At 67.3% G+C, this 113,209-nt stretch carries 110 protein-coding genes, 1 tRNA gene and 1 rRNA gene (1 of these 112 cut by a window edge); 60 read left to right on the forward strand and 52 right to left on the reverse strand.

Annotation, left to right across the window (positions count from 1 at the left end):
- Positions 1 to 4 precede the first annotated feature (4 nt).
- From rrf to recN, 8 genes are all read left to right on the forward strand, one after another.
- Positions 5 to 121: ribosomal RNA gene (gene rrf / locus HII28_RS00005) — 5S ribosomal RNA — on the forward strand.
- Between the two features lie 107 nt (positions 122 to 228).
- On the forward strand, positions 229 to 1,392 hold the full coding sequence (locus tag HII28_RS00010; protein ID WP_170023364.1) for a hypothetical protein: 1,164 nt from the start codon (positions 229 to 231) through the stop codon (positions 1,390 to 1,392).
- Positions 1,383 to 2,288, forward strand: a complete 906-nt coding sequence (locus HII28_RS00015; protein WP_205864520.1) for a hypothetical protein — start codon at positions 1,383 to 1,385, stop codon at positions 2,286 to 2,288. Before HII28_RS00010 ends, HII28_RS00015 begins: the two co-directional genes overlap by 10 nt.
- A complete protein-coding gene (locus tag HII28_RS00020) occupies positions 2,278 to 3,309 on the forward strand; it encodes an HAD-IIA family hydrolase (RefSeq protein ID WP_240977180.1) in 1,032 nt (343 codons plus the stop codon). Before HII28_RS00015 ends, HII28_RS00020 begins: the two co-directional genes overlap by 11 nt.
- 105 nt (positions 3,310 to 3,414) lie before the next feature.
- Positions 3,415 to 3,693: a hypothetical protein gene (locus HII28_RS00025; RefSeq protein ID WP_170023358.1), complete on the forward strand. Its 279-nt coding sequence runs from the start codon at positions 3,415 to 3,417 to the stop codon at positions 3,691 to 3,693.
- 20 nt (positions 3,694 to 3,713) lie between these two features.
- Positions 3,714 to 4,511 (forward strand): TlyA family RNA methyltransferase, encoded by a 798-nt coding sequence (locus tag HII28_RS00030; protein WP_170023366.1) that lies wholly within the window; start codon positions 3,714 to 3,716, stop codon positions 4,509 to 4,511.
- 5 nt (positions 4,512 to 4,516) lie between these two features.
- Positions 4,517 to 5,434, forward strand: a complete 918-nt coding sequence (locus HII28_RS00035; protein ID WP_346769118.1) for an NAD kinase — start codon at positions 4,517 to 4,519, stop codon at positions 5,432 to 5,434.
- Complete coding sequence (gene recN / locus HII28_RS00040) at positions 5,427 to 7,157, forward strand: DNA repair protein RecN (RefSeq protein ID WP_170023368.1); 1,731 nt, start codon at positions 5,427 to 5,429, stop codon at positions 7,155 to 7,157. The genes HII28_RS00035 and recN overlap by 8 nt, the downstream gene beginning before the upstream one ends.
- Positions 7,158 to 7,376: 219 nt before the next feature.
- On the opposite strand, the gene HII28_RS00045 is transcribed toward recN, so the two are convergent.
- Positions 7,377 to 7,868, reverse strand: coding sequence for an SRPBCC family protein (locus tag HII28_RS00045; protein WP_170023369.1), 492 nt, complete (start codon positions 7,866 to 7,868; stop codon positions 7,377 to 7,379).
- 44 nt (positions 7,869 to 7,912) lie between these two features.
- Entirely contained in the window at positions 7,913 to 8,248 is a 336-nt protein-coding gene (locus HII28_RS00050; protein WP_170023370.1) for a metalloregulator ArsR/SmtB family transcription factor, read from the reverse strand.
- Between the two features lie 159 nt (positions 8,249 to 8,407).
- Here HII28_RS00050 and HII28_RS00055 point away from each other — a divergent pair, with 159 nt between their 5' ends.
- The 3 genes from HII28_RS00055 to xerD are packed head-to-tail and all read left to right on the forward strand — an operon-like array spanning position 8,408 to position 11,674.
- Positions 8,408 to 10,084, forward strand: a complete 1,677-nt coding sequence (locus tag HII28_RS00055; protein ID WP_170025860.1) for a CTP synthase — start codon at positions 8,408 to 8,410, stop codon at positions 10,082 to 10,084.
- Entirely contained in the window at positions 10,077 to 10,760 is a 684-nt protein-coding gene (locus HII28_RS00060; RefSeq protein ID WP_170023371.1) for an NUDIX hydrolase, read from the forward strand. Before HII28_RS00055 ends, HII28_RS00060 begins: the two co-directional genes overlap by 8 nt.
- Complete coding sequence (gene xerD / locus HII28_RS00065) at positions 10,757 to 11,674, forward strand: site-specific tyrosine recombinase XerD (protein ID WP_170025861.1); 918 nt, start codon at positions 10,757 to 10,759, stop codon at positions 11,672 to 11,674. The genes HII28_RS00060 and xerD overlap by 4 nt, the downstream gene beginning before the upstream one ends.
- Before the next feature lie 112 nt (positions 11,675 to 11,786).
- On the opposite strand, the gene HII28_RS00070 is transcribed toward xerD, so the two are convergent.
- On the reverse strand, positions 11,787 to 12,764 hold the full coding sequence (locus tag HII28_RS00070) for a hypothetical protein (protein ID WP_170023372.1): 978 nt from the start codon (positions 12,762 to 12,764) through the stop codon (positions 11,787 to 11,789).
- Between the two features lie 217 nt (positions 12,765 to 12,981).
- Here HII28_RS00070 and HII28_RS00075 point away from each other — a divergent pair, with 217 nt between their 5' ends.
- The 7 genes from HII28_RS00075 to der all read left to right on the forward strand — a co-directional run bounded on the left by HII28_RS00075 (position 12,982) and on the right by der (position 19,589).
- Entirely contained in the window at positions 12,982 to 13,869 is an 888-nt protein-coding gene (locus HII28_RS00075; protein ID WP_170025862.1) for a ParA family protein, read from the forward strand.
- A gap of 106 nt (positions 13,870 to 13,975) precedes the next feature.
- Entirely contained in the window at positions 13,976 to 14,770 is a 795-nt protein-coding gene (locus tag HII28_RS00080) for a ScpA family protein (protein ID WP_346769309.1), read from the forward strand.
- Positions 14,763 to 15,488, forward strand: a complete 726-nt coding sequence (gene scpB, locus HII28_RS00085) for an SMC-Scp complex subunit ScpB (RefSeq protein WP_205864521.1) — start codon at positions 14,763 to 14,765, stop codon at positions 15,486 to 15,488. Before HII28_RS00080 ends, scpB begins: the two co-directional genes overlap by 8 nt.
- Entirely contained in the window at positions 15,478 to 16,257 is a 780-nt protein-coding gene (locus tag HII28_RS00090; RefSeq protein ID WP_170023373.1) for a pseudouridine synthase, read from the forward strand. Before scpB ends, HII28_RS00090 begins: the two co-directional genes overlap by 11 nt.
- Positions 16,254 to 17,345, forward strand: a complete 1,092-nt coding sequence (locus tag HII28_RS00095; protein WP_170023374.1) for a prephenate dehydrogenase — start codon at positions 16,254 to 16,256, stop codon at positions 17,343 to 17,345. Before HII28_RS00090 ends, HII28_RS00095 begins: the two co-directional genes overlap by 4 nt.
- Complete coding sequence (gene cmk / locus HII28_RS00100; RefSeq protein ID WP_170023375.1) at positions 17,342 to 18,073, forward strand: (d)CMP kinase; 732 nt, start codon at positions 17,342 to 17,344, stop codon at positions 18,071 to 18,073. The genes HII28_RS00095 and cmk overlap by 4 nt, the downstream gene beginning before the upstream one ends.
- Complete coding sequence (der, locus tag HII28_RS00105) at positions 18,066 to 19,589, forward strand: ribosome biogenesis GTPase Der (RefSeq protein ID WP_170023376.1); 1,524 nt, start codon at positions 18,066 to 18,068, stop codon at positions 19,587 to 19,589. Before cmk ends, der begins: the two co-directional genes overlap by 8 nt.
- A 511-nt stretch (positions 19,590 to 20,100) precedes the next feature.
- Here the strand turns inward: der and HII28_RS00110 are convergent.
- From HII28_RS00110 to HII28_RS00120, 3 genes are read right to left on the reverse strand one after another with little or no spacing between them, the layout of a single operon-like run.
- Entirely contained in the window at positions 20,101 to 21,480 is a 1,380-nt protein-coding gene (locus HII28_RS00110; RefSeq protein WP_170023377.1) for a DUF2252 domain-containing protein, read from the reverse strand.
- Entirely contained in the window at positions 21,477 to 21,992 is a 516-nt protein-coding gene (locus tag HII28_RS00115) for a pyrimidine dimer DNA glycosylase/endonuclease V (RefSeq protein WP_240977181.1), read from the reverse strand. The genes HII28_RS00110 and HII28_RS00115 overlap by 4 nt, the downstream gene beginning before the upstream one ends.
- A 41-nt stretch (positions 21,993 to 22,033) precedes the next feature.
- The gene (locus HII28_RS00120) at positions 22,034 to 22,639 is read right to left on the reverse strand and encodes a GNAT family N-acetyltransferase (RefSeq protein ID WP_170023378.1); all 606 of its coding nucleotides are present in this window, start codon (positions 22,637 to 22,639) and stop codon (positions 22,034 to 22,036) included.
- Between the two features lie 141 nt (positions 22,640 to 22,780).
- On the opposite strand from HII28_RS00120, the gene HII28_RS00125 reads away from it, so the two are divergent.
- Positions 22,781 to 22,854, forward strand: a tRNA-Pro gene (locus tag HII28_RS00125).
- Positions 22,855 to 22,977: 123 nt separating this feature from the next.
- Here the strand turns inward: HII28_RS00125 and HII28_RS00130 are convergent.
- Positions 22,978 to 24,060, reverse strand: a complete 1,083-nt coding sequence (locus HII28_RS00130) for a hypothetical protein (RefSeq protein WP_170023379.1) — start codon at positions 24,058 to 24,060, stop codon at positions 22,978 to 22,980.
- Between the two features lie 207 nt (positions 24,061 to 24,267).
- Here HII28_RS00130 and HII28_RS00135 point away from each other — a divergent pair, with 207 nt between their 5' ends.
- From HII28_RS00135 to HII28_RS00150, 4 genes are read left to right on the forward strand one after another with little or no spacing between them, the layout of a single operon-like run.
- On the forward strand, positions 24,268 to 25,743 hold the full coding sequence (locus HII28_RS00135; protein WP_170023380.1) for a DUF3375 domain-containing protein: 1,476 nt from the start codon (positions 24,268 to 24,270) through the stop codon (positions 25,741 to 25,743).
- A complete protein-coding gene (locus tag HII28_RS20570) occupies positions 25,733 to 26,677 on the forward strand; it encodes a DUF4194 domain-containing protein (RefSeq protein WP_346769119.1) in 945 nt (314 codons plus the stop codon). Before HII28_RS00135 ends, HII28_RS20570 begins: the two co-directional genes overlap by 11 nt.
- Complete coding sequence (locus HII28_RS00145) at positions 26,674 to 30,033, forward strand: SbcC/MukB-like Walker B domain-containing protein (protein ID WP_170023381.1); 3,360 nt, start codon at positions 26,674 to 26,676, stop codon at positions 30,031 to 30,033. The genes HII28_RS20570 and HII28_RS00145 overlap by 4 nt, the downstream gene beginning before the upstream one ends.
- Before the next feature lie 58 nt (positions 30,034 to 30,091).
- Positions 30,092 to 31,678, forward strand: coding sequence for a carboxylesterase family protein (locus tag HII28_RS00150; protein ID WP_170023382.1), 1,587 nt, complete (start codon positions 30,092 to 30,094; stop codon positions 31,676 to 31,678).
- 158 nt (positions 31,679 to 31,836) lie between these two features.
- Here HII28_RS00150 and HII28_RS00155 read toward each other — a convergent pair whose 3' ends face one another.
- The 4 genes from HII28_RS00155 to HII28_RS00170 all read right to left on the reverse strand — a co-directional run bounded on the left by HII28_RS00155 (position 31,837) and on the right by HII28_RS00170 (position 37,777).
- Positions 31,837 to 33,519: a carboxylesterase family protein gene (locus HII28_RS00155; RefSeq protein WP_170023383.1), complete on the reverse strand. Its 1,683-nt coding sequence runs from the start codon at positions 33,517 to 33,519 to the stop codon at positions 31,837 to 31,839.
- A 128-nt stretch (positions 33,520 to 33,647) separates the two neighbouring features.
- Positions 33,648 to 36,554 carry a LuxR family transcriptional regulator gene (locus tag HII28_RS00160; RefSeq protein ID WP_205864522.1) on the reverse strand — a complete coding sequence of 969 codons (2,907 nt, stop codon included), beginning with the start codon at positions 36,552 to 36,554 and terminating at the stop codon, positions 33,648 to 33,650.
- 31 nt (positions 36,555 to 36,585) lie between these two features.
- Positions 36,586 to 37,056 carry a nuclear transport factor 2 family protein gene (locus HII28_RS00165; RefSeq protein ID WP_170023385.1) on the reverse strand — a complete coding sequence of 157 codons (471 nt, stop codon included), beginning with the start codon at positions 37,054 to 37,056 and terminating at the stop codon, positions 36,586 to 36,588.
- A gap of 124 nt (positions 37,057 to 37,180) precedes the next feature.
- Positions 37,181 to 37,777 (reverse strand): TetR/AcrR family transcriptional regulator, encoded by a 597-nt coding sequence (locus tag HII28_RS00170; RefSeq protein ID WP_170023386.1) that lies wholly within the window; start codon positions 37,775 to 37,777, stop codon positions 37,181 to 37,183.
- Positions 37,778 to 37,940: 163 nt separating this feature from the next.
- On the opposite strand from HII28_RS00170, the gene HII28_RS00175 reads away from it, so the two are divergent.
- Positions 37,941 to 38,705 carry an SDR family oxidoreductase gene (locus tag HII28_RS00175; RefSeq protein WP_170023387.1) on the forward strand — a complete coding sequence of 255 codons (765 nt, stop codon included), beginning with the start codon at positions 37,941 to 37,943 and terminating at the stop codon, positions 38,703 to 38,705.
- A 202-nt stretch (positions 38,706 to 38,907) separates the two neighbouring features.
- Here HII28_RS00175 and HII28_RS00180 read toward each other — a convergent pair whose 3' ends face one another.
- Positions 38,908 to 39,606: a VOC family protein gene (locus HII28_RS00180; protein WP_205864523.1), complete on the reverse strand. Its 699-nt coding sequence runs from the start codon at positions 39,604 to 39,606 to the stop codon at positions 38,908 to 38,910.
- A gap of 251 nt (positions 39,607 to 39,857) precedes the next feature.
- Here HII28_RS00180 and HII28_RS00185 point away from each other — a divergent pair, with 251 nt between their 5' ends.
- Entirely contained in the window at positions 39,858 to 40,286 is a 429-nt protein-coding gene (locus HII28_RS00185; protein ID WP_170023388.1) for an SRPBCC family protein, read from the forward strand.
- A 115-nt stretch (positions 40,287 to 40,401) separates the two neighbouring features.
- Positions 40,402 to 41,196: an SDR family oxidoreductase gene (locus HII28_RS00190; protein ID WP_170023389.1), complete on the forward strand. Its 795-nt coding sequence runs from the start codon at positions 40,402 to 40,404 to the stop codon at positions 41,194 to 41,196.
- Positions 41,197 to 41,317: 121 nt separating this feature from the next.
- On the opposite strand, the gene HII28_RS00195 is transcribed toward HII28_RS00190, so the two are convergent.
- Both HII28_RS00195 and HII28_RS00200 read right to left on the reverse strand, forming a co-directional pair.
- Complete coding sequence (locus tag HII28_RS00195) at positions 41,318 to 42,619, reverse strand: S53 family peptidase (RefSeq protein WP_170023390.1); 1,302 nt, start codon at positions 42,617 to 42,619, stop codon at positions 41,318 to 41,320.
- Positions 42,620 to 42,727: 108 nt separating this feature from the next.
- Positions 42,728 to 43,321, reverse strand: coding sequence for a TMEM175 family protein (locus tag HII28_RS00200; protein ID WP_170023391.1), 594 nt, complete (start codon positions 43,319 to 43,321; stop codon positions 42,728 to 42,730).
- A gap of 124 nt (positions 43,322 to 43,445) precedes the next feature.
- Here HII28_RS00200 and HII28_RS00205 point away from each other — a divergent pair, with 124 nt between their 5' ends.
- The 9 genes from HII28_RS00205 (at position 43,446) to HII28_RS00245 (ending at position 52,560) form a co-directional block, all read left to right on the forward strand.
- Complete coding sequence (locus HII28_RS00205; RefSeq protein WP_170023392.1) at positions 43,446 to 43,724, forward strand: DUF2277 domain-containing protein; 279 nt, start codon at positions 43,446 to 43,448, stop codon at positions 43,722 to 43,724.
- A gap of 208 nt (positions 43,725 to 43,932) precedes the next feature.
- Positions 43,933 to 44,523 carry a YbhB/YbcL family Raf kinase inhibitor-like protein gene (locus HII28_RS00210; RefSeq protein WP_170023393.1) on the forward strand — a complete coding sequence of 197 codons (591 nt, stop codon included), beginning with the start codon at positions 43,933 to 43,935 and terminating at the stop codon, positions 44,521 to 44,523.
- A 92-nt stretch (positions 44,524 to 44,615) separates the two neighbouring features.
- Positions 44,616 to 46,073, forward strand: a complete 1,458-nt coding sequence (locus HII28_RS00215; RefSeq protein ID WP_240977184.1) for an ATP-binding protein — start codon at positions 44,616 to 44,618, stop codon at positions 46,071 to 46,073.
- Positions 46,066 to 48,162, forward strand: coding sequence for a VWA domain-containing protein (locus HII28_RS00220; RefSeq protein WP_240977186.1), 2,097 nt, complete (start codon positions 46,066 to 46,068; stop codon positions 48,160 to 48,162). Before HII28_RS00215 ends, HII28_RS00220 begins: the two co-directional genes overlap by 8 nt.
- Before the next feature lie 91 nt (positions 48,163 to 48,253).
- Positions 48,254 to 49,972, forward strand: coding sequence for an AMP-binding protein (locus HII28_RS00225; RefSeq protein ID WP_170023394.1), 1,719 nt, complete (start codon positions 48,254 to 48,256; stop codon positions 49,970 to 49,972).
- A 94-nt stretch (positions 49,973 to 50,066) separates the two neighbouring features.
- Positions 50,067 to 50,237, forward strand: a complete 171-nt coding sequence (locus tag HII28_RS00230) for a hypothetical protein (RefSeq protein WP_170023395.1) — start codon at positions 50,067 to 50,069, stop codon at positions 50,235 to 50,237.
- 4 nt (positions 50,238 to 50,241) lie between these two features.
- The gene (locus HII28_RS00235) at positions 50,242 to 50,637 is read left to right on the forward strand and encodes a VOC family protein (protein WP_346769120.1); all 396 of its coding nucleotides are present in this window, start codon (positions 50,242 to 50,244) and stop codon (positions 50,635 to 50,637) included.
- 237 nt (positions 50,638 to 50,874) lie between these two features.
- Positions 50,875 to 51,615 (forward strand): siderophore-interacting protein, encoded by a 741-nt coding sequence (locus HII28_RS00240; RefSeq protein ID WP_170023396.1) that lies wholly within the window; start codon positions 50,875 to 50,877, stop codon positions 51,613 to 51,615.
- Positions 51,616 to 51,696: 81 nt separating this feature from the next.
- A complete protein-coding gene (locus tag HII28_RS00245; protein ID WP_170023397.1) occupies positions 51,697 to 52,560 on the forward strand; it encodes an alpha/beta hydrolase in 864 nt (287 codons plus the stop codon).
- On the opposite strand, the gene HII28_RS00250 is transcribed toward HII28_RS00245, so the two are convergent.
- Together HII28_RS00250 and HII28_RS00255 are read right to left on the reverse strand one after the other, a co-directional pair.
- Complete coding sequence (locus HII28_RS00250; protein ID WP_170023398.1) at positions 52,543 to 53,262, reverse strand: methyltransferase domain-containing protein; 720 nt, start codon at positions 53,260 to 53,262, stop codon at positions 52,543 to 52,545. The two genes, HII28_RS00245 and HII28_RS00250, sit on opposite strands and share 18 nt — an antisense overlap.
- Positions 53,262 to 53,723, reverse strand: a complete 462-nt coding sequence (locus HII28_RS00255) for an SRPBCC family protein (RefSeq protein WP_170023399.1) — start codon at positions 53,721 to 53,723, stop codon at positions 53,262 to 53,264. The genes HII28_RS00250 and HII28_RS00255 overlap by 1 nt, the downstream gene beginning before the upstream one ends.
- Positions 53,724 to 53,915: 192 nt before the next feature.
- Here HII28_RS00255 and HII28_RS00260 point away from each other — a divergent pair, with 192 nt between their 5' ends.
- The 8 genes from HII28_RS00260 (at position 53,916) to HII28_RS00295 (ending at position 62,476) form a co-directional block, all read left to right on the forward strand.
- On the forward strand, positions 53,916 to 54,089 hold the full coding sequence (locus HII28_RS00260) for a hypothetical protein (RefSeq protein ID WP_170023400.1): 174 nt from the start codon (positions 53,916 to 53,918) through the stop codon (positions 54,087 to 54,089).
- Positions 54,086 to 54,175, forward strand: coding sequence for a K(+)-transporting ATPase subunit F (kdpF, locus tag HII28_RS19980; RefSeq protein WP_170023401.1), 90 nt, complete (start codon positions 54,086 to 54,088; stop codon positions 54,173 to 54,175). The genes HII28_RS00260 and kdpF overlap by 4 nt, the downstream gene beginning before the upstream one ends.
- 4 nt (positions 54,176 to 54,179) lie before the next feature.
- Positions 54,180 to 55,856 carry a potassium-transporting ATPase subunit KdpA gene (gene kdpA / locus HII28_RS00270; protein WP_170023402.1) on the forward strand — a complete coding sequence of 559 codons (1,677 nt, stop codon included), beginning with the start codon at positions 54,180 to 54,182 and terminating at the stop codon, positions 55,854 to 55,856.
- 2 nt (positions 55,857 to 55,858) lie between these two features.
- Positions 55,859 to 58,027 carry a potassium-transporting ATPase subunit KdpB gene (kdpB, locus tag HII28_RS00275; protein ID WP_170023403.1) on the forward strand — a complete coding sequence of 723 codons (2,169 nt, stop codon included), beginning with the start codon at positions 55,859 to 55,861 and terminating at the stop codon, positions 58,025 to 58,027.
- A gap of 94 nt (positions 58,028 to 58,121) precedes the next feature.
- Positions 58,122 to 58,748 carry a potassium-transporting ATPase subunit KdpC gene (gene kdpC / locus HII28_RS00280; RefSeq protein WP_170023404.1) on the forward strand — a complete coding sequence of 209 codons (627 nt, stop codon included), beginning with the start codon at positions 58,122 to 58,124 and terminating at the stop codon, positions 58,746 to 58,748.
- Between the two features lie 8 nt (positions 58,749 to 58,756).
- Positions 58,757 to 61,333: an ATP-binding protein gene (locus HII28_RS00285; RefSeq protein WP_170023405.1), complete on the forward strand. Its 2,577-nt coding sequence runs from the start codon at positions 58,757 to 58,759 to the stop codon at positions 61,331 to 61,333.
- A complete protein-coding gene (locus HII28_RS00290; RefSeq protein ID WP_170023406.1) occupies positions 61,330 to 62,016 on the forward strand; it encodes a response regulator transcription factor in 687 nt (228 codons plus the stop codon). Before HII28_RS00285 ends, HII28_RS00290 begins: the two co-directional genes overlap by 4 nt.
- 100 nt (positions 62,017 to 62,116) lie before the next feature.
- A complete protein-coding gene (locus HII28_RS00295) occupies positions 62,117 to 62,476 on the forward strand; it encodes a hypothetical protein (protein WP_170023407.1) in 360 nt (119 codons plus the stop codon).
- 175 nt (positions 62,477 to 62,651) lie between these two features.
- Here HII28_RS00295 and HII28_RS00300 read toward each other — a convergent pair whose 3' ends face one another.
- Complete coding sequence (locus tag HII28_RS00300; protein WP_170023408.1) at positions 62,652 to 63,146, reverse strand: MarR family transcriptional regulator; 495 nt, start codon at positions 63,144 to 63,146, stop codon at positions 62,652 to 62,654.
- 65 nt (positions 63,147 to 63,211) lie between these two features.
- Between HII28_RS00300 and HII28_RS00305 the strand changes: the two genes are divergently transcribed.
- Entirely contained in the window at positions 63,212 to 63,994 is a 783-nt protein-coding gene (locus HII28_RS00305; RefSeq protein WP_170023409.1) for an SDR family oxidoreductase, read from the forward strand.
- 298 nt (positions 63,995 to 64,292) lie between these two features.
- A complete protein-coding gene (locus tag HII28_RS19840; protein ID WP_205864524.1) occupies positions 64,293 to 64,568 on the forward strand; it encodes a hypothetical protein in 276 nt (91 codons plus the stop codon).
- 64 nt (positions 64,569 to 64,632) lie between these two features.
- On the opposite strand, the gene HII28_RS00315 is transcribed toward HII28_RS19840, so the two are convergent.
- The 3 genes from HII28_RS00315 to HII28_RS00325 are packed head-to-tail and all read right to left on the reverse strand — an operon-like array spanning position 64,633 to position 66,697.
- Positions 64,633 to 65,826 (reverse strand): acyltransferase family protein, encoded by a 1,194-nt coding sequence (locus tag HII28_RS00315; RefSeq protein ID WP_170023410.1) that lies wholly within the window; start codon positions 65,824 to 65,826, stop codon positions 64,633 to 64,635.
- A gap of 5 nt (positions 65,827 to 65,831) precedes the next feature.
- Positions 65,832 to 66,338, reverse strand: a complete 507-nt coding sequence (locus HII28_RS00320) for a permease prefix domain 1-containing protein (protein WP_170023411.1) — start codon at positions 66,336 to 66,338, stop codon at positions 65,832 to 65,834.
- Positions 66,335 to 66,697, reverse strand: coding sequence for a helix-turn-helix transcriptional regulator (locus HII28_RS00325; protein ID WP_346769121.1), 363 nt, complete (start codon positions 66,695 to 66,697; stop codon positions 66,335 to 66,337). Before HII28_RS00325 ends, HII28_RS00320 begins: the two co-directional genes overlap by 4 nt.
- Positions 66,698 to 66,817: 120 nt before the next feature.
- Between HII28_RS00325 and HII28_RS00330 the strand changes: the two genes are divergently transcribed.
- From HII28_RS00330 to HII28_RS00340, 3 genes are read left to right on the forward strand one after another with little or no spacing between them, the layout of a single operon-like run.
- Complete coding sequence (locus HII28_RS00330; RefSeq protein WP_346769122.1) at positions 66,818 to 67,261, forward strand: transcriptional regulator; 444 nt, start codon at positions 66,818 to 66,820, stop codon at positions 67,259 to 67,261.
- Entirely contained in the window at positions 67,258 to 67,758 is a 501-nt protein-coding gene (locus HII28_RS00335; protein ID WP_170023413.1) for an SRPBCC domain-containing protein, read from the forward strand. Before HII28_RS00330 ends, HII28_RS00335 begins: the two co-directional genes overlap by 4 nt.
- 46 nt (positions 67,759 to 67,804) lie before the next feature.
- Positions 67,805 to 68,284 carry a VOC family protein gene (locus HII28_RS00340; protein WP_170023414.1) on the forward strand — a complete coding sequence of 160 codons (480 nt, stop codon included), beginning with the start codon at positions 67,805 to 67,807 and terminating at the stop codon, positions 68,282 to 68,284.
- On the opposite strand, the gene HII28_RS00345 is transcribed toward HII28_RS00340, so the two are convergent.
- Entirely contained in the window at positions 68,281 to 68,454 is a 174-nt protein-coding gene (locus HII28_RS00345; RefSeq protein ID WP_170023415.1) for a hypothetical protein, read from the reverse strand. The two genes, HII28_RS00340 and HII28_RS00345, sit on opposite strands and share 4 nt — an antisense overlap.
- An 85-nt stretch (positions 68,455 to 68,539) precedes the next feature.
- On the opposite strand from HII28_RS00345, the gene HII28_RS00350 reads away from it, so the two are divergent.
- Positions 68,540 to 68,989 (forward strand): hypothetical protein, encoded by a 450-nt coding sequence (locus tag HII28_RS00350; protein WP_170023416.1) that lies wholly within the window; start codon positions 68,540 to 68,542, stop codon positions 68,987 to 68,989.
- Between the two features lie 54 nt (positions 68,990 to 69,043).
- Here the strand turns inward: HII28_RS00350 and HII28_RS00355 are convergent, their stop codons facing one another.
- From HII28_RS00355 to HII28_RS00415, 13 genes are all read right to left on the reverse strand, one after another.
- Positions 69,044 to 69,823 carry a fibronectin type III domain-containing protein gene (locus HII28_RS00355; RefSeq protein ID WP_170023417.1) on the reverse strand — a complete coding sequence of 260 codons (780 nt, stop codon included), beginning with the start codon at positions 69,821 to 69,823 and terminating at the stop codon, positions 69,044 to 69,046.
- Positions 69,824 to 69,828: 5 nt separating this feature from the next.
- Positions 69,829 to 70,026 carry a hypothetical protein gene (locus HII28_RS00360; RefSeq protein WP_170023418.1) on the reverse strand — a complete coding sequence of 66 codons (198 nt, stop codon included), beginning with the start codon at positions 70,024 to 70,026 and terminating at the stop codon, positions 69,829 to 69,831.
- Between the two features lie 12 nt (positions 70,027 to 70,038).
- Positions 70,039 to 71,877, reverse strand: coding sequence for a hypothetical protein (locus HII28_RS00365; RefSeq protein ID WP_170023419.1), 1,839 nt, complete (start codon positions 71,875 to 71,877; stop codon positions 70,039 to 70,041).
- Positions 71,874 to 72,230, reverse strand: coding sequence for a hypothetical protein (locus HII28_RS00370; protein ID WP_170023420.1), 357 nt, complete (start codon positions 72,228 to 72,230; stop codon positions 71,874 to 71,876). The genes HII28_RS00365 and HII28_RS00370 overlap by 4 nt, the downstream gene beginning before the upstream one ends.
- Positions 72,227 to 73,801, reverse strand: a complete 1,575-nt coding sequence (locus HII28_RS00375; RefSeq protein ID WP_170023421.1) for a hypothetical protein — start codon at positions 73,799 to 73,801, stop codon at positions 72,227 to 72,229. Before HII28_RS00375 ends, HII28_RS00370 begins: the two co-directional genes overlap by 4 nt.
- Positions 73,801 to 74,328: a hypothetical protein gene (locus tag HII28_RS00380; protein WP_170023422.1), complete on the reverse strand. Its 528-nt coding sequence runs from the start codon at positions 74,326 to 74,328 to the stop codon at positions 73,801 to 73,803. The genes HII28_RS00375 and HII28_RS00380 overlap by 1 nt, the downstream gene beginning before the upstream one ends.
- A 7-nt stretch (positions 74,329 to 74,335) precedes the next feature.
- Positions 74,336 to 74,746: a hypothetical protein gene (locus HII28_RS00385; RefSeq protein ID WP_170023423.1), complete on the reverse strand. Its 411-nt coding sequence runs from the start codon at positions 74,744 to 74,746 to the stop codon at positions 74,336 to 74,338.
- Between the two features lie 6 nt (positions 74,747 to 74,752).
- Positions 74,753 to 75,139: a hypothetical protein gene (locus HII28_RS00390; protein ID WP_170023424.1), complete on the reverse strand. Its 387-nt coding sequence runs from the start codon at positions 75,137 to 75,139 to the stop codon at positions 74,753 to 74,755.
- Positions 75,136 to 75,633, reverse strand: coding sequence for a hypothetical protein (locus HII28_RS00395; RefSeq protein ID WP_170023425.1), 498 nt, complete (start codon positions 75,631 to 75,633; stop codon positions 75,136 to 75,138). Before HII28_RS00395 ends, HII28_RS00390 begins: the two co-directional genes overlap by 4 nt.
- A gap of 21 nt (positions 75,634 to 75,654) precedes the next feature.
- A complete protein-coding gene (locus tag HII28_RS00400; protein WP_170023426.1) occupies positions 75,655 to 77,403 on the reverse strand; it encodes a hypothetical protein in 1,749 nt (582 codons plus the stop codon).
- 74 nt (positions 77,404 to 77,477) lie between these two features.
- Positions 77,478 to 78,566: a hypothetical protein gene (locus HII28_RS00405; protein WP_170023427.1), complete on the reverse strand. Its 1,089-nt coding sequence runs from the start codon at positions 78,564 to 78,566 to the stop codon at positions 77,478 to 77,480.
- Positions 78,567 to 78,604: 38 nt separating this feature from the next.
- A complete protein-coding gene (locus tag HII28_RS00410; RefSeq protein ID WP_170023428.1) occupies positions 78,605 to 80,113 on the reverse strand; it encodes a hypothetical protein in 1,509 nt (502 codons plus the stop codon).
- 91 nt (positions 80,114 to 80,204) lie between these two features.
- Entirely contained in the window at positions 80,205 to 80,426 is a 222-nt protein-coding gene (locus HII28_RS00415; protein ID WP_170023429.1) for a hypothetical protein, read from the reverse strand.
- A gap of 673 nt (positions 80,427 to 81,099) precedes the next feature.
- Here HII28_RS00415 and HII28_RS00420 point away from each other — a divergent pair.
- Positions 81,100 to 81,339: a hypothetical protein gene (locus tag HII28_RS00420; RefSeq protein ID WP_170023430.1), complete on the forward strand. Its 240-nt coding sequence runs from the start codon at positions 81,100 to 81,102 to the stop codon at positions 81,337 to 81,339.
- A gap of 99 nt (positions 81,340 to 81,438) precedes the next feature.
- Here the strand turns inward: HII28_RS00420 and HII28_RS00425 are convergent, their stop codons facing one another.
- The 7 genes from HII28_RS00425 to HII28_RS00455 form a co-directional block, all read right to left on the reverse strand.
- Positions 81,439 to 82,542 (reverse strand): AAA family ATPase, encoded by a 1,104-nt coding sequence (locus tag HII28_RS00425; RefSeq protein ID WP_170023431.1) that lies wholly within the window; start codon positions 82,540 to 82,542, stop codon positions 81,439 to 81,441.
- The gene (locus tag HII28_RS00430; RefSeq protein ID WP_170023432.1) at positions 82,539 to 82,991 is read right to left on the reverse strand and encodes a hypothetical protein; all 453 of its coding nucleotides are present in this window, start codon (positions 82,989 to 82,991) and stop codon (positions 82,539 to 82,541) included. The genes HII28_RS00425 and HII28_RS00430 overlap by 4 nt, the downstream gene beginning before the upstream one ends.
- 255 nt (positions 82,992 to 83,246) lie before the next feature.
- On the reverse strand, positions 83,247 to 83,492 hold the full coding sequence (locus HII28_RS00435) for a hypothetical protein (protein ID WP_170023433.1): 246 nt from the start codon (positions 83,490 to 83,492) through the stop codon (positions 83,247 to 83,249).
- On the reverse strand, positions 83,489 to 84,940 hold the full coding sequence (locus tag HII28_RS00440; RefSeq protein ID WP_170023434.1) for a recombinase family protein: 1,452 nt from the start codon (positions 84,938 to 84,940) through the stop codon (positions 83,489 to 83,491). Before HII28_RS00440 ends, HII28_RS00435 begins: the two co-directional genes overlap by 4 nt.
- A 324-nt stretch (positions 84,941 to 85,264) precedes the next feature.
- Positions 85,265 to 87,820, reverse strand: coding sequence for an ATP-dependent Clp protease ATP-binding subunit (locus HII28_RS00445; RefSeq protein WP_170023435.1), 2,556 nt, complete (start codon positions 87,818 to 87,820; stop codon positions 85,265 to 85,267).
- 238 nt (positions 87,821 to 88,058) lie between these two features.
- A complete protein-coding gene (locus HII28_RS00450; protein ID WP_170023436.1) occupies positions 88,059 to 90,446 on the reverse strand; it encodes a xyloglucanase in 2,388 nt (795 codons plus the stop codon).
- Positions 90,447 to 90,688: 242 nt separating this feature from the next.
- Positions 90,689 to 94,144: an esterase-like activity of phytase family protein gene (locus HII28_RS00455; RefSeq protein ID WP_170023437.1), complete on the reverse strand. Its 3,456-nt coding sequence runs from the start codon at positions 94,142 to 94,144 to the stop codon at positions 90,689 to 90,691.
- A 150-nt stretch (positions 94,145 to 94,294) separates the two neighbouring features.
- Here HII28_RS00455 and HII28_RS00460 point away from each other — a divergent pair, with 150 nt between their 5' ends.
- The 3 genes from HII28_RS00460 (at position 94,295) to HII28_RS00470 (ending at position 95,615) form a co-directional block, all read left to right on the forward strand.
- On the forward strand, positions 94,295 to 94,702 hold the full coding sequence (locus tag HII28_RS00460; protein ID WP_170023438.1) for a hypothetical protein: 408 nt from the start codon (positions 94,295 to 94,297) through the stop codon (positions 94,700 to 94,702).
- Between the two features lie 128 nt (positions 94,703 to 94,830).
- Complete coding sequence (locus HII28_RS00465; RefSeq protein ID WP_170023439.1) at positions 94,831 to 95,298, forward strand: MerR family DNA-binding transcriptional regulator; 468 nt, start codon at positions 94,831 to 94,833, stop codon at positions 95,296 to 95,298.
- Positions 95,299 to 95,300: 2 nt separating this feature from the next.
- The gene (locus HII28_RS00470) at positions 95,301 to 95,615 is read left to right on the forward strand and encodes a thioredoxin family protein (RefSeq protein ID WP_205864525.1); all 315 of its coding nucleotides are present in this window, start codon (positions 95,301 to 95,303) and stop codon (positions 95,613 to 95,615) included.
- Between the two features lie 147 nt (positions 95,616 to 95,762).
- Here the strand turns inward: HII28_RS00470 and HII28_RS00475 are convergent, their stop codons facing one another.
- From HII28_RS00475 to HII28_RS00495, 5 genes are all read right to left on the reverse strand, one after another.
- The gene (locus HII28_RS00475; protein ID WP_170023441.1) at positions 95,763 to 96,938 is read right to left on the reverse strand and encodes an ABC transporter ATP-binding protein; all 1,176 of its coding nucleotides are present in this window, start codon (positions 96,936 to 96,938) and stop codon (positions 95,763 to 95,765) included.
- Positions 96,935 to 97,753, reverse strand: a complete 819-nt coding sequence (locus HII28_RS00480; protein WP_170023442.1) for an ABC transporter permease subunit — start codon at positions 97,751 to 97,753, stop codon at positions 96,935 to 96,937. The genes HII28_RS00475 and HII28_RS00480 overlap by 4 nt, the downstream gene beginning before the upstream one ends.
- A complete protein-coding gene (locus HII28_RS00485; RefSeq protein ID WP_170023443.1) occupies positions 97,750 to 98,661 on the reverse strand; it encodes an ABC transporter permease subunit in 912 nt (303 codons plus the stop codon). Before HII28_RS00485 ends, HII28_RS00480 begins: the two co-directional genes overlap by 4 nt.
- Positions 98,662 to 98,692: 31 nt before the next feature.
- A complete protein-coding gene (locus HII28_RS00490) occupies positions 98,693 to 99,886 on the reverse strand; it encodes an ABC transporter substrate-binding protein (protein WP_240977188.1) in 1,194 nt (397 codons plus the stop codon).
- Positions 99,887 to 99,990: 104 nt separating this feature from the next.
- Complete coding sequence (locus HII28_RS00495) at positions 99,991 to 101,193, reverse strand: TIGR03364 family FAD-dependent oxidoreductase (RefSeq protein WP_346769123.1); 1,203 nt, start codon at positions 101,191 to 101,193, stop codon at positions 99,991 to 99,993.
- Between the two features lie 168 nt (positions 101,194 to 101,361).
- On the opposite strand from HII28_RS00495, the gene HII28_RS00500 reads away from it, so the two are divergent.
- The 4 genes from HII28_RS00500 (at position 101,362) to ligD (ending at position 104,494) form a co-directional block, all read left to right on the forward strand.
- Positions 101,362 to 102,147 (forward strand): GntR family transcriptional regulator, encoded by a 786-nt coding sequence (locus HII28_RS00500; protein ID WP_170023444.1) that lies wholly within the window; start codon positions 101,362 to 101,364, stop codon positions 102,145 to 102,147.
- Positions 102,144 to 102,839, forward strand: a complete 696-nt coding sequence (locus HII28_RS00505; protein WP_170023445.1) for a phosphonatase-like hydrolase — start codon at positions 102,144 to 102,146, stop codon at positions 102,837 to 102,839. Before HII28_RS00500 ends, HII28_RS00505 begins: the two co-directional genes overlap by 4 nt.
- Positions 102,840 to 103,016: 177 nt before the next feature.
- Positions 103,017 to 103,430, forward strand: coding sequence for a VOC family protein (locus tag HII28_RS00510; protein ID WP_170023446.1), 414 nt, complete (start codon positions 103,017 to 103,019; stop codon positions 103,428 to 103,430).
- Between the two features lie 11 nt (positions 103,431 to 103,441).
- Positions 103,442 to 104,494: a non-homologous end-joining DNA ligase gene (gene ligD, locus HII28_RS00515; protein ID WP_170023447.1), complete on the forward strand. Its 1,053-nt coding sequence runs from the start codon at positions 103,442 to 103,444 to the stop codon at positions 104,492 to 104,494.
- A gap of 29 nt (positions 104,495 to 104,523) precedes the next feature.
- Here ligD and HII28_RS00520 read toward each other — a convergent pair whose 3' ends face one another.
- Genes HII28_RS00520 through HII28_RS00540 form a run of 5 tightly spaced genes read right to left on the reverse strand, consistent with a single transcriptional unit; the run spans position 104,524 to position 108,639 of the window.
- Entirely contained in the window at positions 104,524 to 105,582 is a 1,059-nt protein-coding gene (locus HII28_RS00520; protein ID WP_170023448.1) for an ATP-dependent DNA ligase, read from the reverse strand.
- Positions 105,583 to 105,620: 38 nt separating this feature from the next.
- On the reverse strand, positions 105,621 to 106,508 hold the full coding sequence (locus HII28_RS00525) for an AlkA N-terminal domain-containing protein (RefSeq protein ID WP_346769124.1): 888 nt from the start codon (positions 106,506 to 106,508) through the stop codon (positions 105,621 to 105,623).
- A complete protein-coding gene (locus HII28_RS00530; RefSeq protein ID WP_170023449.1) occupies positions 106,505 to 107,083 on the reverse strand; it encodes a methylated-DNA--[protein]-cysteine S-methyltransferase in 579 nt (192 codons plus the stop codon). The genes HII28_RS00525 and HII28_RS00530 overlap by 4 nt, the downstream gene beginning before the upstream one ends.
- Positions 107,080 to 107,571: a sigma-70 family RNA polymerase sigma factor gene (locus HII28_RS00535; RefSeq protein WP_205864666.1), complete on the reverse strand. Its 492-nt coding sequence runs from the start codon at positions 107,569 to 107,571 to the stop codon at positions 107,080 to 107,082. The genes HII28_RS00530 and HII28_RS00535 overlap by 4 nt, the downstream gene beginning before the upstream one ends.
- Positions 107,572 to 107,610: 39 nt before the next feature.
- On the reverse strand, positions 107,611 to 108,639 hold the full coding sequence (locus tag HII28_RS00540; RefSeq protein ID WP_170023450.1) for an LLM class flavin-dependent oxidoreductase: 1,029 nt from the start codon (positions 108,637 to 108,639) through the stop codon (positions 107,611 to 107,613).
- Between the two features lie 201 nt (positions 108,640 to 108,840).
- Here HII28_RS00540 and HII28_RS00545 point away from each other — a divergent pair, with 201 nt between their 5' ends.
- Positions 108,841 to 109,995 carry a YihY/virulence factor BrkB family protein gene (locus tag HII28_RS00545; protein ID WP_170023451.1) on the forward strand — a complete coding sequence of 385 codons (1,155 nt, stop codon included), beginning with the start codon at positions 108,841 to 108,843 and terminating at the stop codon, positions 109,993 to 109,995.
- A 142-nt stretch (positions 109,996 to 110,137) separates the two neighbouring features.
- Complete coding sequence (locus HII28_RS00550; protein WP_170023452.1) at positions 110,138 to 110,452, forward strand: hypothetical protein; 315 nt, start codon at positions 110,138 to 110,140, stop codon at positions 110,450 to 110,452.
- A 90-nt stretch (positions 110,453 to 110,542) separates the two neighbouring features.
- Here HII28_RS00550 and HII28_RS00555 read toward each other — a convergent pair whose 3' ends face one another.
- Positions 110,543 to 112,972, reverse strand: a complete 2,430-nt coding sequence (locus HII28_RS00555; RefSeq protein WP_170023453.1) for an ATP-dependent DNA ligase — start codon at positions 112,970 to 112,972, stop codon at positions 110,543 to 110,545.
- Between the two features lie 67 nt (positions 112,973 to 113,039).
- Between HII28_RS00555 and HII28_RS00560 the strand changes: the two genes are divergently transcribed.
- On the forward strand, positions 113,040 to 113,209 hold the 5' end (the start) of the coding sequence (locus HII28_RS00560; protein WP_170023454.1) for a Ku protein. 706 nt of this gene lie beyond the right edge of the window; the window shows 170 of its 876 coding nt (coding positions 1–170); its start codon is at positions 113,040 to 113,042; the stop codon falls past the right edge of the window.

Consider the following 113,209-nt stretch of genomic DNA (forward strand, 5'->3'; position numbering starts at 1 on the left):
GTGTTTCGGCGGCCATAGCGAGAGGGAAACGCCCGGTCACATTCCGAACCCGGAAGCTAAGACTCTCAGCGCCGATGGTACTGCAAGGGGGACCTTGTGGGAGAGTAGGACACCGCCGGACTTAACATCACCAAGTGGCCACCCAGCAATGGGTGGCCACTTGGCGTTTAACAGCACAGTGCATTGGCAAAGCGCGTTCAGGACGCATGGGGTTCTCGGCTAGACCGGGTGCCGAAGAGAGGTTTCGCGACATGGCAGCAGAGGATCGCGGCGAAGGCCAGGAGAACGGCGGGGAGTCCCGTCGTCGGGACGCGGGCGCTGGGAAGGATCGACCAGGCAGGTCGTCCGGGAGCGGTCGCGGTCAGCACGGCGGCGACCGGCGATCGGGCTCGTCCGGCGGCGGTACTCGTGGTGCCGGTTCCTCTCGGAGTGACCGATCAGCAAGCGGCGGCCGACGTGACGCAGCGGGCTCGAGTGGCGGCGCTGGTTCGGGTGGCGATCGAGCTGACGGCCACCGCGGCGGGTACGGTTCGGGCAAGGGCGCTTCCGGGCGTTCGAACACCGGTCGCGACGGCGGCCCGCGAGGCTGGCGTGCCGACGGCGGAGGGCGTGATGAGCGTGATGGACGCGGGGGCCGCAGTTCCTCGACACGCGCTGGTGCGGGATCTGGCGCTGGAGGACGCGACTCGTCTGCAAGGCGCGAAGGCAGAGACTGGCGCGAAGGCGGTAGCGGACGCCGACCCGATGCTGGGTCGACGCGGGGTGCCGGGGCCGGCATCCGTTCCTCCGGCGACAGGAATCGGGGCGACGGCGGGAGGCCGGGCGCATCCCGTTCCGGCGGTCGGGAGCGGTGGACCTCGGATGGGCGTTCAGCCGGACGTCGTGACGGCGATCGACGCTCGGCGCATGACGGCGATCAGCGCGGTGGTCGTGACGTGCGACCGACGCGCGACGGCGGTCCGAAGGGCGAATATCGTTCGCGAGATGCACGAGAGCGCGGATCGGCACAGGGCTCTCGTGACGGAGCGGGCCGAGGTGACCGGCCTTGGAACTCGTCCCGTCAGGGTCGAGATGGCTTCGATAGGCCCAATGGTGCGCGGGACAGCCGTGGCCGCGGCGACCGTTCGGACGAACGCGGTCGGACCAGCGGAGGTCAGCGCGACAACGGGCGGAACGATCGCGACTGGTCGGGAGCGCGCGGTGGCCGGCCGACGGGAGCTTCCGCATCGGGCCGTCGGGATGACAGCCGTGCTCGCGGGTTCGACCATCGTGGTGAGGACGAGGAACGTCGAGGGATGGCTCCTCGGAGCGTCCGACCCCGGCACGACGACCCGGAGATCCCCGAATCGGTGGAACCGCGGAATCTCGATCGTGCGGCGCGCATGGAGCTGAAGACGCTCACGAAAGAGAACGCGGATGAGGTTGCGCGCCATCTCGCGATGGCTTCGCAGCTGATCGACGAGGATCCCGCGTTGGCGCATCGCCACGCGTTGGCGGCAGCGCGCCGGGCGGGCCGCATCGCGATCGTCCGCGAGACGCTCGCTATCACGGCCTATCAGACCGGCGACTACGCGCTGGCATTGCGTGAACTGCGCACCTATCGGCGCATCTCGGGCAAGAATGACCAGCTCGCGCTCATGGTGGACAGTGAGCGCGGGGTCGGGCGTCCCGACCGTGCGCTCGAGCTGGGGAGGTCGGTCGATCGCTCCGAGCTGTCGGCGGACGCCCAGGTCGCCTTGGCGATCGCGATGTCCGGTGCACGATTGGATCTCGGGCAGACGGATGCCGCGCTGAGTGAACTGCAGATCCCGCAGCTCGATCGAACCCGCGCGTTCTCCTACAGCCCCGATCTGTTCGACGCCTACGCGACGGTCCTCGAGGACCTTGGCCGCGCCCCTGAAGCAGCGGAGTGGTTCGGACTCGCGGAGCGCGCGCGAGACGCCCTCGGTCAGAACGAGGAAGACGTGATCGAGGTTGACGAGGAACTCATCGAGTTCGATGAGGCGGACGACGTCGAGCTCGAGGAGGTGGAGGTCGTCGAGCTCGCGGAGCCCGTCGACGTTCAGGGCGACGAAGCATCCGGGATCGTGTTGTCCGATGAATCCGCAGGCACGGACGGCGTCAGCCTCGGCGAGGCCGACGTTTCGGACGACCTCGACGGAGTGGACACGGACGCGACGGATGTCGAGGGCGCCGTGCCCGAGACGGGCTCCGCCGAGGCCGACGCCACCGGCAGGAACGACGGCGCCGGGAACGCCGCATCGGACGCATCCGCCGATGACGAGTGAGCATCGCCGCGGCCTGTTCCGTCGGGAGCGGGCGGTGACGCCGCTCGACGGCATCGACGTCATCCTCGCGGATCTCGACGGCGTGCTGTATGCCGGCGCCGACGCGATCCCTCATGCCGTCGAGTCGCTGAACACTGCACAGGCCGACGGCATCCGCGTCGCGTGCCTGACGAACAACGCAGCCAGGACAGATCGCGCCGTGGCTGACCACCTGACCAAGCTCGGGTTCGACGTCGAGGCCCACGATGTGATCACCTCGCCGCAGGCGGCCACGCGAATGCTGGCCGATCTCATCCCTGCGGGGTCGACTGTCCTGGTGGTGGGTGGCGACGGGCTGGTTGCGGAGCTGGACAAGGCCGGCTTCGAGGTGACGCGATCCGCGGAGGACGGGCCTGCGGCCGTCGTGCAGGGATTCGCGCCCGAGGTGGGATGGCTGCAGCTGGCGGAGGCATCCTTCGCGCTCGCTGACGACAGCGTTCATTGGGTGGCGACGAACACGGACTGGACCATCCCGCAGGCGCGCGGTGTCGCGCCCGGCAACGGAACGCTGGTGTCGGCGGTGCACACCGCTGTCGGCAGGCTTCCCTTGGTGGCTGGCAAACCGGAGCGTGCGATCTACGACCTGGCCATCGAACGCTTCGAGGCGAAGTCGCCGCTCATGATCGGCGACCGGCTCGACACGGACATCGCCGGCGCGAACCGGGCCGGCATCCCGTCCGTGCTGGTGCTGACCGGGATCGACAAGGCCAAGCAGGTCCTCGCGGCAGGCAAGGACGAACGGCCGACGTTCGTGCTCTCGGATCTGCGTGAACTGCACGAGCCGTATCCGGTCGCGAAAGTGTCGAAGTCGGGGGATGCGGTCGAGGTGCGGCGGGCATCCGTTCGGTTGGAAGGCAGCACGGTGCGGATCGTCGCACGCGGCGACAGTGAGATCGACCTCCTGCGCGCCGCCAGCACGCTGATCTGGGGATGCGGACGTCCGATCTACGCGCTCGAGGTTCCGGAAGAGCTCTACGCGTGAGACCGGAGTACCGGAGTGCCGCGGACGATCGTCGGGGGTCGGCGGTACCGTGTACGGATGCTTGACGAGAGCGGTTCCGTCCCGGACGCAGACAGTGGCATCCCTATGAGTGGTGTCGGGGACGGTGTCGACGACGATGGCGAGCTTGCCCGGAAGGCGAACGACCTGTCGCGGGAGGCGGGCGCCTCGACGAGTGAGGACGGAGCCGCGGGAGCCATCAGCGATCCGACAACGGATTCAGACGTGGCAGACGGCGGTCTCGTATCGCGGCTGCAGCTGATCGAGGAGCGGCCGTTGCAGGATCGCGCCGACGCGTACGGGCGCATCCACGGCGAGCTCGTCGATGCGCTGGAAGGCGCTGACCATCCCGAGCTGGACGACTGAGCGGTTGGACGACTGACCTGGTGGCGGAACAGCGTCTGGATGCTGCGGTGGCGGCCCGCGGACTCGCGCGCTCACGCACGCACGCGGCGCGTCTCATCGCCGACGGCCGCGTGAGCGTGGACGGTCGACCGGTCGTGAAGGCATCCGCCCACGTGCAGGAGACGAGCGATATCACCGTCGCAGACGTGGATCACTACGTCAGTCGTGCGGCCCACAAGCTCATCGCGGCGCTCGACGGATTCGGCGTCGACCCGCGGGGGCTGGCGGCGCTCGACGTCGGCGCCTCGACCGGTGGGTTCACGCAGGTGCTGCTCGAACGAGGCGCGGAGCACGTTATCGCCCTCGATGTCGGTCACGGTCAGCTCGCACCGCTCATCGCGACGGACGACCGTGTGACCGTCGCCGAAGGCGTCAATGTGCGTTATCTGGACGCCGGGGCACTTGGCGGGCTCGCCGAAGGCCGCGAGATCGGCCTCGTGGTCGGCGATCTCTCGTTCATCTCCCTCACGCTGGTGCTGCCGCCGCTGGTCGAGACTGTCGGGCGCGACGCCGAGTACGTGCTGTTGATCAAGCCGCAGTTCGAGGTCGGGCGGGCCGGGATCCGCGAGGGCATCGTGCGGAACAGGGCGCTGCGCGAGGATGCGGTGACGTCGGTGGCGTGGGCCGCGTGGGACCTCGGGCTGCCGACAGCCGGCATCCTTCCGTCCCCCATCGCCGGAAGCCACGGGAATCACGAGTACCTGATCCGACTGAGCACACGGGCGCGGCGGCATCCGACAGAATGGTTGAACGACATCGGCGAGATGGTGGGAGAGTGAGGCGCGTGGGCGCACCCGGTCGGTACTTCCTCGTTGTTTCACACACCGGGCGCGGTGATTCGGTGCTCGCCGGCATCCAGGTGTGCCGACAACTGATCGCGGCGGATGTCGTGCCTGTGCTGGGCGCCGAGGAGCGCGCCGATCTCGTGGATGCCGCACCCGACCTGGCGTCGCTCGCGGTGCTCGGCGACGATGTCGCCCCCGAGCAGCTCGAGCTGGTCATCGTGCTGGGCGGCGACGGCACCATCCTTCGTGCAGCCGAGACCGTTCGCGGATGCGACGTGCCTCTGCTGGGCGTGAACCTCGGACACGTCGGCTTCCTCGCTGAGAGCGAGCGCGATGACCTCGAACTGGCCGTCACTCGTGCGCTGGAACGCGACTACACGGTCGAGCAGCGGATGACGCTCGGCGTGAAGGTGAAGTCCGGAACCGAGGTCGTCTACGAGAGCTGGGCGCTGAACGAGGCGAGCATCGAGAAGGCGAGCAGGGAGCGCATGATCGAGGTCGTCATCGAGGTCGACGGCCGTCCGCTGTCGAGCTTCGGATGCGACGGCGTCGTCATGTCCACGCCGACCGGATCCACCGCCTACTCGTTCTCCGCAGGCGGGCCCGTCGTGTGGCCGACGCTCGACGCGCTTCTCCTCGTGCCGCTGAGCGCGCATGCGCTGTTCGCCCGGCCGCTCGTGGTCGCGGCGGACTCCGTGCTCGCCGTCGAGCTGCTGCGGCGCACAGACACCCCCGCCGTGCTCTGGTGCGACGGGCGGCGCGCGTTCGACCTGCCGACGGGGTCCCGCGTGATGGTGTGGCGATCGCCGACACCGGTCACTCTGGCCCGCTTGCACACGGCGCCGTTCACCGATCGGCTCGTGCGCAAGTTCGACCTGCCGGTCACGGGATGGCGGGGGCCGAACGCCCGTGATTGAGGAGATCTCGATCCGCGACCTCGGGGTCATCGAGCGGGCGACCCTGCCGCTCGGTCCGGGGTTCACCGCGCTCACGGGTGAGACCGGTGCAGGCAAGACCATGGTCGTCACCGCTCTCGGCCTGCTGCTCGGGCAACGCGCCGACAGCGCCGTGGTCCGCGCCGGCAGTCCGCAGCTCTGGGTCGAGGGGCGTTGGCGCGTGCCGGCCGGCGGAGACGTCGCCGAACGGGTGCGGGATGCCGGGGGAGACCTCGATGACGTGGGTGATGCATCCGCGGGAGAGCTCGTGCTCAGTCGCTCGGTGGCGGCGGAGGGTCGTAGCCGCGCCATCGTCGGCGGCCGCGGCGCGCCGGTGAGCGTGCTCACCGAACTTGCGGAGCAGCTCGTGGTGGTGCACGGGCAGTCGGATCAGATCCGGTTGAAGTCCGCCTCCGCTCAGCGGGATGCCCTCGACCGGTTCGCCGGCCAACGACTCTCGGAAGCGCTTGACGCTTATCGAGCGGCGTACCGGCGGTGGAACGCCAATCGGGAAGAGCTCGCCGAACTCGTGGACGAGCGCGATCGACGCGCGCGCGAAGCCGATGACCTGAGGGCGGCGCTCAGCGAGATCGAAGCCATCGCCCCCGAGCCGGGTGAGGACGAAACCCTCGGCGAACAGGCCGAACGTCTGACGAACCTCGAGTCGCTACGGCTCGGGGCGTCTGCCGCGCGCGAGTCGTTGTCGGCGGAGGACTCAGAGGGCCCGGACGTGCGCGGACTTCTCGAGACCGCCAGGCGGGAGCTCGAACGGGCGGGTGCGCACGATAGTGCGCTGCAGGAGCTGGCGGATTCGCTCTCGGAGCTCGGGTTTCAGGTGGACGATGCGGCGGCGCAACTGTCCACCTACCTCGCGGCACTGGACTCCGACGGCGCCCACGACCTCGAGGTGATCCAGGAGCGACGGGCCGAGCTGTCCGGACTGGTGCGCAAGTACGGCCCGACGCTGGACGAAGTCATCGAGCGAGCGGCAACGGGTGGTGAGCGACTCGCGGAGCTGGAAGGCGACGAGGAGCGCATCGAGCAGTTGACGACGCTCGTCGAGGATGATGCGCGTGAGGTGGAGCGGCTGGCGGCATCCGTTTCCGCACTGCGCAAAGCCGCGGCGGACGTGCTCGCGACGGAGGTGACCGAGGAGCTCGCTGCGCTGGCGATGGCCGACGCCGCCGTCGTCGTCGACGTGCAGCAGCGCGACGACTATTCGCTTTCTGGACGGGATGCGGTGTCGATCCTGCTGCGGCCGCACGGGGGCGCGGATCCCAGGCCGCTCGGCAAGGGTGCATCCGGTGGCGAGCTGTCGCGGGTGATGCTCGCGATCGAGGTGGTGCTGGCCGGGAGCGATCCCGTGCCGACCTTCGTGTTCGACGAGATCGATGCGGGCGTCGGAGGGGCATCCGCGATCGAGATCGGTCGTCGGTTGGCCCGCCTGGCCGAGAGTGCTCAGGTGATCGTCGTGACGCACCTCGCCCAGGTCGCGGCGTTCGCGACCAACCACCTCACTGTCGTGAAGGCCGGAGACGGTTCGGTGACGGCGTCCAGCGTGCAGAAGCTGGACGGTGACGACCGGGTGTCGGAGATGGCGCGACTGCTGTCCGGCCTGCCGGATTCCGAGAGCGGTCTCGCGCACGCGCGCGAGCTCATCGAGGTCGCGCGCGAGCGGGCGGAAGCCAGCGCGCCGCAACGCTGAGGCCGTCAGTCCGCGACTTCGACGTCGTCTTCGTCATCGACTTCGACCTAGTCTTCGTCTTCGTCTTCGTCCTCGACTTCGACTTCGACTTCGAGTCGGCACTCCAGCCGTTCGCGTCTGCATCCCACTGCGCTCGCGCGGCGATCTCACGCCTGTGCCGGCCCCTCCCCACAGCGACGCCCGCCGGCACGTTGTGCTCCGGCGGGCGTACTGGGGCGCTCAGACGCGCTCGTCTACCGCGACGTGCTGGGTCAGGACCCTGCCGAGGGCGTCCAGCTGGGCGCCCATCCCTTCGCTGCGGTACTCGGGCTTGTCCTCGTCGTCGAGATAGATTCCGTGCTCGGTGAGGATCAGGCGCGTGCTGTCACCGTCCGCCCGGAACTCCACTGAGGTGAGCGACACGGAGATGCGGGTGTCGTCGCGCAGCATGTAGCTCGAGTAGACGATGCGCTCGTTCTCGACGATGTCCCGGTACTCGGCGTCGTACGTGAAGACCACGTCGCCGCCCGGCATGCCGCCGCGCGAGAGCTCGTGTCCGCCGACGCGGAAGTCCAGTCGATACTCGCTGCCGGAGCCGCCGGGGGTCGTGTCGCCGGTGAACCAGACGCGCTTGGCACTGACATCCGTCCACGCGTGGAATACGCGCTCCACGGGAACCGGATACGTTCGTTCGAGCACCATCGTGTCGTGGGTGATGAATCGATCGGTCATGGGACGTCCTTGTTTCTGTTCGGTCTGTTCGATCTGTTCTGCTGTCACTTCGCTGTGCTGGCCTGCTCGTCGTCGGCGAGGAAGTCGCCGAGCCGATCGAGGCGCTCGTTCCAGGTGATTCGCCGGTCCGTGAACCACGCCTCTGCACGGTCGAACGCCGAGCGGTCGAGGCTGCACGTGCGCACCCGGCCGACCTTTCGGCTGCGAACCAGGCCGCTGGCCTCCAGCACCTGGAGGTGTTGGATGACCGCCGGCAGCGACATCGCCATCGGTCGGGCCAGCTCGCTGACCGATGCGTCGCCGTCGGCCAGACGCTCCACCATGCTGCGGCGAGTCGGATCGGCCAGCGCGTGGAAGACTCCGTCCAGATGGTTAAGCATGTGGTTAACTAACCACTGGGCGTCCGCGCTGTCAAGAGAGCGCCGTGCCGGAGGAGAGAGGTTCTCGGGGTCGTGTTGCGTCCCCGGAGGCGCATCACCTCGGTGATAGGATGAAAGCCCGTGGTGGAAAAATCTGACGCGGGTCCCTCGAGTTCAACAATCCGGCCGAACGGCACTACCAAGCACATCTTCGTGACAGGTGGTGTCGTTTCTTCTTTGGGCAAGGGGCTGACGGCAGCCAGCCTGGGCAACCTCCTCACATCGCGCGGCTTGCGCGTTGTGATGCAGAAACTCGATCCGTATCTCAATGTGGATCCCGGAACGATGAACCCGTTCCAGCACGGCGAGGTCTTCGTGACCGACGACGGCGCCGAGACCGATCTGGACATCGGACACTACGAGCGCTTCCTCGACATCAACTTGAGCCAGGCGGCCAACGTCACGACCGGTCAGATCTACTCGCAGGTGATCGCCATGGAGCGTCGCGGCGAGTACCTCGGCGACACGGTTCAGGTGATCCCGCACATCACCGACGAGATCAAGCGCAGGATGCGGCTGCAGGCATCCGACATCCCGCAGCCCGACGTGATCATCACCGAGATCGGCGGCACCGTCGGCGACATCGAGTCGCAGCCGTTCATCGAATCCGCCAGGCAGGTGCGCCACGAACTCGGACGCCAGAACTGCTTCTTCGTGCACGTCTCGCTCGTTCCCTACATGAACGCATCGGGCGAGCAGAAGACCAAGCCGACGCAGCACTCGGTGGCGGCGTTGCGCTCCATCGGCATCCAGCCGGACGCACTCGTGCTGCGCAGCGACCGTCCGGTCTCCGAGAGCAACAAGAAGAAGATCGCGCTCATGTGCGACGTGGACGAGAGCGCCGTCGTCAACGCCGTCGACGTGCCGAGCATCTACGACATCCCGAACATGCTGCACGAGCAGGGGCTCGACGACTACATCATCGCCCAGCTCGGCCTGGTCGCCGATGACCCGGATCGCCAGAGCTGGGACTCGCTCCTCAGAGTGGTGCACGAGCCGAAGCACGAGGTGACCATCGGCCTGGTGGGGAAGTACGTCGACCTTCCGGATGCCTACCTCTCGGTCACCGAGGCGCTTCGCGCAGGAGGCTTCGCCAACCGCGCGAAGGTGAACCTGAAGTGGATCGCGAGCGACGGATGTCAGGATCCGGAAGGTGCGGCGCATGAGTTGGCGGATGTGGACGGCATCTGCGTGCCCGGCGGCTTCGGCATCCGCGGGATCGAGGGCAAGCTCGGGGCGCTGCGGTTCGCCCGCGAGAACGGGATCCCGACGCTGGGACTCTGCCTCGGTCTGCAGTGCATGGTGATCGAGTACGCGAGGCACGAGGCGGGCCTGGACGGGGCATCCTCGAGCGAGTTCGATCCGGACACGACGTATCCGGTCATCGCCACGATGGCGGAGCAGGTCGAGATCATCGCCGGCGGCGACCTCGGCGGCACGATGCGCCTCGGCCTGTATCCCGCGAAGCTGCAGGACGGATCGATCGTCTCCGAGCTGTACGGCGCCGCCGAGGCGTCAGAGCGGCACCGCCACCGCTACGAGGTGAACAACAACTACCGCGAGCGCATCGCGGACGCGGGGCTCGTGTTCTCCGGCACCTCACCGGACGGGCATCTCGTGGAGTACGTGGAGCTCGATCGGAATGTCCACCCGTTCTACGTGGGCACGCAGGCGCACCCGGAGCTGCGTTCGCGGCCGAACCGCGCGCATCCGTTGTTTCGCGGCCTCATCGCCGCCGCCCTCGACCGCCAGGAGTCCAGTCGCCTCTTCGAGGTGAAAGAGGAAGTGGATGCCTGAGCTCGGCGCGTCGGACGACCGGCGAACGCTCGACGAGCTGGCGGACGAGCCCTACGCGGCGACGGTCGTGGATTCCGAGGTTGTCTATCGCGGCCGCGTCTGGGATGTGCGCAGGGACACTGTTGATATCGGCCACTCGACGATCGTGCGCGAGTACGTCGACCACACGGGCGCCGTCGCCGTGCTCGCGATGGACGACGAGGAAAGGGTGCTGCTCATCAAGCAGTACCGGCATCCGATCCGCACTCGTGACTGGGAGCTGCCCGCCGGTCTGCTCGACCTCCAGGGAGAGTCGCCGCTGAAGGCAGCGCAGCGCGAGCTCGCAGAGGAGGCCGATGCCGTCGCCGACACGTGGAACGTGCTGACGGAGTTCGCCAGCACGCCTGGCGGCAACAACGAGGTGATCCGGATCTACCTGGCCAGGGGCGTTCGTCACGCCGGCGAGACGTTCGCACGCGAAGAGGAGGAGGCCGACATCGAGGTGCGCTGGGTACCGCTCGACGAGGTGGTGCGCGGTGTGCTGGAGCGTCGGCTGCGCAATGCGCCGCTCTCACTGGGCGTGCTCGCCGCTGTCGCGTCGCGCTCGACGGGTTACGAATCCCTCGGGCCGGCGGACGCTCCGTTCCAGCGAGGCTCGTGGCTCACGCGGCCGCTGGATGGGCGCGCATCCCGATGACGCCGGATGCCGCTGTCGAGGAGTACCTGCGACACGTCGGCATCGAACGCGGCCTGTCCCGCAACACGGTTGCGGCGTACCGGCGCGACTTGAAGGCGTACCTGGCGTGGCTGGACGACAAGGGCTTGACGGACCTCGGATCCATCGGGTCGCGCGACGTGGACGACTTCGCGCGATACCTGAACACCCGGGGCGAGGCGGATGCTGCGCAGACGCTCGGTGCGGCATCCGTCGCCCGCATGCTCTCCACGGTTCGCGGCCTGCACAGATTTCTGCTCGAAGAGGGCGAAGTGGCGGAGGATGCGGCGCGGGACGTTCGGCCGCCCAAGCTGCCGTCTCGGCTGCCGAAGGCTCTCACTGTGACGCAGGTGGAGGCGCTCCTCGCCTCCACCGACGGTGACGAACCGGCGCTGATCAGAGACAAGGCGCTGCTCGAGCTGCTGTACGCGACGGGCGCCCGCGTCTCGGAGGCGGTCGACCTCAACGTTGACGACGTGATCGACCGCGAGGTGATCCGGCTCACCGGCAAGGGCAGCAAGCAGCGCATCGTCCCGCTCGGCAGGTATGCACGAGAGGCGGTCGACGACTACCTGGTACGAGTGCGCCCTCAGTATTCGATGCGTGGGAAGGCCACTCCGGCACTTTTCCTCGGCGCTCGCGGTGCCCGGCTGAGCAGGCAGAGCGCCTGGCTGATCATCAGGGCGGCGGCGGAGCGAGCTCAGCTGACGGCATCGGTCTCACCGCACACGCTCAGGCACTCGTTCGCCACGCACCTCCTGGAGGGGGGAGCGGATGTGCGGGTGGTGCAGGAGCTGCTCGGGCACTCCTCCGTCGCCACGACCCAGATCTACACACTCGTCACCGCGGACACGCTCCGCGACATGTATACGACGGCGCATCCACGGGCCAGGTGAGCAGAGCGCGGTTCTGCCGGACGCCATCGGGTCGCGGAGTTGCCTGAGGGTGCGCTCGCGGGACTTCGCTCGGGTCGGCATCGCTTGGGCGACACCGCTCGGAGCGCCGCGGTCAGCGGTGCATGACCTGCTGCAGCATCCAGCGCCAGGTCGGCGCGTACCGCATGGTTCCGTTGGTCGTGCGCGGGCCGAAGTCGTTCACGGTGTGTCCGTGCGACTCGAGCGGCGTGCCGATGTCGAGAGAGCTCAGCAGCACGTGGCTGCCGGTCGGCACCGGACGCGCCTCCGAGATCGACGGAGTGCCCATGCCGAGCTTCGTCCAGGAGTCGGTGATTCGATCGAAATACATGTCGTGCACGTCGTCGAACCCGTACATGCGGGAGACGGGGGTCTCACCCTTCGACCGCATCCAGGAGGCGGACACGTCGCCGTACGTCTCGACGGGCGACGAGTACATGAGCACGCCGCGCACCTCGTGGAAGTGAGAGATGAACGCGGATTCGCCACCGCCTTGCGAGTGTCCGGCCAGCACCACGTCATTCCACGCGGGATGGCCGTTCACGAGGAAGCGGGCCCAGTAGCCGCCGGGATCCTGGGTGTCCAGATAGTCGATGGCGGCACGGAATCGACGGAGGATCGAGTTCGCGGCGTCGATGCGGCTGTACCGCGACGGCGAGGTTCCGTCGTAGCGGTTCTGCTGCAGCATCGTGTAGCAGTGCGCGTGCCCGCGGCAGGTTCGCGTCACGGACTTGCCGGTGTTCCAGTAGTCCAGCCCGAGCACGTTGTATCCCACCGCCGCGGCAGTGCTGAGGTACTCCCGATAGTCGTTGGGGACCTCGCCCGTCGCGGGCAGGAAGACGAGCAGCGGCGCGTCGCCCCCCACGTGCTGGGCGACCTCCTGGGCGTTCGGATTGTCGACGCCGTGTTCCAGATAGGGGAGTTTGAAGCTGAGTACCTTGCCTGTGCCCGTGGGCATCGGCGAAGAGGACGACTGGTTCAGCAACGCTGCTCCGGTGAGGAGGGCAGCGACGAGCACCGCTGCCGTCCCGACGGCTGCGGTCGTCCACACGCGTCGGCGTCGGTTTCCCACGGCGATCACCGTAGCAATGCTCAAGGCCTTGAAGCTGGACCATCCGCCGAATCCCATGAGGGCGTTCACAGCGAGCCACGGGGAGTGAGGACAGCGGGACTATCGCCCGATGCGACGGTCCCGCTGATCCGCGGCGTTCCTGCCTGTTCACCTTTCCGATGATCGATAGACTCGAACGCGATCCAGGTGGACAGTGAGCGGAGGAGTCGTGGCACGTATCCCAGCCGACGAGCAGGAACTGCCGGGCTTCGGTGACGTCGCCGTGGAGGAACTCGGCCCGACCGGGCGTCCGCTTCGGGAGTTCCCGACGCCGCCGGAACTGAAGTCGCACGGACCAGCTCGGGTGATCGCGCTGTGCAATCAGAAGGGCGGGGTGGGTAAGACCACCACCAGCATCAACCTGGGCGCAGCGCTCGCCGAGTACGGCCGACGGGTGCTCGCCGTCGACTTCGACCCCCAGGGCGCACTGTCGGCCGGTCTCGGCGTCGCGACGCACGAGGCGATCACCATCTACGACCTTCTGCTCTCCAGCGCACACGATCCGTCTGAGGCGATCCAGCCAACCGGGACGCCTGGACTGGACATCATCCCGGCGAACATCGACCTCTCGGCCGCTGAGGTGCACCTGGTCAACGAGGTGGCACGCGAGCAGGCGCTGGCCCGAGTGCTGCGCAAGGTCTCGGGCGACTACGACGTCGTCCTCATCGACTGCCAGCCGTCGCTCGGAATACTGACCGTCAACGCGCTCACTGCGAGCCACGGCGTGCTGATCCCGCTCGAGTGCGAGTACTTCGCGCTGCGGGGTGTCGCCCTGCTCATCGAGACGATCGACAAGGTGCGCGAGCGGCTGAATCCGGCACTGGAACTCGACGGCATCCTCGCAACGATGTACGACGCGCGCACGCTGCACTCACGTGAGGTGCTCGAGCGCGTGGTCGACGCGTTCGGCGAGGAGGTGCTGGAGACGGTGATCGCGCGGACCGTGAAGTTCCCGGACGCCACCGTCGCAGCGACCCCGATCACCCAGTTCGCGCCCGAGCACCAGGCGGCAGACGCCTACCGTCAGCTCGCACGGGAACTCGTGTTCCGTGGCGCAGCCGCCTGAGCCCGACGCGCAGGATGCCCCCGGCGGCCCTGTGTCGCCGAAGAGTGCTGTGTCGCCCGCGAGTGCCGTGACACCCGACCCCGATGTTCCGTCTGGTGTCGATGGGATTCGGGAGGCCGGTGCGCCGTCGTTCCTCGTCGCCCTCGAGGTGTTCGAGGGGCCCTTCGACCTCTTGCTGAATCTGATCGGTCGCCACGAGCTGGACATCACCGAGGTCTCTCTGAGCAGGGTGACCGACGAGTTCATCGCATATCTGCGTGGGATCGACACCGCGGACGAACTGGACCAGGCGAGCGAGTTCCTCGTCGTGGCGGCGACGCTGCTCGACCTGAAGGTAGCCGGGCTCCTTCCGCAGGGCGAACTCGTCGATGCAGAGGACGTCGCCCTGCTGGAGGCACGCGACCTCCTCTTCGCGCGACTGCTGCAGTACCGCGCGTTCAAGCAGGCGTCGACGTGGTTCGCCGGGCGGTTCGAGACGGAGTGGGGCAGACATCCGCGGATCGTCCGCCTCGACGAGAAGTACCGGTCGCACGAGCCGGAGCTGAAATGGACGCTCAGCGTCGAGGACTTCGCCGCGATCGCCGAGCTCGCCTTCGCTCCCAAGGCGATTCCGATCGTGGAGCTGGACCACTTGCACGCACCGTTGGTGAGCGTGCGGGAGCAGGCAGCGCTCGTCGTGACGCAGCTCCGGCGTGGAACGCCCTTCACCTTCCGCGAGCTCATCGCCGGCGCCGATCGCAAGGGCGTCGTCGTCGCCCGATTCGTCGCGGTGCTCGAGCTCTACCGCTTCGGGGCCGTGGGATTCGAGCAGCTGGAGCCACTGGGGGAGCTGACCATCCGCTGGGTTGCAGATGCCTGGTCGGACGAGAACCTCGCCAACCTGGGGGCCGATTATGGATGAACGACACGACGAGGAGGCACCGGAGGTGACGGAGTCGCAGACGGTCGACCGGGACGGGACGGATCCGGAGGTGCAGGATCCGGTGCTTCCGGGCGCAAACGACGGGGAAGCGGCCTTCACGCTGGAGACGCCGACAGGTGCGCCGGAGCTCGTCGAGAAGCCGGTGTACGACATCCCTCGGGCGATCGAGGCCGTGCTCATGGTCGCGGACGAGCCACTGCCCCTCGTCACATTGGCGACGGCCGTCGGCGCGCCGATCGCCGCAGTACGCCAGGCGATCGACGGCCTCGTCGAGGACTACGACGGAGAGGCCGGCGGACCCCGTCGCGGCTTCCAGTTGCGCGAGGTCGGCGGCGGATGGCGTCTGTACGTGCGAGACGAGTACGACCGCCTCGTGATGGACTTCGTCACCGAGCAGGCGCCGGCGAAGCTGTCGCAGGCCGCACTGGAGACCCTTGCGGTCATCGCGTACCGGCAGCCCATCACGCGCGGCGCCATCGCGTCGATCCGTGCGGTCAACGTGGATTCCGTGGTGCGAACGCTGCTGTCGCGCGGACTCATCACCGAGCTGTTCGCGGATGCCGAGACCGGCGCCATCAACTACGGCACCACCGACCTCCTCCTGCAGCAACTCGGCATCAACGCGGTGGAGGAGCTGCCGCTCATCTCACCGCTTCTCGCGGACGGAGCAGACGGGTTCGACGACGATGTGCGCTGAACGGATCAATCATCAGGACACCGGCCGGCCGGAGGGCGAGCGACTGCAGAAGGTCATGGCGGCCGCGGGTGTGGCATCCCGCCGTGTCAGCGAAGAGCTGATCGTTCAGGGCCGGGTTCGCGTGAACGGCACCGTCGTGACGGAGCTGGGGCGGCGGATCGACCCGACCTCCGACCTGCTCGAGGTCGACGGGTCGGCCGTGCAGCTGGATGCCACCAAGCGCTACGTGATGCTCAACAAGCCGACCGGTGTCGTGAGTTCGATGCGAGACGATCGCGGACGTCCGGACTTGCGGGGCTTCACGGACGAGTACGAGGAACGGCTCTTCAACGTGGGGCGCCTCGACGCGGACACCAGCGGACTTCTGCTGCTGACGAATGACGGGGAGAGCGCCAACGTGCTGGCTCATCCGTCGTTCGGGGTGACCAAGACCTACATCGCGACGGTGCGGGGGAGCGTGGCGCCCGCAACGCTCACGAAGCTCACGCGTGGCATCGAGCTCGACGACGGGCCGATCGCGGCGGACAAGGCCCGGTTGCTGCAGACATCCGCTGGGCAGAGCATCGTGGAGGTGACCCTGCACTCCGGCAGGAACCGCATCGTGCGGCGGATGCTCGACGCCGTCGGGCATCCCGTCGTCGCGTTGGTGCGCCGACAGTTCGGGCCCCTGCACCTGGGAACGCTGAAATCTGGTGCGACCCGGGACTTGACTAAAATCGAACTCGGCCAGGTGCTCACTCTTGCCAGGTCGAAATCGGAGCGAATGTGAATCAGAACCCTGCCGCGCGCATCGACGGCAGTGTGCGCGTCGTGGGGGCCGGCCTCCTGGGGGCATCGATCGGGCTCGGGCTGCGGGAGCGCGGCGTCGACGTGATCCTCGCGGATGCCTCGCCCGCGACCCTCGACCTGGCCATCGATTACGGTGCAGGCCGTGCTCCGCGCGATGACGACGACCCCGTGCTCATCGTGGTGGCGGTGCCGCCGGATGCCACGGCGCCGGTCGTCGCCGCCGAGCTCGCCGCGTTTCCGAACGCGACGGTCACCGACGTCGCGAGCGTCAAGGTGGCGCCGCTGTCGGACCTCGAGGCCGCTGGCGCCGACCTCGCGCGGTACGTCGGATCGCATCCGCTCGCGGGACGGGAGCGCGGCGGTCCGATCTCGGCGCGCGCCGACCTCTTCGTCGGCAGACCCTGGGTGGTGTGCCCGCGTCCGGGCATGGCGCAGGCACGGATCAACCTGATCGAGCAGCTCATCCTCGACCTTCAGGCCACGCCGGTGACCCTGCCTGCCGACGAGCACGACGCCGCCGTCGCTCTCGTGTCCCACGCGCCGCAAGTGGTGTCGACGCTGATGGCGAAGAGGCTGGCGACCGCACCGTCATCCGCTCTCGCCCTGGCCGGTCAAGGCGTTCGCGACGTGACGCGCATTGCGTCCAGCGACCCTGAACTGTGGGTGCAGATCCTTGCGGCTAACTCGCCGGCGGTCGTCGAGATCCTGCGCGCCTACCGGGACGACCTGGACGCAGCGCTCATCGCGCTCGGTGACGTGTCGGCTCCTGGCGCACGCCGCACCATCGCCGGCGATCTGGCGGCCGGCAACGCGGGAGTCGCCGGGCTGCCGGGAAAGCACGGCCAGGATCGGCGCTATGCCAGCGTGATCGTCATGGTCGACGACAAGGCGGGCGAACTGGGACGACTGTTCTCCGAGCTCGGCGAGATCGGTGTGAACATCGAAGACCTGCGGCTCGAGCATTCGCCCGGCGCTCAGATCGGACTCGCGGAGATCGCCGTGCTGCCGGAAGTGAAGACGCGCACCATCGACGACCTGTCGGCGCGAGGCTGGAGGATCGCCGGATGAGCCCTGAGCACAACGCATCTCCTGTCCCGTTCGTCGTCGCCGTCGACGGCCCGGCAGGCAGCGGGAAGTCCAGCGTGAGCAAGGCAGCTGCTGCGAAGCTCGGCTTCGCCTTCCTCGACACGGGAGCCGCCTACCGCGCGCTCACCTGGTTCGCGACGCAGCGCGGCATCGACGTGGCCGAAGCGGATGCCGTGGTTGCCTCGATCGCGGACTTCGACTACCGCATCGACACGGAGCCCGGGCGTCTGCGCGTGTTCGTCGGCGAGACGGATGTGACGACGGAGATCCGGAATCCCGAGGTGTCAGCCCGGGTGAGCGCCGTGGCGCGCATCCCCGAGGTGCGGCTGCGGCTGAACGAGCTCTTCCGCGGGATCCTGTCCGGTACGGATCACGACGGGATCGTGGCCGAGGGCCGCGACATCACGACGGTCGTCGCGCCGGAAGCGCCGGCGCGCATCCTGCTGACCGCGTCCCCCGAGGTGCGCGCGGCACGTCGTGCCGGGGAACTCGACGGGCACTCGGCTGCCGACGTGGCGGCGCAACTGCACGCCCGCGACCGCGCCGACCTGCAGGTGGTCGACTTCATGTCCGCCGCCGAAGGCGTGACCACGGTGGACTCCACCGACCTGAACTTCGATGAAACCGTCGACGCAGTGATCGACGTGATCAAGTCCGCGCGTGCCTCTGGCACCGGCGCGGCACCGTCCCGAGGAGGAACGGATGTCTGACCCCCGACCGCCAGAAGAGAACGACGATTTCGACGCGACGCCGGACGATCTCGCCGACCGTCTCGCGAACGTCGACGAGGTGCTGGCGCACCAGCGTGCCACGGCGCTGCGAGCCGGTCTCGACGAGTACGAGCTCGACGACTCCGACCTCGACGTGCTGGATGCCGTCACGGAGAATCCGGACGAGATCCACTACCTGCCCGCGCTGCCGGTCGTGGCCATCGTCGGCCGACCGAACGTCGGCAAGTCCGCGCTGGTGAACCGCATCCTCGGCCGCCGCGAGGCCGTCGTCGAGGACACCCCGGGCGTGACGCGCGACCGCGTCTCGTACCAGGCGGAGTGGAACGCCAAGCGGTTCACCGTGGTGGACACCGGCGGGTGGGAGCCGGATGCGAAGGGCATCGACGCATCCGTCGCTGCGCAGGCCGAGGTCGCGATCGATCTGGCCGACGCCGTGATGTTCGTCGTGGATTCGAACGTGGGCGCGACCTCCACCGACGAGCACGTCGTGCGTCTGCTGCGCAAGTCGAAGAAGCCGGTCTTCCTCGTCGCGAACAAGGTGGACGACGCGCGGCAGGAGCCGCAGGCGACCGAGCTGTGGAACCTCGGACTGGGGGAACCGCATCCGGTCAGCGCCCTGCACGGCCGTGGCGTCGCAGACCTTCTGGATGACCTGTTGAAAGTGCTGCCAGAGGAGTCGGCGTACGCGCAGCGCGAGATCGGCGGACCCCGTCGTGTCGCGATCGTCGGACGTCCGAACGTCGGCAAGTCCAGCCTCTTGAACAAGGCGGCCGGCGAGGAGCGCGTGGTCGTCAACGACCTCGCGGGCACCACCCGCGACCCGGTCGACGAGCAGATCGAGCTCGGCGGCCGCGTGTGGCGGTTCGTGGACACGGCCGGCATCCGTCGTCGCGTCCACCTTCAGCAGGGCGCGGACTTCTACGCGTCGCTGCGCACGTCGACCGCGCTGGAGAAGGCCGAGGTCGCCGTCGTCGTGCTCGACGTTTCCGAGCCGATCAGTGAGCAGGATGTGCGGATCATCGACCTCGTGCTGGAGAGCGGGCGCGCTCTCGTGCTGGCCTACAACAAGTGGGATCTGCTCGACGACGATCGTCGTCGCTATCTGGAGCGCGAGATCGAGCAGGATCTTGCCCACGTGTCGTGGGCACCGCGCGTGAACATCTCGGCGCGCACCGGACGTCACCTGGAGAAACTCGTGCCGGCGCTCGAGACAGCGCTCGAGTCGTGGGACACGCGCATCCCGACGGGCAAGTTCAACGCGTTCCTCGCCGAGCTGACGGCTGCGCACCCGCACCCGGTACGTGGCGGAAAGCAGCCGCGCATCCTGTTCGGGACCCAGGCGTCGAGCCGTCCTCCGACATTCGTGCTGTTCACGACCGGATTCCTCGACCCCGGCTACCGCAGGTACATCCAGCGTCGCCTGCGCGAGATCTACGGCTTCGAAGGAAGCCCGATCGTGCTCAATATGCGTGTGCGGGAGAAACGTCGCCGTTAAGGCGACGTTTCCGAGGAGGTCCTTTCGGACCTCCTCACCGCACACGGCGCGGCCGTCTCGGCCGAGCTAGGCCATAGAAGGCGGCTTTGCCGCCCGGCGCGTGCGGGAGGAGAGGCGGCGTAGAGCCGCTTCTCCCGAAGGGGCCATTTCTGGCCCCTTCGCCGCACACGGCGCGGCCGTCTCGGCCGAGCTAGGCCATAGAAGGCGGCTTTGCCGCCCGGCCGCGCCAGGTAGCGGTCACCCAATCTTCTCTGGCAGAACTTTCTGACCTCCTCGCCGCACACGGCGCGGCCGTCTCGGCCGCGCTAGGCCAAGGGAAGGCGGCGATGCCGCCCGACCGCACCAGGTAGCGGTCACCCAATCTTCTCTGGCAGAACTTTCTGACCTCCTCACCGCACACGGCGCGGCCGTCTCGGCCGAGCTAGGCCAAGGGAAGGCGGCGATGCCGCCCGACCGCACCAGCGAGCCCGACGCGCGGTCTCTTCCGACGAGATCGCGCTCCTACTCAGCCCTAGATCTCACCCTTCCGCATGGCTTTGCGGAGTGCGTGGTAGTCCTCGACGGCCTGGTCGGCGTATGCGGATGCCCACTCCGCGATGGCGGAGTCGAACTGCGTGCCTTCGCCGAGGTATCCGGAGATGAAGGGTGCGTTTGGTGATTGCGCATGAGCGCGCGCGAGCACGGTGCCGCAGGCATCCACATAGTCGGTGAACGGCCGGAAGTCGAGGGTCTCGGTGTCGATGGAGACGTTCTGGTCGCGGAACTGCCGCACGTAGAACGCATGGCCGTCCTTGCGTACCCAACCGAGGAAGGGGTCGCTCACCGACTGCAGCACCCGCTGGTTGGCGACGACGCGATGCCCGTGATCGTCACGATCGGCGCGCGTGTCGATGATCGGCGCGCGGGGCGCGGTGGCTCCGCCGAATTCGACCGCGACGGACTCGGTCGCTTCCTTCACCTGCAGTACGAGCGACTCACCGGCCGGGCCGGTGAGCACGACGATGTAGCAGCGCGTGCCGACGCTGCCGACGCCGACGACGCGCCGCACGGCATCGGTCGCCACGTACTGGGAGAGCAGCACGGCTATGTCGGAGGGCAGCGTGTTCACGTACTCGCGCGCGATCTCCAGCACCGTGCGCTCCGTGGCCTCGGGAACGTGGGTCAGAACGGGCGGGTTCTCGATGATGGAGACGGTGCCATCGGCAGCTCGCTCGGTGATCTTGCGCACCACACGCGCCGAGGTGCGCCGGGATGCCGCGTCGATGGCATGGTCGAGCACCTTCTGCGAACTCGCAGCACGTTGACCCCTGTGCACGTCCGCGCGGATGTAGTACCGCTCGAGCACGCCGAGCTGCGTGATCTGCCGGAGCGAGATGCGGTAGCTGGCCGCGGCCTCGAGCGCTGCGGTCTGCACCTTGGACTCTTTGAATCCGCGCTGTCGTGCGGCTATGACCACACTGCCGACGAACCGCTTCACGTCCCACTCCCACGGTCCGTACGCGGATTCGTCGAAGTCGTTGAGATCGAAGGTGAGGGCTCTCTCCGGCGAGGCGTAGATCCCGAAGTTGGCGATGTGCGCATCGCCGCAGATCGTGACGTCGACGCCGGTACGCGGTGCGTCTCGCAGGTCGGCGGCCTGGATCGCCGCGGATCCGCGGTAGAACGCGAACGGGTTGGCGGACATCCGCTCCAACCGCAGAGGGATCAGGTCGTGCACGCGATGCTCGTGCTGTGCGCGCAGGATGCGGATCGGATCGCGATCTTTCGAGGGGACGTACTCGGCGTGCGCGGATCGCGGCACGTCACCTCGTGCCGCCTTGCCCGCCTCGATGAGGTCGTCGGCGCTGTGGATCGCCTCGTGGTCGAAGCGAAGGCGGCCTTCGGCGGTCATGGGCGCTCCTCATGGTCGTGGTGAGAACGGGGACTCGACGCGGATGCCGGTCGGGCGTGGTCCGTGGTGCTCCCCGGTCCGTGGTGATCGATTGTCCGCTCCCATGGCTCGATACCGCCACCGATCACCGAGAACAGCGGATGCGGACGCACGTCCAGGTCGTTCTCCAGCCGTGCGGCATGTTCTGGAGACCGGGCGCGGAGCTTCGCGAGCAGATGATCCCGTTCGTAGGCGAGCTGACCGGCGGTGACCGGAAGACGCAGGCCGGCATCGGGCGATCCGACGATGCGGGTGCGGTCGAAGCGGTAAGCGCGGGCATCCGCTTCTTCAGCGAGCCCGTGCAGATAGGTGGCGATGGCGCGCTCGTGCGCACGGAACCGGTCCAGCTGCGGATGATGCCGGTAGCCCGTCGTCGCGCCGGAGAGGGCCTTCTGCGCAAGCAGCGATTCGCGCCAGCACGCCACGAGTCCCGCGGCGTCGAGGTACCGCGGGTGCAGGCTCCACAGGCGCATGAGCACAGCCTAGGGCCGGAGGCAGGGCGAGTCGGATGCGATCAGAAGGCGAGGCGCACGACGGCGCGTCCTGTCTCGGGCCGGGACACGATCTCGAATCCTTCGGCGAGGAACGGGGAGAGCGCTCCGTGGTACAGGGCCGCCGCGGAAGCCTTCTTCTCGGTCGGGTCGACGGGATACCCCTCGAGGACACGCGCCCCAGAGGCCTCGGCGTGTGCAACGGCCGCACGCAGCAGTGCTGCGCCGATTCCGCGCCGCCGGAAGCCGACCCGCACGACGAAGCAGGTCACCGACCAGACACTGGGATCGTCCTGGGATTCCGTGCTGCCTTTCGCGACCACCCGCGTCGTGCGCAGGCGAGGATAGGCGGGGCGCGGCTCGACGGCGACCCAGCCGACAGGCTCATCGTCCAGGTAGGCCACCAGCCCAGGGCCAGGACCGTGCTCGGTCTGCTCGCGGAGTGCGGATTCGCAGGCTCCGGCATCCGCATCGCGCCACCCCGTGCCGGACAGCTTGAACCACTGGCACCAGCAGGTCGCCGGGTCGCCGCGCACGCCGAACACCGCGCGCACATCTGCCCATGGCACCTCGGCGACGGGAACGACGCGAATCTCGGCGGTCGCGTCGTCGCGCTCGCTGGTCTGCATGCGAATCACGGTAGCGACGACCACCGACATGCGGAAGGCCTGCACAGGTCCTCGACGCGTCGGACGAGAGGTCCATCCGGGGTGTGGTGCGATCCGGCGCCCGGGACCCTGTAAACTGTCCAAGGCCGTTTCGGCGGCCATCGGGCTGTGGCGCAGTTTGGTAGCGCACTTGACTGGGGGTCAAGGGGTCGCAGGTTCAAATCCTGTCAGCCCGACACAGAAAAACCCCGGAATCATGCGGAAGCCGCGTGGTCCGGGGTTCGTCCGTTAAGGCGTTCCGGTGGCGTTGCCCAACGCAGCCCGACCGTTCTCGCGTCCCGACGACGCCCGGCTGCGTCTCACGGCAGCCAGTACAGCTCGGTCACCTGCCGGTCGTCGTCCACGAAGATGATGTGCTGCGTGTTGTCGGGCATGACGTACGCCGCCAGGTTGCTGCGCGCCGGAAGGGTGCCCGTTCGAAGGGTGAGGTCGGTCGGATGCCAGCCGGTGTCATCCTGCCAGTACTCGTGAATGTGGCCGTCGGTTCCGACGTAGTCGACATGGAGCGTGCCCTCTGACGGGTACAGGTACCCGGTCGGCACGGTCCCGGCACTCGGTGCGATGCCGCCGACGGTCCCTGTCAGGTCGGCATCGTGCCAGGCGCCATCCCAGGTGAGCTGGTGGAGATGGCTGTCCGACGCGGTGTACGACACGACCTGCACGAAGCCCGGATCATTGGCGAATCCGAACGGCATGCCCGTCGCCTGCACGCCGGCGCGCGAGGAGAGCGTGAGGTCGTTGTGCTGGAAGCCGCCGGACGGACCCTTCCAGACCTCGTGCACGTGACCGTCGCTGCCTGCGTAGACGATGTGATGCGTGCACTGGGCGGTGAACCCGTACGCCGTCGGAGGCAGCATCGGATGGGACCCGGCCATGTAGGGGGTCAGATCGCTGTCCAACCAGCCGAAATCCTCCTCCATGTCGAGAAACCGCAGCGTGTTGTTCGAGCGATAGACGATGTGCTGCCCCTGCTCGAAGCTGTAACCGAACGGCTGGTCGATGAGCGGGAACTCTCCGTCGGTGAGCTGGTGATGATGCTTGTCGTCGTCCCACCAGATTTCTTGGACCTTCTGGTCCCCGCCGACCCCGGGCTCGAGGCCCTGGTAGACGACGTGCTGCGTGGCGCCGCCCGGCTCGTCGGCGTACACGTATCCGCTCGGCACGCCCTCGATCAATGGCGCGTCCGCCTGCGCGGTCAGGTCGTTGTGATGCCACGTGCCGTCCCACCACAGCTCGTGCACCTGGCCGTCGCCCGCTCCGTCGCCGAACCCCTGGTACACGACATGCTGCGTGTTCTGCTGCGGGAATGCGTAGGCGGATGGGCTGAAGATGGCGGGCGGAGCGCCCGTGCGTGCGGTCAGGTTGTTGGTCATCCAGGTCATCGGGACCACCTCCTGTGTGCCGGAAGTACCGGCATCCATCTCTGTGCAGGCTAAGCCGCCGGAGCGGGATCGACCAGGGCCACATCGTGTCGAAGCCCGGCGCATGATCCGCGTCGGCTTGCGACTTCTCGTGCGTTCCGGGCACTCGTGCGTTGTCGTGGACGGGTGGCCGGCCCGGCATCCGAGCGCCCAGTACGCTTGACCCCGATGTCGAACACCCGCGCCGAGGCCGCCTACCTGCGCTCCCTGGCCGCGTTCCGGACGCCGACGCTCGACCTCCTCCATCGTCGCTACGCGCCCTTCGTCGTGGCCGTGCTGTCGATCGTGTTCACCGTCGACCGACCGACCGTTGCGGTGTCGGATGCGCACGCCGAGGTCGGCGAGATCCTCGACGAGCTGCGGGCGGCTGGGTACGACGAGGACGAGCGGATGCTGCCCACCGGCTCGGCCCGCGAGATCTGTCGATACTGGGTGAAGGTCGGCTGGCTCATGCCGCAGATCGAGGGGGACGTCGAGGTCTACCGTCTGACGGCCCATGCCGTCGGGGCGCTGGAGATCACCGGGCGCACTGGTGGCGGACGCAGTCGCGTGTCGAACTCGCGCGTGCGTACGCTGCTCGACGCCGTGGAGCGACTGGCCGTCGATGCCGAGGCGGATCCCGAGGTGCGCCTGAAGCGGCTCGTCGAGGAGCGGGACGCGTTGGACGCCGAGATCGCGCGGCTCGCCGCGAGCGGCGAATCGGACCCCGTCGACGACGAGCAGCTGCTGGAAGAGGCGGAGAACGTGCTGCACCTGGCCCGCGAGCTTCCGGCCGACTTCTCCAGGGTCGCGGAGTCCATCAAGGCGATGCAGCGCGATGTCGTCGCGGATCTGCGTCGGGACGTGCGTCCGACCGGCGAGGTGCTGCGCGAGTATCTGGAGCGCGGGCAGCATGTGATGCAGTCCACCCCCGAGGGACGCGCCTTCGCGGGCGCGCTGCGTCTGCTCGGAGATCCGGAACGAATCGACGACCTCACGGAGCAACTGCACACCGTGCTCGCCCAGCCGTTCGCGCGCCTCATGGATGCGCAGCAGCGCGGGGAGCTCGATGCGATCGGCCGGCGGGTGGAGCTGGGTGTGCAGGACGTGCTGACGGCGCAACGGCGCGCCTCCCATGTCATCAGCGGCCAGGTGAGCACGCACGATCCGGTACGCGATCGTCAGGTCGACGAGCTTCTGCGGGACGTCATGTCTGGGTTGCAGGCGTGGACGAACGGCCCGTCGCTCCAGGCACCCGTCGAACCGGTGCGGAGCCTGCCGATGGCGACGATGGGGCACTTGAGGCAATCGCTGGGCGACATCCGTCCGCCTGCCGCTCCGGCCCCGCTTTCCGGGCTCGACGAGGAGGCCGACTTCCTTGATGCCGACACGCGCGCGTGGGGCGGGCCGCGGTACGCAGAGCTCGAGGAATATGTGGCGGGTCTCGGCGACGAGTTCGATCTGGGAGACGCGTTCGAGGGCGCGCAGGATGACACGCGGCGCCCCGTGGACCTGCTGGGGCTGCTCGAGATCGCACACCGCAACGGGATGAGCGAGGGTGACGAGGTCTCGGTCGTGGAGGCGTTGCGTCCCGACGGGACGAGAAGGCGCTTCGCGTTCGGATCCGTGACAGCTCGCGCCGCGAAGGAGGCAGATGATGACTGAGTCCGCATCGACGGACGACGATCGCGAGGCGACCTCGGCACATATCGAGGACGTCGTGTCGACGGGCACCGAAGCCGATACGCCGACGACGTCGGAGGACGACGGCGAGGCCGGCGACCGTGACGAGCCGTTCATCGCTCCGGTCGCCATGGAGGACGACCCGGACGAGCTGTTCGCCGGGGACCGCGGGGTGCTCGACCCCGAGGTGCGTCGCGTGCTCGTGCAGGTGCTGCGGCGCCGGTTCCTGTTCGCCGAGCGCAACCGCGACGAGTGGAAGGTGCTTCTCGACCATCAGCCGACCATCGAGTCGCGACTCAACGACCTGTTCGTGCGGCTCGTCATCGACCACGACAGGGGGATCGCCTACAAGCAGCAGGTGCGTTCCGACGAGCTCGACGCGCCGATCCTGCTCAAGGACGTGCCGTACTCACGCGCCGAGACGCTCGTGCTCGTGCACTTGCGGACCGTGTACCAGCGCGAGTCGGCCGCGGGCGAGGCGTCGGCGCGCGTCGACATAGAGGACGTCGAGCAGACAGTCCTGAGCTACTTCGCGGAAGCGGACGGCGACACGGCGCGGCGGCAGCGGACCATCCGCGGCGCCATGGCGCGACTGGCCAAGGACGGGATCGTCGACGAGGAGACGGTCGGGCGGTACCGGATCAGCCCGCTCATCGAGATCGTGCTGAGTGCCGAGAAGCTTCGCGAGCTGCGCGACTGGCTGCGTGCGCAAGCGGCGGGCATCGATCCCGAGGCGGTCGAGACCCCGAGAACGGAGTCGGCACGGGTCGAGGCGGCAGGCATGCAGGCGACGGGCATGGAGACGGCGGGCATGGAGACGGCCGGTTCCGACACGGGCGTTGTCGAGTCCGTCGAAGCAGAGTGGGCCGACGAGGAGCGTGGAGACGCCGAGGTCGCGGAGGAGATGGCACTGTGACGATGCTCGACACGCTCTTCGGGCTCATCCCTGCGGCATCCCGAGGGCAGCAGTGGCTCGCCGAGGACCTGCAGCTGGTCAACTGGGGCGGCTACGACGGCGCCCACCGCGTGCGCTTCTCGCCAGGCGCGACGCTGTTGTGCGGCGGATCCGGCTCCGGCAAGTCTACGCTCATGGATGCCTACATCGCGCTCATGATGCCGCACACGACCCCGTTCAACGGAGCGTCGAACGGGGGAGTGACGGGACGTCCGCGCGGCGACGAGCAGCGCAACATCCTCTCCTATGCCCGCGGCAAGCTCGACGAGTCCCGCACGGAGGACGGCACCAAGATGCGCGTGCTCCGCGGTGACGGAGTCGACACGTGGACAGCCGTCGCGATGACGTGGCTCGACCACGACGGCTCCCGGTTCACGGCGGTGCGCGCCTGGTACATCCCGGCTGGGGCCCGCGTGCTCGAGGAAACGGTGCGTGTGCGCGCCACCGCGGACGGCGACTTCGACCTCAGCTCCCTCGAGAAGGCGGCGGTGTTCCGCCTGTCGGACACCTCGCTGAAGGCTGCCGGCCTCGACCCGGTGGGCACCGATCGCGAGTTCTCGGCGCGACTTCACGCTGTGCTCGGCATCGGTGCCGCCGGTGCCGGCGCCAAGGCGATGAGCCTGCTCGCGCGCATCCAGGCCGGGCAGCAGATCACGACCGTCGACGACCTGTACAAGCGCCTTGTACTCGAGGAGCCGGAGACCATGACGACGGCGGATGCCGTGGTCGCCCACTTCGACGAACTCGAGAGCACCCGGCAACGGATGCTCACCGCACGCCAGCAGGTCGCCGCGCTCGAACCGCTTCGCGAGCTGCGCGGCAAGATCGCCGCCGCCGACGAACGGGTGCGCGTGGTCGACGGGATCGGTGGATTCGGCGAACGGGACTCCCTCGCGTCACTCTGGCGGGCGCGTCGTCGGCTCGACCTGCTGCGGGAGGTCGAGGCCGAGCTTCGGACCCGCACGCACGACCTCGACCTCGCTCTGCGGGAGAAGCACGCACTGGCGGACGCCGCGGACTCGGAGCGCGAGGGACTGGCCGACCTGTTGCGTCAGTCCGGCGGAGATCGCCTCGAGACCGCGCAGCGCGAACTCCGGCAGATCGAGTCCAGGCTCGCAGGCGTGCAGCAGGCCCGACTGAGACTCGACGCGGACCTCGCGGCAGCCGACATCCGGGTAGCGAATCGCGACGAGTTCCAGAAGCTCGTCGCGCTCGCGGGCACCGCACTGACCGACACGGATTCCAAGCGCGCAGCCCGAGGCGCCTTCGCCACCGCGATGTCCGCTCAGAAGGCGGCGGCCACGGAAGTGACCAGGCTCGAAGCTGAGCGGCAGCGCGTCACGGAGGGGCGCAGCAATGTTCCGCCGCACCTCCGCGACGCGCGCGACCTTCTCGCGTCCACAGCAGGACTCGAACCGGATGATCTCCCCTTCGTCGCGGAGCTCGTCGAGGTTCGCACCGAGTTCGAGCCTTGGCGCGAAGCGTTCAACCTGGCCCTCGGCGGTTTCGCCACCACGCTGCTGATCGATGTCGCTGAAATGGACCGGTTCCGTGCGGCGATCGACGCCGTGCGCACACCGGTGCGACTTCGCTACGAAGGCGTGCACACCGGACTGGACACCACGACCGGAGGTGACGGACGCACCCTTCCCGGCAGGCTGGACTACGCGACGACCCCGTTCACCGGATGGCTGCAGGAGCGCCTCGAGAGCCGCTTCGACTTCGTCTGCGTCGACTCGCCGTCCGAGCTCTCCCGCCACCGCAATGCGTTGACGATCACTGGCCAGCTGTCGCAGGGCAGTGGCGGCGCACACGGTGGTCACGGCCGCGACAACGTGCTCGGTTTCTCCAACGAGCGTCGGCTGCGCGACCTCGATGCCGAGCTCGAGGCCGCGAGGATCCGCGTCGCGCAGGCGGTGTCGGCTGCCGCCTCAGAGGAGGAGCAGCTCGATGCCCTCGAAAGCAGACTCGCCCTGTACGCCAAGGTCACGGAGCTCACCTGGGAACAGGTCGATCTCGACACGGTCACCGCTGAGCGAGACAGGTGGACGGCGGTGCAGGACGACGTGGTGGCGGGCAATCCGGAGATCGCGCGCATCCAGACGCAGATCGCCGACGTGAAGGAACGCTCCGCAGGCCTGCAGCGGGACATCGGGCGGATGGAGTCCGAGCGCGAGAGCACCCAGGAGACGTGGGGCAGCGTCACCGACGACGTCGATGCGAGTCAGCGCGTGGTCGATGAGGCAGAGGATGCCGGACGGGAGCTCGACGGCGACCAAGGCGCGTACCTCGACGGACGGTTCACCCTGGGCGAGCAGGCTGCGTCGGCACAGGCATCCGCAGTGCTCGTGCGCTTCGACGCCGCGCTCGCCGACGCCGGTCACCGTCTCGACGAGGACCGCCGCGCGGCCGTTCAGTCGTTCGGCGAGCACCGCGAATCGGTGCGCCGCATCATGCAGGGCTTCCTCGACCGCTGGCCGAACCCGAACCTGCTGCCGGATCCCGATACCTCGATGACCGACTTCGTGTCGCTTCTGGAAGCGCTGGAGGTCAGCGGCCTGCACCGGCTCGAGTCGGAGTGGCGGGACAGCCTGCTCAAGCTGTCCGGCAACGACCTCACGAACCTGGATTCGACCCTCAGCCGGTCGCTGCGCGAGATCCGCGAGCGTATCGAGCCGATCAACCGCATCATGCAGGACCTGCCGTTCTACGACGACGGCCATCGCCTGCAGATCACGACCCGGGAGAACCAGTCGGAGGCCCGCAGACGATTCCGCAGGGAGCTGCGTGACGTTCGTGCACTCATCGATGCGGCCACGACCGACGACGAGCGAGAACAGGTCTATCGCCGCATGTCCCGTCTGATCGGTCGGATGCGCCGCTCGGCACCCGACTTCGCCGACCTCGTCGACGTGCGCAACCACGTGCGCGTGAGCGCAGAGCGGATCGACGCGCCGACCAAGCAGCACGTCGCCCTTTACGACCACATCGGTGAGAAGTCGGGCGGCGAGTCGCAGGAGCTGATCGCCTTCATCGTGGGCGCCGCGCTGCGCTATCAGCTGGGCGATGCCGGATCCGAGCGACCACGCTACGCACCCGTGTTCATGGACGAGGCGCTCATCAAGGCGGACGCGCACTTCACCAAGCGAGCGATCGGCGCCTGGCGCGGACTCGGATTCCAGCTCGTCATCGGTGCGCCGAACGACAAGTACAGCGCCATCGAGCCGCACGTCGACGTGGAGTACGACATCCTCAAGGACACGCGAGGGCGGTCGTGGGCGAAGCCGAAGATCGGGTTGCGGGAAGCGGTCGTGTGACACGACGATCGGCTGGGTGAAGTAGCGTCCAGAGGTCAGCGTCGACGGAATGAGGACCATGGAACGCGGAACATCCGACAGCATCACGCAGCTCGAGACGAGCGACGACGCGGTGCAGCATCCCGAAGTGACGATCGCGGCCGGACGCGTGCGCGGCCGTTGGCGGCCGACCGGCGCAACCACGAGCGGCGGAGAGACGAGCAGCGGAGAGACGAGCAGCGGAGACGGTCCCGGCAGCAACACGATCGGCACACGCTCGGCGGCGTTCCTCGGGATCCCGTTCGCCGAGGCCCCGGTGGGGGAGTTGCGGTTCGCCGCTCCTGTGCCGAAGACCCCGTGGGATGGCGTGCTCGACGCAGTGGCGTTCGGTGCGACTGCGCAGCGCGGCGACCAGGGGGTGACGCTCATTCCCGAGCCGAGCATCCCCGGTGACTCCACTCTGAACGTGAACGTCTTCACGCCGGTGCCGGAGCCGGCGGAACAGAGCGCGGGGATGCCGGTGCTCGTGTGGATCCACGGCGGAGGCTACTTCGCCGGGTCGCCGGCGAGCCCGTGGTACGACGGCCGCGCCTTCAACCGCGACGGCGTCGTGACCGTGTCCATCTCGTACCGCCTCGGCTTCGACGGTTTCGGATGGATCTCGGATGCTCCTTCGAACCGCGGGGTGCGTGACTGGATGCTCGCGCTCGAGTGGGTGCAGCAGAACATCGCGGCATTCGGAGGCGATCCGTCGCGTGTCACGATCGCCGGCCAGTCCGCGGGAGGCGGCGCCGTCCTGACCCTCCTCGGCATGGAGAGCGCGCAGCACCTGTTCCATGGCGTCTACGCGCTGTCCGCCGCGCTCGCCGACGTGCAACCCGATCGCTCAGAGGAGTTCGGTCGCATGATGGCGGCTCGGGCCGGCGTCGAGCCGACTCGTGCCGGGTGGTCCGCATTGTCAGAGGAGCGTGTTCTCGACGTGCAGAAGAAGGCGACCGAACTGGGGGCGGACGCGCTGGACTCCGTTCTCGACGACGGCCTGCCGCTGGGACCCGCCGTGGACGGCGAACTCATCCTGCGTCCGACCCCGGAATCGTTCCGCGTCGGCGTCGGCGCCGACAAACCACTCGTGCTCGGCACAGCCGACGACGAGTTCACGATGGCGGTCACCGATGCTGCCGCGGCGCTGCGGTGGGTCACGAAGGGCGGGCTGCTTCGACGGCTCGGCGTGCCGAAATCCGAGCGCAAGGCGTATCTCAGGGCGAACGCCGACGTGGTCGCCAAAGGCAAGGTGCGGCTGGCGGGCCGTTTGCTGACCGACCGGGTGTTCCGTGCGGGTGTGCTGAGAGTTCTCGCCGCGCGAGGCGAGGCGCCCACCTGGGCGTACCGCTTCGCCTGGCCATCAGGCCACTTCGGTTTCGCGGAGCACTGCCTCGACGTCCCGTTCTTCTTCGACTGCCTCGACGGCCCTTCCATCGAGCCGCTCGCCGGACCGACACCACCGCAGGCGTTGGCCGACACCGTGCATCGCGGGGCGGTCTCCTTTATCGTCGACGGCGAGCCGGGATGGCATCGGTACGACGAGGCACAGCGCATCACACGGGTGTTCGATACGCCCACGCGCGACGTCTCCGACGCATACGCCTCGGTGCGTCCACTCGTCTGAGGAACGCGCGCTAGGCGGCCGGCCACGTCCTCTTGGCGATGCGCCGGCGAGGGCAGGGACATCCGCGGAGGATGCCCGTGCCCTCGTTCCGTCGACGGACCGGCTGCGTCGGACCGCAGCGTCCGTCGGCGCTCTTCGGCTGTCGGGGAGCCGAGCCTCTACCAGCCGGTGGTCAGAGCGACACCCGCCCAGAACCCGCAGTGATGCGTGCTCGCGAAGTCGGTCTCCAGCCTCGGTGCCGGCGCCACGAGGGAGAGCACCCTGTGCTGCAGGATGCCGAACTTCGGCCACTGCTGCGTCGCGGTCGCGGGTGACCCCGTCGCGGCGAACTGCGACCACGCACCCCGCATCGTCGTTGCGAGCTGCTCCTGATCGGCGGACAGCGTTCCGGGGAGCGCGTTCGCCAGATCGAACAGGTACTGCAGTTCGGAGTCGTGCGTTGCGGCAGACGGGGCGCCCAACGAGTCAGGCAGATCGCGCCACGGGGCGTTCGCGTCGTTGAACTCGTAGCCGTACGTCGGCGTCCACAGCGAGGCCACGGAGTCCAGCGCATAGGCCGTGCAGGCGAAGTTCGCATCCGACGCGGCGGCGCTGTAGGCGTGGTTCGGCGTGGCGTACGCCGACAGCGGGTACTGCGCAGCGATCCGGTTCGCGACCGATGTCGAGACGCCGAACGACGAGGAGATCGTCGACACGTAGTTGGACGCCGTGACCGGGCTCGGCCCCGACAGCGGCACCGTCGCACCCTTCTGCACGCTGACGCCGATCTCCGTGAAGATGCGCTCCTCGCTGGTGTTCGACCCGTTGATGATCGGCACCCGGTTGAAGTCGCCGGTGGCGATCGCGGTCCCGACCGACTGCTTCACGACGGCGCCGTCGACGACGCCCGGCGTGATCGACAGTGGCTGGTGCGCGACGAGCTCGTCGACCGGCACGCTGCGCAGGCAGTCGGCGCTCTGGTCGGAGCAGCCGAGGGCCGTGGCTGTCGCCGTGCCCTCCGCCTCGGCCTGGGCCAGCGACTTCTGCTTCGGTGCGAACGCGCCGCTCTCGACGACGGCGCGCTGGAACAGACCCGTGGCACCCGGCGAGACGAGCTGCTGGAGCACCGAGAGACCGCCGGCCGACTGTCCGGCGATGGTGACGTCGTGGGCATTGCCGCCGAACGCGGCGATGTTGGTCTGCACCCAACGCAGTGCTGCCTGCTGATCCATCAGGCCGTAGTTGCCTGCTGTGCCGTGATCGGCCAGTGCCGGGTGGGCGAGGAATCCGAGGAGACCGAGCCGGTAGTTGATCGTGACGACGACGGCCCCCGTCGAGGCGAGCTTGTCGGCGTTGTAGTCGGCACCCTCTCCGAACTCGAATCCGCCGCCGTGGATCCATACGATGACCGGCAGCGGCGCACCGCTCGTGGTGGCTGGAGCCGTCACGTTGAGGTAGAGGCAGTCCTCACTCGAGCCGTTCGGGCTCGCAGGAGCCTGAGGGCAGACGGGCGAGTACGTAGACGCATCCCGAACGCCCCACCAGTGAGCGACGGGCTGCGGCGCTTGCCAGCGCAGGTCTCCGGTGGGCGGTGCCGCATACGGCACGCCCCTGAACTCCCGCACGCCGCCGGTGCCGACACCGTGAAGGGCACCCGCGTCGGTGGTGACTGTCAGCGGAGCGGATGTCGCCCCTGCGGCATGCGCAGACGCCGGCCCCGCGACAGCGAGCGCTGCGATCACGGCCGCGAGCACCGCCAAGACTAGGGCGATCCGGCGACGCGCGCCGGGCATCGAGACGGCGCGAACGATCGCCGCCGTGGACTGGGTCGGTGGAGCCTGTGGATATCCGATGTGGTTCATATCGACCACGATGGCGGCCCGGAGGTTTCAGAATCGCCTGGGTCGCACCCGGGCGGGCACCCCGGGTTCCACCGGGCAGACGCCCGTGACCGCCAGGGCATCTACCGTTCAGCCGGCGCTCGGGAAACCTACCGACCGAGCGCGCCCGCGAGCTGTCGCCGCGAGGTGATGCCCAGCTTCGTGAAGACCTTGCGCAGGTGCCACTCGACCGTGCGCGGGCTGAGGTAGAGCTGCGCGCCGATCTCGGGGTTGGTGCCTCCGCCGGCGGCCAGTGCGGCGATCTGCATCTCCTGCGACGTGAGGTCTTCCAGCGGATCCGCGCTGCGCCGGTGCACGGTCTCACCCGTCGCGAAGAGCTCCCGACGGGCGCGCTCGGCGAATCCGATGATGCCCATGTCGCTGAGCATCGCGTGCGCCAGGCGCAGCTGATCCCTTGCCTCGACCCGACGGTTCGCACGACGCAGCCATTCCCCGTAGACGAGGTGCGAGCGGGCGAGGGTCGCGCGCTGTCCGGTTCTGCCCAGCAGTTCGATCGAGCGCAGGTAGAGGCGTTCCGCGTCGGCGTCGTCGGCTGCGAGCGCGGAAGACCTGGCTGCGACGCCGAGCGCCCAATCGGTGGCACAGGCATCCGCGATGTCGTTGAGACGCGCGACCGCTGCCGCTGCTTCGGCGGTATTGCCCGTGCGCACGGCGGCCTCGATGCGCTCCGGCAGGATCCAGGCGGCGAGCCCTACGTCGAACGGATGGCCGGCGACATCGCTTGTCGCGTCGAAGGCATCGCTGTAGCGGCCCAGCGCGTTGAGGAGCATGCCGCCACCGCACGCGATGGAGATGAGCCATTGACCTTCTCCGCGTCGGTACACGTCGTCGCGCGGAGCGTCGATGATCTGCAGCGCTGCCGCGTCATCGCCCCTGAAGGTGTACAGCCACAGCATGCGGTTCATGATCGGGAGGGCGTCGGTGGCCTGGATGATGGCCTGCACCGAATACGCGAGTGATTCGGCCGTGCTCATCCTGCCGCTCCACATCAGCGCGGAGAATCGCTCGGACATGGCCATCGGAAGCTGCGCAAGGGCGCCGCTGCGGTAGCTCTGCTGCAGTTGCAGCGCGGTGAACTCGTCGTAGGCGACGTCGTCGGAGAGAATGCGCGCCGCGAGGCTGCCGAGGGCGAGCCAATGCAGGCCGTCGTCGTCGACCGCATCGATGCCGAGGCCGCGTCGCAGCACGTGCAATGGCGGACCGCCGGAGTCGACCGGTTCTGCGGGAGGCAGCTGGTCGGCGGCGGGATCCTGCACGGAAGCGTCGACCGCGAGCGGCGCATCCTCGGCACCGGCGCGAGCCGTCGCGTCGCGCACCGTGCTCGTCAGGGTGCGCAGCGACGTGCGGAGCAGGGGAGCTCCGGCTTCGTATCCTTCGGTGACCAGCACGGCGATGCTCCGAAGGGTTTCCCAGGCGGCTTCGGTGGCCGGCAGTTGGGGGTCGGCCGGCGCGTGGAGGATCGCGGCCGCGACGTCGCGCAGGTCGACGCCGACCGCGAGAGACCCCGAGCTGAACGCCGCGGCGACAGCGTCCGCGTAGATCGCGATGGATGCCTCCGGGTCGTGCGGCGCAAGCCGCTCCGCTGCCCTCAGAAGCAGTCGGGGCGCATCCTTTCCCCGCGTCACGGCGTGCGCCACCCTGGCCCTCACGAGCTCGGCTCGGGCCCGCTGGTGGTCGTCGAGCTGCGCGGGGGTCGCGAGCTCGAGGAGCGTCAGGGCGTCGGATGTCGCGCCGGCGCGGAACTTGTCCTCGGCCGCCATGAGCGCGCGCCGCGCCCGGATGTTCGGGTCGGGCGTCAGTTCGACGGCCCGCTGATGGAAAGCGGCGCCGGCAGCGAGTCCGCCGCGGGCCTGCGCGCGTCGCGCGGATCGCACGAGGTCGGCCGCGACCTCCTCGTCGAAGCCGACCACGGCCTCTGCCCGATGCCACGCACGGCGATCCGGATCGGTGACGGGGTCGGTCGCTTCGGCAAGCGCTCGGTGCGCTTCAGCGATCTGTTCGGGTGTCGCGGCGCGCAGCGCTGCCGAACGCATCAGCGGATGCCGGAACCGCAGCTTCACTCCCACGTCGAGGAGTCCGTCGTGCATGGCTGGAGTCAGAGCGTCGGCCGTGACGCCCACGTGTTCAGCGGCCTTCAACACGAGGCCGGGGTCGCCGACCGGCTCCACGGCCGCCACCGCCAGAATGCGCCTGGTCGCCTCGGGCAGCGCTTCGATGCGCCGCACGTAGCCGCCCTCGATGCGGCTGCCCATGCCCGGCGCCGCGGAAAGGCCGAATCCGCCCGCGATGTCGGCCGGGCTGAGACCACGGGAGAGCTCGGTGAGGGCGAGTGGATTGCCTGCGGTCTCCGCCACGATCCGATCGCGCACGGCGACGTCGATCGGCCCGGCGAGCACCGAATCGAGGAGGCTGCGCGCATCCGCCTCGGCGAGACCGCCGACCACGAGGGTCTCGATTCCCGCGAACGTCGGATCCTCGCTCGGGTCTCGCACCGCGAACACGATGCCGACGGACTCCGCGACCAGCCTCCTGGCGACGAACGCGAGAGTCTGGCGCGAAGCGAGGTCGAGCCATTGGGCGTCGTCGACCAGGCAGACCAATGGCTTGTCGGCCGCGGCCGCGGAGAAGAGGTTGAGCACCGCGAGCCCGACGAGGAAGCGGTCCGGCGCGCCGCCGGATTGCACGCCGAGCGCGACGCCGAGGGCGGTCGCCTGCGGGGCCGTGAGCGCATCCAGGTGGTCGAGCAACGGTGCGCACAGCTGGTGCAGTCCTGCGTAGGCCAGTTCGACCTCGGACTCCACGCCGAACGCCTTGACCACCCGGCATCCGGACGCGCGCGACGCCACGTGCTCGACAAGAGCCGATTTGCCGACACCGGCTTCGCCGCGGATGACGAGCGACCGGCTCTGACCGCCGCGCAGGCTCGAGATCAGGTGGTCGAGGAGTTGGGTCTCGGTTCGTCGTCCGAGGAGAGTCGATGCACGTGCCGATGCCACGACCCGATAGTAGTGGCGGCTGAAACCGCTCTCATCCGGGTTCGCCCAGCTCGAGCAGCAACCGCGTGAACTCGAGGGACCGGATCCGCCATGCAGCTCCGTCCCGCTCGTAGGCGGCCAGAACGTATCCGCGACCATTGGCGCGTCGTCGGCCGCCGTCACCGCCCGTCCGCACCGCCAGGTGCTCGAACGCCCACACGCCCTCCGCTCGGTGCGGCGTGTGGATCGTGAGCTCCTCGAGGCAGGCGGTGAGCACCAGCACCGCGTCGCTGTAGCGCTCGGCGAGGGTGCTTCCGATGTGCGGGGCATCCGCGAAGCAGACCAGTTCGCCGTCGTCGCCGTAGGCGCGGATCTGCCCGGCGGGAGCGAAGAGCCGGTCGAGGTCGTCCCATGCACTCATCGCGACGTAGCGGCAGAAGCGTGCCTGCAGCTCGCGGAGGCTCTCCCTGTCGACGAGTCGTTCCAGTGCGTCGGGATGTTCGGCGGGGCGCACGGAGACCATGGGGTCCTTTCACGAGGGGGATGCTTCGACCATCCCGCGCCGCGGCCCTCCACCGCGCCCGTGCATCTCCCTGGGATCACCACGGGACGCCGAGTCGCAGCCGAGCACGCTGCATCGTGGGTCGTCAGGGGTGCTCGGCGGGACCACGCAGGTAGGAGAACACGACCTCGATCGCGCTCTCGAGGTGATCCGTGTCGCCGGTGACCCACATGGCGCCAACGCCGCCTTGGATCCCCGCAACGAGCGCGGCCGCCGTGCGGTCGGCCGACACTTCCGCTCGCACCAAGCCGGCGGCCTGGAGCGAGCGGATGCCATCGGCCAGCATCCCCTGCCAGCGCCGCAGCAGGTCGAGCACGATCGCGTCCACGCCGGGCGCGCGACCGAGCTGACGACTCAGGGCGTTCAGCGGGCAGCGCGCACCCTGTGCCCGATAGCGGGCGACCACGACGTCGCGCCACCGTTCCCAGGAGCGCCAATTGGAGAGGTCGCCGAGGTGCGGTTGCTGGTCGTCGAGCACGCGTTCGGATTCGTGCGACATGACGGCCAGGAGCAGGTCGTCCTTGCCGCCAGGGAAATAGTGGAAGAGCTGCCCTTTGCTGGTACTCGTGATCGCGAGCACGTCGTCGAGCGTGATGGTTCCCGATTCGTCGCCGCGGAGCGCCTCCGCGGCACCCTCGACGATGCGCTGACGGGTCGCGAGCCCCTTCGCGGTGAATGCCATGGCACCGATAGTAGACCGCCCAGGCCAATCGGCAGAGGACGCCGACGAAGTCGGCCTCTCGAATTACGTTCAGATCGCTTGCTCTAATTGCTGTGAGCGAACGAACGTCACGGCAATCTATTTGGACTCGATAGTCCAATATGATCGGCCTAGCGTGCACGTCATGACTGATCGACTCACCGGCAAGAAGGCACTCATCACCGGATCCACCAGCAACATCGGCCGCGCGATCGCGCTCGCGATGGCGGCCGAGGGGGCCGACGTCGTGGTCTCGGGACGCGACGGAGACCGCGGGGCGGAGGTGGTGGCATCCATTCGCGACGCGGGCGGCAGCGCACACTTCATCCGTGCGGAGCTCGACGGCACTCCAGCCGCGAGCGAGGCTCTGGCGCAGGACGCCGCACGGGTCTTGGGCGGACGGATCGACATCCTCGTGAACAACGCGGGGATCTTCCCCGGCCACACCACGATGGAGGCAGACGAGGCTCTCTTCGATCGCATCTTCGGCGTGAACCTGAAGGCGCCGCTCTTCCTGACCAGGGCCCTGGTGCCGGGGATGATCGAGCGAGGCGGCGGCGTCGTCATCAACCTCGGCTCCTGGGTGTCGAGACTCGCGGTGCCGTCGTCCCCGTTGTATGCGGCATCGAAGGGTGCGACGGAGACGCTGACCAGGGCGTGGTCTGCGGAGTTCGGCTCACGCGGCATCCGCGTCAATGCCATCTCGCCGGGCGTGATCAGCACGCCGGGCGCGCCGACCGAGCACGCGGGATGGATGATGCGGGGCACGCCGGCCGACGGCGCAGGGCACCCGGATGCGATCGCCGCCGCAGCCGTCTACCTCGCCTCGGACGACGCAGCGTTCGTGCACGGAACGGTGCTCGACGTGGACGGCGGACGTGTCGCGGTCGCGGTGATGGCCGCTGCCTGAGTGGAAGGGGAAACGACGGAGTGCCGCACCGGGCAGGTGCGGCACTCCGTCTTCGCTTGGTCGAATCGGTACCGATCGGATCGGCCGCAGCCGGACTCGGATCAAGCCGTTCTGGCTTCCGACGGTGATGAAGCCCGTATCGGCCTCGCTGTCTGTGTTGTGTCGTCGCGACGCTGGCACGGTCTCAGCGGATGCGCACTGATCACTCCGGAAGGGGCTGACCCGCCTGCTCGCGCACCATGTACTCCGCGTACCAGTCCGGCCAGTCCGCATCTTCGTGACCGATCCGCGCTTCGTGCTCGCCATGCGCGGCGGCTGCGCGGCGCAGCGCCACCGCGAGCTCCTGCGGCGTGTCGTACGAGGTGCGCGCTATCCGGCCGGGGATGCGTGTGGTCACCTCCTGCACGAACCACTGGTTGCCGTCCGGGTCCTCGAAGGAGAGGAACGATCCGTAGGAGCCGCGGTTCGGAGCGAGCCCGGGCACGCGGGCCGTCGTGCCTGCATGGTGGAAGACGCCGGTGGCGTCGTGGAAGATCTCGCTGACCTCCACGCCGCGCGCGAGGAGGTCGGCGCGGGTCGCCTCGATGTCGTCCACGACGATCATGAGCCCCCTGCTCGAACCCGGCTCGGCGTCGGTGACACCGACTCCGAAGATGATCGAGGTGGGCGATGCGGGCGGCGTGAACTCGATCACGCGGTAGTCGTCGGCCACTGCGAGGTCGACGTCGAGCTTCCAGCCGAGGCGCTGGTAGAAGCCGAGGGCGCGGTCCGCGTCGGAGACCGGCAGTACGACGACCTCCAGCTTGATCGGCGTCTGGGTGTGCGGCGCGGTGGCAGCGTCGTTCGCCTTCACGGCCTCCTCGACTCCTGATGCGGCGTCGGATGCGGTGTCGATGCTCATGGCTGATTCCCTTTCGATCGATGACATCTACGACGATGCCGTGCCTCGGCTCGCGCGGCGCCCGTGCATCCCCCTGGCGCGGTCCCGGGTCTGCCCGGGGCACGGGTGGCACGGCCGATTCCTGCCTCTAGCGTCGTCATCGGATCAGCCGACGAGCATTCCTCGGATGCCGTTGGAACCCTGCGGAATCCGCGGAAGCGATGCCGAAGGGCGATCCGTCCGCTCGTTCACGACAGCAAAGGAAGCCGGCGATGTCCGTCACGAAGTTCTCCCTCGAATCCACGCTCGATCCCGCGGCCGTCTTCGACGTGCTCACCGACTTCGGACCGAGCCGCGTCGAGAAGTGGCCGAGCATCGACGCCGCGCACTTCACGGTGCACGAGCTCGGAGACTCCTGGGCCGAGGTGACGGAGGGCACCGACGCCGCATGGGAGCGCGAGCGCTACGAGTGGGATCCGATCGCGCGCCGCGTGAGCATCACCACGCTGGACTCGAAGCTGTTCGGCGCGGGAGGCGGCTGGACCTTCCAGCTCACGCCCACCGAGAAGGGGACGCGCATCGATGTGCAGCTCGTTCGCACGCCGAGCACGTTCAAGGGCAAGGTGCTGGCGAGCCTGCTGCCGCTGGTCGGCCCGTCGTCGCTGCGCAAGTCCTTCAGCGGACCGCTTCAGGCCGCTTGACGACTGTCGGTCGAACGCGGTTTGGCGCGCGGCAAGGCCACTCCGGGAATGCGCTGCGGATGATCCCCGGTTCATGATGGAGGCGTGACGCGATCGTCGACCGGGAGGGGGAACCATGAACATCGACCTCGGGGGACGGACGGCCATCGTCACGGGCTCGACCGGTGGAATCGGATACGCGATCGCGCAAGGCCTCGCGGAGGCCGGGGCTCGCGTCGTCGTCAACGGACGGTCGACGGGATCAGTCGATTCCGCGTGCGAGCGCCTGCGATCCGCCGTGCAGGGTGCCGACGTGATGGGCGTCGCAGCCGATGTCACGACCGAGAACGGCGCGGAACGGATCGTCGCCGAGAGCGGCGGTGCGGACATCCTCGTCAACAATCTCGGCATCTTCGGCGCAGAGGAGCCGTTGTCGATCACGGATGACGAGTGGCGGCGCTACTTCGACGTGAACGTGCTCAGCGCCGTTCGCCTGACCCGGCTCGTGCTGCCGCGGATGATCGATCACGGTTGGGGTCGGGTGCTGAACATCGCCAGCGACTCCGCGATCGTGACGCCTGCGGAGATGATCCATTACGGAGTCTCGAAGACGGCTTTGCTCGGCGTCTCACGCGGATTCGCCAAGGCCGCAGCCGGCACCGGCGTCACCGTCAACTCGGTGATCGCCGGACCGACGCACACCGGGGGAGTCGAGGACTTCGTCTATCAGCTGGTCGACCTATCACTGCCGTGGGAGGAGGCGCAGCGCGAGTTCATGCGGATCCACCGTCCGCAGTCGCTGCTGCAGCGGCTCATCGAGCCCGAGGAGATCGCGAACATGGTGGTCTACCTGTCGTCACCGCTGGCATCCGCGACGACCGGTGGAGCGCTGCGCGTGGACGGCGGGTACGTCGACTCGATCCTGCCGTAGCGGGACTCTGCGGTAGCGGCATCCTGTCGTGGCGAGACGGAAGGCCCCGACATCTCAGTGGATGTCGGGGCCTTCCGTGCAGCCGAACCGTGGTCAGGACGACCGGTTCAGCTTCGCGACGTCACTGCAATGCAGCGATGATCTTCCCCACGTCGGGCGTGCCCCATCCGGACGGACGGTCCCATCCGGCGGTCGCGGAGTATCCGCCGTCGAAGGTGGGCGTGAGGTTGCTGCCCTCCGTCACGTCGAACAACTGCCCGCCCGTCGCCCAGCCGGGCGCGTACTTGCTGACGGTGCCGACGGTGTGGCCGACCGCCTGGATGACGTCGGCAGTCAGTGCCGCCCACTGCGGGGAGCCGGCCGAGGTTCCACCGAAGTAGTAGAACCCGTTGCTGTCGCCGCCGAGGAATCCGAGGTAGGTGAGCACGCCGGTGTAGACGCTGGCGTTGTAGGCGACATCCGATCCGCCCTTGGCGAGGAACAGGCTCTGCGCTCCGCCGGTGGCGCCGATCGGCCCAAAGGCGCAGGTCAGCGGGCAGGTCGCGTAGTCGCCCCACACCGTGTCGTGCGGCTGCGTGAGGCCGCTGCCGGCCCACACGTTCGTGCCGCCGACCGCCGTGACGTTCGGGTCGGATGCCGGGAATCCGAAGTTCGCGAACCCGGCGGCGTTGTCGGATCCCTCGTCACCGGAGGACGCGAACATCGACATCCCTTGCGCCGCGCCCTGGACGAACGACTTCTGCGCCTGCTTGGTCTGCCCGTTGTTCGCGTTCGGGCTGCTGATCAGATTGTCGGCTTCGCCGTAGCTCATCGACAGCACGTTGCCGAGCTTGTTGTCGACGGCGAACTTCACCGCGTTGTCGATCGTGGCACCGTGGTCGTTCGCCGCGACGACGAGGGCGATCTTCGCTCCGGGTGCGACGGCGTGAGCCCACTGGACGTCGAGCGACGTCTCCTGCGCCCAGTTGGACTGGGTTCCCCGACCGTTCCAGGTCGGCTTTCCGCCCGGGTAGTAGACCGTGAGGTCGGGCGTGGGAAGTCCGAACTGCTGAGAGAAGACAGCGAGGTCCGACTGCACGGTCGGGCTGCCGAACGCTTCGACGATGACGATCGTCTGCCCTGTTCCGGCGGCTGCGCCATTGATGGTCGCCGGGATGTCGTAGGCGGCGCGGATGCTGTCCGGCGTCTGGCAGGCCACGGCTCCGCCGGTCTCGGCGAGGCAGTCGGCCGGGGTCAGCGCCGGCGAGATCTGTCCAGGCGACAGCGCCGACTTCTCGACGAACGGATGAACCGTGTACACACCGCTTGTGGCGGGACTCACCGCGCTGCTCGTGGCAGCGGTTGCCGGCGCCGCCGCAGAGACTGCTAGTACGGCAGTTCCGGCGACAGCGAGAGTGAGTGTGGCGAGCGACCTGCGCTTCATGGAACTCTCCTGTTCCGCCGTCGCTTCGTTGCGACGGCTGAGCGCAGACTACGCCCGGGCGTGCGCCCTGGACAGGGGACAGAAAGCAGTCGGCGGAACGGTGCCGTTTCAGGCCTCGTCGTCGGGATGCGAGCGGATGTAGCGCTCGATGCGACGGTCCGGAACGAGCCAGATGACGGCCACGGCGACGAAGGGCACGAGACCGAGCCATGGCACGACGAAGGCGAGCCCGATGCCCAGTGCATAGAGCACAGGCGACAGGCGCCCCTTGACATCGTGACCGAGGGCATCCCGCAGACGTCCGCCCCCTGGGCGCTTGACGATCACGGTTTGAAGGATCATGTATGCGATCGCTGCGCAGAGCAGGTTGGCCCCGTAGACCACGGTCGGGACGAGCGCGACTTCGGTCTTGGCGAGCCATGCCGTCGTGAACGGATACAGCGACAACCAGAAGAGCAGGTGGAGGTTGGCCCACAGCACGCCGCCGTCCACCATCGGTCGGAGCTGGAAGAGGTGGTGGTGGTTGCTCCAGTAAATGCCGATGTAGATGAAGCTCAGCAGGTAGGTGAGGAGACCGAGCCCTGACGTCTTGACGAGCGACTCGAGTGTCACTCCGTCGGGCACCGCGAGCCCGAGGACCATGACCGTGATGATGATCGCGAGCACGCCGTCGCTGAACGCCTCCAGCCGATTCGATCTCATGCGATGCTCGCAGCCGGTGAAGTGGATGCCGGGTCGAAGGGCTCATCGGGTGCAGGGCTCACACGGGAAGCCTATTGTCGAGGAGGCATTGAGGCCGCGGATCCGGGCGCCTATCGTCGTGTGCATGTGCCGCAACATCCACACACTCCACAATTTCGAGCCAGCGGCCACCTCCGACGAGGTGCACGCGGCAGCCCTGCAGTATGTGCGCAAGATCGCCGGAACGACGAAACCGTCGAAGGCGAATCAAGAGGCGTTCGACAACGCCGTGCACGAGATCGCCCACCTCACCCAGCATCTGCTGGACGACCTCGTCGCCACCACTCCGCCGAAGAACCGCGAAGAAGAGGCGGCGAAGGCCAAGGCCCGCGCTGTGCGGTCGGGGCGGTACGCCGCCGCCTGAACCATCGGCGTCGATAACGGCCGCGAATGCGCGGTCGTACCCTTCTTCGTGCGCGCTTTCGTCTATCGACCCGGATATCGGTACGCTGCTGCATCGCATGGGCATGACGGACCGCCCGTTTCGGCGACGATGTGGACGACCTCCTCGCCAAGCTGCCCATGGAACTCGGCCGCGCCGGCCCCCGCCGGCGCATCGGAAGGACGGCGTTGTGGCTCTGGTGGACTGGCTTATCACCCCTCTCGGCTGGGCGTTGCGTGGCAAGCGCACCGATCCAGGCGGAAGCGTGCAGTTCGCACCGCAGCTGGGCGCGACCGGATCCTTCGGTGCGCTCACGATCACGTCGCCGTCGTTCGGTGCCGATCAGGAGATCCCGCGCAAGCACAGCGGCATCGGTCGTGGGCCCAATGTCTCGCCCGGCCTCGACTGGGGGCGGCTGCCCGAGGGCACGGAGCAGATCCTGCTCATCATCGAGGACACGGATGTCCCGATGGCGCAGCCGATCATCCACACCATCGCTCTCCTCGAGCCGGCATCGCCGACCGGCGTCCCCGGCATCCCGGAAGGCGCCATGACCCCCGGCAATCTGCGGGTGCACTATGTTCCCGCGTTCCGTGGCTGGGTGGGCTACAGCGGACCGCGCCCGCTGCCCGGCCACGGCGTGCACCACTACGGATTCCACGTCTACGCGCTCGACACCGTGATCGATGCCCACGCCGCTGCCGGCATCCGCGAGCTGCTCGAGCTCGTGCACGGGCACGTGCTCGCCTCAGGAGTGCTCACCGGCACGCAGCGCAGCTGACGGCGGCGGGCCTTCCCGTGCTCGCGAGCGGCACCGTGTGAACCCTGCGTGACATCCACCCGATCGCGGGGGCACCGTGCGTATCGTGAAGCATGACCGCTTCGAATCAGCAGTACCCCCTGCAGCACGGCGCACCGACGGGTGCGAACGGGCCGGGCGCGACCTCAACGGCGCCGCACATCGGCACGCTGGGCGAGCTGAAGGCATCCGGTCATGTGCAGAAGTCGCTGCGGTCCGAGCTGCGCGACAATCTGCTGGACAAGCTCCGCGCCGGAGAGGATGCCTGGCCGGGCGTGCACGGATTCGAGTCGACCGTCATCCCTCAGCTCGAGCGTGCGCTGCTGGCCGGACACGACATCGTGCTCCTCGGCGAGCGCGGACAGGGCAAGACCCGTGTGCTGCGCACCATCGCCGGACTCCTCGACGAGTGGACACCCGTCATCGACGGCTCCGAGCTGGGGGAGCATCCGTATCAGCCGATCACGTACGAGTCCATCCGCAGAGCCGCCGAGCTCGGCGACGACCTGCCAGTGGCGTGGCGGCACCGCAGCGAGCGCTACGTCGAGAAGCTCGCGACGCCCGACACGTCGGTCGCCGACCTGATCGGTGACGTCGATCCGATGAAGGTCGCGGAAGGCCGCTCGCTCGGCGACCCGGAGACCATCCACTTCGGGCTCATCCCACGCAGCCATCGCGGCATCGTCGCCATCAACGAGCTTCCCGACCTTGCGGAGCGCATCCAGGTGTCGATGCTCAACGTGATGGAGGAGCGGGACATCCAGATCCGCGGCTACGTGCTGCGCCTTCCGCTCGATGTGCTCGTCGTCGCCAGTGCCAACCCTGAGGACTACACGAACCGCGGGCGCATCATCACGCCGTTGAAGGACCGGTTCGGTGCCGAGATCCGCACGCACTATCCCCGGCAGCTCGAGGCGGAGGTCGCCGTGATCCGGCAGGAGGCCGAGCTGGTCGCGGATGTTCCCGATCACCTGATCGAGATCCTCGCCCGGTTCACGCGCAACCTGCGCGAGTCGAGTTCGATCGACCAGCGCAGCGGCGTGAGCGCCCGCTTCGCGATCGCGGGCGCCGAGACGATCGCGGCCGCAGCGCTGCATCGAGCGACGTCACGCGGTGAGGAGGAGGCGGTCGCCCGCACGGTCGACCTCACGACGGCCGTCGACGTGCTGGGCGGCAAGATCGAGTTCGAGACGGGGGAGCAGGGGCGCGAATCCGAGGTGCTCACCCATCTGCTGCGCACGGCGACAGCAGACGCGGTCCGTGCCCACTTCCGCGGCATCGACTTCGCACCGCTCGTCGCCGCGATCGAGTCGGGGGCCATGGTGACCACCGGTGAGCGGGTCACCGCAGCCGCGTTCCTCGCAGGACTTCCCATGCTGGGCGAATCCCCGGCCTACGACGAGGTCGTCGAACGACTCGGCGCGCACAGCGACGGCGAGCGCGCCGCCGCGATCGAGCTGGCACTGGAGGGCCTCTACCTCGCGCGCAAGATCGGCAAGGACACCGATGGGAGCGAGACCATCTATGGCTGAGCATCCGGACGCCAGGAAGGGCAAGAGCCACCTCAGCCGCTTCCGCCGCTACGAGGGAGGCGACCCGCTCGCGCCACCCGTCGACCTCGCGGACGCCCTCGACGCGATCGGCGAGGATGTCATGGCCGGGTACTCCCCGGAGAGGGCGCTGAGCGAATACCTGCGCAGGGGCGGCCGCGACCAGCTGGGCCTCGACGACCTCGCGCGCCGCGTGGCCGAACGACGCAGGGATCTGCTGCGGCGACACGACCTCGGCGGCACGCTGCAGGAGATCCAGAAGCTGCTCGAGCACGCCGTGTTGGAGGAGCGCAAGCAGCTCGCCCGCGACGTCGACATGGACGACACCGATCGCTCCTTCGCCGAGATGCGGCTGGAGAACCTGCCGGCCTCGACATCCGCAGCCGTGAACGAGCTCGGCGACTACGACTGGCGCTCGCCGCAGGCCAGGGCCGACTACCAGAAGATCAAGGACATGCTCGGGCAGGAACTGCTCGGCCAGCGTTTCGAAGGTATGAAGCAGACGCTGCAGAACGTCACCGATGAGGATCGGCAGCAGGTCAACAAGATGCTGTCCGATCTCAACGAGCTGCTCGACAAGCATCGGCGCGGCGAGGACACGCAGCAGGACTTCGAGGAGTTCATGGCCGAGCACGGCCAGTACTTCCCGGAGAACCCGCAGAACGTCGACGAACTGATCGACGCGCTCGCCCAGCGGTCCGCAGCAGCCCAGCGCATGCTCAACTCGATGAGCGAGGAGCAGCGGCAGGAACTGATGGAGCTGTCCGCGCAGGCATTCGGTTCCCCGCAGCTCATGCAGCAACTCTCGGACCTGGACGGCAACCTGCGGGCGTTGCGCCCCGGCGAGGACTGGACGGGATCCGAGCGCTTCGACGGCGACCAGCCGCTCGGACTGGCCGACGGCGCCCAGGCGCTCGCCGACATCGCCGATCTCGACGAGCTGTCCGAGCAGCTGTCGCAGGGCTACGACGGTGCGCGCCTCGACGACGTCGACCTCGACAAGCTCGCCAGACAACTCGGCGACGAAGCTGCGGTGAACGCCAGAACGCTTCGCGAGCTCGAGCATGCCCTGCGTAAGAGCAACACGTTCCGCCGCGACTCCCAGGGCAATCTGCAGCTCACACCGAAGGCGATGCGACAGCTCGGTCAGAGCCTGCTGAAGGACATCGCCAAGCGGATGTCGCGGCGCGCCGGTGAGCGCGACGTGCGGCTCGCAGGCGCGGCGGGGGAGTCATCCGGTGCCACGAAGCCGTGGGAGTTCGGCGCGACCGAGCCGTGGGACATCCCGCGCACGATCCTGAACGGTGTGCTTCGCAGGGCGGCCGGAGGGGCCGCGCCGGGGACCGCTGGTCCAGGCGGACGGCTCATGGAGCTCGACGACATCGAGGTGGCCGAGACCGAGACGCGCACGCAGGCGGCCGTCGCGCTGCTCGTCGACACGTCGTTCTCCATGGCGATGGACGGACGCTGGGTGCCGATGAAGCGCACGGCGCTCGCGCTGCACACGCTCATCCGCACCCGGTTCAGGGACGACAGCCTGCAGCTCATCGGATTCTCCCGGCACGCTCAGGTGATGGACATCGAGGAGCTCACCGGGCTCGACGCCATGTGGGACAAGGGAACGAACCTGCACCACGCGCTCCTGTTGGCCAACAGGCACTTCCGCAAGCATCCGGATGCGCAGCCCGTACTCCTCGTCGTCACCGACGGCGAGCCGACCTCGCACCTCGAAGCCGACGGATCGGTGCGCTTCGCCTACCCGCCGCACCCGATCACCATCGCGCACACCGTTGACGAGCTGGATGTGTCGCAGCGACTGGGCGCGCAGATCACGATCTTCCGGCTCGGATCCGATCCGGGACTCGCGCGCTTCGTTGATTCGTTGGCCGAACGGGTCGACGGACGCGTCGTCGCGCCGGAGCTCGACGACCTCGGGGTCGCCGTCGTGGACAGCTACCTCGGGTCGAGGTGGGCGGGCGGCGGGCCGGGTGGCTCGGCATCCGGATCCGGGTACGACGGAGGCGGCTGGTTCGGCCGCGGCGGCTGGGTGGACGGCGGCCTGTTCGGCTAGTCGCGGGTAGGCTTCCAGCGATCCGAATCGTTTCGTGCCACGCAGCCCGGCCAGTGCGGCCGGCCCGCGGCCCCCGTGCAGTGGAGCACCCATGACCTTCCGTACGCGTCCCGCAACGGCGGGGACCACCGCAGTCCGCGCAGCGCGAGACTTCCTGTTCGAGCACGGGACGGACTACGACGGCGCGGTCGCCGGATTCGCCTGGCCGCAGCTGGAGGAGTTCAACTTCGCGCTCGAATGGTTCGACGTCGTGGCGGGGGAGCATCCGGATCGCGCGGCCGTGACCATCGTCGGTGCCGACAACAGCGCGCGCTCGTGGAGCTACGCGGAGCTGTCGCGGCGCAGCGACCAGGTGGCGAACTGGCTGACCGGGCTCGGCATCCGTCGCGGCTCGCACGTTGTCGTCATGCTGAACAACACGATCGAGCTGTGGGAGATCATGCTCGGCATCGCGAAGGTCGGCGCCGTCTCCGTGCCGACGTCGACCCTGCTGTCGGCCTCGGACCTCGCCTTCCGGGTCGTGAAGAGCGAGGCGGGCGCGGTCGTGACCCTCACCGACCTCGCCGATCGGCTGGACGGCCTCGACGCTTCGCTGATCCGTATCGGCGTCGGCGCCGGCGTGCCCTCCGGATGGGTCGCCATGGAGGCCTCGCACGGCGTCTCCGACGACTTCATCCCCGACGGTCCGACGCCCGCAGGCGACACCAGCCTGCTCTACTTCACCTCCGGCACCACGAATCGCCCCAAGCTCGTCGAGCACACCAACGTGTCGTACCCGCTCGGACACCTCTCCACGATGTGGTGGCTGGGGGTGCGGCCAGGCGACGTGCACCTCAACATCTCATCGCCCGGCTGGGCGAAGCATGCCTGGAGCAGCTTTTATTCGCCGTTCCTCGCTCAGGCGACGGTGTTCGTGTACGACTACACGAGGTTCGACCCGGTCGCCCTGATGGACGTGATGCAGACGCACGAGGTTTCGACGTTCTGCGCGCCGCCGACGGTGTGGCGCATGCTCATCCAGGCCGACCTCACCCGACTCTCGACCCCGCCGCGAGAGCTCGTCGGCGCCGGCGAGCCCCTCAACCCCGAGGTGATCCACCGCGTTCGGGATGCCTGGGGCTCGACCATCCGTGACGGCTACGGCCAGACCGAGATGACGTGCTCCGTCGGCAATTCGCCAGGGCAGCGTGTGAAGGACGGATCCATGGGGCGTCCGCTGCCCGGGTATCCGGTGGTGCTCGTCGACACGGTCACGGGTGAGGAGTCGTCGACCGAGGGCGAGGTGTGCCTCGACCTGTCGCAGCCGATCCTCGGCCTGATGCGGGAGTACTACGGGGAACCGGATGCCACCGCCCGGTCGCGACGCGGGGGCTACTGGCACACCGGAGACATCGCCTCGCGGGACGAGGCCGGGTATCTCACCTACGTGGGGCGTGCGGACGACGTGTTCAAGGCATCCGACTACAAGATCTCGCCCTTCGAACTGGAGTCCGTGCTGCTCGAGCACGACTTCGTGGTGGAGGCGGCAGTCGTGCCCAGCCCCGACCCGGTGCGGCTCGCGGTGCCGAAGGCGTATGTGACCGTGACGGCCGAGGCGTCGGCCGACGAGGATGCCGCGGCGCGCGCCATCTTCGCGTTCGCCATGGAGCGGCTCTCCGCGCACCAGCGTGTGCGCATCATCGAGTTCGTGCCCGAACTGCCGAAGACGATCTCCGGCAAGATCCGGCGGATCGACCTGCGGGTCAGGGAGCGCGAGCGCATCGAGGCCGGCGACACGACCGGTCAGTTCCTCGACCGCGACTACCGCTGACCAGAGGGGATCACGGAGGTCGTTGCGGAAGTGACACGGCGTACGGCCGAACCTAGACTCGTGAACACACCACGACGTTCAGGGGGATACGATCATGGCCGATCTCGAGACGCAGGCGCTCATCGCTGACGCCCGCCAGGCGGCGAGTGCCGCGAGCTTCGACATCCAGCAGCTGCCGGAGAACTCGATCGAGCGCCAGGCCCTGCACAATCTCATCACGGCCGTCGACGCGCTGATCTCCGCCGTCGACTCCGACGACGACTGATCCGGTGCAGGCGCATCTCAGGGTGATGAGCGTCTTCGTCGACGACCAGGCGAAGGCGCTGGAGTTCTACACGAAGACGCTCGGATTCCTGCCGAAGGCGGACGTCCCGGTGGGGGAGGACCGCTGGCTGACGGTCGTCGGCGCCGATGCGCCGGACGGCGTCGAGCTGCTCCTGGAACCCGGCAGCAATCCGGCGGCCATCGCGTACACCGCTTCCCTGCGGGAGCAGGGCATCCCTGCCGCGCAGTTCGGGGTGGACGACCTCGTCGCCGCCCACGACGAGCTCAGCGCAAAAGGCGTGCGGTTCACGCTCGGGCCGACGCCGATGGGTCCCGTCGTCGGAATGGTGCTCGACGACACGTGCGGAAACCTGATCCAGCTGGTCGGGCCGGCCGCCTGACGCCTCCTGTCGGCACGGTTCCCTCGTCGGCGGGACAGCTCGCGTCTGCCTGACATACTCGCGGCATCGTGGCTTCCAATCATGATTAGGTTTGCCTAACCTAACAAGAGCCGATAAGGTCGTGCGCGCGGCTCCCCGCTCATCCCTTTTCGTGCTCGCACGGGAGAGCGGATGCCGCACGACGACACGACCGCACCGCGCCTCCCCATGCCGATGGTGCCCGAGAAGAGGAGTCCCATGGCGGCCAACTGGCAACGCGGCGTGCTGAAGGCGATGGGGGTGAAGAACCATCCGGTCGAGGTGGTCGGCGTCACGGACATCACACCGTGGTACCGCCGCATCCGTTTCTCCGCGCCGGGATTCCTCGACGAGCTCGAGGTGCATCCCACCGTCTGGCTGAGACTGTGGGTTCCGTCGCTCACCCGCGCGAAGGTCGTGCAGCGCGGGTACACCATCCTGGAGCCCGATAGCGAGGCCGCCGAGTTCAGCCTCGACTTCGTGCTGCACGAGCCGACGGGTCCCGCGGCCGCCTGGGCGAAGGATGCCCGACCCGGCACGCGAGCGGAAGTCGCTCACACTCCGCAGCGGCTTTCGATCGACCCGGCGACCCGTCTGATGCTGCTCCTCGGCGACACGACGGCGCTGCCCGCGATCGCAACACTCATCCGGGCGGCGCCCGACGCGGCCACCAAGCACGTCGTCATCATGGACGACCATCCCGACCACCACCTCCTGCCGCTGAACCCGGATGCCCGTACCACCGTCTTGTGGGCGCGCCCCGATCCCACGGGCGCGAGCCTCGTGGGCGCACTGCAGGAATCGCTGCAGGTCGACGTGACGCAGGCGACCTACCTGTGGGCTGCAGGCGAGCGCAAACTGGTGAAGGCCGTCCGCGAATACGCTCGCGGTCCGCTGGCGCTCGAACGCCATCAGCAGCACACGCAGAACTACTGGATCTTCGGGCACGACGCGGGCTGACCGGGGCGTCTCGGCAAGGCGGACAGCGCCCGGCAAGCGACCTGCATGCGCCGTGCAAGCGGTGCGAGCCACGATCGATGCATGACGACGTTCACGACCCACCACGTTCGATCCGCGGATGGCACGCCGATCGGTTTCCGTCGAGCCGGCTCCGGTCCGGCCGTCGTGCTCGTGCATGGTGGACTCCTGGCCTCGCAGCATCTCGTGGAGCTGGCGTCCGAACTGGCGGCATCGTTCGAGGTCTTCGTGCCCGATCGGCGCGGCCGTGGCATGAGCGGCCCGTATCGCGAGGTTGGGCGAAGCTTCGCCGAACAGGAGGCCGACGACATCCGCGCGCTCCTTCGCGAAAGCGGTGCCGCCGACCTCTTCGGGCTCAGCTCTGGCGCGATCGTCTGTCTCGAGGCGGTTCTCGGGCTGTCGGCCGTCCGCCGCCTCGCGCTGTACGAACCACCGCTGAGCGTGCGCGGATCCACCCCGACACGATGGCTCGATCGCTACGAGCGCGAGCTGGCCGCCGGGAAGCGGGCTTCGGCACTGATCACGGGGATGCGCGGCCTTGGCATCGACCCGGTGCTGAGTCGGATGCCGCACCTCGCCGCGCCCGTCATGAGCATGCTGCTGAAAACGGAGCGCACGAGCCCGGACGAGGTGGCGATCCGCGACCTCGTGCCCACCTGGCATCAGGACTTCGCGATCATCGGCGAGACGGCGGATCGCCTCGACCGATACCGGAACATCACCGCCGACACCCTGCTCCTGGAAGGATCGCGCAGTCCCGAGTTCCTGCATCACTCGATGGATGCGCTGCAGGCCGTTCTCCCGTCGTCCCACCGGATCGCGCTGCCGAAGCGTGGCCACCAGGCTCCCGTCGACCAGCCGCGCGTGATCGCGGCACTGCTCGCCGACTTCTTCCGCGGCAGGGATGCTTCAGGACTCCGACCCTGAAGCGACGGAACCGGTAGAGCCGGCGGACTCCGCTGAGCTGCCGGTCCCGACGGCCAGGAACGCCGTGCCGAAGCAGAGCTCGGTCCACGACGGATCCACGAGCGTGTCGCTCATGGTCGCCCGGATCCGCTGCCAGGGACGACGCGCGATCCACTCGTCGAGGGAGGCGGCGCGCACCACGGCGACGCCGAGCCGCGACATCCAGGCGGGTGTGCCGTCCGGCAGTTTGAGGTCGAGCACCACGTAGCGACCGCCGGGGGAGAGCGCGGCGGCACCGTGGGCGACGACCTCGTCGCACTCAGGCACCTGTGTCAGTGCGTAGGTGGACAGGATCGCGTCGACTCCCTTCGGGAAGCCGAAAGACGCGGCGTCGCCGTGCACGAGCCTCACGTTGTGCCACCCCTCCGAGGCGACGCGGTCCGCGGCCCGGCTCAGCATCGCATCGGTCATGTCGACACCCACCAGTCGTCCATCGGCGCCGATCGCGCGCTCGAGAAGCGGGAAGTTCAGCCCGGTGCCGCAGGCGACGTCGACAACTGTGGCACCGGGGTGCAGGCCGAGGGCTCGGACCGCGCGCAGGCGCTGCGAGCGCTGCGGGTAGCCCGGCACCGGATACAGCCGCGAGGTGACGTCGTAGTGCCTCGCCTTCTTGCGGTACGTCTCGATCAGGCGTTCCGTGGTGCGCTCCTCCTGGCTCACCACTACGTCGCGCCCGCCTGCACGTCGGACTCGACGGCGGCTTTGATCCCGGCCATCTCGATGTCGCTCACTCGCTGCACCTGACCCCGAAGAGCGTCCTCCGGGACCACGCGCATCACGTTCGAGAGATCGACCTCGACCCACATCATCGCGCTGGTCCCGCCGTCGTCGACGGGATCGAGTTCCATGCCCCACCGCGCTGGCGAGGTCCACATCGTGCCGGCGAACGCCATGGACCGCGGCGGCTCGACGGAGGTCACGCTCTCGCTCCGGCGGTGGTTCCAGCCGAGGTCCCGAGCCCGCTGGTCCACCCATCCGCCCGGCTGCAGCGGTCCGCCGTCGCGTACCCGGCATTCGACGACCGTCGGAGCCCACTCGGACCAACGTCCGACGTCGCACAGGTAGTCCCACACATCGCCGACGCTTGCGGCGACCGTGAGACGGCTCTCTGTCCTCATCGTCATCGAGATCACTCTTCGTGCTGTAACACGTACGTGCAGCGCGGTTGGTTCACACGGCAGATCGGCGGGGTCCGACCTCACGATTGCGGCACCCGCCTCAGAGGGACGGGAGGCGATACAGGCCGCCTCTCGCACGGAATCCGTTAGCGTCCCTCGGCGCCCCGTATGGATTCCGTTAGCGGACCGTATGGGGCCGTGGCAGAGGACTTCGATGGTGCCTTGGCCGCGATTGCGGCCCGCGACCGCTGCCAGCGGCACGCGGAATCGGAAACGGAGCACCACCTCGTGTTGGACGTCCTCTGCATACTCGGCGTCGTCGCCCTCGGCGTCGTCGTCTCTCTCGTGGGGAAGGCGGTGGAGAAGCTGTGATCTTCTTCGTCGTGCTGTCGGCGGCCCTCGCCGCGGCATCCCTCGTGTACCTCGTGTACGCCCTCGTGAAGCCGGAGAAGTTCTAGCCCGATGACTACCTTCTGGCTCTTCGTCGCTCAGCTCGCGACCGTCGCCCTCATGCTGGCGATCTGCTACCGGCCGCTCGGCGACTTCCTCGCACACACCTTCACCTCCCGCAAAGACCTCAGGGTGGAACGCGGCATCTATCGGCTGATCGGCGTCGACTCCTCCTCCGAGCAGAGCTGGCAGGTCTACCTGCGCAGTGTGCTCGCGTTCTCGATCGTCGGCGTGCTGCTGGTCTACCTCATTCAGCGGTTCCAGGCGTGGCTGCCCTATTCGCTGGGACTCCCCGCGGTTCCCGAGGGGCTGTCCTTCAACACCGCCATCTCGTTCGTCACCAACACAAATTGGCAGTCGTACTCGCCGGAGGCGACGGTCGGCTACACCGTGCAGATGGCGGCGCTCACGGTGCAGAACTTCGTGTCGGCCGCCGTCGGGCTCGCCGTCGCGATCGCGCTCGTCCGCGGATTCGCCGCACATCGCTCCGGCACGATCGGCAACTTCTGGGTCGACCTGATCCGGGGCATCCTGCGGATCCTGCTGCCCATCTCGGTCGTCTTCACCATCGTGCTGATCGCCGGAGGCGCGATCGAGAATCTGAACGCCGTGAACACGGTGCACACGCTCGCAGGCTCCACCCAGAGCATCCCGGGCGGTCCGGCGGCATCGCAGGAGACCATCAAGCTGCTGGGCAACAACGGCGGCGGGTTCTTCAACGCGAACTCGGCCCATCCCTTCGAGAACCCGACGGCCTGGACCAACGTCATCGAGGTGTTCCTCATGCTGCTCGTGCCGTTCAGCCTTCCCCGCACACTCGGCCGCATGGTCGGCGATCGCCGTCAGGGATACGCGGTGCTGGCGGCGATGGCGATCATCTTCGTCGTCTCCATCTCGCTGTTCACGTGGTTCGAGACCTCGACCGGCGGATCCGCGACGGTCGCCGCCGGCGGTGCGATGGAAGGCAAGGAGCAGAGGTTCGGCATCCTCGGCACCACGCTCTTCGGCACGACGAGCACGCTCACCTCGACCGGAGCGGTGGATGCCGCGCACGACAGCCTCACCCCGCTCGGCGGCATGATGACGATGCTCAACATGATGACCGGAGAGGTGGCGCCGGGAGGCATCGGTGCCGGGCTCTACGGGATCCTCGTGATGGCGATCGTCGCGGTGTTCCTCGCCGGGCTCATGGTCGGCCGCACACCGGAATACCTCCACAAGCGCATCGGCAGCCGCGAGATCAAGCTCGCGAGCCTGTACTTCCTCACCACGCCCACGCTGATCCTGGCGGGAACCGCGCTCAGCTTCGCCGTCCCCGGCGTCGTGCAGTCGGTGGAGAAGACCACCATCTTCAACCCTGGACAGCACGGGTTCTCGGAGATCCTCTACGCGTTCACCTCGGCCGGCAACAACAACGGATCCGCGTTCGGCGGCATCTCCGCCAACACGCCGTGGATGAACGCGGCGCTCGCCTCGGTCATGTTCCTCGCCCGCTTCGTGCCGATCGTGTTCGTGCTGGCGCTCGCCGGATCGCTGGCCGCCCAGGAGAAGTTGCCTGTCACCACCGGAACGTTGCCGACGCATCGACCGATGTTCGTCGGGCTGCTCATCGGAACGATCCTCATCATCACCGCGCTCACGTACTTCCCCGTCGTTGCGCTCGGACCCCTCGCAGAAGGACTGCACTGACCATGACCACCGTTTCTCTCAAGCCCGAAGGCTCCGAGGGCAGAACGCCCAGGCGGGGCGAGAAGGCACCGAAGGGCGCGTTCAGCCCCCGGCAGTTGTGGACGAGCCTCCCGGACGCCCTCCGCAAGCTGAGCCCGCGCGAGATGTGGCGCAACCCGGTGATGTTCATCGTGGAGGTGGGCGCTGCACTGACCACCCTGCTCGCGATCGCGCAGCCATTCCTCGGCGCTCAGGTGTCTGGCGGCACCACCACCTCCGTCGCCTTCACGTGGTGGATCGCTGTGTGGCTCTGGCTCACCGTCGTGTTCGCGACGCTGGCCGAGGCCGTTGCCGAGGGCCGTGGCAAGGCGCAGGCGGCGAGCCTGCGCAAGACGCGAACGACCACAACGGCCAATCGTGTCGTCGACTACGACGAAGCGGATCCCGGAGCGGTGCACGCGGCCATCACACAGGTCGCCTCAGCTGACCTGGGACTCGGCGACGTCGTGGTGGTCAGCGCGGGAGAGCTGATCCCTGGCGACGGTGACATCGTGTGGGGCATCGCATCCGTCGACGAGTCGGCGATCACCGGCGAGTCCGCTCCCGTCGTGCGCGAGTCCGGTGGCGACCGGAGTGCCGTCACCGGCGGCACTCGCGTGCTCTCCGACCGCATCGCGGTGCGTATCACGTCGAGACCGGGGGAGACCTTCGTCGACCGTATGATCCGTCTCGTTGAGGGTGCAGCCAGGCAGAAGACCCCCAACGAGATCGCTCTCAACATCCTGCTGGCCGGCCTGACGATCATCTTCGTGGTCGTGATCCTCGCGCTGGGACCCGTTGCCGGGTTCGCGGATGCCGCACCCACCATCACCGTGCTCGTCGCGCTGCTCGTGTGCCTCATCCCGACGACGATCGGTGCGCTTCTGTCGGCCATCGGCATCGCGGGCATGGACCGCCTCGTGCAGCGCAACGTGCTGGCCATGTCCGGCCGTGCAGTCGAGGCGGCGGGCGACGTCAACACGCTGCTGCTCGACAAGACCGGCACGATCACGTACGGCAACCGTCAGGCCAGTGAGTTCCTGCCGGTGAACGGCACGGAGCTGAACGAGCTCGTGGACGCCGCCGCCATGGCATCCCTGAGCGATCCGACGCCCGAGGGCTCGTCCGTGATCACGCTGGCGAAGGACATCGGACGGATCCCGCCGGCATCCGTGCCGGGTGACGTCGTGCCGTTCACCGCGCAGACGCGCATGAGTGGCGTCGACCTCAACGACGGATCGCAGATCCGCAAGGGTGCCGCCAGCGCGGTGCTGGCCTGGGCTCAGCAGAATGCCTCCGCCACGGATCCGGTCGCGCCGGCCGTCGTCGCGGAACTCGACCAGGTCGTCGAACGGATCTCGCAGTCCGGCGGCACGCCGTTGGCGGTGGCGACCCGCGACGCCGACGGGACCACGCGCATCCTTGGCGTGATCCACCTGAAGGATGTCGTCAAGACCGGCCTCGTCGAGCGGTTCGCCGACATGCGGCGCATGGGCATCCGCACCGTCATGGTCACCGGCGACAACCCGCTCACCGCGAAGGCCATCGCCGAAGAAGCCGGCGTCGACGACTTCCTCGCAGAGGCGACCCCTGAGGACAAGCTCGCGCTCATCAGGCGCGAGCAGGAGGGCGGCAAGCTCGTCGCGATGACCGGAGACGGCACGAACGACGCGCCCGCGCTGGCTCAGGCCGATGTCGGCGTCGCGATGAACACGGGAACGTCGGCCGCGAAGGAGGCCGGCAACATGGTCGATCTCGACTCTGATCCGACCAAGCTCATCGACATCGTCTCGATCGGCAAGCAGCTGCTCATCACACGCGGTGCACTGACCACGTTCTCGATCGCCAATGACGTCGCGAAGTACTTCGCGATCATCCCGGCCATGTTCGTCGGCGTGTTCCCCGGGCTGCAGGCGCTGAACATCATGCAGCTGCACTCGCCGTCGTCCGCGATCCTCTCCGCCGTCATCTTCAACGCGATCATCATCGTGATCCTGATCCCGCTCGCTCTGCGCGGTGTGCGCTACCGGCCGTCGTCGGCGTCGAGCCTGCTCGGTCGCAACCTGCTCGTGTACGGCATCGGCGGCATCATCGCCCCGTTCATCGGCATCAAGCTCATCGATCTCCTGGTGGCGCTGATCCCCGGATTCTGACCAGGAAGACGCTCGAGGCCGGCATATGCCGCTCGCGACATGTGCCGGCCGACCATTCGTGACAGACCTTGCAAGAAGAGAAGAGAAACAGCAGATGAGTCCCACACTCCGGGGAACCGGCAGGCAGTACTGGGTCGCCGTGCGCGCCATGATCGTGCTGACCGCCCTGCTCGGCGTCGTCTACCCGTTGGTGATGACCGGCATCGGGCAGCTGACGATGCCCGCACAGGCGAACGGATCCCTGATCACCTCGAACGGAGCGACGGTCGGCTCCAGCCTGATCGGCCAATCCTTCACCGACAAGAAGGGCAAGCCGCTGCCGCAATGGTTCCAGTCGCGCCCGTCCGCGGCCGGTGACGGATACGACGCCAACGCCTCCAGTCCGAGCAACCTCGGCCCGAACAATCCCGACCTGACGAAGGCTGTTCGGGAGCGCAAGGCGACGATCGAGAAGGTCGACTCTGTGGACGCCGCGAGCATCCCGCCCGACGCTCTCACGGCATCCGGGTCCGGCCTCGACCCGCACATCTCTCCCGCGTACGCCCTGCTTCAGGTCGACGCTGTCGCGAACGCGCGAGGGATCTCCGCCTCCAAGGTCGAAGCGCTCGTGAAGTCTATGATTCAGGGGCGAGACCTCGGATATCTGGGCGAGCCGACGGTGAACGTTCTGCAGCTCAACCTGGCGCTGTCGAAGATGGATCCCGAGGGAGACAAGGGTTAGCGCGGAGCATGGCCAGAGGCAGATTGCGGGTGCTGCTCGGCGCAGCGCCGGGCGTCGGCAAGACGTACGCGATGCTCGAAGAGGGCAAGCGTCTGGCTGAGACCGGCAAGGACGTGGTGGTGGCGGTCGTGGAGACCCACGGCCGCGACGCCACGGCGGCGATGCTCGACGGCCTGGAGGTGGTGCCCCGCCGCGCCGTGGTCTACCGCGGGGTCGAGCTGTCGGAGCTCGACGTCGAGGCGGTGCTGGCCCGCAAGCCCGACGTCGCGCTCGTCGACGAGCTCGCCCACACGAACGCACCGGGCGGTCGTCACGGCAAGCGGTGGGAAGACGTTCAAGACCTGCTGGATGCCGGCATCACCGTGATCTCCACGGTCAACATCCAGCACATCGAGTCCCTCAACGACGTGGTCGAGCAGATCACCGGCATCGGCCAGCAGGAGACCATTCCGGATGCCGTGCTCCGCTCCGCCGACCAGGTCGAGGTGATCGACCTGGCGCCGCAGGCACTTCGCGACCGCCTCGCCGAGGGGCTGGTGTATCCGGCGGCGCGGGTGGATGCCGCCCTCTCGAACTACTTCCGGCTCGGCAACCTCACCGCGTTGCGGGAACTGGCGTTGCTGTGGCTCGCCGACGAGGTGGACAGCGCCCTGCAGACCTACCGGCGAGAGCACGGCATCGACAGCAAGTGGGAGGCGCGGGAGCGGGTCGTCGTCGCTCTCACCGGCGGACCGGAGGGTGAGACCTTGCTGCGGAGGGGCGCGCGGATCGCGGCGCGTTCCAGCGGTGGCGAGCTCCTGGCAGTGCACGTGGTCAGCGACGACGGGCTGCGGGAGCGGCATCCGGGAGCGCTGGCGGCACAGCGTTCGCTCGTGGAGACGCTGGGCGGCGCCTATCACGAGATCGTCGGATCCGACATCCCGGTCGCGCTCGTCGACTTCGCGAAAGCGGTCAACGCGACGCAGCTCGTGATCGGCGTCTCCAGGCGGTCGAGGCTTCTGGCCTTCCTCACCGGGCCCGGCATCGGATCGACGGTGATCCGCGCGTCAGGCGACATCGACGTGCACATCGTGTCGCATGCGGCCGCGGGCAGCCATCAGCTCGTTCTGCCGCGGGCGCGCGGTGCGCTGAGCGCGCGCAGGAGGGTGTACGGATTCCTGCTCGCATTGATCGGCGGGCCGCTGCTCAGCTACCTGCTGTGGCTGTTCCGCAGCCCTGAGGCACTCACCAGCGACGTCCTCGCATTCCAGCTGCTGGTCATCGTGGTCGCGTTGGTCGGCGGCATCTGGCCGGCGTTGTTCGCAGCCGTGCTGTCCGGCCTCACGCTCGACTTCCTGTTCGTCGCGCCCGTCTACACGATCACGATCGCCCAACCCGTGCACCTGCTCGCGCTCCTCCTGTACGTGCTCGGAGCGGTCCTCGTGAGCTTCGTCGTCGACCAGGCGGCGAGGCGCTCGCGCGCCGCCCAGCGGTCGGCCGCCGAATCCGACGTGCTGGCCACTGTCGCCGGCGGCGTCATCCGCGGCGAGGATGCCGTGGGCGCTCTGGTGCAGCGCACGAGGGAGGCCTTCGGCCTGAGCCGCGTGCGGTTGCTGGCGGCCGACGGCACTGTGGTGTCCGATGAGGGCGGATCCGGTGCTGGGGACGTCCGCACCCGGGAGCGGGTGGGGGAGCGCGGAACGCTCGAGCTCTTCGGGGCGGAGCTGACGGCATCCGACCGGCGCGTGCTGTCCGTGATCCTGACGCAGCTGGATGCTGCGCTCGAGCATCGCGAGCTCAGCGACACGGCGAGCGAGCTGCGACCCCTGGCGGAGACCGACCGGGTGCGATCGGCCCTCCTCGCAGCGGTGGGGCACGATCTGCGGCGCCCGCTCGCCGCAGCGACCGCGGCCGTGACGAGTCTGCGATCGCCTCACGTGACGCTGTCCAACAGCGACCGGGATGCGCTGCTCGACACGGCGGCCGACAGCCTTGCCGGACTCGACGCGCTCGTCACCAACCTGCTCGACGTCACCAGGGTGCAGGCCGGTGTGCTGGCGGTGTCACTGCGCCGCGTCGACATCGAGGATCTGCTCCCGCCGGCCCTGGAGGAGCTCTCCGCGCCGCCGGGAAGCGTCGACCTCGACGTGCCGGACGGCACCCCGCCCGTGATGGCCGACCCCGTGCTGCTGCAGCGCGTGCTCGTCAACCTGCTCGCGAACGCTCTGCGTTACTCGCCGCGCGGCACACCGCCAAGGCTCGGCGTGAGCGTCTTCGGCGACGAGGTGCAGGTTCGGGTGGCGGATGCCGGAGCCGGCGTCCCGGACGACCGCAAGGACGCCATCTTCCAGCCGTTCCAGCGCGAGGGCGACACCGACAACTCGACCGGGATCGGTCTGGGCCTGGCGCTCTCCAAGGGATTCGTCGAGGGAATGGGCGGCAGCCTCACACCGGAGGACACCCCGGGCGGCGGCCTCACGATGGTGGTGGCACTTCCTCTCTTCTTCCACCGCGGACGGTCGCATGTCGCGCCTCCTGATGCACAGACCCGAGACGAACAGAGCGGCCGTGTTCCGAGCGGCGACGAACCGAAGGGGGAGCGATGAAGATCGTCGTCGCCGACGATGACCGGCAGATCCTCGGCGCCCTGCGCATCATCCTCACAGCGCGCGGATACGACGTTGTGGTGGCGTCCGACGGCAAGCAGGCCCTCGACAGGGTGATCGACGACCATCCGGACCTGGTCGTCCTCGACCTCGGGATGCCGGGCCTCGACGGCCTCGCCGTCATCGAGGCGGTCCGCGGGTGGAGCTCCGTCCCGATCCTCGTCATCTCGGGCCGAACGGACTCGGCGGAGAAGGTGGAGGCGCTCGATCGGGGCGCAGACGACTACGTCACGAAGCCCTTCGCCACGGACGAACTGCTGGCGCGCATCCGTGCCCTCGTGAGACGGACTCCGGCAGCGGATGACGAACCGAAGGTCGGATTCGGCGACGTCGTGGTCGACCTCGGGGCGCGCAGGGTCACGCGGGACGGGCATCCGGTGCGGCTCACCCCCACGGAGTGGCAGATCCTGTCGCTGCTCGTGCGCAACCCGGATCGCCTGGTCACGCGCGAGGGGATCCTGACGGAGGTGTGGGGTCCGCACCACACGAGCGACTCCGGATACCTCCGGCTCTACCTCGCGCAACTGCGCAAGAAGCTCGAACCCGAGCCGTCGCATCCGCGGTTCCTCATCACCGAGGCGGGGATGGGCTACCGGTTCGTGCCCGAGGGGCAGGACGACTAGCTCCGGCCGACGAGATGGCCGGTGGAGCGCGGCCGGATCCGTCGCATGCCGCGCCCGCACGTCGCGGCATCCGGGTTCGGCTCGTACTCTGGAGGGGTTGGTGACCGACTTCGACCCGGGAAGGGACGCCATGACCACGCAGGACCCCGCCGGCGGCACGAGCCGCTCTGGTGAGAGGTCGCGGGCAGCGGCATCCCGCACAGTCGCGAAGGCGCCGATGACGCTCGACGAGGCGATCAGGATCGAGCAGCAGTTGGAGCGCGGATCGCTGGACCTCTCGCTGCCCGGCACGGGCGAGATCGTGGCTGAGGCGCACCGCGTGCGGTTGAAGGCGGAGCTGTGGGGCGCCGATCGCGCCGACGACCGGCGCCGACAGGCCAAGGGGACCGTGGTCGTGGTCTGCGCCTTCATCGTCATCACGGTCGTCGGCCTCGTCGCCTGCCTCGCCGTCACGATCTGATCGTGCGCTCACGCGCCATGCGCGCGAGCGTGCCAGTTCCTGCGCGCGAGCGTGCCCGTTCCTGCGCGCGAGCGTGCCCGTTCCTGCGCGCGAGAGTGCCCGTTTCTTCGCTCGGGCGCACGCTTCTCGGCACGAGCGCACACGATGTCCGCCGCCATCGACACGACCGGTCGGTTCAGTCCGCCTCGGAGAACTCCGCGGCGGCGCGCCGACCGGCGTCCGCGGTGCGCTGCAAGAAGCCGGAGATGAGCTCGAGCTCGGCTGGGGAGTAGGCGTCGCAGACGGCATCCAGCTGGGAGTTCATGCCGTCGTAGTGCTGGAACACCTCGCCGATCGTTTCGCGACGCACCGAGATGACGACGGCCCTGCGGTCGTCGGCGGCACGTTCGCGTTGGATCCAGCCACCCTTCTCGAGGCGGTCGATGACACCCGTCATCGTCGCCGGATGCACTCCGGCCCGTCGTGCGAGGGCGCTCGGGCTGGCCGGACCGTGCTGCGCGAGGAAGTCGAGGCAGTCGAGGTCCACATCGCGCAGTTCCACCTGCGCCGAGACGTGGTGCGAGAGCAGTGCGATCTGGTTGTTCGCATCGCGGAAGCGCCGCTTGAGCTCGCCGGTGAGCCGTCTGCGCGTGCGTGCGTCGCTCTTCGGCGCGTCGTCCTTCTCGCCCATAGCTATTCTCGTTTCCATATAGTACGGTTTCCATAATATCGGAATTCGGTGACAAGGAGAATCTAGTGAACATCGTGGTTTTCGGTGCCAACGGCCCGACGGGTCGGCTGGTCGTCCGCCTCGCGCTCGAGCGGGGCCACGCCGTCACGGCTGTCACGCGCAACCCGGGGTTCTTCCCGTTCGGCGACGCACGGCTTCGCGTCGTAGCGGGGGATGTGCTGGAGCCGGAGACGATCCGTCCGCTGCTCGCCGGCCAGGATGCCGTCCTCTCAGCGCTCGGCGTTCCCTACAGCAAGGAGGAGATCGCGACCTACTCGAGCGGCGGACGCTCGATGATCGACGCCATGCATGAGCACGGCGTCCGTCGCCTCGTCTGCGTCAGCTCCAGCGCTGTCGACCTCGCAGCCGGCCCGCACGGAGGGTTCTTCTTCGAGCGAGTCCTGCAGCCGTTCGTGACCAACGTGCTCGGCAAGACGCTGTACGACGACATGAAGCGCATGGAGCGCATCGTCGTCGCCAGCGACATCGACTGGACAGTGATGCGTCCGTCCGGCCTCTTCGACGCCGACGCGGTGAGCGACTACAGGGCCGCCGAACGGTACGTGCCGCAGAAATTCACCTCGCGCATCGACCTTGCGGATGCCATGGTGCGGCAGCTCGACGACCGCGGCTTCGTGCGCACCACCGTCGCAGTCGGCACCGTGGCAGGCACGCCTTCGGTGGCGCAGCTGATGATGCGCGAGGCGTTCAAGCGTCCGCCGCGACCCGCGGAGCCGGGTGCCCCCGCTGTCGAGTCGCGGGGCGGCGCGGCCTCCCGTTCGGCGACCGGCAAGGAGGCGACGGAATGACCAGGATCGCGGTCGGTGACGTGGTCGCGCGCCGGCAGCTGACGAGCATCAAGGGCAGAGAGTTCACTGTTCCCGTCGAGGACAGGATCGTCCATCTCCAGTTCCGTCGTTTCGCGGGATGTCCGGTGTGCAATCTCCACCTCCATCAGGTCGCCGGGCGCCTGGACGAACTCGTCTCCGCCGGCATCCTCGAGGTCGCGTTCTTCCACTCGAAGCCGGAGACCATGCGCGACTTCCAGGACGAGCTGCCGTTCGACGCGTCGCCGACCCGGAGAAGCTGCTGTACCGCGAATTCGGCGTGGAGCGCATCACGTGGTCGACAGCCTGGCGCGCTGCGCGTGCTCCGCACGTGCTCGGCACGGCCGTGCGTGCGCTCGCCTGGACGCGCCGGCGGCGCGGACTTCGGGGATCGGTCGGTGAAGGCGAGAACGTGCTCGGCCTGCCGGCGGAGTTCCTCATCGATATGGACGGCACCGTGCTGGCGGCGCACTACGGCCGAACGGTGGACGACCACTGGTCGGTCGACGAGATCCTGGAGCACGTGGCTGCACTCCGGCCGGCGGGACGGAACTGACCCCCGAGCGCGGTCGCGGTTCTCGCGAATCGTTTGCACGAGGGCGGTGAGCAGCCCCCGCGGCTCAGACGATCCGCCGCACGACCCGTATGCGCCGCAGCAGCCACGCCGCACCCCAGCTCATCGGCGCACCGATCGCGAAGAGCAGACCGGCCCAGGCCGCCGACGGCCAGTTCAGGCCCATGATCGCGACGGCGACCCACGTCAGCACGAGCGGGTGAAGCAGGTAGACGAGAAACGTCTGGTCGGAGAGGAACCGGGTGAGCCGTGTAGCCGGTCCGCTGAGCCACGTTCTGAAGACGACGACGAGAAGCACGGTGATGCCGATGGCGAAGAGCGCCGATCCGATGGCTTGCTCCGCGCTCGCCGCGAGATGAGCCGCATCGATGCGGGTCCCGAGCGACGCGACGAACAGAGCGGCCCCGATGAGCATCGCGGGCATCGCCGGCAGCGCCCACCACCTGGGGAACGCTGCGAGCCAGCCCCTGCGGGCCGCGAGGGCACCGACCGTGAAGAACACCAGGTACTGAGGCAGGAAGGTCGGAGAGGGAAGCCCGACGAACGGCCAGTAGGTGCCCAATGGCACCAGCCACTGCCAGACGAACGTGAGCGCCGCGACAGCGACGACCACGACACCCAGCCCGAGGATCCGAGGCGAACGCGGAGATCCGTCGGGCGCAGCAGCCGTCGGCCGCATCGATCCCGCGGATGACCGGTCCGTCGCTGGCCGGTTCGGGTGGATGGATCGCAGGAGCCTCAAGGCCACGTATCCGAGGCCGAAGACGAGCAGCACTTCCAGGAACCAGGCCACACCGGGATCGCCGTCGAAGGCGAGATACCCGGGCAACGAGAAGTTCTGGTGCGCAGCTGCAGCCTGCTGCGCCCTCACGATGCCGCCCGGCAGCAGGCAGAGCGGGCGGATCACGACGATGTACGCGACCAGCGGGATCCCGAGCCGCACCAGACGGTCTCTGATGTACAGCGCCGGACCGCGACGATCGTAGGCGCGCGGAGTGAAGTATCCCGCGAGCAGGAAGAAGACGCCCATGAAGAAGAGCTGGTTGATGAGCATGACGACCGACAGCGCCGTCGCCGAGGGATCCCGTCCGCCGAAGTCGACATACCAGTCCGCGATGGTCGAGTAGGTGTCGGCACTGTGATGCGCTACGACCAAGACCGTGAGCGCGAAGCGGAGCCGATCCATCCAAACGATGCGACCGACATCGGTGGCGGTGGTCACGATGGCTGGATCGACCATCGTGCTCATGGTCGTTCGCGGCCCGTGAGATCGCCAGGACGGTCGTCGCCGAGCCCAGAGCCCAGTCGAGCGTCGTGTCGGTCGACGACCGCGAAGAGTGCGGTGATGGCGACGAGCAGGTACATCGCGACGGTGATCGTCGTGCCGAGGGGCAGGAAGACGATCGCCCCGGGGTTGTCGCCGCTCACGGTCCGAACGACGACGAGCACCGCGTAGACGATCGGCAGCACGATGGCGCACGACCACCCGCAGGTTCTCGCCCACGCCCGGAAGACGTGCCGGCTCAGCAGTACGCGCGATCCGGGGGAGTAGCGCTCGGCCAGGACCCCCGGTTCGCCGAGTTCGCGCAGCACCGCCCGTTCGGCTTCCGCCTCCGGCTCGCCCGCCTCGAGTCGTGCGTCGATCTCGTCGGCGATCAGGGCGCGCAGCTCGGCCTCCACGTCGTTCCGCTTGCGCTGCGGCACGCGTCTCGCGACCGCTGCAATGTACTCGTTCGTTGCTTTCGTGCTCATGATTGCGTGCCTTCCGTCGTGTCCAAGCTGTCGATGGCAGCGCCGAGTCGGCGCCATTCCGCCAGCAGTGACCGAGCAAGCAGCTCGCCGTCACGGCTGGTGCGGTAGAACTTGCGCGGCCGGCTCTCCGTCGTGTCCCATTCGCTGGTGAGCAGTCCCTGACTTTCGAGTCGTCTGAGCAGGGGATACAGCGTGTTGCCTGCCACCGGGATACCCGCCTTGTCGAGCGTCTCCAAAAGTGCGTAGCCGTATCCGGGGTTGCGCAGCGCGAGCAGGCTCGCCAGAACCACGGATCCGCGGTTCAGCTCCTGCCGGTGCGCGTCCGAGATCTCTCGGCGCTGGAGTTCTTCTTCGTCCACGTGTCGCACTATACAGTGCGGCACACACTATTGCTAGTCACGCATCAAAGTGATCTCCGGAGGTTCCTTCTTCCGGCAGACCCTTGACGCAGAGATCGAGTCGTCGTAATGTACAACCAAATGGTTGTACATCTTGGAATGGTGAGCGGATCACGGGCGGGCGCGCTGAGCGACGACGAGGTTGATCGCCTCTTCCACGCGCTGGCGGATGCCACGCGCCGCGACATCGTGGCGCGCACGCTTCGCACCGATCAGTCGATCTCCGCGCTGGCGAGTGGATACGCGATGAGCTTCGCGGCCGTGCAGAAGCACGTCGCGGTGCTCGAATCCGCCCACCTCGTGCGCAAGGAGCGACGCGGACGCGAACAGCTCGTGCGAGCGGAGCCGGAGACCATCCGTCGCGCGGGGGAACAGCTGCGCCGCTACGAGGCGATCTGGAATGAGCGGGCCGTGGCCATCGAGCGCATCCTGGCCGGTGACCTGGCCACCGCGCGTGCAGCCGGCGTGTCGTCGACCGACGGCGCTACCCGCGAGACCGACGAACGGAAGGACGCATCGCAGTGACTGTGATCAGCACCGCACGAGACGCCGAGAATCTGACGCTCACCTTCGTGGCGGAGTTCGACGCCCCGCCTGAGCGCGTCTGGCAGGTCTGGGAAGACCCACGGCAACTGGAGCTCTGGTGGGGGCCGCCGACGTGGCCGGCCACGTTCGACGCCCACGATCTGACGCCCGGCGGATCCTCCGCCTACTACATGACGGGTCCGAACGGCGAGAAGGCACACGGCTGGTGGCGCACCGTGGCGATCGATCCACCGAGACGACTCGAGTTCGACGACGGATTCTCGGACGAGAACGCCGTCCCCGACGACGGGATGCCCGTCACCCGCACCGAGGTCACGCTGGAGCCGACCTCGGACGGCACGCGCATGACATCCGTCAGCCGCTTCGCCAGCATCGAGCAACTCGAACAGCTGGTGCAGATGGGAATGCAGGAAGGGATGCTGCAGGCGCTGGGCCAGATCGACGCGATCCTGGCCGACGGCGCTGTGGCCAGCTGAGGGCTCGCTACGCGAACCCCGCACGAAAGGAAAAGGAAGAGGAACCATGGCTGAGATCGCACCCATCCAGCCGTGCCTGTGGTTCAACGACCAGGCGCGCGAGGCGATGGAGTACTACGTGGAGGTGTTCCCGAACTCGCGGATCATCTCGATCGAGGGATACCCGGACGAGTCGCTCGACGAGCATTTCGCGGGCATGTCGGGCAAGGTGCTCAACGGACGGTTCGCACTGAACGGGGTGGACTTCACCTGCCTCGACGGCGGACCGCTGTTCACATTCAACGAATCCATTTCATTCGTCGTCTCGTGCGCGGACCAGGCCGAGATCGACAGGTACTGGGCGGCGCTCTCCCACGTTCCGGAGTCGGAGCAGTGCGGATGGTGCAAGGACAGGTTCGGCGTCAGCTGGCAGATCATCCCGGCGAACATGGGGGATCTGGTCCGGCGGCCAGAGCAGGTCCAGGTGATGATGGCGCAGAAGAAGATAGATATAGAGGCACTTCTCGCGGCAGGTTCTCAAGATTAGTCGGAGGTGCCAGGCACCTCGACAGCGCTCGGGCAGACGGGCACCACCTGGTCCTCAAGCGGCAACATCGGATCGGACTGCCAGCCGCACTGCACGCACTCGATGACGCGCGTTTCGGCGTAGCCGGGTTCGATCTCGATGAGGCGGAAGAGGTGCCCGCTATGGGTCATGCGCCGAGGGTATCCAAGACTGTCGGGGGTGGTGAGTAGGGTTCGGTTCGCGGGCCGGGGGTCGGCTCGTGGATGGAGCAATTTAGTGTCTGAAGTTGAAATCGAATCCGAACCGGATGCAGCCGACATCGAGATGATGCCGATCGGTGCGTATGACCTGTACCTATCCGCGCTCATCTCGTGGGTTGTCGGTATCGATGATGAGCATGAAGAGGGAACTGCGAGCGTGACCCTGACGGTGCCCGGCGCCGTGGTGTCGGGTCAGATCATCTCGCGTGGCGCATGGCGCAAGGCCGTCGCCGCCCAAGTTGGCTCATTCAATGAGCCCGCTGGCAAGGGGCTTGATGAACTCTTCGGAACGTTTGAAGAGGAGATTCCGAAGGGCCCGGAGGCCCGGAACGAGCGTCTCCACATTCACCTCGGTGATGTGAGCCTCTGGCAAGACGGGTCGAATGAACCCCTTCGGTTCAAGACTTGGCGCGGACGACTAACGCAGGTCAGCGGATGGAGCATCGGTTCCATTAGTCGCAACTAGGCGAGCCGAAAGAAGGGTCCCGCACAGTGAATGGTGCGGGACCCTTCTTCTCAGTTACTGGAGATTCATCCAGGCCGTACCATTCCATCGTTTGCCCGTGGAGATGGTTACCCATGAGTTGCCGTTCCAGCGCTTCGCCGTGTCAGTCGTAGCGAACGCCGAGCCGTCCCATCGCTTGCCGCCTGAGAGCGTGAGAATACTGATGGTGCCGCCGAACGGCCCGGTTCCCGATGCGTTTGAGCCGCGGATGCGGATGTAGTAGGTCGTGCCCTTGTCGAGCCCTGTGAGCGTCGCGGGCGTGTTGGACGCGGAGAAGTTCAGGGGTGATCCGAATCCCGAGTCGTCGTCTGCCTGAATCGTGTACGTGCTCGGTGTGGACCCCGAGCCCATTGACCAATGCACGGTGACGGCGCCCGGTATGGTCTGGGTGTCCGCGGTCGGCGCGCTTGGGGCGGTCGGCGCGACGCCTGCTAGCCCCACGGAACTGGAGCCGGACGCACCTCCGCTGTTCGAGGTGCCGGGGATGCCGTTGAAGGTGAAGCTGAAGCCAAATGACCGGGTGCCGTCCGCATTGTGGGCGATGTTCTGCGAGCCGGAGTGCAGGACACGGTTTCCCGTGCCAGCGCTTCGCCAGGCGTAGCTGTAGCCGTACACTGCTCCGTCGATGTTCACCGTGCCAGTGGCGTTCTGGTCGGAGTACGAAGCCCCATAGCTATCCGAAGCGTTCAGCACCCACGACACAGGCGTGTAGTTGCCAGCGACGTTGTTGGCGCCAACCGAGACGACGAGCGCTAGGTGAATGCTGTTGCCGTTGAAGCCGTCCGCCTCCGCCATCTACGTCACCAAAACCAAAGGTCGTTGACGTGCTCCGCAGTCGGCTGAGTTGCCTGCACGAAGACCGTGATGGCCTGCCTATTGGTCAGCTTCGCGAGTGTGTCGGTCACGTCGTTGATGGCGTCCGCGCCGTCCTTCACGAGGTCGGTGCTCGGATCAACAATGGGGTAGCCCGCTGCCGCCGCGTCATCTCCTGCTGCCATGTTCTGCTCCTTCTACGTCAGGTTGCTGAAGTCGTTGTTGAGGCCGTGCCAAGTCGTCGCGGCATTGCCCTCGCTCCACGTCACGGCATCCGGCGCGAGCACCCACGCGCCGTCCGGTGTATCGATGAGACCGCGGGTAGTGACATCCATTTCGGCGCCGCCGAGGTCGAAGCTGATGCGCGAGGCAACGCCCGTCTGTGTCTGCGTGTAGGGCGCAATGACACGCGCTCCCATGTACGGGCGCGCGCCGAAGTCGCTCATGGCCGTGGTACTCATCACGCGACCACGACCCTGCCCCTTTGCCAGGATGTATGCCGCGACGCCCGGACCGGGGTATGAGCGATTCGCGTACTCGACAAGCCGCGTCGGCGAGCCTGTGCCGGCGGCGTCATAGTACGTTTCCGTATTCCCCTGGGGGTTCACCCATGTGTACTTCACAACGACGGAGCCATAGACCGTATCTGGTTGCGTGAGGTCGATGTCGTCGCTCAGCGCCGTGGCGTTGCTCTGCTGCACGACGACCGTTCCCGGCACGCTGTATGCGACACCATCAACGAGCCTCCAGCTTCCGCCCTCATCGCACAGCAGACGTCTCCCCGCGGCTCCTAGGACAGGCTCCAGCATCGACCAGTAGTTCTGTCCCGGACTGAGCGTGAGCGAGTCGGGCGTGCGGTCGATGAGCGGAGTGCGCGAGCTGCTGGACTGGTTTGCGGTACCGCTCCACGCGTAGCTGTAGAGGTCCGTCGCTGGCGTCGAGCCGTCGAAGTAGGTGAGGAGGTTCACTCCATCGGTTTCCTTGCCATCGCCCTCGACGAGCATGAGCGCGTCCCATTGGATTTGCTGACTCGCTGTGTTGCCGTTGTAGAGACGAATGAAGACAGCAGTCGACCCGAGCGGGATGGTCGCGGTGACGGACACCCGAGCCGTGGCACCAACCACATTCGGCAGCTGCGCCGATGCAAACAGGTCGTAGCCGCTCAGGAAGGTTCCGCCAGGTCGGATGGTGTGGATGACGAGGGCTCGGGCACGGTGGACATCTCCACTACCTCCGAGCGGGTAGTCGGTGCCGGTGCCCGCCGTCTTCACGCGTCCCGTGCCGATGAGCGTGTACGTGTGGCCGGGCTGCATCCCGAACGCGAAGTTTCCGGCAGCGAACGACGATGGGCCCAGAATCGCATAGCTGTCGGCCGCAGTCGGACTCCAGAGGTTGATGCTGTTGGTCCCGGAGGCGAACCAGCTCGTGTCATTCGTATCGACCGTGCAGTTGATCTGGGTGATGTCGTACCCGCCGGTAACGTTCGGGTTGTCGAGCATGTTCGTGACAGCGCTGGTAGTCGTCACATCGGCGTCGACTGAGCTGGAGTCGAGCGTGGCGCTCACGCCGGCAGCTGCCAGTACGTCGTTACATACGGCGATGAGGGAGCCCTGGTGCGCTCGAAAGCTCACCGGCTCTGTAGTGCGGTTAGCCTCTGTCTGGAGCTTGAATTCATCAGTCGTGAGCCGAACCGCGATCGTGCCGGCCTTCCAATCGACGTTGCGATCTTCGATGTTCAGAGCGGCGCTCACGTCGTTCTGTGAGTGCAGAACGCCGGTCGCCTCGTCGTATTCGTAGAGCGTTGCTACGAGCACCGCTTGAAGCCGGTTGCGCGGGTCCAGGGCATCGAGTGCGCCCTGATCGATGGCAGGCGGAAGCGTCGGCTGCATCGGAAGAGTGAGCGTCAATTCGGCCAACAGATAGGGCGTGACGTTCTCGTCAAAGACGATCGTTCCGCCCTCCACGTTGTAGAAGTGCTGGACGGAGCCCGCGTCGGTAACTGACACGTTCACGGCCTGGTATCGAAGGACGGTCATGCGAGCGCCGTCCAATCGAATTCGACAACGAACGCGAGTTGCGTCGTAGCGTCCTGCGTAATGCTCACGTCCGAACTCGCCACAAGAACCTGATTGTTGAGGTAGTGGTCGGCATCCGTGAATTCGACTCCGAGGCACACTGCTACGGCGAAGGCGTTAGCGTCCGCAGCCAACTCGAAGACCGCAGCAAGGTGACCAGTCAGGACGCCCTGCCCAATGTTCGTCACTTTGCTGTTTCCGAGCGCATCATTCAGCACCGCGTGAATGATGGTGCGCGGCGTGTACTTCCAGGTCAGGGTGTTGACGATGTTCGGCGAATAGATGTTGCTCTGCGCATCCGTGAAGGTGCTCATCCGATGTTCACTCCCCAAGATCCGCCGACACCGCTTGGCTTGTGCACCACGGGGAACACGTCAACTGAGAGGTAGTAGTTATCGAGATAGCGCTGAATCTCCGGCCCAACGCTGGACAGGTCAACGGATGGCACGAGCTTCTGGGCGTTCATCGTTCGCTGCGCCTGCACCATCGCATCGGCCACCGAGCTTGTGAACTGTCCAGTGAAGGAACTACCGGTCTGCGCGCCGAGCGCGTTCGCGTTCTGGATGAACTGCTGTGACTGAGGCGAGTCGATGCCGTAGGTGTCCACGACCTCCTGGAAGTCAGCACGGTTCTGGGTCACGTATGCCTGTCCGTTCGCGTCCAAGCCGTCTTTCACGGCAGCGTTCCAGTCATCCAGGAATCGCTTATTGGCGTCCAGCGTCTTTTGCTGATTGGTGAGGATCTTGTCAGCGTCATCCTTGGAACGGTCCAAGATCTGATCGAGTGAACTTCCCGTACTCGAAAGGTCCGACTGGAGCGCACTCGTAAAGCCCTGAACGGCAGACTTCTTCTTATCGAGGTCGTCCGAAAGCTTCTTGCTCGCTGTCGAATAGTTCTCGTACTGCTTGACGGTGAGGCCCATTGCTGACGCCTGAGCCTCTTCGGCCGCCATGGCATCCTCGGCAGCCTTGATCTGCTCATCAAGTGACTTGGTGACCGTCTTGATTGCACCCTGCTTCGATGCGAGTTGCTGCATCTCCTTCGAGTACGCGCCGCCGTTCGCGCCAAGCTGGTGCTCTTGGTCCGAGTACTTCTCGGTCAGTTCAGCCAGCACCTTCTTCTGTGCTTCCATCGCGGGGATGGACTTGGCCACCATGGCTACCGTGATGTCACCGAAGGATGCGCCGATAGCATTCGTGTCCCGCTCAAGGTTCGACAGGTCAATGCCGTAATCCTTGGAACTGGCGACCCAATCGGCCAGCGCTTGGCTGAACTTGTCACCGGCCGGATGTGCCTTCTCCCATGCCGCAGCGAGATCCGCGGTCATCTCGGTGACGACCTTCTCGTCTTCAGCCGTTAGTTCGAGCTGGCCGGCGATGGAGGCAAGGAGCCCACCGAGCAAGGCAGCGGGCACCATCACCTCTGGGCCCATCATCATGCCCATACCGCCGATGGCCTGGGCTGCCGCATCCGCTGCCCCTGCGAGGCCACCCTGGCCGGATCCGAGCGACTCGGCGAGCATCGGAACGCCAAATCCGGCGTTCATCTGAAGGCCCTCGGCGAGCTTGGAACCTTCTTCGTTGACCTTCTTGATGCCGCCAGCGGTTGCCTCCATCGGCTTCGAGAGGTCGAGGCCACCCGACGCAGCAGCAAGCTTCGCCTTGTTCACCTGTGTAATGAGATCCTGCGATGCCTTGGCGGCATCCTGCGTGGCAAGCTGAGCGGCCTTCATCGAGGACTCAAGCTGTTCAGCGGCCTGCGCACCGTCTGGGCCAAGTTTCTTCAGCTGATCGACCAGGCCGCCGTACTCGGTAGAGAGGTTCTTGACCGAGGCGACAGCGCTCTTGGTGTCACTGACGACACTGATGCTGATTGCTGCACCCATTAGTTGCTCTTCCCTTCAAACGCCTCGTACACGGTGCGCATGAACGTCTGTACCCAGAGCGATGCAATCCGCGGAATGAATTCGGCTGCTGCCGGATAGACGGTCCATCCGTTGCGCCGAATGGGCATGAGCGGGTGCGTGGTGTGCCTGATGATCTGCTGCGTTTTGCCTTTTCGAGTTCGGCGCCGGTACGCGGTGAGCCGGTTACGGTTCGCGCCGAACTCTTCCTGACGTGCCAACTCGGCAGGCGTCGCGCCGCCTGTCATGCGCCGCGTGCTCGCTCCGGATTGCAGCATGACGTTCTGGTTGCTGAACTGAAGCTTGGACGTTTCACCGAGCACAGTGCTCTGGAGGCTGTCGCCCGCCAGGTGCCGCGCAACGAGGCCAGTCCACTCTTCCTGACCGAGTAGTTTCGTCTCCTGCCGGATCTGCGTCTGCACGTTCTTGTCGAGGAGTTGGAGGCCCTTGACTGTGGCATCAAGGGCCTCACTGGTCTTCGTGCTGACGCTCAGCAGAGAGGTTGGCACCGCTGATCTACGCTCCCGCGGTGAGGGTCGGCCTGCCCTGAACGGGCAGTGTTGCAGTCGCCTCTGCAAAGGAGTTGACCTTCCCGCCGATGGCGCCTGGCACAACGATGAGAGTCACGCTGATGCTCGCCCCGCCGTCATCCGGGACGAACACCACGTCAATGCTGCTGCCCTCATTGGCAAGGAGGTAGTTGCTCAGCGACCCGGTGGTGTTCCAGTCCTGCATGTAGTCGAGCACACAGGTCCAGGTTGCCTTGCCAGCCTTCGTGAAGACGGAGCCCGCCTTCAGGCCGGTCCACGTTGAGGTGGGCGTGGTCGGCGTGATAGTCACGCCAGAGAGTGCAGCTTCGTACGAGTCGGATGCCACCGTAAAGGTGCACTCCGACATGTAGAGCGGTTCGACCGCGATGCTAGCCATGAGCGCCTAGCCTTTCTGGACTGTCAGGTCCGTTTCGATGTCATAGGACAGGTATTGGGTGTTGAAGAGAGCCTTGGTAGCGGTCTTCGGGTGAACGTTCTTCGTGCCCATCAGCGCCGCCCACACGAGCAGAACGTTCGTGTCTAGCGAGGGCTCGGCGTTCGCCCATTCGGTGTGGTCGTCCACCACGGTCACGAGGGAACTCACCGTGAAGTGAGATTGAGGCGCCTCCGGCAACGGTGCAATGCTGCGTTGCTTGATGACGATGGCCGGCCGATCGAGGGAGTCGGGCACGTTTTCCACTGGCACCACGAGCCATTCAGGGAACGCGTCGCTCAGCGCCGAGACCAACACCTCGCGCGGCGTCTGGCCGTTGATTACTACGTCGGTCATGCGTCGGCCTGATCGGTGATCAAGTACAGGGTGTGCGGGTCCTTGACCGTGATCGCGTCGTACTCCGCTTGAGTGAGCGACACGATGTTGGTGATTTCTCCGCCCGGAGCCGGGAGTGAACTGCTGCCGTCGCCGAAGCTTCCAAAAGGCTTCTTCGGGCGGATGACCTGCTTGACCACCCAGTCCATTGGGAAGATTCGCACCTGGAACGTGTCGTCACCGGCGCTTGCGTTCGCCGGGTCAACGCGATTCGCATTCCATAGGTTGCGCAGCTGCATCCTCTGGCCCATCACGAGCGAAGCTGGAACAGCTCCCGTGATGTAGTCGCCGGGGAACGCGGCCGCGGAAGTGGCCGAGTTGAGGCGCCAGTTGTATCCGTTGTCGTACGCAAGTACTTGCGCCTTGGCAACTTCGAGAAGCTGCTCTAGTACGGAGTCGTTGGAGGGAGCATCCTTCCAGTCGGCTCGGATTGTGTCCGTTGTGTACCAGTCCATGAGGGTGCTCCCTCCTTTCGATCAGTAGACGCCGTAGAAGCCGTCGGACAGGTGCGCCGAGATGGTGTCCGAAGCGGGCTTGGTCAGGCCGTAGGCGTACACGCCAACGTTGATGAGACCGTTTGCCACGTTGATGACCTGCGCCTGGAACGGGCTGCCAGGCAGCGTGTAGACCTCGGCTGCCGCCTTGGCGCCGGCAAGGGCCTTGATCGCCCGGTTTGTGCCGGAACCGTTGGTGCCCGTGGCCTGCTTCGCCTGCGCGAGCTTCGCGGTCGGGATCGGGCGAACCGTGATGTTCTCGATCTCGCCCTCGGAGACACCGAGCGCGGCCTTCAGGTAGCCCAGCACCTGAGTTGCCGGAGACTTCAGCATCGCGGTCCAGAGCGCATAGTCGAGGAGCACGAAGTCGGGCAGTTCGAGACGCGCAGCGTAGTAGCTCGTGAGCGAGTCCACGAGTGCCGAGGTGCCCGCGTCGATGTTGGACGGCACGGCGGCAGCAGCCGAGAGGTGCGGGCCAGCGATGACGGTAGCGCCGCCGTCGATGGAGCCCTCGACTACGTTCGTGAACGCGAGGCTGTCGAGCCAGACCTGAACGTTCTTCGCCTGGAATCCGAAGTACTCCGAGAGGAATGCTTCGCCACCGCCGAAGTCGAAGTTCTCACGCGAGACGGTGTTACCGCCGGCCGCGTACTGTGCCGGGATCATCGTCGGCTGAACGGCGGTGACACCGCTGGAGGCGATCTCTGCCCCGTTGCCTGCCCATGATCCGAGCGTCGGGAGCGCGGACCACTTGAACCCGGTCACGTTCCGCGAGACGAGCGTCTTCGGCGTGAGAAGGTCAGTGAGCAGCGGCTTCGGTACGACACGACCCCAGTACTCGCCCGTCCACTGCGGAGCGAGGTCCTGATTCTGGATCGGGCTGGCGATGTTCGTCTGTGTCGCGTAGACGGCCTTCGCCTCATCGAAGAGAGACTCGGGCGTACGGAACACCTGATTGTGCAGGTCATCGCTGACACGCCCACCGCGGGCGATGCTCGCCATGACGGAGAACGCCTGCTCCGGGCTAATGCCCTTCTTCTGGTCGCCACTGGCGAACACCGAAGCTTCGAGTGCCTCAAGCCGCTTTGTGGTCTCACTCTTGACCGGAGCCGCCGACGCGGTAACGGTCTCGGGGATAGTGGCTTCCGCCATCTCGTCCTCACTTTCCGACGCATCCGCGTCTTCGTCCTCGGCCGGAATGACCGTGGTGGTTTCGGTGGTCGTCACGATGACCGTGGCGTCCAAGTCGTTGTCGTTGTCGGGATCGATCAGTGCCTCGGGCACGTCGTTGAAGGACGCGATGACCGTTGCCCCTTCGAAGGCCGGCGTGGCCACGAGGCCCGCGCCGAAGATGCGTCCCGCGATGGCCTTGCCCGCTCGGACGATGACACCCTTGGCCTCCATAGAGAGGGACTTGCGGGTGCCGCTGCGGATGTCCGCAAGTGCCTGATCGCCCTCTGCGGTCCTGGCTAGCTGGAAGGTGGCGTACACGCCATCGGCTCGCTCTTCGACGCTGAGCGCGCGTCCGACCGGCTGCTCTCGGTCGTGCTCCACGTTCAGGCCGAGGATGCTCGGATCTGACGGCAGGCCAATCGCGCCGGCCTCAACAGTGAAGCCGCCGATGTTCGTCTTGCCGACGACGCCGAACGGGAGCAGTCGTCCAGTGACCGTGCGGTCATTCTCCGAGGCGAGTACGAGATCTCCGGAATCGAAGAGGATGGACTCACTCATTGCTCAACTCCGCCCGGGGAATGAGCACTTCGAATCCGTTGCGGAACACGAGGACGAGATCCTCGGGCTTGGGCTTACTTGGCATACTTCACGCCGTCCTTTCCGTCGCGCTGCGCATCCGGCTGGGGCTGGTTGGGTGCTGGCTGTAGGGCCTTGTCGAGTGGTGTGGTGTCGAACTCGACCGTCTGGCCGTTCGGAGTCACGTCACCGAGGGACAACCGCGCCTCGATCGGGTCAAGGTAGAAGTGGGCGGTCTGCGTCATCAGGTCGGTGAAGGCGCCGAGCTCGGTCGTATACGTCAGCGAGTCGATGGCCGAAGTGCTACCCAGTCGGGAGGCCGGAATGCCCGTGTGCTTTGCGATGTCGGCAGCAACTGCATTGCGCGCATCAAGGAGCCACTGACCCGCGGGCTCACCCTCGGTCACGAGGTCAAAGCCATTGGGCACGTATGCGACGGTGGAACCGTCGCGCGACTCGCGCGCCTTCTTGTACCCGGTGAGCAAGTCGAGCTTTTCGGTGTCGTCCGGCTCCGTGTCGCCCTTGTTCACGAGCTTCGTAAGGGGGACGGAGACGCGGGCTCGTTCAGCAATGGTGTGCTCGAATTCCAGCGCCTGCCTCAGGGTGCGGGTACCCGTGTTCAGTAGACCGGGGACCATCGACTCAAAGAGGATGACGTCGGTGTCCTGCACGGGTTGCTCGTCGATGAGGATTGCCCCGCGGTCATCCCATGTCCACTTGCCGTACGGGATGTGGTGTGCAGTGAGCGGGAAGCCGTCAGCGCCGTTGACTCGCTTCCACAGGCTGAAGCCCAGGAACATGAAGTCCGCGATGGTGCGCGAGTTACGCAGGTACCACGGCTGAACGTTCTTCCCGGTCTGGGTGAGCCAGGTGGGCTGTTTGCCGAGGTCGGCTCCGTTCTTCTTGGCCACCAATTCGAGGTTTCCGAAAGCCGAGATGAGAGTCGAGTGGGCTGCCGCAACGGCGGGAATGGTGAGTGCTTCCGGACGCGTGACTGGGAGCAAGTCGTGAGAGACCGTCTCACCGAAGATGTCCGCGATGACGATTGCGGCCTGATTGTTCGTCGGCGCATCCCATGCACCGATCGAAAGCGGAGGGACAGCCGAAGGCATCAGACCGAAGCCGAGCCAGTTCAGCAAACCCATACAGCTAGTCTACAGCTAGCTCACAGCAGTCTCGCAGACTACACGAAGACGGTGCTTACCTTGCGCTTCGGCTTACGGTCATACAGATCGAGGGCGATGGAGCCAGCCTCAAGATCGAGGATGTCGGCGTCAGGGTCGCCGGCCGGCCTTCCAAGCAGCCAGTTCTGCCCGCTCATCCGCTTGACCACCACTCGCGCAGCGTCATCAAGTGTCGGCTGTCCCCAGTGGTGTAGCTCGCCCTGATCGATCGCCTTGATGAGTCCAGCTGCCGCCGTGCGCAGCATCGGAAAGTTGTACGGTTCCAGCTTCGGCCGAGGAGTCTGCAACTGCATGTAGTTCACCTCGGTCATCTCCACGCCCTTCACGTCATGGGCGATCGGAGCCTTGTACTTCCTGCTGAGGCCGAGCAGTCTCTCTGCCAGCCAGTCCACGCGTGGCCTATGGTCGATGGTCATCAGGCACGCCTTGCCGTCTTCGTCACGCCAGGCGGCAACGATGGATGCCGCCGACTGCGAGAGGTTCACGGCAAAGCCGAGCGTGAACCGGTCGGGCAACGCTGGCAGGTCACCCGGCACGAGCGCGCGCGACCAACGGTCGGGATGAATGAGGGAGTTGCCCCCGGTCGGGTCGGTGAAGATCCCCAGATACTCCCTCATGAACCGCTCAGTTCGGAACGTGGCGAAGTTGTCCTTGACACTCTCCAGCGTGGTCAGCGTGCCAACGCCGGGATGGTGAGCTTCCACGAGTTCACGAGCATGGGCGTTCGGGTGCGCCTCGTCGGGCTCCCAGGCTTCAACCTCTTCTACGAGCGTGTTCTGTGGTGCCCAGTAGGCCACGCCAGCGTGCCGAGGGTCACCGGCCGTGGCTTTCGCGAGACCGTCCCAGAGCATGTTTCCGCGCTGGCTCTTACCGGCCGTGCCCGCGTAGATGAGCATGGCGCCGGGTCGGGTGTCCTGCGTCGGTCCGGCAGCAGCGAGGATGTCCTGAGCCTTGTCGCCCTCAATCTCCCCAGCCTCGTCCAGCACGATGACGTCGAAGGCATCCGAGCGGAAAGACTCGGACTGTGGCCCGTAGACCTGCATAATGCTGCCGTTGGCGAAGCGGATGTGCTCGGTGCCCATGCCACTCGTGCACTTGAACGGCCAAGACTTCTCATCGTCGCCGTATTGCCGCTTTGCCCATCGCTCCATCGGGGCCTTGATGTCTGTCAGGTACCGTCTGCGCGCCGCCTTGGCGTTGCTCATCACGGCATAGGCGGTCAGCAGGTCAGGCTCTTCCATGCATCGGCCAACGAGCCACTCCACGAGCGTTGTCGTCTTTGATGAACGCCTCGGCAGAATGACCGAGGTGAATCGCTTACCGAGAGCGAGAATGTCCGCCAGAAGCAATTGCTGAGGGAGCAGTGCATGGCCACGGCCGACGACTTCAGCGCCGATGAGGAACTTGCGTCTCTCCTCCCCAACGCTCTCAGTCATCGCGAACGGTGTGACGTAATCAGGCGGGAGCACTTGGCTCTTGACGGCATCCCAGTCGATTAGTTCAGTCATCGAACAATCCGTGTATATTTCGTGCTGCCAACTGGCTGGGGGTTGTGACGGCCATCAGAAACTGACGCCGTTCGACTCGATGCCTGCCCGATCATTGACTTGCCGCCACGATGCCCCACACCAAGCCGATGGCTGCACTGGCCACGAGCAGGCTGGCGATGGTCCACACCGCTCGACGGATGGAGGTGAGCAAGACTTCAACCTTCTGCTCGTGGGTGAGCACGGGCGCCAGTGCGGGCGCCGCCTGCGGGTCGACGGCGGGCTTCCCCGCAAGCATGTTGTCGATGCTGCTGTCAGTCCACTTGCTGTCCATGGTGTTGCTCCTCTTCATACGTCGGGCAGTCGCAGATTGCGCTGCACCTGTTGTCTACGTGCGGTACTGGTCTTGCGTGCGCCCAGCTTCCCGCCCGCTGAGCGGTTACATGAGCGATGCTCAGTCTGCACCTGGCTACTGCCAAGCCCGGTACTCAGGTCGATGACGTGTCCCAAGTCCCACGGCTCACTCGGTGCGATGGGCCTGTGACAACGACCACACACGGCCATACCTGCATCGACGGTGCGCTGATAGAGCGGACGGAGCTTGGCCGTGGTGTTGGACCACTTCGCCTTGCGATGCCACTGGCTCATGCCGCGGCCTTCTTTCGCGGCAGTGGTCCGCGCTTGCGTGCTACCACTTCAGGCTCGGGCGCAAGGGTCGCGATCATCACGTAAGCAACGTCCCGTAACCCGTGCTCACGTCGAAGATGAAGTGTGGCGAGTGAGCGGGTGTTGGCTGCATGGAAATCAATGCCGAGAGAGCCGCACTCATCGCACCATGCCACGCCGCTGAAGCCGGACCAGTCGAACACCACTGGACCAACGCGGTACACGCCGGGCCTGAGTGGTGGATTCACGCTCCCAGCTTACTATCAGTCAACACACAGGTCCAACGTCCCCTGAAGAGGGACAGTGCGCCGGGTGTGTGTTGGCCGATAGCGTCGCCAGTCATGGGGACAACTAACGCGGCTCTCGTCTGGCTCAAGTGGCTTACCGGCGTGGGTTTGATCGTTGGCTTGATCTTGCTCTTCTGGGGCATGTACCTGATGGGCATGTCGCTCTTCCCGGAGTACGTCTCCACGGGCTCCCTCATGGTCACCGTGGGCGCGAGCTTGAGCGGTGTCGGGACACTGGCTCTGTTCGCGTTGCTGGCAGCGCTCGCCGTTCTTCACGAGGTCAAGAAGCGCTAGTTGCATTGATCCCCGCGCCCGAAACCCAGTCACCACCAGTAGTCCCCCCTCCCTATAGGGGGGACTGGTGGGGACTACCGATGGGAGAAATCCCTAGGGCTACAGGGAGGGACTCAGGGAGTAGTGACGGGAGTTCCTCTCACCCTCACGAATGACCACCTGTCCGCAGTCAACGGCCGACTTCATGACATCCGACACTGTGTTCTTCGAGATACCCCGGAGGCCGAGAGCGACAATCTCAGACGTCTTCATCTCCCCGTGCTTCGCCAGGGCGTCACAGGCGAGCTGCACGAGCCGATCGGCTTTCATGGCCTGCATCTCGGCGCTGAAGGACAGGTGCCCGCGATCGTCCATCGTGACGAGGCCTTTCTCAACGTCCACGTCACGGCCGAAGGCATCGAAGTAGCGCCACGCGCGCGGGTCGGTCGGATCGTCACGAGTCAGACGCCAGATAGCGTCCGGCCAGTCTTCGAGCCGCGAGTCTCCACGCGCGTGCTCCGAGCCGTGCCCGTGGTGGTGAACAACAATCCCATCCTTGATCCCGGCCTCTGTCTTGAGTGCGTCAAACGCCTGGAGGATGACTCCGGCCTCGGTGTGCTCATTGAGCCCCAACGCATCTAGCAGCGGCCGAAGCGGGTCAAGGATGAGCGTGTCATATCCCTGAAGGCGCTTCGCCCACTCGGCTCGGACGTGTGCGTCGATGATGTTGAGGGAGGCAGCAGCACCACGAAGTGAGAAGATCCCTACGCGCTCCGGGTGTGCGATTCCCTGGCGACTCAGCCATCGCTGAATGTTGGTCGGTGAAAGCTCCAGATCGAGCACAGCGACTCGCCTTGTGGAGGTCGTGGTGAAGCGCCCGAGGAACGGCTCTCCGTCTACGAGTGAACGAATCAGGTTGTGCGTGACTGTCGTCTTGCCCGCCTTCTTCTGTGCCGAGAACATGACGTTTCCGCCGTCGTGAAGAAGGCCGTCGATGACGAAGGGCTCTTCGGGCAGGTCTTGCTGAAGGAGTTCATCGAGCGTGACCGCGGTCGGGATCGCGACCGCCTCAGCCTGCTCGGCGCGGTACTTCCGTTCTGCCCAGTTCCTGCTGCGTAGGCGCTGAAGTTCCTTCTCGGCCTGCTCGTCCGGTGCCATGCCGCGCTTGTCGAGAGCGGCCTCGATGTCCGACCGCACCACGCTGGGGATTACTACCGGGCTCACGCCACGACTCCTTCCGGCTGAATGAAGACCTTCCGACGCGGGCCAGCTTGCGCCTCGACGCGCTCTTGCGCCTCCCGCTCGCAACGCCGATGCTCCCAGTACTCGTCTTCGGAGTCGTACGCGAGTACCTCGTCGCGCGTCCGCTGAAACCACATGTCATCCATGAGCCGATGCATTAAGCGTCGAGTGGCCCGCTCTGGCAATGGGCCGGCGTGCGGGAACTCGTCAGCGGCAGCGGCGCGTATGGCATCCGCTATTGCCGCCTGCGCCTTGCCGTTGCGAGCGAGTGCCAGGTGGACGTGCTCGCGGGTCAGCTGCCGATGCGTGCGGGCCATGAAGCCTGCAAGCCGCAGATGAGCCGCAACCTTCAGGTCAGGTGAATCGAATATTTCGTCAAGGCCGCCAAGGGCATCATTCGCCAGCGCGTGCCAATCATTTGGATGTTCCACAGTTGTTCCTTCTTCTCATTGATTCCGTACTGCGGTCATCCTCCCGGGTCAATTATATGGCCAATTTCGGAGGTGTCCCCCGGTGTCCCCGGGACTAGTGGTGGCTCGAATATGGCAATAGTGGCTGGAATACGAGAAGAGCCCCCTTGGACGCTTCTAGGCGGAACGCATGTCCAAGGGGGCTTCTGGAAGAAGGAAGTCAACTTGAGGGGAATCGACTTGCCACTCTCAGTATATTGGCGATTCAGGCATTACTCACACGCGCTCACCGGCCCAGACGAGTTCAGCGTTAGCCTCGGTATTCAGCCACTCGCGGAGCCGCTTTCGGTAGTCGCCCGTCACGTGCCGGGAGCGCTCGAACATGAGCGCACGAGCAAGCTCGTAGACGGTCGGCAACTCGCCGGCTCGGCAGCGGGCGCAATCCGACTCCGGGTCGACGATGTGCCAGCCTGCACCGTGTTCCAGGCCGCGTTCTTCTTGTTCTTCGGGTGCGGGGGTCATTCTTTGTTCTCCGTTTCTTCCTGCGCTCGTGTTATGGGGATTGCGATGCCGGTCGCACTAAAGGCGACATCGTGAAAGGACAGAACGACTCGGCCCAGAATGTCCCGAATAAGTGCCTGGCGCTTCTCGATGGGAGTGCCATTCCATTCCGGAAGCCAGGCGGGGAATGCTTCCGCGCCGTGAACGATTGCGACATCGCCGGTATCGAGTAAGGCGCGCTTGGCAATCTCACGTAGGCCAGCCCGATTGCTGGCAGCAGTCTCGGCGCCTATTCGCTCGTCAAGCGCAGCAATCTCCTTGCCTAGTGCCGCTATCCGCCTTACGGCCTCGGGAATGTCGGCGCCTTCTGTCTCGGCCAAGGTCTGCTGTAGTTTTCGTCGCCGCACGAGGTCCGCGCGCTCGGCTCCGAGACGGGTGAGATCGTCACTCGATCGCTCGGGCTCGGCAATCGTCAGGGCCATGAAGACAGCTTCAGCGAGGATGCGCTCTAGGCGGTCGGCATGGATGGCAGGATGCACAGCGCCGTCTTTGTCGGCCGTGCGGTGCCTCGGGCAGAAGTAGCGGGGCGTGCGTCCCTGCTGCTGTCGGTAGCGCAGGGGAGCGTGACAGACGGAGCACTCCACTATGCCTGATGCAAGGTGCCTGACCTTTGGTCCCCGTGCTGTTGCCGCCCGAGTCGGATGCTCGATGATGGCAACAACGGCGTCCCACTCGGTCCGATCCACTATGACCGCACCACCATCGCCGACGACCACGCCGTGATGAACTAATAGCCCGGCGTTGCTTGGTCGCATGAGCACTTGGCGTACGGTAGTGACTTCCCAGCGGTTGCCGGATGCGGTGAGAACGCCCTCAGCGTTCCAGCGCTGGGCGACCGAATACAACGAGCTACCTTCGATCACCTGACGAGCGGCCCATCGAATCCAAGCGGCCTCGCTCTCCCGAATCGTGCGATCGGTCTCGAAGCCGAAAGCGCGCTTGCCGATGATTGGCTTGCCGCGTGCCACTCGATCAGCATTCGCGCGCAACTGCCGTTCAGACTTCCGCCGCACCTCGAACCGGGCTACGGAGGCGAGCATCGTTGCTCGAAACTCTCCATCAGCTGTCGTTAGGTCAATCTCGCCATCGACCGTTACGGCACTCAGGCCGTGATCTATCACGGTGTTCAGGTCGCGAGTTGAGCGGGCGAACCTGTCCAGGTCAACGCTGACCAGGGTGTCAACCGTGCCTGCTTTGGCATCCTGCAAGAGGCGATGCCATGCTGTGCCGTGCCCACGCTCCTTCGAAGCGCTCACGTCGTTGTCGATGTAGGCGCCGGCATCTATCCATCCCCGGGCGGTCACCAAGGCCAACGTGCGAGCGTCCTGCCGTTCGATACCTTCGTCTAGGTCCTTGGACTGGCGGAGATAGCGCGCCGCCCTGCGGTTGCCTGCACCTGAATCTGCCATGCGTCCATAATTGCATGATGGCGCAGAAGAAGATCGTGATCGCCGACCTCGAGAACGCGTGACCCTGTCGTTCCGCCGGCGAGCGAGTGCCGCCGGCGGAACGGGTCGTCACCCGCGTGATGCTGAGCCGGTGGCACCCATGGCGAACGTCAGAACGGATCCTCACGCATCGCACACGGGTGCCGGTCGGATCATGACGATCCGCTCACGCGGACCATCGTGCGGACGATGAGATGCCCCGGTGCGCAGACGCGCACCGGGGCATCGGGTAAGCCGTCGAATCGTTTGGGGGGATCGACCCGGCGGCGGATCGTGGAGATCAGGTCAGGCCGCGAGTGGCACCCTGTGGTCCGCCGTGACGACGAGCTCGCCGCCGACGGCATCCACGTGCACCGAGCCGCCGTCGTCGACGGATCCGTTCACCAGCAGGTCGGCGACGCGGTCGTCGACCTCGCGCTGGATGACGCGGCGCAGCGGACGGGCGCCGAACTCGGGCTCGTAGCCGTTGTCGGCGATCCACTCGACGGCGGCATCCGTCACCGTCAGGGTGATCTCGCGCTGGGCGAGACGGGCCTCGGTCGCGTGCAGCAGCAGCCGCACGATGTCGCGCAGCTGGTCGCGGTCGAGCTTGCGGAACAGCACGATCTCGTCGATGCGGTTGATGAACTCCGGCCGCATGTTCTCACGCAGCTTGCCCATCACCCTGTCGCGCAGCGCCTTCTCGTCGCCGAATCCGTCGGCGCCAGGCGCCACGAAGCCGAGCGCACCCGACTTGGAGGCGAGGAACTCGCTGCCGATGTTCGAGGTCATGATGACGACCGTGTTGCGGAAGTCGACCGTGCGGCCCTGACCATCGGTGAGGCGTCCGTCATCCAGCACCTGCAGCAGCAGGTTGAAGATGTCGGGGTGCGCCTTCTCGATCTCGTCGAACAGCAGCACCGAGTACGGGTTGCGGCGAACACGCTCGGTCAGCTGACCGGCCTCGTCGTAGCCGACGTATCCGGGAGGGGCGCCGATCAGGCGGGCGGAGGTGTGGCGCTCGCCGAACTCGCTCATGTCGAAGCGGATCATGGCGCGGTCCGAGCCGAACAACGATGACGCGAGCGCCTTCGCCAGCTCCGTCTTGCCGACACCGGTCGGGCCCAGGAAGAGGAAGCTGCCGACGGGGCGGTTCTCGTCGCCCATGCCCGTGCGGCTGCGGCGCACCGACTTGGCGACCGAGGCCACAGCGTCGTCCTGGCCGATCACGCGCTCGTGCAGTTCGCCCTCGAGCTTGGCCAGCCGCTCGCGGTCGGCCTCGCCGATGCGTGCGACGGGGATTCCTGTGGCACGCGAGATGACCGCGGCGATCTCGGGCTCGTCGATGACGGCATCCTGAGCGGAGCGTGCACCGGAAGCGGATGCCTCGGCGAGCTTGCCCTGCACCACCTCGATCTCGTCACGCAGCCGCGACGCCTCCTCGTAGTGCTCGGCCGACACGGCCGCGTTCTTCTCCGCCTCCAGGTCGGCGAGCTGCTGCATCAGAGCTGATGCGTCGACCAGCTTTCCGAGACGCAGCCGCAGCCGCGCTCCCGCCTGGTCGATCAGGTCGATCGCCTTGTCGGGCAGGTAGCGGTCGGACACGTAGCGGGCGGACAGCTCGACGGCGGAGCGGATGGCGTCATCCGTGTACGTCACACCGTGGTGCTCCTCGTACGCGTGGCGCAGCCCGGACAGGATCGCCACGGCGTCCTCGACGGAGGGCTCAGCGACGGTGACCGGCTGGAAGCGGCGCTCCAGTGCCGGATCCTTCTCGATGATCCGGTACTCCTTGAGCGTCGTCGCACCCACCAGGTGCAGGTCGCCCTTGGCCAGTCGCGGCTTCAGGATGTTGCCGGCGTCCATGCCGCCGTCTCCAGCCCCGCCGGCACCCATCACGGTGTGCACCTCGTCGATGAAGACGATCAGCTCGCCCTTGCGCTCGGCGATCTCGTCCATCGTCTTGGTGAGACGCTCCTCGAAGTCGCCGCGGTAGCGGGTTCCTGCGAGCATGCCAGGCAGGTCGAGGGAGACGACGCGCTTGTCGCGCAGCTGCTCGGGAACTCCGCCGTCGACGATGGCCTGTGCGAGGCCCTCGACGATCGCGGTCTTGCCCACGCCAGCTTCTCCGACCAGCACCGGGTTGTTCTTGGTGCGGCGGGAGAGGATCTCGACGGCCTGCTCGATCTCGTCCACGCGACCGATCACGGGGTCCAGCTTGCCGTCGCGGGCCAGCTGCGTGAGGTCGGTGCCGAACTTGTCGAGCATGGGGGTCTCGGATGCCTGCTCGTCGTCGGCGACGGCATCCGGTGCTCCCGGGTCCATCGTTGCGGAGTCGCGCATCGCTCCAGCGAGCGCTTCGGGCGTGACCCCTGCGGAGGCCAAAACCTGGCCGGCGGGGGAGTCCTGTGCGATCACGAGGGCGTAGAAGAGGTGCTCGGGGTCGATGTAGGTGGATCCGGATGCGCGCGCCACCTGGTACGCGTGGAACAGCGTGCGCTGCGCGGACTGCGTGAGCGCCGGGGCATCCGTCGTCGCCTCTCCGGTCTGCGGAACGCGCTGCTCCGCGGCGCGCGCGACGCGTGCCGGATCGACACCGATGCGCCGCATGGCTTCGGCTGCCGGATCTTCGCTGGCCATCACGAGCAGCACGTGCAATGCGTCGAGCTCGTTGTGCCCGTGCTCGAGCGCGAAGCGGCCGGCCCGCTGCAAGACCTCCTGCGTACGGCGGCTGAGGAATCGGCTGATGTCGATCGAGCGCGATGCGCGCGCCCGCTCGCCCGCGAGATAACGCGCGAGGAACTCGTCGAACGAGTTGCCGTCGCCGCTCTCGGCGGAGCCGGGGAAGAAGTTCTCAGGCACTGATTCTCCTGTTGTTCCGGGTTGAATTCCGTTGACGCACTCGAACTTGAGTCGAGTGTTATCAACTTCAACGCCGTAGCCTGCGTCTTATTCCCGAGCGGCGCCACCGATTCCGGAGCAGCACCACGGCCGGTCGAGCATGCCGGAACCAGCGGCTTCGGGCGTTTGGTTCCGACATGCTCGACCAACGGTTCCGGTGGGCGCCGCGCGGTCGTCATGACGCGGCGCCCACCCGGCGTCAGCGCGCCGAGTCGTCCCCGACGACGATGCCGCGTCCGTTGGTCGCGATGTAGACGCGACCGAAGAGATCCGGATCGCCGGTGATCGCGGCGTTCGCCATGCCCCACTGATGCTGGTCGTCGTTGATGCGCTGCCATGACGAGCCGCCGTCGATCGACCGGTAGAACCCGCGAACGCCTCCGCGAGATGCGGCGACGTAGACGGCGGCGGTCTTCGAGCCCGGCGCGGCCTTGCCGAATCCGACGGTGTCTGCGGCGTCGAATCCGCGCTGCGTCTTCCAGGTCGCGCCGCGGTCGGTCGAGCGCCACAGCCCATAGGCTCCCGTGCTCGATCCGCCGGCCAGCCACACCTCACCGGCTCGCCCTGGCACGGCGCCGAATCGCACCTGCCCCGTCGCGGGCAGCACGCCGGAGCTCACGACGGAGAACGTCGCGCCGCCGTCCGTCGAGCGGTAGAAGACTCCGGCAGCGAAGGCGTAGAACACGGCGGGTGCCGCTCTGTCCGCCTCGACTTGTGCTGAGGACGGCAGACCTGCCGTACCCTGCCAGGTCGCGCCGTGGTCGGCCGAACGCAGTGCAGGGGCTCCTGGCGGGGCCCACACCACAGAGGCGCCATCCGCTCCGACAGCGATCGTGCCGGCAGCGGATGCTCCTGCCGCGGCGGGCGAAGCTGCCCAGGTGGCTCCCGAGTCCGTCGAGACGGCGGCGACGACGTTTCCGGATCCGTCCGTTCCGGCTCGCCCCAGCACGTCGGGCGCGAGGGATGCCGCGTCCACGCTCGTCGCCCCGCCGAAGTACGGCCCCCGGAACGTGTTCGTCACGGCGCGGATGTCGGTGTGCACGAACCCGCCGAGGTCGGCCATGGCCGACACGAGCTGAACGGATCCGCCAGGGGCGACGAGATCCTGCACCGACGTCTCCTCGATGCCGGCGGCGAAGGGAGCGATGTCGATGACACCGCCCGCGCTGTCCCATTGCGTCAGGTTCTGCGTGCGATAGATCGTGGCGCCGGTGCCGTACATCGCCTCGTCGGGGTTGAACGGATCGATCGCCATGGACTCCACCATCCAGCCGAGCTTCGGTGTCGGCTGCACCCACGGCGCGGGCGCGGTGATGGGCTGCCCGAACGCCAGCCACGGCACCCCGGCGATCGACTGCGAGTAATGGCTGACCACGGAGGCGTTGCCGCTCGCGTCGTAGGCGTAGTCCCAGATCGGCGACCAGGTCGCACCGCGGTCGGTGCTGCGGAAGATCAGCACGTCCGGCCACCACTGGATCTGCGACGCCACCATGATCGTGTCCGGGTCGGTGCGATCGATCGTGAGGCCGGAGAAGCCGAAGTCCACTCCGACCGGCCGCTGCTGGGGTGTGATGTCCGTCCAGGTACCGTCATCGATGTCGTAGCGCCACACCGCGCCGTCGCCGCCGTCGTACGGTCCGCTCGTGGAACTCGTCGAGACGTAGAGAACGCGGCCCTTCTCGTCGATGACACCGTGGTGCGGAAGGTATCCGGTCGGCGTGCCTGGCACCGGATTCCAGATGGCGCCGGCGTCCTCAGACACGTACAGCATGTGGTCGAGATCCGCGACCGCCGTGAAGATGCGCTTCGTCGGGGTGCCTCGCCGTGAGGATGCCGCGTCGAATGCGGTCCAGAGCACGCCCAGCTTCTGCGTCTCGTACGAGTTGCCCGAGCCCGGAACCGGAACCACGTCACCGGCGTCGGGGAACGAGGTCAGCTTAGTGAAGGTGTTGCCGACGTCGACGGATCGCCAGAGTCCCTGGCCGGATTCCGCGCCGTAGTAGAGCACGGAGCTCGCGTTGGGGTCGATCTGCAACCGCTCGCCCATACCCCTTCCCGGCATGTTCCCGCCCACCTTGAACGGGAGCGGCGTCGCCCGCCAGCTGGATCCGTAGTCGTCCGAACGCAGGATCGCGCCGTTGTTCGTGTCCCACTCGTTCGTGTACATGCCCACGGCGAGGTACACGCGACTGGTGTGGATCGGATCCGTCGCGAGGCTGAGAACGCCGAGCCGGTTCCAGTCCGCCCAGCCGACCTGGTCGGTGAGCGGGATCCAGCGGCCGGTCGTGCGGTCGAGCCGGTAGGCGCCTCCGATGTCGGTCCTGGCGTACACCAGGCCCCGCTGGGTGGGGTTGTAGACGATGCCCGGGACGAATCCGCCGCCCTCGATCTGCACGTTCGACCACGAGTACGACGGCTTCCGGGGGGATCCGTTGCCCTGCGTGTCCTCGCCTCGGTTGTCGTCCTGCCCCTGGCTGTCCTGCTCGGCATTGGCGGCCCCGGATGCGACGAACACGGATCCGCCCACCGCGATGGCTCCGGCTCCGAGGCCGGCGGCGAGCATGCTGCGACGGGTCACTTCGGTCATATTCATCTCCCTTGATGCGAAGCCGAGGTCCGGCATTCTTGGCCAGATGGTATTGAACCGCTTCGACGGATTTCCATCATTATTTGCGGGATGCGCCGCACGCGGATCCATCGTTTCCGATCGAAGCGGATCGCGCAGGCGACGGCCGCATCGGACCAGACAGCCGCACAGACGCCGGCACGAACGGAGGAGGGGCGCCGGTCTTCAGACCGACGCCCCACCGCGTACTGACAGCCCGTGCGTTACGGAAGTCGCGCGTCGAGTGTCAGGATCCGCGTGGTCTGCGACGCACTGAAGTTGTCGTCACTGATCAGTGCGATGCCGGTCGAATGGTTCGGGCCGTGCGTCCCGGTCACTGCTATGCCCTCGAAGTTGTCGAGAAGCGGGTTGGCCTGTGCCTCCTTCGCCGTCGCGCCGAGCGTCGGGCACTGCACGACGTCGGCCGCGAGCGACTTCTTGACGGCGAGCCGACCGGATGCCGCGGCGAGGTTCGCGACCGAGCTCACGTCGTGCGCATCCGTGAGCCCCTTCACGGCGTACAGCTTGACGGAGTTGCCGATCGCGGCCGACCAGGCGGCCTCCTCGACGACGAACTTGTCGTTGCCGTACGCGGTGATCTCCGGGATGCGCATGCCCGGCTCGGTGCGGTACTCCACCTGCTTCTTCAGCGACCACGCACCGTGCCTGTCCTGCGTGTAGACGAGCAGACGGTGTGCCGTGGCGTCGCCGTCCGATGACACATCACCGGAGAGCGCGCCCTCCATGGCGGCCACGATGGTCTTGCCGTTCGGCGTGATGGTGAGACCTTCGAGCGTCGCGTTCGACGTGGCCTGGCCGAGCGCCGTCGTGCCCGTCACGGCGAACCGGTCGGGCACGGGCAGCGACGCCTTCTGGATACCGTCGCGTCCGAAGATCCGGATCGAGGGCTCCGTCTCGCTGCTGACGACGAAGTCGCCGTTCGGCAGCACTGCGAGGCCCTCGTTGTCGCTGTCCACGCCGTTGTACGGCGTGCCGTCCGCGCGCTTCAGCACGAGCGGGTCACGCGTGATCGTCGGGTGCGACGGATCCGACAGGAACCAGATGCGTGCCGGATCGCTCGCGTGGTTGTCGACGGCCGAGACCCATCCGCCCGACTTCGGATCGCGGGCGAGCGAGGACAGACCGCCGAGTTCCGTTCCGTTGTAGGTGGCCTTGTCGAGGGCGTCCGAGTAGCCGACGGCGATGGCATCCGGCCCGCACACCTGGTTCGCGTGGCCGGCGGGTGTCCACGGCTTGGCGCCTGCCGTGATGGCCACCTCCTGCGGATCGTGATCGCTCACCTGGTTCGCGAACTCGGAGTTGACGTGCACCACCTGGTAGTCCGGCTTGCCGACGCCCGGGGTGACCAGGATGTGGTCGAGGACCTCGGAGATCCCGTCGTACACGTACGTGTACTGCTGGTTCTTCGGCAACGTCGTGATCAGGTCCGTGAGGATCGGCTTGCCGGTGGCCGCACCCGTCAGGGTCTGCAGCGCCGGGCTGAACTGGTAGTCGTTCAGGTCTCCCGCGACGATGACCTTCGCCTTCTTGTCCGCCTTCAGCACGGATGCCACGAAGTCGTGCACCTCGGTGGCCTGCTGCTTGCGCTGCGCGGCGGACGACTGCTCGGGGTACTGGTACCGTCCGTCGGCGTTCTGGTCGCCGAGCTTCGAGTCGAAGTGGTTGCCGATCACGAACACGTCCTGGCCGCGGAACGAGAACTCGCCCACGAGAGGCTTGCGGCTGTCCTGCCAGGCGTCGCTGGTCGGATCGATGCGGCCGGGGGAGAGGGTGAGCTGCGGCTCGCCCTTCACCTTCTCGACGGCGGTTCCGGTCGTCGAGCGGTCGACTGAGGAGCCGCCGCGGTCGACGAACGACACCCTGGTGGGGTCGAAGAGGAAGGCGACGCGGATGTTGCCACCCGGCTGCCCGCCGTCCTCGTCGTTCACGGGATCGATCTCCCGCCAGTCGTACAGCGGGCCGCCGGCAGCGTGGATCGCCGCCGTCAGCTTCGCGAGCGTCTGGTCGGATGCGACGGTGCCGGAGTCCGTGGCGCCGTCGTTGTCCTGCACCTCTTCGAGCGCCACGATGTCGGGCGACGCGAGGTTGGTCACGACGCCTTGCGCGAGCCGGCTGTACTTGTCGGCGGCGTCGCTCGGGGCGAGGTTCTCGACGTTGTAGGTCGCGACGGACAGCTGGTCGTCTGCCGCCTTCTTCGCCACGACGGGCGCGAGTCCGCCAGCCTTCACCGATCCCAGCTGCGTCGCGGCGATCAGGTATCCGCCGTACAGCGAGTAGTCGATCGGGCCGACCGTTGCGCCTGCGAACACGTCGCCGACTGTGACGTTCGGGTTCGATCCGTCGGCGGGAACCACCTCGAGGCGACCTGACGGCGTCTGGTTCTCACCCGTGAGGAGCGTTCCACCGCGGTAGCTGACATTCTGATCGGGCTTCGTCGTGACGTACTGCTCGCCATAGGCGTCGCTGGGGCCGACGACACGGGCGTCGTCCACCTCGACCCGCATGCCCTCGACCGACTCGTAGTAGTCCAGGGCGGAACGGCTGGGCGTGATCGGCGTCGACTCGATGTTTCCGCCGTTCAGGTCGGGTGCGTACGTGTCGGGTACCGTGTCCGCGCCGATGACGATCGGTGCAGGAAGCGGGTTGCCGTGCGAGACGGTGTAGACGCTCGGGCTCTCGATCTCGGTGACCGAAAGGTTCGAGGTCTGCGACAGTGTGTCGCCGCTGCCCAGCGGGTAGTAGTCCTTCACCGTGCCCGAGAACAGCACGGAGTCGCCGGCCGTGACGCTCGGTGCGCTGCCGGTGTAGACGAAGACGCCCTCGCTCGTTGCCGGGTTCGAGTCCGGCTCGGGATCCTGCACCCAGAACCCGCGGCTGGATCCGGATGTCCGTACCCCCGTCACCACGCCGGGAACGTCGGTCACCTTCTGGCCGTCGAGCGGCGAGACGAAGCTCGTGCCCTGGATGTCGTGGATCCGCGTGGCCCCGGGAGTCGGGGGAGTCGTGGATCCGCCGTCGCCGCCGTCGGCGGCGTTCGCTGCGGCGGGCGTCGGCGCGCCTGCAGCGAAGTCGGTCTTGTTGTCGTCGGTGTCCGCAGCACTCGTGCGTTGCACGGATGCGGAATTCGACGCACCGGTGGCCGGCGAGCCCTCGGCGAGAGCCGCAGCGCCGAATCCGACGAGGTCGACGGATGCCGCAAGGCACGACGACGAATCCGCACAGGTCAGCGCTGTCGTGCCCTGCACGAGAGCCACGCTGCCATCGGTGGCGGACAGGGCGATCGAGCCAGAGGCATCCGTCGCCGGCAGCGGGGTCGTGCCGCCGGTGCCCTTGGCCTCGCCGACGAGGTAGAACCCACCGGGAGCGAGGCTCCCGGTCAGCGGGGTCACCTGCCAGGTGCCCGTCGCGGACTTCGAGTGGTACTGCACCGACCATCCGCTGAGGTCGACGGCCGTGGTGCCGCGATTCGTCAGCTCGATGAAGTCATTCGTGTACGTGGACCCGGAGTTGCCTCCGCCTCCGTACACCTCGTTGATCAGGACGCCGCTCGACGGCGTCGCCTCCGCGGCCGCGGTGGCGACCAATGAACCCGAGAGCATCCCGAGTGCGGCGACCCCGACGGCCGCCCCTCTCCAGACGCGCGTGGCGTGTAAGCGCATGCCTCATTCCCCTTCGACGCGTGTCACCCAACCAGGTGACAGTGAACCCTGAGTGAAGACACAGCAAAAGATCGCGTGTCCGGTTCGCTCATCCGTGCAGGTGCCCGCGATCGGTACGGTGATGACAGCATCCGATCAGCTGGAGGAACCATGAGTGCAGCGGCCAGACGCCCGGCCGGCGTCACGCTCATCGCCGTCTTGGCCTGGATCGAGGGTGCGCTGAACATCCTCGCCGGAGTCTTCCTCCTCGTGTTCAAGAACGAGCCGAGCGTGCGCGTTGCCTGGGCGGGGGAGGGATCCCTCATCACGTCGGCGATCCTGAGCATCCTGTTCGGCGTCGTCGTCGTTCTCGTCGCCGGCGGGCTCTTGCGCGGCTCGCGCGGAGCACGCATCGTGGTCACGATCGTGCAGCTGTTCGCGATCGTGGGAGATGTCTTCACCGCCTGGGCGTACCCGGGACAGTTCGCGTGGTCGGCGGTCAGTGCCCTGATCTCGCTGATCATCATCATCCTGCTCTGGACGGGACGCGCGAACGACTTCTTCCGCTCGAACGGTTAGCGGACCTCCGGCGACTCGCTGCCGAGCGAGGCGGACGCGACGCGGCTCGCGCGTGCGCTTGACCCTGACCCAAGGGTCAACGTTTAGCGTGAATTCCACGGCGGATCCACCGCCGGCGGAAGGCAGTCATGAAGATCGGCGAGGTCGCACGAACGGCCGGCGTGAGCGTCAAGACCGTGCGGCACTACGAGTCGCTCGGACTCGTCACCTCGAGAAGGCGCACCAACGGCTATCGGGACTATGCGGATGACGCGCCCCGCCTCGTCGCAGAAGCCCACGCACTCAGCAGGGCAGGCATCCGCCTCGAGCAGACCAGACCGTTCCTGGACTGCCTGAGCTCCGGCAGTGACCACGCCGACGACTGCATCACCACGAGGCCGGCATACCGTGCGGCGATCGACGATCTCACCGAACGCATCGACGAGTTGAGCAGGCGGCGCGCCGCCCTCGAGGAACTGCTGGCGTCGGCCGAGGCGCGCGAGGAGCCCGGCTGCGAATTCGCCGGTGGGGCCACCAGGAGCGTGTCGGCGGTCTCGCGGAGCCTGGAGATCACGCAGAGCGCAGGCATCACGAACAAGGGAGCACAGAACTCATGATCATGGCCGACCAGACAACATTCGACGGCATAGTCGAGGAAGCCGCGTCGCCGGTACTCGTCTACTTCTGGGCGACCTGGTGCGGTCCCTGCCGTGTGCTCGGTCCCCTTCTCGAGCAGATCGAGGCCGACAACGACGGCACCTTCACGATCGTGAAGGTCAACGCCGACGACAGCCCGGCGCTCGCCGCCCGATTCGGCATCATGGCGGTTCCGACCATGAAGCTGCTCGTCGACGGTCAGGTGACGAGAACCATCGTCGGCGCCAAGCCGCGAGCGGCGCTCATCGCTGAACTGTCGCCCGTGCTCGCGGCATAGGGGGTCTTTCGGCTCGCTAGGGTGGCCGAATGCCGCGGCTCATCCATCTCAACGGCCCGTCGCGTGTCGGCAAGTCGACGCTCGTGGACGAGACCTACGAGCGGATGCTCGCGGTGCTGGGCGAAGACGCCCGCTGACGAGAGCGCGCTAACGCGCGCGCACGACGACCGGCCGGCCCGTGAAGCGGATCCGCACCGCGGCGTCCGGCACCGGACGATCGCGCACGTCGTGCTGCACCGACACCAGCGTGCCGTCGTCCAGGCGCACGGTCGTGCGACGGATGGATCCGAGAAAGCTCGAGGCGACGACCACGGCGGCGAGCCATCCGGATGCGGAGGACGAAGCTCCGGCGTCGGCGGACGGACGGGCGTCCGCCGAATCGTCCAGCTGCACGTCCTCAGGTCGGACCAGCACCGTCACCTCACCCGTCGCCCCGTCGCCGAGCACCGGGATCCGCTGACCGAACACGACCACGCCGTCGTCGTCCGCGATCCCGAGGAGCCGGTTGCTGAGGCCGACGAAGTCCGCCACGAACGGCGTCGAAGGCTGCAGGTACAGCTGCTCAGGCGTGCCGATCTGCTCGACTGTTCCGGCGTTCATCACCGCGACCCGGTCGGCGACCGCGAGGGCCTCCTCCTGATCGTGCGTGACGAACACGGTCGTGATGCCGAGGTCGCGCTGGATGCGCCGGATCTGCTCGCGAAGCGACACCCGCACCTTCGCATCGAGAGCCGACAACGGCTCGTCCAGCAGCAGCACTCGAGGCCGCGTGACGAGCGCCCTGGCGAGAGCGACGCGCTGCTGTTGTCCGCCAGACAGCTCGTGCGCATAGCGTTCGCCGTAGTCCGCAAGCCCGACCAGGTCGAGAGCCTCGGCGGCCCGAGCGGCGCGGCGGCGGGAATCCACCTTGCGCATGCGCAGGCCGAACTCGACGTTCTGGCGTGCAGTGAGATGCGGGAAGAGCGAGTACGACTGGAACACCATCCCGATGTCGCGCTTGTTCGCCGGCACCTTCGCCACGTCGGAGCCGTCGATGAGGATGCTCCCCGCATCCGCCTGCTCCAGCCCTGACAGGGCTCGCAGCATGGTGGTCTTGCCGCAGCCGGACGGGCCGAGAAGCGCGACGAACTCCCCGGGATGGATGCTCAGGCTCGCGCCCTGCAGGGCACGATGAGTCCCGTAGGTCTTCACGAGGTCGACGAGCTCGACGGCGGTGCCCGCAATGGTGAGCGGTCCCGTGCTCTCGGGACCGCGTCGCGAACCCGCGCCGGCAGTCGTGCTGGAGGCGGCGGAGTGATCGGTGGTTTCTGATGCGATGGTCATCGTGCGCTCCTTCTGGTGCGACGGAAGGTGCCGATCCGGCCGATCACGAGCAGCAGCACGAACGCGAACACCAGCGCGAACACGGCGAAGATCGCCGCGACGTAGGGATCGGTCTGCTGCAGCAGGAACAGCGCGGTCTGGAAGGTGGTCTGGTTCAGGAACGAGGCGATCGTGAACTCGCCGAGCACGACCGCGATGGTGAGGAAGCAGGCGGACAGGATGCCGCGCCGGAGATTGGGAAGGATGACCCGTCCGAGCACGGAGATCCATCCGGCGCCGAGCGACCGGGCGGCCTCACCCAGAACGACGACGTCGAGGGCCGCGATGTTCGCCTGGATGGGCCGGTATGCGTAGGGGAGCACGATGATCCCGATCGCGAGCGACAACGTCCAGGGGACGCTGCCGAAGACTCCGGCCACGACCTGGTAGACCGGAACGAATCCGACGACGAGCACGACGGTCGGGACGGTGATCGGAAGCAGGCAGACGAACTCGATGGCCCGGCGCATCCGCGGATACCGCAGCTCGACGAGCACCATGGTCGGCAGCAGCACGAGCAGCACGATGGCCACCGTGATGAGGCAGATCACCAGCGAGTTGGCGATGCCCTCGAAAAGCTGGTCGTAGGTGAGCTCCTGGCTTGGATCGAAGATCGCCGTGTAGTGCACGAGCGTGAACTCGCCAGGGCTGCCGGAGACGCGGAACGTGAAGAGGAGCATCGCGCCGATCGGCAGGATGAAGAGGATGCCGGCGATGATCAGCACGATCGTGCTGGACACCTTGCCCGGTGTCGCTCCGATGCGGGCCGTTGTCATCGCTCCCACCTCCGTGCCCTGCGCTGCAGCGCCGAGTACGCGGCCATCACCACGACCATCACGACGATCATGCCGAGAGCGAGTACGCCGGCAGTGTTGGAGACGCCGACGATGGTCTCGCTGGTCAGCTGCTGCTTGATCGCCAACGGAACGATGCCTCCCTGGTCGATGAGGGCGGCCGCCGTCGCGAACGAGGAGAACGCATTCGCGAAGAGCAGGATCGTCGAGCCCCAGAACGCCGGAGCGAGGATCGGGAACGCGACCCGCCACCAGTACGTGAATCTGGACGCCCCGAGGGTTGCGGCCGCCTCGCCCCACTGCTGCTTGAGGCCCTCCATGGCGGGCATGAACGTGATCACCATGAGAGGGATCGAGAAGTAGAGGTACGGGAAGACGAGACCCCCGACCTGGTAGAGCAGGGGGCCGTGGCTGTTGATGTCGAAGCCGAACGTCTGCTTCAAGAACAGGGTCATCACGCCCTGCAGGCCCATCAGCGCGATGAACGCGAACGCCAGCATGATGCCGCCGAATTGGGCGAGCACGCTGGAGGCCGAATCCACGACGGTGCGGAGCGTCCCGGTCGGCTTCGCGCCGAGCAGCGCCCAGCACAGCACGGCTCCGACGACCGCGCCGACGAGTGCGACGACGGCCGACACCCAGAACGAGTTCACGAAGTCGCCGATGATCGTCGGGTTGGCGAACGCGGCGAGGTTCGCGAAGGTGAAGGTCCCGGCGTCGGTGAAGAATCCGCTGGCAACGGCATAGACCGTTGGGACGGCCAGGAACAACAGGACGTAGATCGCGAACGGCGTGAAGCCCAGCCACCCTGCCCCGCGGCGCCGGGACCTCAGGGTCCCGGCGCCGGTGGTGCTGGTGGCCGTCGCGATCTCAGTGGATGCGGCGGTCATCGCATTCCTTCCTTCGTGGAAGCAGGCAGGATCAGCCGACGGTGGACGACCACTTGGACGACAGCAGGGTCCCGGCCGCGGTCGCCTGGTCGGCAGTGAGCTGCACGAAGCTCTTCGGCGGTTCGCCGACCGTCTTCAGGGTGCCCTCGTCAACGGTCTTCTTCGAGATCATCGCCTGCAGCGTCGCCGGGTAGGCGCCGGATGCCAGGTACAGGTTCTGCACCTCTGGACTGTAGATGTACTCCTCCCAGAGGCGAGCGGCTGCCGGGTTCGGCGCGTCCGCGTTGATCGCCTGGTTGTAGTAGCTGCCCAGAGCCGTTCCCGGGAGCACGACGGTCTTCCAGTTGGGGTTGCCGGCCGATCCGCCGGCGGGACCCCACGCCAGGTTGTTGTAGCTCCACTGGATGACCACCGGGGTCTCGCCCGAGTTGACGGTCGCCTGGGTCGGCAGCACCGACAGGAAGTTGCCCGCCTGCTTGAGCTTGCCGAAGAAGTCGATGCCCGGCTGGATGTCGTCGGCCTTGCCGCCCGACTGCAGGTCGGCCCAGTAGACGGCGCTCGCCGCCTCGTTCGCCTGGGTCGGGTCGCCCTTGATGGCGACCTTTCCCTTGTAGTCGGCGCCCAGCAGATCGCTGAGCTTCTTCGGCGCCGTCTTGATGACCTTCGAGTCGTAGCCGACCGACATCAGGCCCGTGTAGTCGTAGTACCACTTGCCCTTGGGATCCTTGAAGTCCGCCGGCAGGTCCGACCAGGTCGCCACCTTGTAGTCGGCCATCAGGTCGAGGTTCTGGTCGAGCACAGCGGTGCCGATGTCGAAGACGTCCGGTGCAGTGGTCTGCCCCTTCTGCGACGTGGCTGCGGAGACCTCGTCGGCGCTCGACCCGTTCGGGTTCTCCGAGTTGATCTTGATCTTCGGGTACTTCTTCTCGAAGCCGGCGATGATCTTGCCGTAGTTGGCCCACGACGGCGGCAGGGTGATCACGTTGAGGTGGCCCTCGGCGTTGGCTGCGGCGACGAGGCCGGCCATTCCGCCGAACGCCTCGGCGCTGGTCGCCTTCTGGGCCTGCGCTGAGGTGAGCGTCTTGGCGTTAGCGGCGTCGGCCGTGTTCGCTCCGCCGGAGCAGGCGGTCAGGGCCACGGCGACGACGGCAGCCATCGTGCCGGCGATGGCGAGCCGGCGAGCGACTCGCGAGCCCGCTCCGCGGGTGGTCGCGTGTTCTTCCATGGGAGTGTCCTTCCAGGTTTCCTTGTTCGGGTTGTCTCTTGGTCGTCGGTGAGGTGAGGTGCGCGACCCCGTCGGTGCGGTCGGCGAGTTGTGGGAATGGGCGTTCAGGCCCGGTGCGGTGCGAGCACGAACTCGTCGAGTACGGCGCTGGCGAGACCGAAACCCGTGGTCATCCCGATCCCGCTGGTCACGGTGGCGACCGCGACGCCCGGCTCGGGGTTCGCCATCAGGAAGGGGCCGCTCTGCGCGGCGGCATAAACGCCTCGCCAACGGCGCCGCACCCTCAGGTGTTCGGCTCCGAACAGGCGGTGGAATCGATCCAGCAGCAGGTCGTCGAGCTCCTCGTCTTCGAACGGCGTCAGCGTGGTGGCGTAGTGGTGGGTGTCGCCGATCACGAGGCGTCCATCGGGACGCTGGGTGAACATGAGGTTCACGGTGTGCTCGAGGAGCTCGGGATCTGACTCGGTCAGTTCGGCGCGCAGGCGGGCCGCGGCCTCGGTCGAGGCGAAGCCGTCGTACCGCAGCAGTGACGTCCCGGTGAACACGCCAGGTGCGGTGCGGATGCCGTCGGGCGCGTCGATCTCCAGCATCCGCAGACGGCAGCGCTGCACGCCGGTCTGTTCCGCGAGGTCCGGGTAGTGCCGGTCGACGTCGTGGCCGACGGCGAGCACGACGGAGTCGGCCGTGTACTCGGCACGAGTGGTGCGCACGAAGCCGCCGGTGACTTCCAGGGCGTTCTCCCCGAACCTGAACTGCACGCCGATGTCTGCCAGATGACGGGCCAGGGCAGGCACGGCGTCGGGCGAGTCGACCCTCAGGTCGTTCGGCAGGTGTGCACCGGCGAGGAGGCCGGGCGTCTCGAAGCCCGCGAGCGAAGCGGCCTCACCTGGTGTCAGCATCCGAACCTCGTCGTCGCGACCGGCGGCGAACTCCTCCAGCACAGCGAGTTCGGCGGCCGTGCGCGCCAGCACGAGCGTTCCGTCCGTGCGCACCGGGATTCCCGCCTCTGACCCGACGCGCAACCACTCTTCGCGGGCATCCAGCGCGTACTCCCGCGCGAGTCCCGCCTGGGCTGTGGTGCAGATGTGCCCGAAGTTGCGGATGCTGGCCCCCACCGCGCGCTCGTCGCGTTCGATCACGAGCACGGACATCCCGCGGCGAGCGGCGTGCCAGGCGTGGGCGAGCCCGATGATGCCGGCACCCACGACGAGCAGGTCGACATGCCGGGAATCGTCCTCGATCGCATCGAGGTGCGCAGCGTCAGCGCGATCGAGATGTCGGTCGGCGGGGGAGTGATGGGGGCTCACGTCACAGAGTCTGCGTGCTGCCTAGGCGTGCGATCGACCGATTCCATCGACTTGTCATGAGATGTTCACCGATCGCTTCATCGTCCGCATTCATGGGCCAACGGAAGGTGAACATTCGGTGTCGGACTTCTCGCCGGCTGGTGAGTTGACAACATCTATAGTCAAGCTATGAGGGTGCCACTCCACGAACTGGTCCGCACGTCGATCCGGGACCGGATCCTGAGCGGCGATCTCGCACCTGGCGACGCCTTGCCCAGCGAGGCGGAATTGTGCGCACGGTTCGGGGCGTCAAGAGGGCCCATCAGGCAGGCGATGTCGGCGCTGAGTGCCGAGGGCCTGATCGAGACCAGCCAGGGGAGAGTGCCGACGGTCACACGCGCACCGCTCGCCCAGTCCATCGACGACTTCTTCTCGTTCTCGGCCTGGGTGAGCGCCATCGGACACAGGCCGGGGCAGCACACCATCGAACTCGCGTTGCGCCGTCCGGATCCGGTCCTGGCCTCACAGCTCCGCATCGAAACGGATGACCTCGCTGTGCAGCTGCTGCGCATCCGCTCGATCGATGGCGAGCCCGCCATGCTGGAGCGCACGGCGTTCGTGGCCGAGGTCGGCCGACTGCTGTTCGACTTCGACACAGACGCCGGATCGCTCTTCGACTACCTGATCGACCGCGGGGTTCCGCTCGACCACGGCGAGCACACCATCGATGCGATCGCGGCGGACGCCGTCGATTCCGAGCACCTGCACGTCGCGCAGGGTACGCCGCTGCTGCGTGTTCGCAGGGTGACCACGTCGGCAGACGGCGACGTCCTGGAGGTCTCGGATGACCGCTACCGCACCGACCGCGCCGACCTCGTCGTGCGCAACGCAAGGACGCATCAGCCGCAACGGCCGTTCGTCGCCCGTCAGCTCACCACCGCAACCGACCGTCCCGACCAGGGGAGCACTTCGTGACCATCAGACTCGTCTCGCTCGACATGGCAGGCACCACGATCGATGAAGGCGGTGTCGTCTACGACGTGCTCGCCTCCAGCGTCGCGAATGCTGTCGGCCGACCCGTTCCGTCCGAGATGCTCGCCGCCTGGACCGGAACGGACAAGCGCGAGGCCATCATCGGCCTGCTCACCGACCTCGGTGCCGACCCTGGGCGAGCGGACGAGGTGTTCGCCGCGTTCTCGGGCCGGCTCGACGACGCGTATGCCGCAACTCCTGCGCAGCTCTTCCCCGGCGTGCGCAAGGCCGTGCGGAGACTGCGCAAGCGCGGCGTGAAGGTCGCACTCCAGACCGGATACACGCGCGCGGTCGCCGAGCCGCTCCTGGTGGCAGCCGGGTGGCGGATCGGTGAGGACATCGACGCTCTCGTCACGGCCGATGATGTCACGGCATCCCGTCCTGCTCCCTACCTCGTGTTCCGCACCATGGAGGCGACGGGAGTGCGCAGCGTCGCTGAGGTCCTTGTCGCAGGTGATACGGCCAATGACCTCGGCGCCGGCGTGAACGCCGGGGCGCGGTACGTGGTGGGGGTGCTCACGGGTGCGGCCGACGCGGCGAGGCTGGGCAGGCATCCGCACACCCACTTGCTGCCCGGAGTCGCAGACATTCCTGCGCTGCTGCAAGATGCCGACGAGTTTTCGGACGAGGGCTGACGCCGGCGGATGCCGCGGGTAGCGTGAGGCGCAGAACGCGCGTGAACGGCGTCCGTCGTCATCCGATCGGTCCGCGTCCGCGTGTGAAGGACAGAGCGCCACACCACCACACGATGCGGTCGGGCCGCGGATGTCGGCACCGGATACCCGGCTGAGACCGATGAAGGAGATCCAGTCATGTCCGTCGTCCTCAATCCCTATCTGAGCTTCCGCGACAACGCGCGTCAGGCGATGGAGTTCTACCAATCCGTCTTCGGCGGCGACCTCACCGTGAGCACGTTCCGCGACTTCCACATGACGGAGGACGAGAGCGAGCTCGACAAGGTCATGCACTCCCAGCTCACAGCTCCCGGCGGCATCACGCTGATGGGTTCCGACACGCCGAACCGCATGGAGTACGCGCCGGGCGGCGCGATCACCGTTTCCCTGAGCGGCGACGACGAGCCGACCCTGCGCCGCTACTGGGACGGCCTGTCTCAGGGAGCGACCATCACGGAGCCGCTCGCCCAGGCGCCGTGGGGAGACTGGTTCGGCATGCTGGTCGACCGGTTCGGCGTGGCCTGGATGGCAAACATCTCCGGCCAAGCCTGATACTGGAGCGCATGGCAGACGAGACCACGCTCGACGTCGACGGGCCGCACGGCCCGCGGTCGGTGCGCATCAGTCACCCGGGACGCATCGTGTACCCGGAGGCGGGGATCACCAAACTCGACCTCGCGCAGTACGCCGTCACCGTCGCGGATCCGTTCCTGAAGGCGAACGGCGACAGGCCCGTCTCGCTGCAGCGGTTCCGCGACACGATCGACGGCGAGCAGTTCTTCTCGAAGAACCCGCCGCGCGGCACGCCGTCGTACGTGCGCGACGTGACTGTCGTGTATCCGAGCAAGCGCTCGCATCCGCAACTCGTGCTGGATGAGCCGGCTGCGATCGTCTGGGCGGTGCAGATGGGCACCGTCGTCTTCCATCCGTGGGCGTCTCGCGCCGGGGATTCGGACGATCCCGACCAGTTGCGCATCGATCTCGACCCGCAGCCCGGCACCGACTTCACCGACGCCGTCCCGGCCGCCATCGAGCTCCGCACGGTGCTCTCGGATGCCGGTCTCGAGGCGTACGTCAAGACGTCCGGCAATCGCGGGCTGCACGTGTTCGCACCGATTCGCCCCGAACACGAGTTCCTGGAGGTCAGGCACGCGGTCATCGCCGCTGCCCGCGAGCTGGAACGCCGCATGCCGGATGCCGTCACCACCGCCTGGTGGAAGGAGGAGCGCGGCGAGAAGATCTTCGTCGACTTCAACCAGGCGAACCGCGACCGCACGATGGCCGGCGCATACAGCCCGCGTGCGCTCGCGCACGCACCTGTGTCGTGCCCCGTCACGTGGGACGAGCTGGAGGGAGTGGATCCGCGCGCCTTCACGGTCCTCACGATGCCTCAGCGGCTGGCGGACGTCGGCGACCCATGGGCTGACTTCGGCGAGCGCCCGGGCGGCATCGACGTGCTGTTGTCGTGGTGGGACCGCGACGTGGCGAACGGCCTCGGCGAGATGCCGTTCCCGCCCGATTTCCCGAAGATGCCGGGCGAGCCGCCACGCGTGCAGCCGAGCAAGAAGGTCGCCGACAACTGGGACGCCGACGGCAATCGAGTCAGCGAGGGGTAGACGCTTCGCCGATCGAAGAGCGTTCGCCGCTACTTCAGCACGCGTGACAGGTCGTACGCTGCCGGCACCTCGAGTTGGTCGAACCTGCACGATTCGGGCTCGCGGTCGTCCCGCCACCTCTCGAACTGCACGGTGTGGCGGAAGCGCATCCCCTCGAGCTGGTCGTACCGCACCTCGAGTACGCGTTCCGGGCGCAGCTTGACGAATGAGACGTCCTTGCTGGAGGAGAAGCGACTGCGTTCGCCTTCACCGGTGACGGCGTTGCCGTCCGCGTCGCGTTCCACGAGCGGTGCCAGTTCGTCAACGAGCTCCAGTCGTCGCTTGTCGCTGAACGCGGATGCCCCGCCGACGCTACGCAGCATTCCGTCGGCGTCGTAGAGCCCCAGCAGCAACGATCCGACGCCGTGTCCGCTGGCGTGCACGCGGTATCCGAGCAGCACCACATCGGCCGTGCGGTGGTGCTTCACCTTGAGCATGGTCCTCTTGCCCGGCGCATACGGTGCGTTCAGCGGCTTGGCGACGACGCCGTCCAACCCGGCGCCCTCGAACTCGACGAGCCAGCGTCGGGCGAGGCCGACATCCGTTGTCGTCTGGCACAGGTGCAGCGGATGGGCCCAATCCGCCGCGAGCGACTCCAACGCGTCACGTCGCTCGGCGAACAGACGGTCCATGAGATCGTCGCCCTCGAGCTCGAGCAGATCGAACGCGACGAACATCGCCGGTGTGGTCTCCGACAGCATCGCGATGCGGCTCGCGGCCGGATGGATGCGCTGCGACAGTGCCTCCCAGTCCAGCCGCTCGGAGCCGGGTTCGCCGCGTTGCAGCACGATCTCCCCGTCCAGCACGCAGTGCGGCAGCTGGGCGGCGAATGCGGCGACAAGCTCGGGGAAGTACCGGGTGAGCGGCTTGGATCCGCGGCTGCCGATCTCGACTTCTCGGTCACCGCTCGCGTCGGGCTCGCTCACCGCGACGATGCCGCGGAAGCCGTCCCACTTCGGTTCGTAGGACAGACCGCCCGCCACCGAGTCCTGATCCGGAACGGCGGGGATCGCCTTGGCGAGCATGGGTGCTGGGAGTGTTTCGGCCATGTGCCGATCATGCCCCGAAGCGCGCGCTCGGCACAGGGTCAGCCTCCGGATGTCCGAACGGATGACGCACCCGAGGTGCCGGCAGCATCCGCCGTCCACAGGTGCATGGTGGCGTACGCGCGCCACGGGCGCCAGCGCTCGCCGAGCTCAAGGGCCTCGGCGGGCGAGACGCCCCCGAGCGCTCTGCGCAGCACGAGATCGCCGACCGGATACGCGTCGGGATCCCGCAGCACGCGCAGCGCCAGGTAGTCGACCGTCCAGGGTCCGATGCCCGGCAGGGCGAGCAGTTCGGCCCGCACTGCGCCGGGGTCGCTGGAACGTCCGATCCGGAGCCCTGAGGCGAACGCGCCCGCGAGGGCGATCACCGTGCGGGCCCGAGCGAGCGGGATCCCGACCGCCGCGCGAAGCTCCTCGAGCTCTGCGGCTGCGACGATCGCAGCATCCGGGAACTCGATGAGCCCGTCGGCTCCAGGGGACCCGTACGCCAAGGCCAAGCGTCCGGTGAACGTGCGGCACGCCGCGAGCGACACCTGCTGACCGAGCACCGTCTGCACGGCCGCCTCGAAGCCGTCAGGATGCCCGATCACGCGCACCGCCGGCCGCTCCCGGACCAGCGGACCGAGCACCGGATCGGGATCGAATGCCCTGGTGATGCGATCGAGGTCCGTGTCGAGGTCGAACCACTCCCTGACGAGTTCGACCGTCTCCGGATCCGCCGCGCCGCGGACGGCGACACCCTCCGCACGGATGTCGACTGCGACGGGGGCGACGCCGGATGCCGTGCGCACCAGCCTCGTGACCGTTCCGGCGACCGGATCGATGCGTTCGACCCCCGGCACGCTGTGGTTCACGAGCGATCGCATCACGACGTCGCGGTCGAGCCTGCCGGACAGCACGATGTCGTCGTGCGGAACGACGTCGCTCACGCCGCAGCCTCGAGCTGCAGGAGGGCGCGCTTGGCGTCCAATCCGCCTGCGTATCCGCCGAGGGATCCGTCGCCGCGCAGCACACGGTGGCACGGCACGACCACCGGCAGCGGGTTCGTGGCGCAGGCCGTGCCAACGGCACGGAACGCGCGGGGGCGACCGGCGGCATCCGCGAGCTGACCATAGCTGGCCGTGTGCCCGTACGCGATGGTGGGCAGCAGCCGCTGCACCTCGCCGCGGAACCCGCGGCTGAGGCTGTGGTCGAGCGGCAGGTCGAACTCGGTACGTCGGCGCTCGAAGTATTCGCCGAGCTCGGCGACCGCCTTCTCGAGCCGCAACGGCGCCTCCAGCACACGGGGGCTCACGCGGTCGGCGAGGGTCTGCAGCACGGTGTCGAATCCCTCTCGTTCGAACGCTATGCGCACGATCCCGTTCGAGGTGGCCGCGACGAGCAGCCGTCCGATCGGCGAGTCCGTGTACCGGTAAGCCACATCGAGGAGGCCGCGCTCGCCGGCCTCGCGTTCCAGCCTGTCGTGCAGGGCGCTGAGCCGCTCCTGCATGTCGTTCGTGGTCATCGCTTCGCTCCCATCGTGCGCCGAAGCGAGCGGATGCCGTCTGCCGCCGCACGTCTCGCCGCTTCGGTCGATCCGCCGATGATGTCCGCGACCTCCTGGTACCTCAGTCCGCCCAGGTAGTGATAGGTCACCGCCTGACGCTGACGCTCAGGGAGCGTCGACACGGCTCGCGCCACCTGCGCCGACTCTTCGCGGGACTCCGCCGCGATCTCGGGGATCCCGAGCGCGCTGCGATCCTCTGGCAGCTCTTCGACGGTGATCGGACGCCTGCCCTTGGCGCGCAGCAGGTCGATGCACTTGCGTCGTGCGATCGTCACCAGCCACGCCTCGACGTTCGCGTCGCCGGGGAGGCGCGGATAGGCGTCCAGTGCCGCAAGGAAGGTCTCCGACCACGCGTCGTCCGCGTCGTGCACCGGCAGGATCGATCGGCACACGCGCAGCACCACGCCGCCGTGCGTGTGCACGACGTTCTCGAACGGCATGGGCATCATCACACGGTAGACGCTGCCCACGACGAAAGCGTGAGGTCACTCCGCGAGAAGCTCGCGGACCAGCGGGATCACCTTCGTCGCGTACAGCTCGATCGAGTGCACGAGCAGTTCGTGGGGCATCGGCCCGTTCGCGTACTTGAGGTCGAAGCGGTCGACCCCCAGCACACGGATCGCCTCAGCCATCCGCTTCGCGACGGTCTCCGGAGAACCGACGTAGAGCGATCCGTGGCGCACCTCGCTGATGTACTGCTCCTTGCTCTGCGGAGCCCAGCCGCGCTCGGCGCCGATCCGGTCCATGGTCGCCTTCTGGTACGGATACAGCTGGTCCATGGCGAGCTCGTCGGTGTCGGCGATGAACCCGGGGGAGTGCATGGCCAACGGCATCGGGTCGCGACCCATCTGCTCCTGCGCACGCTTGTACAGATCGACATAGGGAGCGAACCGCCCGGCGTTGCCGCCGATGATGGCCAACGCCATGGGGATCCCGTACCGAACAGACCGGATCACGCTCTCCGGGCTGCCGCCGACCCCCACCCATGCCTTCAGGCGGCCGGATTCGGTCTTCGGGTAGACCTGCTGGTCCGTCAGCGGCGCCCGCACCGTGCCTGCCCACGTGACGGGATCCTCGTCGCGCAGCAGGCTGAACAGCTCCAGCTTCTCCTCGAAGAGCTTCTCGTACTGCGACAGGTCGTAGCCGAACAGGGGGAACGACTCGGTGAACGATCCGCGTCCGAGCGTTACCTCCGCCCGGCCGTTCGAGAGCGCGTCCAGGGTCGCGAATCGCTCGTACACCCGCACCGGATCATCCGAGCTGAGCACGGTCACTGCCGTGCCGACGGTGATGTTCTTCGTGCGGGCGGCGATCGCGGACAGCACGATGTCCGGCGCGCTCACCGCGAAGTCCGCGCGGTGGTGCTCTCCGATGCCGAAGGCATCGATCCCGAGCTCGTCCGCGAGCACGGCCTCGTCGATGACATCGCGGATCGTCTGCGCACCTGGACCCTGCTTGCCGTCCTCGTCGAGGGGGACATCCCCGAATGTGTCCAGTCCGAACTGCACGGTCACAGCGACCCCTTTTCATACGTCTCAGGTGTATGCGAATGCATGGAGCGGCAACGCTGCCGGCTCCATCATCATTCCCGCCGGGCCATCGCGCGTGCAGCCGCTCTTCCGCACTCCACGTTCGACGGGACCATCCCTTGCCCCATCGCGACGCGACGCGCAAGGGGTGGGAGACCCCGCCGCCGTCGGCGTAGCGTGACGAGCATGGATGCCCTCGGGCTGGCGAAGAAGCACTCCGATCGTCTGTCGAAGCGCACGGACAAGCTCGTGAAGTCGCGCACGCGGCACGACGAGCCGGATCCCTCTGCCGCGGAGCCGACCCGTGCACAGGCGGCGCAGCGCAAACGCGAGGCGAAGGCAGCGTCATCCGCCCGCTACGGTCGCATGCCATGGAGCTACGTGCTCTCGCGCACACTGCGCGAATACGGGCGAGACGGATGCTCCGACCTCGCCGCCGGCCTCACCTACTTCTCCGTCCTCTCGGCTCTTCCCGCGCTCCTCGCACTCGTCTCCGTGCTCGGCCTCCTCGGCGCCGGACACCAGGGATCCAAGACCCTCCTCGAGGTCGTCGACGCCGTCGCACCGCAGCAGGTGCAACCGGTGCTTTCCGAGCTCGTCACCCAACTGACCTCGTCGACGGCAGCGGGCATCGGACTCGTGGTCGGCATCGTCGGCGCTGTCTGGTCGGCGTCCGGCTATGTCGGGGCCTTCACCCGGGCCGTCAATCGCATCTACGGCGTCTCCGAGGGACGCAGCACCGTTGTGCTGCGCTCGCAGCAGGTGCTGATCACGGTCGTCGTACTCGTTCTCGTCGTGCTCGTGGTGCTCTCCCTCGTGCTGAGCGGACCGCTGGCACGCACGATCGGCACGGCACTCGGCGTCGGAGACGCCGTGTTCACGACCTGGGAGGTGATCAAGTGGCCGCTGATCGGCGTCTCGGTGATCCTGGCCGTTGTCGTGCTCTTCTTCGGCGCACCGAACCTGCGTCACCTGCGCCTTCGCTACGTCGCGACCGGCGCGGCCGTCGCCGTCGTCGTCATGGTGCTCGGATCGCTCGCGTTCGGCTTCTACACCGCGACTTTCGCGAGCTACAACCGCATCTACGGCACGGTCGGCGGGCTGCTCGTCGCACTGTTGTGGGTCTGGCTGGCGAACCTGGCTCTCGTCATCGGCGCCGAACTGGGATCCGAACTGCATCGCGGGCACGAGCTCTCGCTCGGCCTGCCGGCGGAGACGGCGGTGCTGCTGAGCGTTCGAGGCAAGTCGGCATCCGAGAAGGCGGCAGCGAAGCTGCGCGGCGATGTGGCGGTCGGTGCTGCCATCCGCACTGCGGTGGCCGCACAGCGTTCAGTCGTGTGAGTGCGGATTTCCGCCGAGATCGTCCCGAACCGGGATACCCTGACACCGTTCCCTCCGTGCCCGTCCTTTCGGCGACACCATCGGCGATCAGACTCGCCGGACCACCGCACTGCCACAGCACCACCGGACAAGGGAGACAGCGATGATCGCGTCCATCCTCGAGAACGACACCGTGCACTTCGACCACAGGGGCGTCGGATACGTCATCCATCGCCTCGGTCCCGAGGACTGGGCGGTGCGTTCGGACGACGGACGCACCATCGGATCCCTGACGGTCATGTCGCCCGAAGGCGAGGAGCACGAACCCGTGTACGGCGGCGTGATCGCTGGGCAGACCGAGACGGACTACGAGGGCTCCGACTGGGAGTCGATCGTCCGCGGTCTGGTCAACGAGGCGCTCGAGGCTGACGAACGTGCCGCGGCGGGCGAGGCGGTCAGGGCGCAGCCCGGCGCCTGAACCGCGGCCGCGACTGCGACCACCCGGCAGCCGTCGGAGCGCCGGCCTGATCCGAGCCCAGCGACCTTCTGTCGCGCCCGGGTTCTCCGTTCACGAGCTCTCGCGCACGACGTCCTTCGGATCCTTGTCGGTGCGCCATCCGCGCCACGACGGTTGACGGAGCCTGCCGCCCCTGGTCCATTCGGCGAACTCCACCTCGCCGACGAACACGGGTTCGACCCACCGCACCCCGCGGGCATCGGCGGCGGGAATGTCGTCGAACGGGTCCGTATCGCTGGCGACACCGACGAGTCGCTCGGCGATCTCGTCCAGCTCCGCGTCACCGAATCCGGTCCCCACCTTTCCGACGTAGGCGAGTGCGTCCCCGTCCGGGATGCCGAGCAGGAGCGATCCGACCCCGTTCTCGCGTCGGCCTTCGCCCGGCTTCCATCCGCCGACGACGACCTCTTGCGTGGAGTGATGCTTCACCTTGATCCACGAGGTGGATCGCCGCCCCGCAGCGTAGGTGGACCTGCGGTCCTTCGCGACGATGCCCTCGTATCCGGCGGAACGGCTCTGCTTCATCGCTGCATCGATCGGCCCGTCGACAGTGTCCGGCACCTGGAGCACGCCCCGGTGCCGGTCGGCGACGACGTGCTCGAGCGCCGCGCGTCGCACCTCGTACTCCTCGCCGGTGATGTCGTGCCCGTCGAGTTCCAGGATGTCGAACACGTAGTACCGCACGGGTACCCGGTTCGCGACGCGTGAGATCTCGGCCTCGTCCTGCAGGTTCATCCGCTGCTGGAGCAGGCCGAAATCGGGACGCCCGTCGTCGAGCGCGACGATCTCACCGTCGATCACGACGGGGGAGCGCACGCCGTCCGCGATCCCGGTCAGCTCGGGATACTGCGCCGTCACATCGTTCCCGTTGCGGGTCACGAGGCGAACGGCGCCGTCGGTCACGTACGCGATTGCCCGGATGCCGTCCCACTTGTCCTCGAACGCCCACCGCTCAGGGTCGTGCTCGAGCTCGGCCTGAGTGCCGAGGGTCGCGAGCATGGGGGAGTAGTCCTTGCGCACGCGGTCGGCGACCATGCGATGGATCAGCCAGTTCTTGTCGTCTCCGGATCCGCCGGCGCCGGACTTGCCCGTGTGGATGAGCGCGACCTTCACCGGCTTACCGCCGAGACCGCCGTCCGGCGACGGATGCAGCGTGACGATGACCTCCTCGCCCCCGCGCCACTTCTCCAGGTCGTAGACGCCGGAGTCCCAGATGTCGACGTGACCTGCGCCGTATTCCCCGTGCGGAATGTCCCCGTGGAAGCCGCCGTAGTCGAGCGGATGATCCTCGACGTGCACCGCGAGATGATTCGTCTTCGTGTCCGTCGGCACGCCTTTGGGCAACGCCCAGCTGACCAGCACTCCATCGCGCTCCAGGCGGAAGTCGTAGTGCAGCCGTCTCGCGGCATGCTTCTGGATCACGAACGAGCGACCGGATGTCGTGGCCGGGGTTCCGGCAGGCACGGGTTCGGGCGTCTTGTCGGCATCGCGCTTGCTGCGGTAGACGGTCAGCCGATCCCGAGCCCTTCCAGCATCGCCTCGCTCGGGCTTCTGGGCGCCGGCGTCGATCGCGTGCGGACGAGCATCCGCCAAGGGATCGCCCTTCTTCGCAACGCGGTCGAGCACTTCCTCGTAGTCGAGTTGACGCAGCTTCGGCGATGCGAGCTCCCGCCAGGTCCTGGGCGTCGCGACGGTCGGATGGGCGCGTCCGCGCAGCGAATACGGCGCGATCGTCGTCTTGTTGGAGTTGTTCTGGCTCCAGTCGATGAAGACCTTGCCCGCCCGATCGACGCGCTTCATCGTGCTGATCACCTCGCCACGATGGTCGGCCTCGAGTGCACGCGCCAGTTCGTGGGCCACCTGCGACGCCTGGTCGGACGTCTGCCTGCCGTCCAGTCGCGCGTAGAGGTGGATGCCCTTGCTCCCGCTCGTCACGGGAACCGGGTCCAGCCCCATGCCGGACAGGATGTCCCGCGCCCAGCCGGCGACCTCCGCGCACTCCAGCAGGCCAACGCCATCGCCGGGGTCGAGGTCCAGCACCAGCCGATCGGGATTGCGCCGCGCGCCACGCGGGCCTGCCTGCCACTGCGGCACGTGGATCTCGAGCGCGGCGATCTGCCCCAGCCAGGTCAGCACGGCGGGCTCGTTCACGAGCGGATACACGTTCACGTGATCGCTGTGCTGGATGCTCACGCGGGGCACCCAGGCCGGCGTCCCCTCATCCAGGTTCTTCTGGAAGAACGGCTGCCCGGGATGCTCCGCCGTCCCGACCCCGTTCACCCATCGCTTGCGCGTGGCCGGTCTGCCATGGGCGTGCTCGATCAGGTGATCGGCGATCCTGGCGTAGTACGACAGCACGTCGCCCTTGGTGGTGCCGGTCTCCGGATACAGCACCTTGTCCAGGTTCGAAAGCTTGATCCGATGCCCGTCGACCTCCACCACGGTCGGCCCTGCACCGTCCGAAGCGCCCCCCGCTGTCATGGGAACGACGTTACGCCTGAGGGTCCAAGGGTTGTCGAACCGCGTCTCGGGCGGTGCAATAGACGGTATGCGAGCCATCGGCAAGCGCGTCATCGCGTTCGGACTGGTCAACGTGCCGGTGAAGATCTACAGCGCGACGGAAGACCACGACGTGTCGCTGCACCAGGTGCACGACAAGGATGGCGGACGCATCCGCTACCAGCGTCGCTGCGAGATCGACGGGGAGATCGTCCCGTA

Origin of the sequence: Planctomonas sp. JC2975 (genome assembly GCF_012985205.1) — a bacterium.
In the GTDB taxonomy this organism is placed as follows: Bacteria; Actinomycetota; Actinomycetes; order Actinomycetales; family Microbacteriaceae; genus Humibacter.

What these genes read in the sequence shown, in the direction of transcription:
- HII28_RS00015 (WP_205864520.1), top strand. Translation starts at nt 1,383, where the DNA reads ATGGAGCTGAAGACGCTCACGAAAGAGAACGCGGATGAGGTTGCGCGC.
- HII28_RS00020 (WP_240977180.1), top strand. Translation starts at nt 2,278, where the DNA reads ATGACGAGTGAGCATCGCCGCGGCCTGTTCCGTCGGGAGCGGGCGGTG.
- HII28_RS00025 (WP_170023358.1), top strand. Translation starts at nt 3,415, where the DNA reads ATGAGTGGTGTCGGGGACGGTGTCGACGACGATGGCGAGCTTGCCCGG.
- HII28_RS00045 (WP_170023369.1), bottom strand. Translation starts at nt 7,868, where the DNA reads ATGACCGATCGATTCATCACCCACGACACGATGGTGCTCGAACGAACG.
- HII28_RS00050 (WP_170023370.1), bottom strand. Translation starts at nt 8,248, where the DNA reads ATGCTTAACCATCTGGACGGAGTCTTCCACGCGCTGGCCGATCCGACT.
- HII28_RS00060 (WP_170023371.1), top strand. Translation starts at nt 10,077, where the DNA reads ATGCCTGAGCTCGGCGCGTCGGACGACCGGCGAACGCTCGACGAGCTG.
- xerD (WP_170025861.1), top strand. Translation starts at nt 10,757, where the DNA reads ATGACGCCGGATGCCGCTGTCGAGGAGTACCTGCGACACGTCGGCATC.
- scpB (WP_205864521.1), top strand. Translation starts at nt 14,763, where the DNA reads ATGGATGAACGACACGACGAGGAGGCACCGGAGGTGACGGAGTCGCAG.
- HII28_RS00090 (WP_170023373.1), top strand. Translation starts at nt 15,478, where the DNA reads ATGTGCGCTGAACGGATCAATCATCAGGACACCGGCCGGCCGGAGGGC.
- cmk (WP_170023375.1), top strand. Translation starts at nt 17,342, where the DNA reads ATGAGCCCTGAGCACAACGCATCTCCTGTCCCGTTCGTCGTCGCCGTC.
- der (WP_170023376.1), top strand. Translation starts at nt 18,066, where the DNA reads ATGTCTGACCCCCGACCGCCAGAAGAGAACGACGATTTCGACGCGACG.
- HII28_RS00110 (WP_170023377.1), bottom strand. Translation starts at nt 21,480, where the DNA reads ATGACCGCCGAAGGCCGCCTTCGCTTCGACCACGAGGCGATCCACAGC.
- HII28_RS00115 (WP_240977181.1), bottom strand. Translation starts at nt 21,992, where the DNA reads ATGCGCCTGTGGAGCCTGCACCCGCGGTACCTCGACGCCGCGGGACTC.
- HII28_RS00120 (WP_170023378.1), bottom strand. Translation starts at nt 22,639, where the DNA reads ATGCAGACCAGCGAGCGCGACGACGCGACCGCCGAGATTCGCGTCGTT.
- HII28_RS00130 (WP_170023379.1), bottom strand. Translation starts at nt 24,060, where the DNA reads ATGACCTGGATGACCAACAACCTGACCGCACGCACGGGCGCTCCGCCC.
- HII28_RS00135 (WP_170023380.1), top strand. Translation starts at nt 24,268, where the DNA reads ATGTCGAACACCCGCGCCGAGGCCGCCTACCTGCGCTCCCTGGCCGCG.
- HII28_RS20570 (WP_346769119.1), top strand. Translation starts at nt 25,733, where the DNA reads ATGATGACTGAGTCCGCATCGACGGACGACGATCGCGAGGCGACCTCG.
- HII28_RS00150 (WP_170023382.1), top strand. Translation starts at nt 30,092, where the DNA reads ATGGAACGCGGAACATCCGACAGCATCACGCAGCTCGAGACGAGCGAC.
- HII28_RS00155 (WP_170023383.1), bottom strand. Translation starts at nt 33,519, where the DNA reads ATGAACCACATCGGATATCCACAGGCTCCACCGACCCAGTCCACGGCG.
- HII28_RS00165 (WP_170023385.1), bottom strand. Translation starts at nt 37,056, where the DNA reads ATGGTCTCCGTGCGCCCCGCCGAACATCCCGACGCACTGGAACGACTC.
- HII28_RS00170 (WP_170023386.1), bottom strand. Translation starts at nt 37,777, where the DNA reads ATGGCATTCACCGCGAAGGGGCTCGCGACCCGTCAGCGCATCGTCGAG.
- HII28_RS00175 (WP_170023387.1), top strand. Translation starts at nt 37,941, where the DNA reads ATGACTGATCGACTCACCGGCAAGAAGGCACTCATCACCGGATCCACC.
- HII28_RS00180 (WP_205864523.1), bottom strand. Translation starts at nt 39,606, where the DNA reads ATGAGCATCGACACCGCATCCGACGCCGCATCAGGAGTCGAGGAGGCC.
- HII28_RS00185 (WP_170023388.1), top strand. Translation starts at nt 39,858, where the DNA reads ATGTCCGTCACGAAGTTCTCCCTCGAATCCACGCTCGATCCCGCGGCC.
- HII28_RS00190 (WP_170023389.1), top strand. Translation starts at nt 40,402, where the DNA reads ATGAACATCGACCTCGGGGGACGGACGGCCATCGTCACGGGCTCGACC.
- HII28_RS00195 (WP_170023390.1), bottom strand. Translation starts at nt 42,619, where the DNA reads ATGAAGCGCAGGTCGCTCGCCACACTCACTCTCGCTGTCGCCGGAACT.
- HII28_RS00200 (WP_170023391.1), bottom strand. Translation starts at nt 43,321, where the DNA reads ATGAGATCGAATCGGCTGGAGGCGTTCAGCGACGGCGTGCTCGCGATC.
- HII28_RS00205 (WP_170023392.1), top strand. Translation starts at nt 43,446, where the DNA reads ATGTGCCGCAACATCCACACACTCCACAATTTCGAGCCAGCGGCCACC.
- HII28_RS00215 (WP_240977184.1), top strand. Translation starts at nt 44,616, where the DNA reads ATGACCGCTTCGAATCAGCAGTACCCCCTGCAGCACGGCGCACCGACG.
- HII28_RS00220 (WP_240977186.1), top strand. Translation starts at nt 46,066, where the DNA reads ATGGCTGAGCATCCGGACGCCAGGAAGGGCAAGAGCCACCTCAGCCGC.
- HII28_RS00225 (WP_170023394.1), top strand. Translation starts at nt 48,254, where the DNA reads ATGACCTTCCGTACGCGTCCCGCAACGGCGGGGACCACCGCAGTCCGC.
- HII28_RS00230 (WP_170023395.1), top strand. Translation starts at nt 50,067, where the DNA reads ATGGCCGATCTCGAGACGCAGGCGCTCATCGCTGACGCCCGCCAGGCG.
- HII28_RS00240 (WP_170023396.1), top strand. Translation starts at nt 50,875, where the DNA reads ATGGCGGCCAACTGGCAACGCGGCGTGCTGAAGGCGATGGGGGTGAAG.
- HII28_RS00245 (WP_170023397.1), top strand. Translation starts at nt 51,697, where the DNA reads ATGACGACGTTCACGACCCACCACGTTCGATCCGCGGATGGCACGCCG.
- HII28_RS00255 (WP_170023399.1), bottom strand. Translation starts at nt 53,723, where the DNA reads ATGACGATGAGGACAGAGAGCCGTCTCACGGTCGCCGCAAGCGTCGGC.
- kdpA (WP_170023402.1), top strand. Translation starts at nt 54,180, where the DNA reads ATGACTACCTTCTGGCTCTTCGTCGCTCAGCTCGCGACCGTCGCCCTC.
- kdpB (WP_170023403.1), top strand. Translation starts at nt 55,859, where the DNA reads ATGACCACCGTTTCTCTCAAGCCCGAAGGCTCCGAGGGCAGAACGCCC.
- kdpC (WP_170023404.1), top strand. Translation starts at nt 58,122, where the DNA reads ATGAGTCCCACACTCCGGGGAACCGGCAGGCAGTACTGGGTCGCCGTG.
- HII28_RS00285 (WP_170023405.1), top strand. Translation starts at nt 58,757, where the DNA reads ATGGCCAGAGGCAGATTGCGGGTGCTGCTCGGCGCAGCGCCGGGCGTC.
- HII28_RS00290 (WP_170023406.1), top strand. Translation starts at nt 61,330, where the DNA reads ATGAAGATCGTCGTCGCCGACGATGACCGGCAGATCCTCGGCGCCCTG.
- HII28_RS00300 (WP_170023408.1), bottom strand. Translation starts at nt 63,146, where the DNA reads ATGGGCGAGAAGGACGACGCGCCGAAGAGCGACGCACGCACGCGCAGA.
- HII28_RS00315 (WP_170023410.1), bottom strand. Translation starts at nt 65,826, where the DNA reads ATGGTCGATCCAGCCATCGTGACCACCGCCACCGATGTCGGTCGCATC.
- HII28_RS00320 (WP_170023411.1), bottom strand. Translation starts at nt 66,338, where the DNA reads ATGAGCACGAAAGCAACGAACGAGTACATTGCAGCGGTCGCGAGACGC.
- HII28_RS00330 (WP_346769122.1), top strand. Translation starts at nt 66,818, where the DNA reads ATGGTTGTACATCTTGGAATGGTGAGCGGATCACGGGCGGGCGCGCTG.
- HII28_RS00340 (WP_170023414.1), top strand. Translation starts at nt 67,805, where the DNA reads ATGGCTGAGATCGCACCCATCCAGCCGTGCCTGTGGTTCAACGACCAG.
- HII28_RS00345 (WP_170023415.1), bottom strand. Translation starts at nt 68,454, where the DNA reads ATGACCCATAGCGGGCACCTCTTCCGCCTCATCGAGATCGAACCCGGC.
- HII28_RS00355 (WP_170023417.1), bottom strand. Translation starts at nt 69,823, where the DNA reads ATGGCGGAGGCGGACGGCTTCAACGGCAACAGCATTCACCTAGCGCTC.
- HII28_RS00360 (WP_170023418.1), bottom strand. Translation starts at nt 70,026, where the DNA reads ATGGCAGCAGGAGATGACGCGGCGGCAGCGGGCTACCCCATTGTTGAT.
- HII28_RS00365 (WP_170023419.1), bottom strand. Translation starts at nt 71,877, where the DNA reads ATGACCGTCCTTCGATACCAGGCCGTGAACGTGTCAGTTACCGACGCG.
- HII28_RS00370 (WP_170023420.1), bottom strand. Translation starts at nt 72,230, where the DNA reads ATGAGCACCTTCACGGATGCGCAGAGCAACATCTATTCGCCGAACATC.
- HII28_RS00375 (WP_170023421.1), bottom strand. Translation starts at nt 73,801, where the DNA reads ATGGGTGCAGCAATCAGCATCAGTGTCGTCAGTGACACCAAGAGCGCT.
- HII28_RS00385 (WP_170023423.1), bottom strand. Translation starts at nt 74,746, where the DNA reads ATGGCTAGCATCGCGGTCGAACCGCTCTACATGTCGGAGTGCACCTTT.
- HII28_RS00390 (WP_170023424.1), bottom strand. Translation starts at nt 75,139, where the DNA reads ATGACCGACGTAGTAATCAACGGCCAGACGCCGCGCGAGGTGTTGGTC.
- HII28_RS00395 (WP_170023425.1), bottom strand. Translation starts at nt 75,633, where the DNA reads ATGGACTGGTACACAACGGACACAATCCGAGCCGACTGGAAGGATGCT.
- HII28_RS00400 (WP_170023426.1), bottom strand. Translation starts at nt 77,403, where the DNA reads ATGAGTGAGTCCATCCTCTTCGATTCCGGAGATCTCGTACTCGCCTCG.
- HII28_RS00405 (WP_170023427.1), bottom strand. Translation starts at nt 78,566, where the DNA reads ATGGGTTTGCTGAACTGGCTCGGCTTCGGTCTGATGCCTTCGGCTGTC.
- HII28_RS00410 (WP_170023428.1), bottom strand. Translation starts at nt 80,113, where the DNA reads ATGACTGAACTAATCGACTGGGATGCCGTCAAGAGCCAAGTGCTCCCG.
- HII28_RS00415 (WP_170023429.1), bottom strand. Translation starts at nt 80,426, where the DNA reads ATGGACAGCAAGTGGACTGACAGCAGCATCGACAACATGCTTGCGGGG.
- HII28_RS00420 (WP_170023430.1), top strand. Translation starts at nt 81,100, where the DNA reads ATGGGGACAACTAACGCGGCTCTCGTCTGGCTCAAGTGGCTTACCGGC.
- HII28_RS00435 (WP_170023433.1), bottom strand. Translation starts at nt 83,492, where the DNA reads ATGACCCCCGCACCCGAAGAACAAGAAGAACGCGGCCTGGAACACGGT.
- HII28_RS00440 (WP_170023434.1), bottom strand. Translation starts at nt 84,940, where the DNA reads ATGGCAGATTCAGGTGCAGGCAACCGCAGGGCGGCGCGCTATCTCCGC.
- HII28_RS00450 (WP_170023436.1), bottom strand. Translation starts at nt 90,446, where the DNA reads ATGACCGAAGTGACCCGTCGCAGCATGCTCGCCGCCGGCCTCGGAGCC.
- HII28_RS00455 (WP_170023437.1), bottom strand. Translation starts at nt 94,144, where the DNA reads ATGCGCTTACACGCCACGCGCGTCTGGAGAGGGGCGGCCGTCGGGGTC.
- HII28_RS00460 (WP_170023438.1), top strand. Translation starts at nt 94,295, where the DNA reads ATGAGTGCAGCGGCCAGACGCCCGGCCGGCGTCACGCTCATCGCCGTC.
- HII28_RS00465 (WP_170023439.1), top strand. Translation starts at nt 94,831, where the DNA reads ATGAAGATCGGCGAGGTCGCACGAACGGCCGGCGTGAGCGTCAAGACC.
- HII28_RS00470 (WP_205864525.1), top strand. Translation starts at nt 95,301, where the DNA reads ATGGCCGACCAGACAACATTCGACGGCATAGTCGAGGAAGCCGCGTCG.
- HII28_RS00475 (WP_170023441.1), bottom strand. Translation starts at nt 96,938, where the DNA reads ATGACCATCGCATCAGAAACCACCGATCACTCCGCCGCCTCCAGCACG.
- HII28_RS00480 (WP_170023442.1), bottom strand. Translation starts at nt 97,753, where the DNA reads ATGACAACGGCCCGCATCGGAGCGACACCGGGCAAGGTGTCCAGCACG.
- HII28_RS00485 (WP_170023443.1), bottom strand. Translation starts at nt 98,661, where the DNA reads ATGACCGCCGCATCCACTGAGATCGCGACGGCCACCAGCACCACCGGC.
- HII28_RS00490 (WP_240977188.1), bottom strand. Translation starts at nt 99,886, where the DNA reads ATGGAAGAACACGCGACCACCCGCGGAGCGGGCTCGCGAGTCGCTCGC.
- HII28_RS00500 (WP_170023444.1), top strand. Translation starts at nt 101,362, where the DNA reads ATGAGGGTGCCACTCCACGAACTGGTCCGCACGTCGATCCGGGACCGG.
- HII28_RS00510 (WP_170023446.1), top strand. Translation starts at nt 103,017, where the DNA reads ATGTCCGTCGTCCTCAATCCCTATCTGAGCTTCCGCGACAACGCGCGT.
- ligD (WP_170023447.1), top strand. Translation starts at nt 103,442, where the DNA reads ATGGCAGACGAGACCACGCTCGACGTCGACGGGCCGCACGGCCCGCGG.
- HII28_RS00520 (WP_170023448.1), bottom strand. Translation starts at nt 105,582, where the DNA reads ATGGCCGAAACACTCCCAGCACCCATGCTCGCCAAGGCGATCCCCGCC.
- HII28_RS00530 (WP_170023449.1), bottom strand. Translation starts at nt 107,083, where the DNA reads ATGACCACGAACGACATGCAGGAGCGGCTCAGCGCCCTGCACGACAGG.
- HII28_RS00535 (WP_205864666.1), bottom strand. Translation starts at nt 107,571, where the DNA reads ATGCCCATGCCGTTCGAGAACGTCGTGCACACGCACGGCGGCGTGGTG.
- HII28_RS00545 (WP_170023451.1), top strand. Translation starts at nt 108,841, where the DNA reads ATGGATGCCCTCGGGCTGGCGAAGAAGCACTCCGATCGTCTGTCGAAG.
- HII28_RS00550 (WP_170023452.1), top strand. Translation starts at nt 110,138, where the DNA reads ATGATCGCGTCCATCCTCGAGAACGACACCGTGCACTTCGACCACAGG.
- HII28_RS00555 (WP_170023453.1), bottom strand. Translation starts at nt 112,972, where the DNA reads ATGACAGCGGGGGGCGCTTCGGACGGTGCAGGGCCGACCGTGGTGGAG.